Below are 115,343 nucleotides of genomic sequence, written 5' to 3'. Positions count from 1 at the left end.
TGCCTTACGTGATGCCCGAAGTGGAGACCGGGGAACCCAACAGGACCTCAAAAGCCAGGGAGAAAGGGGATATTCATGGCAACAGCCAGCTGTGAGGCGGCAAACTCATGGCATCCGTGGCTTCCTCCGCGCCTCGTCGAGCGCCTGCCACACCCGGTCGCGGGTCAGGGGCAGCTCCGTGAACCGGATCCCTGTAGCGTCGCGCAGCGCGTTGGCGAAGGCCGGGGCGACCGGGTTGAACGAGCTCTCGCTCATCGACTTCGCGCCCAGCGGGCCGATCGCGTCCGAGGTCTCCATGAAGTGCACCTCGGTGCGCGGAACATCGGCGTACTGCGGCAGCCGGTAGCGGCGGAACGCGACCGTGGTCACCTCGCCGCGCTCGTCGAGCGCCACGTTCTCGAAAAGCGTCGCGCCGAGCGCCTGGGCCACCCCGCCCTCGACCTGCCCCCGGCACTGCATCGGGTTCATCACCTTGCCCGCGTCCGCGGCGTGGACGCTGCGCAGGATACGGATCTCGCCGGTGTCCGGGTCCACGGCCAGCCGGAACCACTGGGCGTTGAAGGCCACCGACCGCGGCGAACCGCCCCAGTGCCCCTCGGCGAGAAGCTCCCGCCCCGCCGTGCGGGCGGCCTGGAACAGCTCCTTGAGGCTGATGTCCTGCCCGGCGCACACCACCGCGTCCGCCGTCAGGCGGCAGTCGGCCACGGCCACCCCCAGCTGCCGGGCCGCGAGGTCCAGGAGCTGCCCGGCGAGCGCTTCGGCGGCCCTCAGCACCGCCTTGCCCGCCACCACCGTCCCGGCCGAGGCGAACGCGCCCGTGTCGTGGCGCACCACGTCGGTGTCCGACTGCCGGATCGCGATCCGGTCCACCGTCGTGGACAGCGCCCCGGCGGTGATCTGCCGGTGGACGGTCGTGGTCCCGTTGCCGAACTCGGCGGTCCCGACGGCGATGTCGTACGTACCGTCGTGGAGCAGTTTCACCGTGGCGTCCGCGAAGTGGCCGCCGGGCGGTCCGGTGGCGATCATCGACATACCGGTGCCGTGCCCCACGAGCCACCCCTCCGGCACATCATCGCCGGACCCGTGGCCCTCCCGGGACCCGTTCCCCTCCCGGGACCCGTTCCCGCCCCGCGACCCCTCCGCGCCCTCGGACCTGTCCCCGTACCCGTCCGCGCCCCCGGGTCCTTCCCGGTCGCCGGACCTGCCTCCGCCCCCGTACTTCCGGATCGCGTTCCGTACCACCTGGAGGCACTGGTCGAGTCCGTAACTGGCGATCTCCAGGTCCTCCTCCTCGCCTCCCGGGCTGACCATGTGCTCACCGGGGCCGATGATGTTCCGCTCCCGGAAGACCAGGGGATCGACGCCCGTGCGGCGGGCCAGCTCGTCCATCACCGACTCGACGGCGAAGACGACCTGGCCCAGGCCGTAGCCACGGAAGGCGCCCGCCGGGACGGAGTTGGTGTAGACGGAGAAGGCGTCGACCTTCTTGTGCGGGGCGCGGTAGACGGCCATCGACTCGCCGACGCTGTGGAACATCACCGCCGGGCCGTGATTGCCGTACGCCCCCGTGTCCGCGACCACGCACAGTTCCAGCGTGGTCAGGGTGCCGTCCGCCCGCGCCCCCGCCCGTACGCGGACGGAGAACGGGTGGCGGGTGGTCGCCCCGTAGAACTGCTCGGCGCGGGTGTACTCCAGCTTCACCGGCCGCCGCAGCCGCATGACGGCCAGTGCCACGATGTCCTCGACGATCATCTCCTGCTTCCCGCCGAACCCGCCGCCGACCCGGCCCGCAAGTACCCGTACCTGCTTCAACTCCAGGTCGAACAGCGCGCACAGGGCGCGACGAGTGAGGAACGGGGTCTGGGTGCTGGAGCGCACGGTGAGCCGTTCCGTACCGTCCTCGCCCTGCTCGTACCAGGCCACCGCGCCGTGCGTCTCCAGGCTGCCGTGCTGGACGCGCTGGGTGCGGAAGGACTCCTCGTGGACGACGTCGGCCTCGGCGAAGCCGTCGGCGACCGAGCCGATCTCGCCGTGCACCTCGCCGACCACGTTGTTCTCGGGGCGGGCGATGCGCGACGCGGGGCCCTTGTCGTGGATCACCGGGGCGCCCGGAGCCATCGCCTCCTCCGGGTCGGTGACATAAGGCAGTTGCTCGTACGTCACCTCGACGCGGCGGCACCCTTCCTCGGCCGCCGCCTCGCTGTCCGCGACCACGGCGGCGACCCGCTGGCCGATGTAGCGCACGGTGTCGTCCAGCAGCCGGGTGTCGTCGGGGTCCTCGGTGGGGTGCTCGTGGCGGGCGGTGGAGTAGAGCCGCTCGGGGGCGTCGTGATGGGTGAGGACCAGGTGCACGCCGGGGACGCGCAGGGCGGCGGCGGTGTCGATGGCGACGATCCGGGCGTGCGGGTGCGGGGAGCGCAGGAGCTTCATGTGGAGGAGGCCGGGGACGTCGATGTCGAAGGTGTAGCGGGCGGTGCCGGTCACCACCTGGGGTCCGGCGGGCGCCCCCAGGTTCCGGCCGACGGCCTGGCCCGCGCCCGGCTCCTCGGTGTGCCGCACTCCGCGCACGGCGTCCTCGATGGCCCGGTAGCCGGTGCAACGGCAGATGTTGCCCTTGAAGGCCCGGGGGAGGTCGTCGAGCTGTTCGGCGTCCAGCGCAGCCGTCGTCATCAGGTACCCGGCGGTGCAGAACCCGCACTGGAAGCCCTGCGCGTCGAGGAATTTCTTCTGTACGGGGTGGAGTTCGCCGTCCGCGTCCGCCAGTCCCTCCACCGTGGTGACGGCCCGGCCCTCGGCCCGTACGGCGGGGTAGAGGCAGCTGTGCACCGGTTCGCCGTCGACGTGCACCGTGCAGGCACCGCAGTCACCGGCGTCGCAGCCCTTCTTGACGCCGAACCAGCCGCGTTCGCGGAGGTAGGTGCGCAGGCACTGACCGGCGCGCGGTTCGTCCTCGAAGGGCTTGTCGTTGATCCGGATCGAGTACGTCATCGGGGCCCTCCCGGGGGCGGTGCGTCGGCGGTCGCGGCGGTCAGCTCGCGGCGGATCTCCTCGGCGAAGCGGAGCGCCATGTGCCGCCGCCACGCGGGCAGTCCGTGGATGTCGTCGAACCAGTCGTCCGGGCCGACCGCCGCGTCGATCGCGGTACGCAGCGCCTCCCGGGCGGGCGGCAGCGGGAACCAGAAGCGGAACGGCCGTACGGTCGCCGCGCTCACCGTCACGCTCAGCGAACCGTCCACCGGGTCCAGCACCCCGACGACCAGCGCTCCCGACCGCCCCAGCCCGTACAGCGAGGCCTGGCGGAACGCCGTACGGGCGGCCACCGCGCGGGCGGGCAGGGTGATGGAGCGCAGCAGTTCGCCTTCACCCAGGTCCTTGCGCCCGGCTCCGACGACGAAGTCGGCCACCGGAGTGCGGCGCAGCGAACCGTCCTGGGCGCGCAGCAGGCACATCCCGTCCAGCGCGCTGGTCAGCGAGATCATCGGCCCGGCGGGCAGGGCGTTGCAGAGGTTCCCGCCGACGGTCGCCATGTTCCAGATCTTGAACGAGGCGAGGAAGGCCCGGCAGCACTGCTCGACCAGGGGAGCCGCTGGGGCGGACCACACCCTCCCGAAGCGCGACAGCTGCGCGATCGTGCAGGTCGCGGCGATCTCCAGCGAGCCGTCGGGCAGCTCCCGCACCGGCTCCCAGCCCATCCGGCTCAGGTCGACCAGGCGGCGCAGACGCGGCTGCGGTTCGGAGAAGAGATAGGTGCCCCCGCCGAGCCAGGCGTCGCCCGGCCGCCAGGGAACGGGGCGGCGGGCGTCCCGTACGTCGAGCACCGTGTTGAGGTCCATGCCCGCCAGTGAAGCCCCGCGCCGGGGGGCCGCACGACTGGTTCGCCGTACGGAAATACCTCAGGCCACCGCCGCGTGTTCGGAGGATCAACCAAGAGGTGTTCACCTCTTTCTGCCTGGCATTTACGATGCAATGACTCGCATCGACCTCGTGAATGTGAGGTTCCGGGTGGGCGCCCGGCAGCCCGGCAAGGAGACCCCCATGCACGTCGACGACCTCCTCCGGCTGGAGACCCTGGACCTCACCCTGCTCTGGGGCGAGGGCCCGCAGCTCGACCGGGAGATCAGCGGGGTCACCGTGACCGACCTGGAGGACCCGGGGCGCTTCCTGCGGCCGGGCGAGGTCGTGCTCAGCGGACTGGTGTGGTGGAGTCCGGCGGACGACGGGGCGAAGGCGGACCGTTTCGTCGCCGCCCTGCACGAGGCCGGCGCGGCCGCGCTGCTGGCGGGCGAGGAGACGCACGGGAGGGTGCCGGAGGCGCTGGTCGACGCGTGCCGCCGCCATGGCATCGCGATCCTGTCGGTGCCGGTGCACATGTCCTTCCGGGCCATCACCGACACCGTCTACCTCCGGCAGTGGGGCGACCTCAGCCGACGTCCCGCCGACCACTACGCGCTGCCGGAGAACGTGCGGGCCGAGCTGAGCGGCCTGCTCGCCGACGGCGCGGACCCGGGCACGCTGCTCACCCGCGCGGTCGCCCACCTGGGGGGCCCGCCCGCCTACGTGCTCAGCGCCACGGGCCGCACGATCGCCAGCACCCCGGCGGCCCCGCGGCTGCCGGAGGCGCGGGCAGTGCGGGCACTGCGCCCGGCGGCCGCGTCACCGGCGACGACCCTGAGCGTCGACCCGGACGCCTCGGCGTTCGGCCAGTGGTACCTGCACCTGCCCGAGGCGGTCGAGGCCCCGCCGCGCATGCTGCACGAGACGGCGGAGGTGCTGGCCCAGCACCGCCAGGCGACCGCCCGCCGCGCCACGGCCGCCCACCGCCTCGCCACGGACCTCCTCACCTTCGCGGAGACCCCCGCCCCCGGCCCCGCCGCGCTACGGGCGGCGCTCCACGCGTGCGGCCTGCCGGATCAGGGCCCGTACACCGTGGTCACCCTCACGGTCGCCACGCAGGACGCGCCCGGGTCCGGGGCCCCGGACGCGCTGACCGAGGCCCTGAGCCACCTGGCGGGCGCCCGGTTCGCGGTGGGCGGCGCCACGGAGCGCGGCGAGGCGACGGCGGTGATCGCACCCCGCCCGGGCACGGACCCGGCCGCCACGCTCCGCCCCCTGTGGCCGACACTCCAGGCCCGCGCGGAGACGGCGCCCCTGCACGGCGGCATCAGCGCCCCGGCCGCGACCCCGCAGGACCTGAAGGGCGCGCTGGTGCAGGCGCGGTACGCGATGGCGGTGGCGGTGGGACGTACGGGGGACGCCGGGGCCGGGACGGAGGGCGCGGCGGCCCGCGGGGAGGGGGCCGAGGCCCGGGAGACGCGCGGGGACGGGCTCCCGGCACCGGAGACGCGGGGATCCGGGGCCGAGGGCCGGGACCGGCGCGGGGACGGGTGCACGGCAACGGAGACGCGGGGGGCTGGGACCGAGGGCCGGGGCGCACGCGGGGACGGGCTGACGGCACGGGCGGCGGGCGCGGGGAGGGCCGCGAGTGCCGGGGGGTCCGGGAGCGCCGGAGGTTCCGGGGGGTCCGGGAGTGCCGGGAAGGACGGGAGTGCCGGGAAGGACGCGAAGGCCGGGGGGATCATCGCGATCGACGAGCTCACGACTCTCGACGCCCTTCTCGCGGGCATCCCCGCCGACGTGCGTACGGCTTTCGGCATCCACGCGCTCGGCCCGCTCGCCGACGCGACGAACCCTTCGCACCGGATGCTCCTGGAGACCCTGGACGTCTTCCTCGCCCACAACGGCTCCTGGGCCCGGACGGCCGCCGCGCTGCACCTGCACGTCAACACCGTGCACTACCGCATCCAGCGCGTGGAGTCGCTCACCGGCCGCGACCTGGCCCGCCTGGACCACAAGCTGGACCTGAAGGCGGCGCTGCTCTGCCGCTGAGGCGAGCGGCCGACGGCCGGGGCCGGGCGAGGCTCAGGGAGCACCTGGCTGGTCGCTCAGGCAGCACGAGGCAGGTGGATCAGGGAAGCACGGGGCAGGTGAATTAGGCAGCACCGGCCGACCGCCGGGGAACGCCCGGCTGGTCGCTCGGGAAGCACGGGGCTGCCGGATCGATGAGCACCCGACCGAGTCGCTCAGGGGGTACACGCGGCCGGTGGATCAGGGTGCACCGGCCGACCGCTCGGGAACCCCCGACCGCTCAGGAGTTCCCGGCCGGTCGGGAACGCCCGGCCGGTCGATGTGGACGTTGGTGGACTTCACCCGGGCCGTTGCGGTCACCCCGACCTCGATCCTCAACTCCTCGACGGCCTCGCGGCTCACCAGGGAGACCAGCCGGTGCGGTCCGGACTGGATCTCGACCTGGGCGACGACGTCGTCGACGGTGACGGCGGTGACGATCCCGGCGAACGAGTTCCGCACGGACGTCCGGGGCTCCCCGGGCACGGGATGCAGCCCGGCGGCCCGGTCCTTGGCGAACGCGGCGAGCCCTGCGCCGTCGATCACCCGGCTGCCGGCCCCGTCCCGCTCCATGGCGAGCTGCCCCCCGTCGGCCCATCGGCGGACGGTCTCCGAACTGACGCCGAGCAGCTCGGCTGCCCGGCCGATGCTGTACGTCGGCACGGGGGCACTCTAGGGCCTCCCCCCACGCGACCGCCGTGGAGGTGGAGGACCCCCGCGCCGCCCGAAGCGCGCGCGGGCCCGGCGCGTTCGCGATGCTCCCGTCCGGACGGCTCGCCGCACCGCCCGAGGAGCTGGAACGCAGCGGCCACTCCTGCGAAACTCGCCTGCCGCAGGCCACCCCGGCCCGAAGGGCTGTCCCGTCATCCCTGGTGGGCGCGCGACGACAGCTACGGCACCTCGCCGCGTTGTCGGAACGCCCGAATACATCCAGTATGCGGACGTCCCTCCGCCTTGCGATGCACCGCATCTGACGCCGCACGCTGATCCACCAGGGATTACGGGACAGCCCTTAGGCTGACGGGGGCGAGTGATGACGTACGACGACGGGACGCGACCGTGACCGAGCACGACAGCAGCACGCCGGACCCCGCCCCCGCACCGGCCCTGCCGCCGGTGGCCGACCGGGCCGCGTTCGAGGCGGAACTGAGCCGCCTGCGCCTCCGCGAGAAGGCGCACACCCGGGAGGGCGACGCGATCGCCGCGGCCCGCCGCCGACTGCCCATGGTCGAGGTGGCCGCCGACCTCGAACTGACCGGCCCGGACGGCCCGGTCACCCTGCTCGACGCGTTCGAGGGCCGTCGGCAGCTCATCGCGTACTACTTCATGTGGCACGCCGGTCACGAGGCGGCGGATCAGTGCGAGGGCTGCACGTGGGTCACCAACCAGGTTCAGGAGCTGTCCTTCCTGCACTCCCGCGACATCACCTACGCGGTCTTCTGCCAGGGCCCGTACGAGGAGAGCCGCCGCTACCGGGACTTCATGGGCTGGGACATGCCGTGGTATTCGGCGCTCCCGTCGAACAACGAGCTCCTGACCGGCCGCCAGGTCGGCAGCATGCACGTGGTCTGCTACCTGCGCGAGGGCGACCGCGTCTACGAGACGTACTGGACGACGCTGCGCGGGGTGGAGGTGATGGACTACAACTACGCGCTCATGGACCTCACCGCGTACGGCCGCCAGGAACTCTGGGAGGACTCGCCCTCCGGCTGGCCCCAGACCAAGGACGCACCCCCCGAGCACCCCATGCGCAGCAACGGCCGCCCCATCCCCCAGTGGTCCCGCATCGAAGCCGGACGCTCCGACGACCTCCACCCCCGCCCCTGACACCCGACCGGGCGCCACGGAGCCTCGGCACCTCCGAGTGTCGGGCCGGAAGTAGCGCCTGCCTCTGCTCCTGCCTCCCGCCTGGTTGATAGCGGCGGCAGCTCGTTACGAGCTGAGGACAGAGCGGCAGCGCGTCCTGATGCGGGCAGGACGGTCGTCCAGGGGGCGCCGCCCAACGAACCTGAGGATGCCTCCCCACCAAGACCGGAGTAGCCATAAGCTGGCAGTTCGGCGATCTGTTGGGGGCGGTGTGGCGGGCCGGGATCTGCGAGCGCTGTTCAGTACGAACGACCGCACGCTGGACACCACGGAGGCGTTCACGAACCGGCAGGGGCAGTGGGATTTCGCGGTGGCCGCCCTCGCCGAGCATCTCCAGCTTGTCAGCGGACCTGGGTTCGATCCTGAGGACGTGGAGGCAGCCCGAAACAACGTGGTGGTCTTCCACGGGGTCGGTGGCATCGGGAAGTCCGCATTGTCGCGAAAGTTCGAGGCGTCACTCGCTGACCCGGAGCATCGCCCCGCGCAGTGGCGGGCGCCAGCGTGGCGTGGAGCGCGGATACTGCCTGTCAGGATCGATCTCGCGCGATCCGCCAGTCCCGATGTCGAGAAGGTCGTGCTCTCCGTCCGTCTCGCCCTCGCCGCTCTCGGTAGGCCGCTGCCCGCCTTCGATCTGGCGTTGCGCCGCTACTGGGAGCATCAGCACCCGGGTGAGCTGTTGGAGGACTACCTCGACCGCGGCGGGCTGGCCGCGCGGTTCGGGAAGGCGCTGCCGCAGCAGATGCAGTCCGCGCTCGCCGACGTCGCCCAGGCGCTGATGCTGCCCGGCACGGTGGGTTCTGCGATCGGGCAGGTGACCGGTGCGCTCGTGGGGGCGCTTCGCGAGCGTCGACAGACAGTCCGTGCCCTCGCCGGCTGCGCACGCCTGGCCGATCTGCTGGAGAGCGAACCGGACCTGGACGCCCTCTCCTACTACCCGCACCTGCTTGCCTGGGAGCTGGCCCGGACACCTCCGGCGAAGAGGGTCACGCCGGTGATCCTGCTGGACGCCTTCGAGGAGATCGGCGACCGTACCCATCGAGACTTCGAGCGGTTTCTGCAACGCCTGGTGTGGTTGATGCCGAACGCCTTCTTCGTCATCACGGGCCGCTCTCGCTTGCAGTGGGGCGACGAAGCTCTCCAGGGCCAGCTCGACTTCACCGGCCCGACAGCCTGGCCCGGCCTGGCAACCCGCGACACCGCCCCAGCCCGTACGGAGTCTCCTGCCCCAGGCCGGGAACGGCAGATGCTGGTCGGTGACTTCTCCTTCGAGGACTCCGACGACTACCTCGCCCGCCGTCTCTCCGTCGACGGCCGTCCTCTCATCGACGAAGGCATCCGCAGGGTGATCGGACAGCGTTCGCACGGTCTGCCGCTGTACCTGGACCTCTCCGTGATGAGGTTTCTGGATCTCCGCCGAAGCGGGAACACCCCGCGGCCGGCCGATTTCGACCACGACTTCCCCGCGCTGATCGCTCGCACCCTTTCCGACCTCACCGCCCCCGAACGCAACGTGCTGCGCTCCGTCAGTCTCTTCTCCTCCTTCGACATCACCCTGGCGACCCGGGCTGCGGGTCTGCCTCGACAAGCACCGGCACTACGGCTCGTCGAGCGTCCCTTCGTCCGGGAGACTCCCTTCGAGCTGTGGCCCTTTCACCTTCACAGCCTCATCCGGGCGACGATCCGGGGCGCCGACGATCAGACCGACGACCGGTGGTCTCCCGCCGACTGGCACCAGGCAGCCGGCCGGGCCTTCGCTGCCCTCGGGGAGCAGTGGAGGCAAGGCTCGGACCAGGATCGGTTGCTCCTCATGGGCTGCTTGCGTCAGGGACTGGCCATCGCCCGTGACTTCGCCCTTGGCCTCGACTGGCTCACCGATGCTGCGTGGACCTACGTCGGCGACTCCGTGTGGGAGCCGCTTGACCTGGTCGCCGGGGCCGAGGAGGAGGGCGCCGCGGTCACGGCCGCCGACGCCCTGGTGGAGTTGCTCAGCGCGCTCGCCCGTCGGCAGCACGAGAACCGGGCCCGGACGGCGGAGCGCCTGCTGGCCGTCACCGACACCGGGCTCCTTCCCGCGGAGTTGTCCGACATGGCCGTCTACTACCGGGCCAAGGCGCAGCGCGACCTCGGGCAGACCGAAGAGTCCCGGCAGGGAATGCGACTGGTCGCCGACGGCGGCGGGCGCCTGGCGCCCAACGCCCGCCGGGGGCTCGCCCATCTCTCCCGACTCGCCGGAGACTTCACGGCAGCTCTTGAGGCCGCTGAACGCCTGGGCTGGGAGGGGCGCCACCATCGCGTCGTCGGCGATGTGCAATGGGTTCAGGGCGACATGCCCTTGGCCGCCCACGCCTTCGAGGCGGCTCGCGCGGAGGGCGAAGAACACGGCAAGAGCGGGGAGGCAGCGATGGCACAGGCCATGCGTGCCTTCACCCTCGCGTTCACGTCGGACCCCAGCGCCGACGCCGAGATCGACCTCGGTGAACACCTCCTGGCCCAGGTCGATCTGCGCGCCGCCACCCTGGACGTACGGATCGCAGCGCTTCTGCGTGACGCGGGCACCGACGCCGGAGTTGAGGAACGGGCACAGGCGCTGGCCGCGGAGATCAGCACATCGGGACTGCTCTTCATCCAGGCCAAGCTGGAGTTGGCCCGCGCCTTCCACCATGCCATCCGCGACGATCAGGCGGGCCTCGCCTCCAGCGTCAGCCGACTCCGCGAGCTGACGCGTGAGGGCTACTACGCCTACTACGTCGACATCGCCCATTTCATGGCCGACCTGCTGCTCGACACCCCTTCCCGTGCACGGTGGCTCGCCGAGCAGCGGACGGTACGCCAACGATGGCGCGCCCTGGTCCTCGACCGACGCGCGCTCCTCGCATCAGGGCCGACCGCAGGAGCGCGGTAACCCGTCGGGTCGGTGCAACGCGACGAGTTAGTTCCACGAAATGGACCCTGTGACCGATGCACGGTGCCCAGGTGCATCGAAGCCGACCACGCTGCTGCTTTGATGACTCCATCTCGGCACGCTGAGCCGATGCGAGGCCGGGCGTACGCAGGCGCCTCGTGCTCGGCTTGGCCAAGCACGGGAGGCAGCGCACGCCGCGAGCCTGTCGATGTATCCCACGTCGCCCGTGCACGTGCTCAACAGCCTCTTACGTGTACGCGGGTGACACGGGCCGAGGCGAATTCTGGGCATCTGGCTCTTCGCGAAGAGCCCCGGAGGAGGACCTGCGAGTCCTACCGTTCGCGCTTCGGCGGGATCCGACGCCTGATTGCGTCTTCAGCGCACCTGTACCGACTGCGGGTTCGTCCGACGGTAAGGGGCGCGGAAGCGCCCAGCCGGTTCATGTAGGCCCGGAGGACCAGGGCGGTGGGCTACGTGGGTACCGCTCTGCTCACCTGCTGCACTGGCCGGTAAGGCTCAGGCCACGGCCGGACTCGCCCCATGGCGTTCGTAGAGCCGTTTGACCTGCGTAATCCAGAACTCGAACTTCTCGTCTGCGGATGCACTCATAGGCAAAAGGCGCAGGTCTTTGGCCAGCTGGTAGAAACCGGACCCGGCGTCGTTGGCACCCAGGTAGTTCACCAGTGCCGAGAGCATGAGAGGAGGGTCGGAAGGGGCGACCTGCTGATCCCGTTCAACGATCAATCCGAGCAGATGCCCCAGGGCCGCGCGCTCATCAGCCCGCTCGAAATCGAAGGCGCGGCAGCCGGTTCGCCTGGCCAGGGTGATGCTGAGCTCCGTGTAGGAGGTGAGCCTGCCAAGTTTTGCGCGCTCGACGAGGAATCCCCGTCCTGCGTCTACGAGGACGTCCCACTCGCTGCCTGCGCGGCCGTATCCAGGCATCCTGCCCCCTCCGAGCCAAGCCGATCCATACGCGGAAACGTACAGCGACGGCCCGGGTGCCACAATCGCTCGTTCGGTGGCGAATGAGCGCGAAGTCAGGGCATCGCTCTGTTCCCGTCTGGCCCTTTCGGTAAGGCGAGTTGGTGTACAGCCTCGGAGGACGTATGAGCAGCACTCAGACACACGCTGAAATCCTCAGCGAGGCCATCCACGCCCGCTGTGGGACCTGGGATGCTGAACGCGCCTTGGTTGCCTTGTTCGGAGCGGGGTACCGTCCAGATGATGTGGCGACCGGGAAGAAGCGGGCACCAGCGGCCTACTGGGTACCGCAGAGGGCCAGGTTGCCCCTGCCTGCGTCGTAGAGCGCTGCAGTCCCCTCCAGAGTCAGTCCGCGCGGTGAGCGGGATCTGCCTTGGCAGCCAACCGACAACCATGACGAGACCAGTCACTCGGTCCCTCGCTCGCCTGGCGTCTTCGGTCGAGCGCTCCAGGCGCAGGGATGTGAGGCCTTGGGCATAGCGACTCCGCTCCGCGGTTTCCCTCCCCGTATCCCTCTAGAAGCCGGCGGGGAGCTGTCTCCCGCACTTGGCTCCTAAGACGCTCCCAGGAACGAGTTAGGGGCCTGATCCGCTTAGCGGATCAGGCCCCTAACCTGGTACTTCACTGTCGGGGTGGCGGGATTTGAACCCACGACCTCTTCGTCCCGAACGAAGCGCGCTGCCAAGCTGCGCTACACCCCGATGCCCACCGGACTCCCGGCGACATCGATTACTTTAGCCCACCGGCGGCCGGAGGCGAAATCCGGTTTCTCCGGGCCTGGAGCCATCCCAGCACGTTCGGCCGGAGGCGGTCGGCGGCGGTGAGGAGGGTGCCCAGGGCGGTGAAGAGGAGGCCGAGGGCCATGGCCTGGGTGAGGACACCGGTGTAGCCGTACGTGTCGACGTCCAGGAAGGGGTACGGGTAGCGGTCGGGGGAGCTGGGGGAGAGTAGGGCGCCGCGGAGCAGGGTGAAGCCCAGGTAGGCCAGGGGAGGCAGCAGCCACAGGGGGATGTGGGCCAGGCGGAAGGTTCTGGGCGCGGTCAGCAGGAGCCAGTGCGCGGCCACGGCGGCCGGGGTCACCGTGTGGAGCAGGAGGCCCGTGGTGGGGGCGCCGCCGGGTGGGCCCGGTCCGTAGTTCGTCAGGACCAGGTGGTGCATCAGCGCGGTCACCGTGACGAGCAGGAGCACTCCGCCCGCCGGCACCGGGGGCAGCGGGCGGCCGTCGCGCCAGGAGCGTGCGGCGGACCAGCCGAAGGCCCCCGCCACCAGCAGGTTCGCCAGGACCGTGAAGTGGGTCAGGGCCGCCCCGAGGCCTCCGCTCACCACTGCGGTCAGCGGGCCCGCAGCCGCTGTCGCGCCCACCAGTGCGGTCAGGACCGCGATCCAGCGGCGGGCCGAGGCGCCCGTGGCCGCCGGGAGCACCTCCGCCGCCCGGGGGCGGGGTAGCAGGGTGCTCCTGGGGGCGATCATGGTTCGTACCGTATGCGGGTGGGAAGGCCCTCGCGATTTGTCGTCCCCCGTCCTGGGGATCGCCGATCCTGGGACGTACCCTCCCGACCCCACGTACCCCGCCGACCCCGAGATGGGTGCTCCGTCTGCCCGGGGCCCAAGCTCTGCCGGGGCGCACATCCTCGGTGCCCCGCCCCCCGCCCCCCGGCCTCGGTGCCCCGCCCCCCGCCCCCCAGCGCCGTACTCGGTACGTGCTCCCGATGTGACCGGTGCGGCCAGGCCGCCCCGCCCGTCCGGGTGCGGCCGGAGTCCGCCCCGTCAGCCCCCGTCCGGCTGTCCGTCCGCCGTATCAGGGGCGCGGTGTCAGGTCCGCGGTGTCAGCGTCAGCAGTGTGGCCTCGGGTGGGCAGGCGAAGCGGACGGGGGTGTAGCGGTTGGTGCCGCAGCCCGCCGAGACGTGGAGGTAGGCGCGGTTGTCGCCGACCATGTGGCTGGACAGGCCCTTTACCCGGTCGGTGTCCAGGTCGCAGTTGGTGACCAGGGCCCCGTAGAAGGGGATGCACAGCTGGCCGCCGTGCGTGTGGCCCGCGAGGATCAAGGGGTAGCCGTCGGCGGTGAAGGCGTCCAGGGAGCGCAGGTACGGAGCGTGGACCACGGCGACGGAGAGGTCCGCGCCGGTCTCCGGGCCGCCCTGGACCTCGGCGTACCGGTCCCGCTTGATGTGCGGGTCGTCCAGGCCGGTGAACGCCAGCTCCAGCCCGTCGAGCTTGAGGCGGCCCCGGGTGTTCGACAGGTTCAGCCAGCCCGCCTCGTCGAAGGCGTCGCGCATCGGCTCCCACGGGTTGTGGACGGCGCCGACCACGGGCTCGTTGCCGTTGAGGCCGTGCTTGCCCTGGACCTTCTCCAGGAGGTAGCGGCCCGGGTTGCGCAGTCGGGGGCCGTAGTAGTCGTTGGAGCCGAAGACGTAGACCCCGGGGAACTCCATCAGCGGGCCGAGCGCGTCCAGCACCTCCGGCACCGCGTCCGGGTCGGAGAGGTTGTCGCCCGTGTTGACCACGAAGTCCGGCCGCAGCCCCGCCAGCGACTGGAGCCAGGCCCGCTTCTTGCGCTGGCCGCTCACCATGTGGATGTCGGAGACCTGGAGTACGCGCAACGGGCGCGCCCCGTGCGGCAGTACGGGAACGGTCACCCGGCGCAGCCGGAACGAGCGGGCCTCGAACCCGGCGGCGTAGGCGAGACCGGCGGCGCCGACCGCCGCACCGACGGCCGTGACTTTCAGGGGTACTCCGTAGCGTGCGCGCATGCGCCCATCGTCGCAGAAGCGGCACGGTGAGCGGAAAACCGGTGGGCGGCCCGCACTCCGCACCTGTCACAATCACGGCATGACCACGCTCAAGTCCAAGCTCAAGGAAGACCTCCACACGGCCATGAAGGCGCGTGACGAGCTGACCTCGTCCACCCTCCGGCTCACCCTCACCGCCATCACGAAGGAAGAGGTCAGCGGCACGTCGGCGCGCGAGCTCTCCGACGACGAGGTGCAGAAGGTGATCGCCAAGGAGGCGAAGAAGCGCCGGGAGGCGGCCGAGGCCTTCGCCCAGGGCGGCCGGACCGAGCAGGCCGAGCGGGAGCGGGCGGAGGGCGAGATCCTCGACGGCTACCTGCCCAAGCAGCTCTCCGACGACGAGCTGAACGCGATCGTGGCGTCCGCCGTCGAGGAGGCCAGGGCCGCCGGTGCCGAGGGCCCGCGTGCGATGGGCGCCGTCATGAAGATCGTCAACCCGAAGGTCGCCGGGCTCGCGGAGGGCGGCCGGGTGGCCGCCGCGGTGAAGAAGCTCCTCGCCGGCTGAGGCCCGCGCGGGCTGACTTCCCTCGGTGGCTGAGCCCCTCATGCGTGGGCTGAGCCCCTCATGCGTGGGCTGAGCCCCTCATGCGTGGGCTGAGCCCCTCGGGCGTGAGCTGAGCCCCTCGGGCGTGAGCTGAGCCTCTTCGCGGACGGAGATCTCCGCAGGGATTTCCGCAGGCCGATCCCCTCGCCTCGCGGCACCCGTCGGCTCGCGCCCGTACGGCTCGCGCACGTACGGGAGGCACTCACGTACGTACGCGGGGGGCACTTGCGTACGTACGAGGGCACTCGCGTACGTACGCGGGGCAGGGGACCCCAGGCATCCGCTCCCGCGCGCGCCTCCCTGACGAAGCGCCCATACGAAGCGCCATACGAAGCCCCCGCGCGCCAGGCTCCCCGGTCCTCAGTCCCCAGCTGCCTCCGCGCGTCCCCCCGGCCCCGGGGATGCCGTGTTCCGTACGGGCAGAGAAAAGGGGGGCGCCCCGGTCGTCAGACCGGGGCGCCCCCCTTTCGCTCACTCACGTATGTACGCCAGCTCAGGGCTCAGGGGCCTTCCGTGCCGCCGCCCTGTCCGCGCTGGTCGCCGCCCGGTCCGCCGATCACGCCCGGCGGGAGCTCGATGCCGGGGAACCGGTTGCCGCCGCCGGGCTTGCCGTCCTGACGGTCCTCGCCACCGCGGTCCCGGCCGCGGTTTCGACCGCCGTCCCCCTCGCCCTCGCCGTCCCCTTCGCCCCCGCCGTCGTCCTTCGACCGCGGGACGGAGACGGGACTGAAGCCGGGAGTCTCGGACGCGTCCAGCGCGCCGGTCATCGCGATGCGCCAGATCGGGCCGGGGAGGCAGCCGCCGCAGACCTTGTCGTAGTACTGGCCGCCGATGGTGACGTCGAACATCGAGGACTTCTCGCCGATGTCGTCGCCCACCCACACTGCGGTGGAGAGGTTCGGCGTGTACCCGACGAACCAGGCGTCCTTGCGGTCGTTGGTCGTACCGGTCTTGCCCGCGTTGTCGCGGTCGCTCAGTCCGGCCTGCGTACCGGTGCCGTCCTCGACGACGCCCTTGAGCATCTGGTTGATGGAGTCCGCGGTCTTCTCGCTCATCGCCCGCGAGCACTGCGTCTGGGGGACGTCGAGCTTCTTGCCGTTCGGGTCGGTGATCGACTCGATGGCGACCGGGGTGCAGTAGGTGCCGCGGTTGGCGAAGGTGGCGTACGCGGAGGCCATGGAGAGCGGGGTGCTGTCGACGCTTCCGAGCGTGGCCGCGGGCCGCTCCTCGATCTCCTTGCCGTCACCGCGCTCGTAACCGACCTTCTTGGCCATGGTGACCGTCTCGCAGAGACCGGCCTTCTGCTCCAGGAGCGCGAAGTAGGTGTTGATGGACTTGCCGAGCGCGCTCGTCATGTCCCAGGTGCCCTTCTCGGACTCCAGCTCGTTCTGGAGCTGCCAGGGCACGTTGCCCGCGGGCGAACCGTCGCACCGGCGGAAGGAGCTCTCCGGCACGGTGAGCTTCCAGCCCGAGGAGAACGTCTGGGCCGGGCTGATGCCCTTCTCCAGCGCCGCGGCCGCGGTGAACGGCTTGAACGTGGAGCCGACCTGGAAGCCGTAGGTGCTGCCGCCCATCTTGTTGCTGACGGCGAGGTTGAGAACGGTCTCGTTCTTCTTCTGGTCCAGGCCGTACGGGCGGGACTGGCCCATGGAGAGGATCTTGCCGTCGCCCGGCTGGACCTGGACCACGGACGCCGCGAACTTGTCGTCCTTGTTGACCTTCGCGGTGGCGGCCTCGTTGGCGGCCTGCTGGGCCCGCGGGTCCAGCGTGGTCCGGATGGTCAGACCGCCGAGGTTCCAGAGCTTCGCGCGCTCCTCGTCGGTCTTGCCGAAGGCGGGGTCGGTGAGGATCGTCTTGCGGACGTAGTCGCAGAAGAAGCCCGAGCCGCTGACTGCGGTGATGCAGCCGTTGTTCGGCTTGGAGGGCTTCAGCTTGATCGGGGTCTCCATGGCCTTCTCGGCCTCGGCCTTCGACACGCTGCGGACCGCGGCCATGCGCGTCAGCACGATGTTGCGGCGCTTGGTCGCTTCCTCGGTGTCGTTGACCGGGTCGTAACGGCTCGGCGACTGGACGATGCCGGCGAGCAGCGCGGCCTCCTCCAGCTTGAGGTCCTTCGCGGCCTTGGAGAAGTAGCGCTGCGAGGCGGCCTCGATGCCGTACGCCTGCTGCCCGAAGAAGGTGATGTTGAGGTAGTTCTCCAGGATCTTCTTCTTGCCGAGCTCCTCCTCGACCTGGATCGCGTACTTCAGCTCACGGACCTTGCGGCCGAGCGTCTGCTGCGTGGCCTCGGCGACCTTCTCCGGGTCGTCACCTGCCTCCTCGACGAAGACGTTCTTCACGTACTGCTGGGTGAGGGTCGACGCGCCCTGCGCGGCCCCGCCCGCCTGTACGTTGCGGTTCATCGCCCGCAGGATGCCCTTGAGGTCGACCGCCCCGTGCTCGTAGAAGCGGGAGTCCTCGATCGCGATGATCGCGTCCTGCATGTACGGCGAGATGTCCTTGAGCGGGACGACCGTACGGTCACGGGAGTAGACGGTCGCGAGCGCGCCGCCGTCACGGTCCAGGATCGTGGTCCGCTGGCTCAGCGGCGGGGTCTTGAGGTTGGAGGGGATCTCGTCGAACCCTTCGACCGTCCCCTTGGCAGCGAGCCCCAGCGCTCCCGCCGCGGGCAGCGCGATGCCCGCCAGCACAGCCCCGGAGAGCGCGGCGACACCGATGAACTTGGCGGCCTGCTGGGTCGTGGAGAGACCCCCGCCCGAGCGCGTCTTTGGCATGGGTGCAGCCTACGTTCTCATTTGCCGGACAGGCGTATAGGCCTTGGCCTAAGCTGCTCTCAACTGTCACAGCAGTCCGGTTACGTATCAAGCCCCCTGCAGTCCCATGCGCATCTTCTGGTCATTCTTCACCCGGTCGATGCGTGACCGCATCACTCTACGTGCACCCGTCGTGGCGCTCCCGAAATCGCCCCGATTGTCGCTGAAAGTCCGTTGCGACTTGAGTGGACCGTCCCTTTTTGATGGGGATCGTCGCGTATGTCTTTGCGTCACTCCCCTGGGTGATCTGCCGCATACGCATAGTCCGTTCGGACCATTCAAGATTGGGCCCGAAGGGGGTGTTGTGCTGTCCCCGCCTTCCGTAACGTCCTCAACTGGCAGCGGTGAATATGCCGCTACCGCCGTGGGGGAGCCTCGATTCGGGAGAGGACGGCGCCGGCATGGGCTGGGTAACCGACTGGAGTGCGCAGGCAGCCTGCCGCACTACCGATCCGGATGAACTATTCGTACAAGGGGCAGCGCAGAACAGGGCCAAGGCGGTGTGCACCGGATGCCCGGTGCGGACCGAGTGCCTGGCCGACGCGCTGGACAATCGCGTCGAGTTCGGCGTGTGGGGTGGGATGACGGAACGGGAGCGCCGCGCACTGCTGCGTCGTCGGCCGACCGTCACGTCCTGGCGCCGACTGCTGGAGACCGCGCGCAGCGAGTACGAGCGGTCCACCGGCATGCTGCCCGGGGTCGTCGGGCTGGAGGACGAGGAGCTGCACGAGACGTACGCCGCTGTGGGGTAGCCGCTGTACGGCGGTGATGTGACTGCGCGCAGACTCTAGCTGCCCTAGCTGCTGCTCGAGCTGTGGGCCTGGCCCTGAAAGCCGCGCCCGGTTCTGGAAGCTGCCCACTGCGATGAAAGAAGCCGTGCACTGTGCCGGAAGCTATGCGTGGCGGCGATGCCGTGCGCCGCGCTCCGGACCTCACGGCCTCCCCGGCTCACGGCCTTCTTGGCTCAGGCCGCTCCGGGCCCCGCGCCGTCCCGCGCGGGCCCTACGCCGCTCCCGCCGGAGCCGGGGCGAAATCGGTACCGGTATCGGAACCGGCCGCCAGACGCTCGCCGATGGCTCGGAGGCCGTCCAGGTCGTGCACATCGCCGGGCAGCGCCGCCACGGCGGTCACCGGCACCTCGGGGTGCCGGGCCGTGAAGCGGTCGCGGGTACGGCGTTCACGCGCGACGACCTGCATACGCTCGGCGTGCAGGCGCAGCAGACCGGCCGTCAGTTCCTCGACGGCGAGGACGGTATCGGCGGAAGGCGTCGCGTCCTGGTGCTCGGACACGGACTCCTGGTGCTCGGTTACGGACTCCGGGTGCTGGGTTACGGGCTCGGGATGCCCGGGTGCGGGCTCCGGGTGTTGGGTTACCGGATCGGCTTCGCCTTCGGCCTCAGGTCGCGCTCTGTCCTCGGCTTCGCCTTCCGCGTCGGGTTCGTCGTGCGGCTCGGGTTCGTCACGTACCTCAGGTTCGTCACGTACCTCAGGTCCGGCTGCGATCCCGGCCTCGGGGGAGAGGGCCGACTCGGTCGTGCCGGAGGTGGCGCCCGTCGGGTCGGGGGCTCCCTGGTCACCAAGGCCAGCTTTCCCGGCCCTCTGATCCACAATGCGGGCGTCATCAAGATTTTCTGCGGCGGCCAGAGCCTGCTCGGCCGAGAGCCGTGAAGCCTCGCTGCCGTGCACACGGTTGAGTACGAGACCGGCCAGCGGCATGTCCTCGGCGGCCAGCCGCTCCACGAAATAGGCGGCCTCGCGTAGCGCGTCCTGTTCCGGCGTGGCGACCACGAGAAAGGCCGTGCCGGGCGCCTGGAGCAGCTTGTACGTGGCGTCCGCGCGGCTGCGGAAGCCGCCGAACATGGTGTCCATCGCCGCGACGAACGTCTGGACGTCCCGCAGGAACTGGCCGCCGAGCAGTTTGCCCAGGGTCCCGCTCATCATCGACATACCGACATTCAGGAACTTCATCCCGGCCCGGCCGCCCACCTTCGCGGGCGCCATCAACAGCCGGATGAACTTCCCGTCGAGGAAGGAACCGAGCCGCTTCGGCGCGTCCAGGAAGTCCAGCGCCGAGCGCGAGGGCGGGGTGTCGACGATGATCAGGTCCCACTCGTCGCGCGCCCGCAGCTGCCCCAGCTTCTCCATCGCCATGTACTCCTGCGTACCGGCGAACCCGGCCGACAGGGACTGGTAGAAGGGGTTCTCCAGGATGGCCTTGGCCCGCTCGGCGTCGGCGTGCGCCTCGACGGTCTCGTCGAAGGTCCGCTTCATGTCCAGCATCATGGCGTGCAGTTCGCCGTCGCCGGTGATGCCGTCGACCCGCCGGGGGACGTTGTCCAGCTGGTCGATGCCCATGGACTGGGCGAGGCGGCGGGCCGGGTCGATGGTGAGGACGACGGCCTTCCGGCCGCGCTCGGCGGCCCGTACGCCGAGGGCCGCGGCGGTCGTGGTCTTGCCGACCCCGCCGGAGCCGCAGCAGACGACGATCCGGATGCCCGGGTCGTCCAGCAGCGCGTCCGTGTCCAGCCCGGCGTCCGCCTGGAGCGGGGCCTCCACGTCGTTGCCTCCCGCCTCTCCGGCGGTGCCAGCGTCTCCCGTAGTGCCCGCGCCACCCGCAGTGCCCGCGCCTCTCGCAGTGCGGGCGGTGCCGGGTTCGGCGTCGCTGCCAGTGCCGGTGGCGGTGCCCGCGCTCATGCGTTGCCCTCTTCCCCTGCGCCCTGTTTGCGGAGTTCCGTGGCCAGGTCGTGCAGCCCGGCGAGGTCCACCCCGTCGCCGATCAGCGGCAGCTCCGCGGTCGGCAGGCCGAGCCCGGCCAGCACCGCGCGCTGCTCCCGCTCCAGACCGACCCGCTCGGCGTGCTCCGCCGCCTGCTCGACCAGGGGGCGTACGAGGGCGGCGGAACCGGTCACTCCGGCCCGGGTCAGCGTCTTGGCGATCTCTTTGCGGCGACCGCCCGCCGCGGTGCGCAGGGCATCCTCGTCCAGCAGGTGCGGGCGGACCATGTTCACGATCACGCGACCCACGGGCAGTTCGGCGGCGCGCAGCTCGGCGATGCCGTCCGCGGTCTCCTGGACCGGCATCTCCTCCAGGAGCGAGACCAGGTGCACCGCCGTCTGCGGGGACTTCAGCACCCGCATCACCGCCTGGGCCTGGTTGTGTATCGGACCGATCTTCGCCAGCCCGGCGACCTCGTCGTTGACGTTCAGGAAGCGGGTGATCCGGCCGGTCGGAGGGGCGTCCATGATCACGTAGTCGTAGACGAACCGGCCCTGCTTGTCCTTCCGGCGTACGGCTTCGCAGGCCTTGCCGGTCAGCAGGACGTCCCGGACGCCGGGCGCGATGGTGGTGGCGAAGTCGATCGCGCCGAGCTTCTTCAGCGCCCGGCCCGCGCTGCCCAGCTTGTAGAACATCTGGAGGTAGTCCAGAAGCGCGCGTTCGGCGTCGATCGCCAGCGCGTACACCTCGCCGCCGCCCGGCGACGCGGCGATCTTGCGCTCCTCGTAGGGGAGCGCTTCGGAACCGAAGAGCTGGGCGATGCCCTGCCTGCCCTCGACCTCGACGAGGAGGGTGCGCCTGCCCTCGGTCGCGAGGGCGAGCGCGAGGGCGGCGGCCACCGTGGTCTTACCGGTACCGCCCTTGCCGCTGACGACCTGGAACCTGCTCACGTATTCGAGCCTAACCAGTAGAGCCCCGGGCTACGCACGGGACCGTACGTGCCAGGCATTACAGTCGGGCCCATGACCAAGTGGGAATACGCGACCGTGCCCCTTCTCGTGCACGCGACCAAGCAGATTCTGGACACCTGGGGCGAGGACGGCTGGGAGCTGGTCCAGGTCGTTCCCGGCCCGAACAACCCCGAGCAGCTCGTGGCCTACCTGAAGCGGGAGAAGGCGTAGTGGCGGGCACCGTCGAGGCGCGGCTCGCCGAGCTCGGCCTGACCCTGCCCGCCGTCGTGCCGCCGCTGGCCTCGTACCAGCCGGCCGTGAGGTCCGGGGTGTACGTGTACACCTCCGGCCAGCTGCCGATGGTGGACGGCAAGCTCGCCGTCACCGGCAAGGTCGGCGCCGAGGTCACGCCGGACGAGGCGAAGGAGCTCGCGAAGACCTGCGCGCTCAACGCGCTCGCCGCCGTGAAGTCGGCCGCCGGCGACCTGGACCGGATCAAACGCGTCGTGAAGGTCGTGGGCTTCGTCGCCTCGGCCTCCGACTTCACCGGGCAGCCCACTGTGATCAACGGTGCCAGCGAGTTGCTGGGCGAGGTCCTCGGCGACAAGGGCGTGCACGCGCGCAGCGCCGTGGGCGTGGCCGTGCTGCCGCTGGACGCGCCGGTCGAGGTCGAGGTCCAGGTCGAACTCGTCGACGACTGACGCTGACGACAGGCCGCCTGTCGCCTACGAACGCCGATGTCCCAGCTGGGATCTGCGTGCGTACGAACCTTCCGACGTTCTCCGCGATCCCGTCCGGCCCCCGTGGCCGGGCGGGATCGTGTGCGTACGGGGCCGCGCGGGCGGCGGGAGGCGGCGTACGGGGGAGGCGCGTACGTACTACGTGCGAAGAGGCGCGTACGTACTGCGTACGGCGAGGCGCGCACGTACTCCCTACGGGGAGGCGCGTGCGTATGGGGTGTCGCGGGCGGCACGGCTGGTACGGGGTGTCGCGGCCGTAAGGGGTGTGCCGAGGAGCGTCCGGGCGGGGCGGACCGCTGTGGTGATCACGGCGGCTCTCGAACATCGACGCGGTTCCGGATAGCCTCCGGCCATGTCCCAAGGTCAGTGGTACCCCCCGGAATGGCCCGACCGGATCCGGGCCCTCGCCGCCGGTGAACTGGCGGCCGTGGCACCCCGGCGGGCCGCCACCGTGATGCTGCTCCGCGATCCGGCAGCGGCGGGGCCAGCAGGGGCGACGGAGGCAGCGGGGCCACCTGGAGTGGCGGGATCACCCGGAGTGGCGGGATCACCCGGAGTGGCCGGAGTGGCCGGAGTGGCCGGAGTGGCGGGAGCGGCAGGCGTGGAGAGCACGGCGGACGGTCCTGTCGTGCACATGTTGCGGCGGCGGACCTCGATGGCCTTCGCCGGGGGCGCGTACGCCTATCCGGGTGGCGGAGTCGATCCGCGGGACGACGATCGGCTGATCGGGTGGGCCGGACCCGCGCTGGAGGTCTGGGCCGCGCGGCTCGGCGTCGCGACGGTCACCGAGGCGCAGGCCATCGTCTGCGCGGCGGTGCGGGAGACCTTCGAGGAGTCGGGGGTGCTGCTCGCCGGGCCGACCGCCGGGAGCGTGGTCAGTGATACGACCGGGGCGGACTGGGAGGCCGACCGCGAGGCTCTGGTGGCCCGGGACCTGTCCTTCGCGGAGTTCCTCGATCGGCGCGGCCTGGTGCTCCGCTCGGACCTGCTGGGCGCCTGGGCGCGCTGGATCACCCCGGAGTTCGAGCCGAAGCGCTACGACACCTGGTTCTTCGTCGCCGCCCTCCCCGCGGGGCAGCGCACCCGCGCCGTCTCCACCGAGGCGGACCGTACGGTGTGGATCGCCCCCGCCGAGGCGGCCCGCCGCTACGACCTGGGCGAACTGCTGATGATGCCCCCCACCGTCTCGACGCTGCGGACCCTGGCGCCGTACGGGACGGCGGCCGAGGCGCTCGCGGCGGCGGACGCCCAGGACATGACACCCGTACTGGCGCAGGCCCGTCTGGAGGGGGACGAACTGGTGCTGAGCTGGCCGGGGCACGACGAGTTCACCAAGCACGTGCCCACGGCGGACGAGAGGGGTGGCCCGGCATGACCGACGCAGCCGCCCTTCCGGGACAGCCGCGCGCAGCTGTGACCTCCGGGCCCGCGACCGCCCGCGCGGTCAACGTCCTCGCGCCGAATCCGTCCGCCATGACGCTCGACGGGACGAACACCTGGATCCTCGCCGAGCCCGGCTCCGATCTCGCGGTCGTCATCGATCCCGGGCCGCTCGACGACGTACACCTGCGGGCCGTGATCGAGGCGGCCGAGCGGTCCGGACGGCGCGTGGGCCTCACGCTGCTCACCCACGGGCACCCCGACCACGCGGAGGGCGCGGGCCGGTTCGCCGAGCTGACGGGCACGAAGGTACGGGCTCTGGACCCGGCGCTGCGGCTGGGCGACGAGGGCCTGGCGGCGGGCGACGTGGTCACCACGGGCGGCCTGGAGCTGCGCGTGGTGCCGACGCCGGGGCACACTGCGGACTCGCTCTCGTTCCATCTGCCCGCCGACCGTGCGGTGCTGACCGGCGACACGGTTCTCGGCCGCGGTACGACGGTGGTCGCGCACCCGGACGGGCGGCTCGGCGACTATCTGGACTCGCTCAGGCGGCTGCGGTCGCTGACGGTCGACGACGGCGTCCACACGGTGCTGCCGGGCCACGGGCCGGTGCTGGAGGACGCGCAGGGGGCCGTGGAGTTCTACCTGGCCCACCGCGCCCACCGGCTCGCCCAGGTCGAGACGGCGGTGGAGGCCGGGTACCGGACGCCGTCGGACGTGGTGGCCCAGGTGTACGCCGACGTGGACCGCTCCCTCTGGCCCGCCGCCGAACTGTCGGTACGGGCACAGCTGGAATACCTCACGGGCCACGGGCTCATCTGAGCCGCCCTCGCGAAAATCGTGATCCCTACAGGGCCGCCCGTGATCCCTACAGGGCCACGCGTGAACGTAAACGAACGTCCAGGGCCGCCCGCGAACGTACAGCGCCGCGCGTGAGAACGCCCAGGGCCACGAGCGAGCGCAGCGAGAGGGCGAGAGGGCCGGGCGTGGAGCCCGGTCGGCACGCGCGTACGGAGGGCCTGTGCCGACCGGAGCACGTCCGGTCGGCACAGGCCCTGCGCGCTTCAGCTCACATCAGGGGAGCAGCGGGTCAGCGAGGGAGCGGTTCAACGCGGTCAGCGCGAACGCTTCGCCAGCCGCTCCACGTCCAGCAGGATGACCGCGCGGGCCTCCAGGCGGAGCCAGCCGCGGCCCGCGAAGTCCGCGAGGGCCTTGTTGACCGTCTCGCGGGAGGCGCCGACCAGCTGGGCCAGCTCCTCCTGGGTCAGGTCGTGCACGACGTGGATGCCTTCCTCGGACTGGACGCCGAAGCGGCGCGACAGGTCCAGGAGGGCGCGGGCGACGCGGCCCGGCACATCGGAGAAGACCAGGTCGGACATCTGGTCGTTGGTCTTGCGCAGGCGCCGGGCGACCGCGCGCAGCAGCGCGGTGGCCACCTCGGGCCGGGCGTTCAGCCAGGGCTGGAGGTCGCCGTGACCGAGGCCGAGGAGCTTGACCTCGGTCAGCGCGGAGGCGGTCGCCGTACGCGGGCCCGGGTCGAAGAGCGAGAGCTCACCGATCAGCTCGCCGGGGCCGAGCACGGCCAGCATGTTCTCGCGCCCGTCGGGCGAGGTGCGGTGGAGCTTCACCTTGCCCTCGGTGACCACATACAGGCGGTCGCCCTGGTCGCCCTCGTGGAAGAGCGCGTCTCCGCGCGCGAGGGTCACCTCACTCATCGAGGCGCGGAGCTCCGCGGCCTGCTCGTCATCGAGCGCCGCGAAAAGCGGGGCGCGCCGCAGAACGTCGTCCACGAGTTCTCTCCTTGTCGGCCTGTTCAGGGAACCGTGGTCCCCATCATGCCGGACGGTAAAACAGTGCGATCAATCACAAACCAGTTTGACGCACGGGCGGCCCGGACCCTACGGCAGGGGGCCGATCGGGGGTGGATACGCGGTGTCAGGGGTGCTTGTCAGTGGCTGGCTCTAGGCTGGCCGGGTGTCCGGAACGCAGGGGAGAGGGCAGGCCAAGGGGGCTGAAGAGGTGCTGAGGGACCGCGATTCCGCTGTGGGCGAACAACCCCGGTCGCGCCGGGAGAATGCCGCGAACGGCTCTCCGGGGAAGCCGGACGAAGCAGCCCGGAAACCGGAGCCAGCAGCCAGAAAGCCGGCCAGGAGGTCCACAGTGTCATCGTCGTCAGAGTCCGTTACGCAGACGAACAGCGCGTCCGCGTCCGCGCCCGCCGAGGCCACCGGCAGCGCGCCGAAGGCCTCGAAGCCGGCCCCGTCAGCCAGGAGAGCCCCGTCGGGCAGGGTGGCGAAGACTGCCTCGCCGGCCAAGGCAAGCAAGACGGCGAAGAAGGCGACACCGGCCAAGGCAAGCAAGGCGACCAAGACGGCCGGGGCGGCCAACGGGACCAGGACGACCAGGACGACCAAGGCTTCCGGACCGTCGAAAGGGCCTACGGCATCCAAGCCGCCGAAGGCGGAGTCGCATCTCACGATGGTCCGCCGGGCGCGCCGGATCAACCGCGAGCTCGCCGAGGTCTACCCGTACGCCCATCCCGAGCTGGATTTCCGGAACCCCTTCGAACTCCTCGTGGCCACGGTCCTCTCCGCCCAGACCACCGACCTGAGGGTCAACCAGACGACCCCCGCGTTGTTCGCCGCCTACCCCACCCCGGAGGACATGGCGGCGGCGGTCCCGGAGGAGATGGAGGAGATCATCCGGCCGACCGGGTTCTTCCGGGCCAAGACCAAGTCCCTGCTCGGCCTCGCCGCCGCTCTCCGGGACGAGTTCGGGGGCGAGGTCCCGGGGCGTCTGGAGGATCTGGTCAAGCTGCCCGGCGTCGGCCGCAAGACCGCCAATGTCGTCCTGGGCAACGCTTACGGTGTCCCCGGGATCACCGTCGACACGCACTTCGGCCGTCTCGTGCGGCGCTGGAAGTGGACGGACGAGGAGGACCCGGTGAAGGTCGAGGCCGTGGTCGCCGAGATCTTCCCGAAGAGCGAGTGGACGATGCTGTCGCACCGTGTGGTGTTCCACGGCCGCCGTATCTGCCACTCCCGCAAACCCGCCTGCGGTGCCTGCCCCATCGCCCCGCTCTGCCCGTCGTACGGTGAGGGCGAGACCGACCCGGAGAAAGCGCGGAAGCTCCTGAAATACGAGATGGGCGGCTATCCGGGCCAGCGGCTCAGCCCGCCCGCCGACTACCCGGGCAAGCCCGCGCCCGCCCTGGGGGCCGGGTGAGGGCCTAACAGCCCGCCGTATCGCACATGACAGCACCTCACACGACAGCAGCGCACTCCTCAGCAGCGCACACGACAGCAGAGCACCCCGCAGCACCGCACCGCCTGTCATCCCTCAGGACGCAGCGGCCCGGAACGGTCGGAACGAAATGGGCGACGACAAGCGTTGTGAAACGACGGGGGTGCCCATGACGCACACGCACACACAGACCCACGCGGACGCGCCGCAGGCGCACGTGCCGCCCACGCCGGACACGCCGCCCTCGCGCCCGGAAGCCCATCCGGGCGCACCGAGTGCACCTGGCACACCGGGCGCACAAGGCGCGGCGCAGCCCGGTCGCGCCTCCGACGAATCCGTCGCTGTGACCACCGACGAATCCGTCGCCGTGACCACCGACGGTCTGCCCGGCTGGCTGGACCCGGTCGCCCGCGCCGCGCGCAGCGTGCAGCCGCGACAGTTGAGCCGCTTCCTGCCGCCCGAGAGCGGGGCGGGCCGCCAGTCCGCCGTCCTGATCCTGTTCGGCGACGGGGAGCGCGGGCCCGAGCTGCTGCTCATGGAGCGTGCGGGGACCCTGCGGTCGCACGCCGGACAACCCTCCTTCCCCGGCGGCGCGCTCGATCCCGAGGACGGCGACCAGGCCACCACCGGACCGCTGCGGGCGGCGCTGCGCGAGGCCGAGGAGGAGACCGGGCTCGACCCCCGGGGCGTGCAGCTCTTCGGTGTGCTGCCCCGGCTGTACATCCCGGTCAGCAGCTTCGTCGTGACGCCCGTGCTCGGCTGGTGGCGTGCGCCCAGCCCGGTCGGGGTGGTGGACCCGGCCGAGACGGCCCGGGTCTTCACGGTGCCCGTGGCGGATCTCACGGACCCGGCGAACCGGGCCACGGCCGTACACCCCAGTGGGCACCACGGTCCGGCATTCCTGGTCGAATCGGCCCTCGTCTGGGGCTTCACGGCCGGCGTGATCGACCGGATCCTGCACTACGCGGGTTGGGAACGCCCCTGGGACCGGTCCAGACAGGTGCCGCTCGACTGGCGCGCATGACACGCTGGCTGTCCTGCGGCGGCTCCTCGGCCGCGCTGCCGGGCCCCGGCCCGGACCCCGTCACCCCCGACGGGCCAGGTGACGAAACTGCGAGGCTATAGACGGTGAACGTGCTCGACATCCTGCTGCTGCTCGCCGCCGTGTGGTTCGCGGTCATCGGCTATCGCCAGGGTTTCGTCGTCGGCATCCTGTCGGTGATCGGGTTCCTCGGCGGCGGCCTCGTCGCCGTCTACCTCCTGCCGATCATCTGGGACCGGGTGACCGAGGGGTCCGACGTCTCGACGACGACCGCCATCGTCGCGGTCGTCATCGTGATCGTCTGTGCCTCCGTCGGCCAGGCCTTCACCACCCACCTGGGCAACCGGCTCCGCCGCTACATCACCTGGTCGCCCGTGCGCGCCCTGGACGCGACCGGCGGCGCCCTGGTCAACGTGGTGGCCATGCTGCTGGTGGCCTGGATGATCGGACTGCTGCTGGCCAACACGGCGTTGCCGACGGTCAGCAAGGAGGTCCGCAAGTCCTCGGTGCTCCTCGGGGTCGACCGGGTGATGCCCCAACAGGCGCCCAACTGGTTCAAGGACTTCTCCTCCGTCCTGGCCCAGAACGGCTTCCCGCAGGTCTTCAGCCCCTTCGCCAACGAGCCGATCACGGAGGTCAAGCCGCCGGATCCGGCGCTGGTGGGCAGCCCGGTCGCCGCGCGTGCCAAGAAGTCCATCGTCAAGATCGTCGGTACGGCACCCGGCTGCGGCAAGGTCCTCGAAGGAACCGGCTTCGTCTTCTCCGAGCGCCGGGTCATGACCAACGCCCATGTCGTCGGCGGTGTCGACGAGCCCACCGTCCAGATCGGCGGCGAAGGGCGGCTGTACGACGCGAAGGTCGTCCTCTACGACTGGCAGCGCGACATCGCCGTCCTGGACGTCCCCGACCTGCGCGCCACCCCCCTCCAGTTCACCGGCGGCGACGCGAAGACCGGCGACAGCGCGATCGTCGCGGGCTTCCCGGAGAACGGCGCCTACGACGTGCGCTCCGCCCGCGTCCGCGCCCGTATCGACGCCGACGGACCGGACATCTACCACCGGGGCACCGTCCGCCGCGACGTCTACTCTCTCTTCGCGACGGTGCGTCAGGGCAACTCGGGAGGCCCGCTGCTCACCCCGGACGGCAAGGTGTACGGGGTGGTCTTCGCGAAGTCGCTCGATGACGACCGGACCGGCTACGCGCTGACGGTCGACGAGATCCGCGAGGACATCGAGATCGGTCGTACGGCCAACCAGCAGGTCGACAGCCAGGGCTGCGCCCTCTAGCTCTAGCTCTAGCTCCGGAGTCGGAGCAGGAGACGCCTCACGCCGGTGCGCGGCCCGTATCGTCAGTTCGCGGCCAGAACCACTGGCAGGCGATCCGGGGCAGCAGTACACGACCCGGATCGCCCATACACGGCCCGAGTCACCAGTAAGCGGCCCCGATCGCCGGTACCAGTTACTACGCGTCCCTGATGGCCGGTACGCGGCTCGCGTACGCGACCGGTGACGGGCAGCAGTCGTCGGTGAGGAGGTCAGCTGCGGGGGTGGCGCAGCCGCGCCGAGACCCAGCGGGCCCGGCGTCGGAGGATGCGCGGAATCCCGAGTCGGCGATGGCGAAGGTTGTGCAGTTCGTGCACCCGGCCGCTGGGGCCGCCCCCCTCATGAGTGCCCACACCGGGTGTCGCGGCGGAGCGGCGGTTGCGTGCTTCGTCAGTGAAGTCGTGCGTCCAGCCCATACCCCGACGTCTGCCCGTGGTCCAAGGTCGGTAATCGTCGGCGAGTCAGCCAATTGGCCTATGCGGCAGGCAATTGGCTGTTCGTCGGACACCTGTGCCCGGGCCGGGCCGAGACCTACCGGTCGGGCTCAGGGTCCCTGAGCCAGTTGATGAGTTCGGTGGAGAAGCCGATCGGGTCCTCCTCGTGCGGGAAGTGCCCGACACCGTCGAAAAGCCGCCACCGGTAGGGCGCCTCGACGTACTCGCCGGACCCCGCCGAACTCCGGGTGCGGACGGCCGGATCGAGCGACCCGTGCAGGTGCAGCGTGGGCACCCGGACCGGGCGCTTCATCCGCCGGTTGAACTGGACCCCGTCCGGTCGCGCCATCGACCGCACCAGCCAGCGGTACGGCTCGATCGAGCAGTGGGCGGTGGAGGGGATGCGCATCGCCCTCCGGTAGACGTCCAGGGCCGCCTCGTCGGGGAACTCCGGGGTCCGGGGGCCCGCCCACTCCTGGATCAGGCGGCCCACCAGGGCGGCGTCATCGGCCACCAGTTTGCGCTCGGGGATCCACGGCCGCTGGAAGCCCCAGATGTACGAGCCCGCGCGGGACTGCGCGAAGTCCGACAGCATCGAGGAGCGCCAGCGGCGCGGGTGGGGCATGGAGGAGACGGCGAGCCGACGGACCAGCTTGGGCCGCATCACGGCGGCCGTCCAGGCGAGGTAGCCGCCGAGATCGTGCCCGACGAGTGCGGCGTCGGGTTCGCCGAGGGAGCGGATCACCCCGGTGACGTCGAGCGCCAGGTTGGCGGGGTCGTAACCGCGGGGCGTCCGGTCGCTGCCGCCCACGCCGCGCAGGTCCATCGCCACGGCCCGGAACCCCGCGTCGGCGAGCGCGGTGATCTGATGGCGCCAGGTCCACCAGAACTGCGGGAAACCGTGGAGCAGCAGCACCAGCGGGCCCTCGCCCGCCTCGGCGATGTGGAAGCGCGCCCCGTTGGCCGCCACGTCGCGGTGGGTCCAGGGGCCGTCGAGGCGTACCGGCCCCCCGGCGGCAGCCGGAACCACTTCGGCGGCCCGGTTCGCCGAAGCGGAACGGCCGTCGGGGGCCGCCCCGCTCTCCGCCGGAATCCCCATAGGGCTCGCCGCCGGACCCCCCGCAGGGCTCCCCGCCGTACTCCCCGCAGGGCTCGCCGTCGGGCTTTCCGTCGAACCGAATGCGCTGGAATCGGGAACCGTCATGTGGACGAGCGTGCCACAGCGGAAGCCTTGTCCTGACCGGAGCCGGTCTCGACGGCCTTCTTCGCCAGGGTGCTGCCGGACGAGCGCTCGATGATCGCCGCGGCCTCGACGGACGGACGCGGGTGCGGCTTGGCGTTCTGCAGCACGGCGGCGGTCTGCTTGGCCGAGGCGATGGACTTCTCCGGCGGCTTGATCTTCTTGAACTTACGCAGTCCGATGAACGCGACCAGCCCGGCCAGCAGAATGAAGGCGCCGCCCACGATCAGGAACGACCACGCCAGACCAAGCCCCAGGTTGTGGATCCCGTAGGCGGCCGCGAAGCTCAGCATCGGCATCGTGAACAGCAGCAGCACGCCCGCGGCGATGAACGCCGCGCTGCCGATCGCCCCGCGCTTGACGTCCTGCCGTACCTCGGCCTTGGCCAGGGCGATCTCGTCGTGCACCAGCGCGGACATCTCGGCCGTCGCCGAGGCGACCAGCTGCCCGATGCTGCGGTCCGCACTGCCCACGTAGCTGCCGGGGTCGCTCATCCCTGACTCCCTCTCCGTCTTCGACACATCCGATGACAGATCATGCCGGACTGTTCGGCTTGTCGCGCGCTGCCCCCGCCCGCTCTTCGGCGAGACGGCGGTGCTCGGCCGCCTTGCGCTCATGAATCGCGGCCATTCGCAGGTGATAATCCGGATCATCCTGCTCGTAGATGTCGGGTACCCCGGATTCGTCCTCGTCCAGCTCCTCCGCATCATAAAGAGCCCGGTACTTACGGACCCTCAGCCGGAGCAGGACGCAGGCGACCAGGGCGGCGGTCAGTGAACTGACGAGCACGGACGCCTTGATCTCGTTGGTCATCTCCGCGTCGCCCGCGAAGGCGAGTTCGCCGATGAGCAGTGAGACGGTGAAACCGATCCCGGCCAGTGAGGCGAGTGCCAGGACGTCCGCCCAGGCCAGGTCCTTGTTGAGCTCTGCCTTGGTGAAGCGGGCGGCGAGATACGTGCCGCCGAAGATGCCGAGGGTCTTGCCGAGGACGAGTCCGAGGACGACACCGAGTGTCTCGGGACGGGTGAAGACCCCGGCGAGGGCCTCGCCGTTCATCGACACCCCGGCGGCGAACAGGGCGAACAGCGGTACCGCGATCCCCGCGGACACCGGGCGGACCAGGTGCTCGATGTGCTCGCCGGGCGAGTGGGCCTCTCCGTCACGGCGGGAGCAGCGCAGCATCAGGCCCATGGCGACACCGGCGATGGTCGCGTGTACGCCGCTGTTGTACATCAGGCCCCAGATGGTCAGGGCGAGAGGAACGTAGATGTACCAGCCCCGTACCTCGAAGCGGAGCAGGAAATGGAACGTCGCCAGGCCGAGGACGGCCCCGCCGAGCGCGAGGAAGTTCAGGTCCGAGGTGAAGAACACCGCGATGATCAGGATCGCGAACAGGTCGTCGACGACGGCCAGGGTGAGCAGGAAGGCGCGCAGCGCCGAAGGCAGTGAGGCCCCGATCACCGCGAGGACGGCGAGCGCGAAGGCGATGTCGGTGGCCGTCGGAACCGCCCAGCCGTCCGTGGAGCCGCCGCCGACGACCACGGTGAGGGTGTAGACGAGGGCGGGCACCGCCATGCCGCACAGCGCCGCGACCACCGGAAGGGCGGCCGCTTTCGGATCGCGGAGCTCGCCCGCGACCAGCTCACGCTTCAGCTCGACACCGGCGACGAAGAAGAAGACGGCGAGCAGACCGTCCGCCGCCCAGTGGGCGACCGAGAGGTCCAGGCCCAGAAAACCCGGGCCGAAGTGGTAGTCGCTGACCGATTCGTACGAACCACTGAAGGTGTTCGCCCAGACGAGCGCGGCAACCGCGGCGACCAGCAGGAGCACCCCACCGACCGTCTCGGTACGGAGCGCGTCCGCCACGTAGTTCCGCTCCGGCAGCGGAAGCCGGCCGAGAATGGTACGGCGTGGCGGGGTGGGGACGGGGTGGGGTGGGGTCACGGGGGAATCCTCCAGGAGCATTCGGTGGAAGACATGGCTTTCAGGCATGGCTCATGGCCGTGCCGACCAGACTTCCCGGCGCCCCTGTGAAGATCTGTATGACGTTATGACTGGAAGGGCCCACTCTACCTGCGGCTTAGCCAGGACTACCCGGTGATCCGCGCCGCGTACGCCCAGGGGCACCCGGCAACACGCCGGGTGCCCCTGATGGCGGCCATGGCGGTCCATGGCCGCCATGGCGGGTACGGCCCTGACCGGGAGGCCCGTCCGGAGGTCCCGTTCGGGAGGCCCGCTGGGGAGGTCCGGCCGGACGGTCCCGTTCGGGAGTTCCGGCCGGACGGGACCCGCGAGCAGAGCCCCGGAACTCAAGTCCGCAGGAGCCCGAGCTCGGCGCTCCGGGCACCTGGGTCCTCGCCCTTCCGCGCTCCGGCGTGCCGTGCCTGGGTATCCCCTGGCCGGATGTCCCGTGCCGGGGTGTCCCGTGCCCGTGTGTCCCGGACTCCACGCTCCGTGGCCGAGTGTCCCGGGCCCCACGCTCCGTGGCCGGGTGGGTCCCGGTCCCTCCCCGGGGGGTGTCCGGCGAGCTTCCATGCTCCGTGTCCAGGTGCCCCGTACCCCGGGCGCCCCGCGAGCCCCCGGTGTCTCAGTCCTCCGACGAAGAGGACGGCAGCTGGGTGGTGATCAGGTCCATGACCGAGGAGTCGGTGAGCGTGGTGACATCGCCCAGCTCCCGGTTCTCGGCGACGTCACGCAGCAGGCGCCGCATGATCTTGCCGGACCGGGTCTTCGGCAGCTCGGCGACCGGCAGCACCCGCTTGGGCTTGGCGATCGGGCCCAGCGTCGCGCCCACGTGGTTGCGCAGCTCCGCGACCAGTTCGTCGGAAGCGGTCGCCGTACCGCGCAGGATCACGAACGCGACGATGGCCTGACCGGTCGTCTCGTCGGCCGCGCCGACCACGGCGGCCTCGGCGACCGACGGGTGCGAGACGAGGGCCGACTCGACCTCGGTGGTCGAGATGTTGTGGCCCGACACGAGCATGACGTCGTCGACCCGGCCGAGCAGCCAGACGTCACCGTCCTCGTCCTTCTTGGCGCCGTCGCCCGCGAAGTACTTGCCCGGGAAACGCGACCAGTAGGTGTCGATGAACCGCTGGTCGTCACCCCAGATGGTGCGGAGCATCGACGGCCACGGCTCGGTGAGGACGAGATAGCCGCCCCCGCCGTTCGGCACCTCGTTGGCCTCGTCGTCCACTACGGTGGCGGCGATCCCCGGCAGGGCACGCTGGGCGCTTCCCGGCTTGGTCTCGGTCACGCCGGGCAGCGGCGAGATCATCATCGCGCCGGTCTCCGTCTGCCACCAGGTGTCCACAATGGGGCACTTGTCGGCGCCGATGTTCTTCCGGTACCACATCCACGCCTCGGGGTTGATCGGCTCACCGACCGACCCCAGGACCCGCAGGCTGCTCAGGTCGAACTTCGCGGGGATGTCGTCGCCCCACTTCATGAACGTACGGATCGCGGTCGGCGCCGTGTAGAGGATCGTGACGCCGTACTTCTGCACGATCTCCCAGAAGCGGCCCTGGTGCGGGGTGTCGGGCGTCCCCTCGTACATGACCTGGGTCGCGCCGTTGGCCAGCGGCCCGTAGACGATGTACGAGTGACCGGTCACCCAGCCGACGTCGGCAGTGCACCAGTAGACGTCGGACTCCGGCTTGAGGTCGAAGACCGCGTGGTGGGTGTACGCCGCCTGCGTGAGGTAGCCGCCCGAGGTGTGCAGGATGCCCTTCGGCTTCCCGGTGGTGCCCGAGGTGTAGAGGATGAAGAGGGGCTGCTCCGCCTCGAAGGCCTCGGGGGTGTGCTCGGCGGACTGCCGGGCGGTGATCTCGTGCCACCAGACGTCACGGCCCTCGGTCCAGGCGGTGTCCTGACCGGTGCGACGGACCACCAGGACGTGTTCGACGCCCTCGATACGGGACACGGCGTCGTCGACCGCGGGCTTCAGCGCGGAGGGCTTGCCGCGACGGTAGCCACCGTCGGCCGTGATGACGACCTTGGCGTCCGCGTCCTGGATACGGGCGGCGATGGCGTCGGCGGAGAAGCCGCCGAAGACCACCGAGTGGGTGGCGCCGATGCGGGCGCAGGCCAGCATCGCGACGGCGGCCTCGGGGATCATCGGGAGGTAGACGGCGACCCGGTCGCCCTTGCCGACGCCCAGCTCGGTCAGCGCGTTGGCGGCGCGCGAGACCTCGTCCTTCAGCTCGGCGTAGGTGATGGCGCGCCCGTCGCCCGGCTCGCCCTCGAAGTGGATGGCGACCCGGTCGCCGTTGCCCGCCTCGACGTGGCGGTCCACGCAGTTGTACGCGACGTTGAGCTTGCCGTCCGCGAACCACTTGGCGAAGGGCGGGTTGCTCCAGTCGAGGGTCTCGGTCGGCTCGGTGGCCCACGTCAGGCGGCGGGCCTGCTCGGCCCAGAAGCCCAGCCGGTCCGCCTCGGCCTGCTCGTACGCCGCTGCGGTGACATTGGCGTTGGCGGCCAGCTCGGCAGGCGGAGCGAACTTCCGCTCTTCCCGAAGCAGGTTGGCCAGGCTCTCGTTGCTCACGACTTCTCCCAGTCCCAGGGTGTCCGTTGTGTCCGAGGCATAGCTCATCAGGCGCGAGGCCGGGTGACAAGTGTCTGCCAGGAATTGGTTTAGACCTGTGTTCTCGTGTATGGAACCATGCGCGCGCTCCGCTGGTCAGGGCGGCTTCGCGACGCGTTTTCGCGCCGCGTGGCGCAAAGTCGCGCCGTCCGCTGCCGTGTTGTTGTCGGTGTGGTTGCCGTCGCCGTGCGGCGTGGCCGTGCGGCCCGGTCCGGCGGCTTGGCCGCGCGGAGTGGAGCGGGTCATCAGGTCTCACGGATCCGGGGGCTGTCCGGTTCAGACGCTGGTGTGCTCCCGCTTGCCCGAGATGGACGGGCTTCTGGCTTCCTCGCTGCGACGTGGTGGGCGGCGGTGTGCGACGAAGACTTTTCGCGTTTCGATGAGATGAACACTAACGGAGAGTGACGATCGCTGTGTCGTATTCCGGGCATTTAGGTCAAGATCTCACCCTTGCTGGTGAATAAGCAGCTTTTCATTCGGCCTGTCGCCCTTGCCGTCCGGGGCTGCGTGCGAGTTTGGCCGCGCCTCGTCGGCACTTCAACGCAAACGACCTGCAAGGAAGAGGGTGGGCGGATGATGGCCGCCACGAAGAGGATCGCCTTGGGCGTCACGACCACGGCCCTGGTCGCCGTACTCGCGGGCTGTTCGGGGGCGGGGCCGGGAGGGTCCGCCGAAGGGGGCGCCGGTGCGGAGAAGGGCGCCCACGGCGCCAAGGAGAACGCCCCGGCGGCTCCCCCGAGGGGTGCGGTGAAGCTCATCGGGGATGGATCCACCGCTTTCACGGGGGTTCAGCCGAAGGTGAAGGCCGCCAAGCGCCTGGCGCCTGGTCAGAAGCCTCCGCAGTTCGTGGTGTTCTCCTGGGACGGCGCCGGCGAGGACAGCCAGAAACTCTTCTCCCACTTCCGCGGTGTGGGCAAGAAGTACAACGCCACCATGACGTACTTCCTCAGCGGCGTGTACCTGCTGCCCGAGAGCAAGCGGGACCTCTACAACCCGCCTCAGCACGCGCCGGGCCGCTCCGACATCGGCTTCAACGACACCGAGGGCATCCGTGACACCCTCTCCGAGGTCCGCGCCGCCTGGAAGGACGGCAACGAGATCGGCACCCACTTCAACGGACACTTCTGTGGCAAGGACGGCGGTGTCGGCACTTGGTCCGTCGAGGAGTGGAAGAGCGAGATCGAGCAGGCGAAAGCTTTCGTCAAGAGCTGGAAGAGCAACGCTCCGGAGCTGAAGGGCGAGGCTCCCCTCCCCTTCGACTACGACAAGGAGCTGATCGGCGCCCGGACCCCCTGCCTCGAAGGGCAGAAGAACATGGTCGCCGCCGCCCGCACCATGGGCTTCCGCTACGACTCCAGCGGTGTGGGCAACCAGGTGTGGCCCAAGAAGAAGGACGGGGTCTGGGACATTCCGCTCCAGCTCGTCCCGATGCCCGGCCGCGCCTTCGAGACGCTGTCGATGGACTACAACTTCCTGGTCAACCAGTCCGGTACGACCACACAGGGCGACCCTTCCCAGCACGAGTTCTGGGGCAACCAGATGCGGGACGGGCTCCTCCAGGCCTTTGACCGCTCGTACAACGGAAACCGGGCGCCGTTGATCATCGGCAACCACTTCGAGTCCTGGAACGGCGGCACCTACATGCGCGCCATCGAGGAGACCATCGCGAAGGTGTGCACCAAGGAGGACGTGCGTTGCGTGTCCTTCCGGCAGCTGACCGACTGGCTGGACGCGCAGGACCCGGACGCGCTGGCGAAGCTGACGAAGCTCGGTGTCGGCCAGGCGCCCAAGACCGGCTGGCCGACCTACCTGGGAGCCCAGGCCGCTGCCGCACCGTCCGCGGGCAAGCAGGACAGCAAGGACTAGCAGCCGAGGCGGGTCCCGAGTGTCACCCGACCCCGCGGCAGCGTCGGGAGCGGCCCCCCCGGCCACCCGCCCGAGCGGTCGTGGTGACGGGGAGGGCGGCTCCGGGGCTGCGGTGAATGCGGGCGGGGCGGTCAGGGTCCGCGGCGAACGCGGGCGGGTGGTGACGGGTCGCGTCAGGCGGATGCGGAGACGCCCGCCCCGGCGTGCCGCTCGTCGAGCACGAAGGCGGGGTCGACCTGGGCAGCCAGGTCGACCCCGGTCTTCTCGTTGCCCCAGCTCTCGGCGTTCTTCAGGTGGAAGTGCACCATCTGCCGGGTGTAGCGCTCCCAGTCGCGGAGTTCGTAGGAATCCTCGGCTGCGTCCTGAAGGGCTTGCAGGGCCATCCTGTTGTCGGCCTCCAGCAGCTCGAACCGGGAGGGTCGCCCCTTCTCCATCGCCCGTACCCAGTCGGAGTGCCCGACCCCGATCAGCAGGTCGTCACCGACCTCCGAGCGCAGGAAGTCCAGGTCGTCAGGGCCCTGCACCTTGTTGCCGACGACCTTCAGCGTGACGCCGAAGTCCCGGGCGTACTCCTTGTACTGGCGGTACACCGAAACCCCCTTACGGGTCGGCTCGGCGACCAGGAACGTCATGTCGAAGCGGGTGAACATCCCCGACGCGAACGAGTCCGAGCCCGCCGTCATGTCGACCACGACGTACTCGTCCGGGCCGTCCACCAGGTGATTGAGGCAGAGCTCCACCGCCCCGACCTTGGAGTGGTAGCAGGAGACTCCGAGATCCGACTCCGTGAAGGGGCCGGTCGCCATCAACCGAATGTCCCCGTCGTCGAGCCGCACCGTGCGCGCACAGGCATCGAAGATCGGGTTCTCCTCGCGAACCCGCAGCAACTGTGAGCCCTCACCAGGCGGAGTCGTCTTGATCATCTTCTCGGCGGATGCGATGCGCGGATTGGTGCCGCGCAGATAGTCCTTGATCAGAGGGAGATGCGCACCCATGGCGGGCAGTGCGGCTGCCTCCGCCTCGTCCAGGCCGAGCGCGGCCCCAAGGTGCTGGTTGATGTCGGCGTCCACGGCGATGACGTGGGCTTCGTTGGCGGCGAGGTGGCGGATGAAGAGCGAGGACAGCGTGGTCTTTCCGCTGCCGCCCTTCCCGACGAAAGCGATCTTCATGTTCACCTAGGGTAGCTGCTCGATTGCTCTGCGCTGTCGGTTTGGGTGAAGAAGGCCACGGGAGGGTGGGCCGAGTGGGGTGGGCGCGTAGCCTCCTTACTTATGAGTACGACTGCCTCAGACCCGCTCGCCGCGCTCGGCGCTCTGCCCGGGGTGTCCGACGCCGTGAACTCCGTGCGTCAGGCCGTCGACCGCGTCTACGGTCACCGCGTCATGCGACGCCGCAGCAACGAGGTCACGGCCGAAGCCGCACTGCGCGGTTCCCGCGGGTCGGCGGCGCTGGCCGGCGCCGACTGGAATCTGGAAGAGGTGCGTCGGCGGACCGACTTCCGCGGTGACGGAGACGCGCGCACAGTCGGCGCGGCATTGCGGCTCACGGCCGAGGCGGGGCAACTCCTCTCCATCTGGCGGCAGTCGCCGCTCCGGGTACTGGCCCGGCTCCACCTGGTGGCCGCCGGTGGAGCGGCTCCCGACGATGCGGTGGGCCGCCCCAGGCTGGCGGGTGAATCCGTCGACGAGCCGTTGATCGAAGCGCCCCTCCCCAGCGCCGATGAGGTCGCCGGACGGCTCGACGGCCTCTCGCAGCTGATCATCGCGGGAAGTGCCGCTCCCGCTCTGGTCACCGCCGCTGTGGTCCACGGTGAACTGCTTGCGCTGCGCCCCTTCGCCTCCCGCAACGGCTTGGTCGCCAGGACCGCCGAACGCATCGTCCTGATCGGCAGCGGACTGGACCCGAAGTCGATCTGCCCGTCCGAGGTGGGTCACGCGGAGCAGGGCCGGGCGGACTACGTCGCGGCGTTCGAGGGTTACACGGCCGGGACTCCCGAGGGAATGGCCGCCTGGATCGCGCACTGCGGGCGCGCGGTGGAGCTGGGCGTACGCGAATCGACGGCGGTGTGCGAGGCCCTGCAGCGCGGCGCCGCATAGCGGTGCGCCGGTTCTGACCTCCCGGAGGTCAGGACCGGAGGGCTCGCTTGTGCCCCGATGTTCATGGCGCGGGGGCAAGGGCCCATCCTGGAGGTGACGTGCCCGCGCCCTGCGGACGGAGCGAGGCGCGGTGTGGGTGAGGCACGGTAAGGCGGGAGAGGGCGCCCGTAGGCAAAGGGTGCGGCGGTACCGAAGTGCGGTACCGCCGCTGGCACGTCTGCCCAGTTACCAAGCGTCCTCGTTATGTGCCCATCAGGTCGGGTACTTCGCCCGTCACCTGGTGCGGCTGGCCCGTATTCGACGGGTCGACGTCGCGTGGGTGCTCGGCTTCCGTGCTCGGTCCGTGGGGCCGTCTGGCGCTACAGGTCATCCTCACGGATGTCTTTGGTCTCGCGGGCCGTTGAATCCTTTGTACTCCAGAGCCAGGGGAAGGGAAACCCCTGGCCCTACTTCTTTACTTTTGTGTTCAATCAGGGGCGAATCGGGCGGTGTATTCGCGAAGGAAGAAGCCCACTCTGTCGGTGTACGCCTGCTCCGATCCCTGGCGGGCGTATGAGCGCTCCGTCTCTCGAAGCGGTGAACGCTCTTTCCGGGGGTGACCTCGCGATACGGGCTCACTCTCCGGCCGTCCTCCGGGGAGCTCACCCGGCTCACCCCGCCAGCGCGGCTGTGGTGGTGCGTCGGCGGTTGGCGTACCAGACCACCCCCGCCGTCACCGCGGCAGCACCTACCGCGGCCGCCGCCACCAGCGCGGGGCGCGGCGGCAAGGTGAACGCAGGAAGACGCTGCTTGAGCCGGACCGGGCGGTTGAAGACGAGAATCGGCCACTCGCGAAGGGTCGCTTCGCGGCGCAACGCGCGGTCGGGGTTGACCGCGTGGGGGTGGCCGACCGACTCCAGCATCGGCACATCCGTCACGGAGTCGCTGTAGGCGTAGCAGCGGGAGAGGTCGTATCCCTCGGAAGCGGCGAGCGCCTTCACGGCTTCGGCCTTGGTCGGCCCGTAGGCGTAGTACTCGACTTCACCGGTGAAGCAGCCGTCGTCGCCGACGACCATGCGCGTGGCGACGACACGATCGGCGCCGAGCAGCTCTCCGATCGGTTCGACGACTTCCGCTCCCGAGGTCGACACGATGACCACGTCGCGGCCCGCGGTGTGGTGTTCCTCGATGAGGGTGGCGGCCTCGTCGTAGATGATCGGGTCGATCAGATCGTGCAGGGTCTCGGCGACGATCTCCTTGACCTGCTGGACGTTCCATCCTTTGCAGAGGGCGGAGAGGTACTCACGCATCCGCTCCATCTGGTCGTGATCGGCGCCCCCGGCAAGGAAGACGAACTGTGCGTACGCGGTGCGCAGTACAGCGCGGCGGTTGATCAGTCCGCCTTGGTAGAAGGACTTGCTGAAGGTCAGCGTCGAAGACTTCGCAATGACCGTCTTGTCCAGGTCAAAGAAGGCTGCTGTGCGCGGCGAGAAGTGGTTTTCCACAACGCTGAGCATAGGGGCCCACCATTCGGCGTAAACTCCGGCGCGTGGGTTTGCCTGAGAAGGGCCTCGGGTACACCATGGAAGTCACGGATCGTTCGCGACCGTGCTAACCCGGTCCGGCTCCTCCCCCCCCCGAGTCGGCCGTGGGGACGACCCCCGCTCTCCCCCCCGGCGGGGGTCGTCGCATGTCCGGACGCGTTTTCTCGGGTGGGTTCCACTTCAGCCTCTCTTCCGGCCGCCACGGGCCTGTTCGTGCGAGCCGTCGATGCGCGTCTCGTCTCGTCACAGTGTGTAGCGGATGGGCTGCGCTCCGGAAGTCGCTGGTATGGGTGACGGAGATATTCACAGGGTCGAGGTTGTCCACAGTTTTCCAGCAAGATCCACATGTTTTTCCGTCGTGCCGCACGGTGATTCCACCCGCGAAGTCCGCGGGTGCCGGAATCGCGCATCTCGGAAACACTCCGAGATCACCGCGAACCGCGCTGAAGGGGCAGTGAGAAGGGGGCGGAGATCGTGGCTGGATCCCGGGTGGAAGAAGGGGCGGCGGTCACCGTAGGGCGGCGTGGCGGTCCGCTGATCGTCACGGAAGACGTGGAGTTGCTCGATGACCTGCTGCGGCTGTGCGCGGCGGCAGGGGCGGAGCCGGAGGTCCACCACGGGCCGCCCACGCGGCGGGGCGGCTGGGAGCGGGCTCCGATGGTTCTGGTGGGAGACGACGCTGCCGCGAGGTGCCGGAACGTCAGCCGCAGGCGCGGAGTGATGCTGGTCGGGCGGGACCAAGACGACCCGGACGTCTGGCGGCGTGCGGTGGAGATCGGGGCCGAATACGTGCTGCGGCTGCCGGATTCCGAGGGGTGGCTCGTCGATCAGATCGCCAACGCGGCCGAGGGAGTCGGGAAGCCGGCGCTCACGGTCGGGGTGATGGGCGGACGGGGAGGTTCCGGCGCCTCCACATTGGCCTGCGCGCTCGCGGTGAGCGCCGCCAGATCCGGGCGGCGCACGATGCTGATCGACGCCGACCCTCTGGGCGGAGGAATCGACGTCCTGCTCGGCGGTGAGCGCGCCGAAGGTCTGCGCTGGCCGGATTTCGCCCATTCGAAAGGACGTCTCGGCGGGGGAGCCCTGGAAGATTCACTGCCCGCCCTCCACGGACTGCGCGTGCTGAGCTGGGGGCGCGAGGGTGAGGTGGTGATCCCGCCGCAGGCGATGCGCGCTGTGCTGGCCGCCGCGCGTCGGCTCGGCGGGGTGGTGGTCGTGGACCTGCCGCGCAGGGTCGACGAGGGTGTGGCGGAAGCCCTCGCCCAGCTCGACCTCGGCCTTCTGGTCGTCCCGGGTGAACTGCGTGCTGTCGCAGCGGCCAAACGCGTCGCGTCCATGGCGGGCATGGTGCTGGACGACCTCCGTGTGGTGGCCCGCGGACCGTATGCGGCAGGCCTGGACGAGCAGTGGGTGGCCCAGGCCATCGGACTCCCGCTCGTCGGCGAACTGCCCGCGGAGGCCGGCTTGCTGGCATCCCAGGACATCGGAACTCCGCCCGGGGGCAACGCGAGGGGCCCACTCGCCCGCTTCTCCGCGTACTTCTGGGAACAGGCCGGGGCCGCGGGTGAAGCCGGTGCCTCGGCGGGTCCGGGCGGGGGAGGCGCACCATGACGGACGCGTTGCTCGACGCCGTGCGACAGCGGCTGGCACGTAGCGGTGCCGCCGCCACCCCGGCCGGGGTGGCGGCCGCTCTGAGGGCCCAGGGGCGGCTGCTTGGCGACGCCGAGGTGCTGGGGGCCGCAGCTGAGCTGCGGGGCGAACTCGTCGGCACCGGAGTGCTGGAGCCGCTGCTCGCGGACCCGGCGGTCACCGATGTGCTGGTTTCCGCACCCGACCGGGTGTGGGTGGACCGGGGCGGCGGACTCCAGCTGACAGGCGTCACCTTCCCGGACGCGGCGGCAGTGCGGAGACTGGCCCAGCGCCTCGCTGCGGTCGCGGGCAGACGGCTGGACGACGCGCGTCCGTGGGTGGACGCACGGCTGCCGGACGGCACCCGGATGCACGCGGTGCTGCCTCCGGTGTCGGTCGGCTCGACCTGCCTCTCCCTGCGAGTGGTGAGGCCGCGGGCCTTCTCACTGGCGGAGTTGGTGCGGGCGGGCACGGTCCCGCCGGGCGGTGACCGGATCCTGCGGCGCTTGGTCGAAGCCAGACTCTCCTACCTGATCAGCGGGGGCACGGGGGCGGGAAAGACCACGCTTCTGGCCAGTCTGCTGGGCGCGGTCGGGGCGGACGAGCGGATCGTGCTCGCCGAGGACTCCGCCGAACTACGGCCGGACCACCCGCATGTGGTCCGCCTGGAATCCCGCCCCGCCAACCAGGAAGGCGCGGGTTAGCTCAAGGGTTGGTAGATGTCTCTCTGTCTCAGCGGTACATCGCAGCTGGTTGTTAGGTTCAAGTTCCTTTTGATGTCTCAGGGGGGGCTTTGTGGAGTACTTCTTCGTGTCGCATACCAAGGTGCGCCGGTATGCGGGTGCCGTGGACGGTGTGGATCTGGACTGGATCGAGTACGTGACCCGCAAGGGTGCTCTGAAGGAGGGCGCGCCGTTCTTCCTGGGGGCGGACATGCGTCCGCTGGAGCCGCTTACCTCGTTCTTCTTTGAGCTGGCCAAGCGTCTGGATGCAGGGTCGCTCCAGGACTACACGTACGACCTCATGGATCTGGCTGACTTCCTTGGGCAGTTGGATCCGCCGACTGATCTGTTGTCGGCTACGGAGGATGACCTCGTTGCCTACCGGGACGAGCTCATGGAGTACCAGGACGAGCCGGTGTCGGCGGCCACGTGGATGCGGCGGCGGGCTGCGATCAACAACTTCTACGACTGGGCTGTCGAGGACGCCAAGCTGCTGGAAGGGCGCCCGTATCTCCGACGCAAGAACGGCAAGGACGTTCTGTCCGTGTCCGTCGTCAACGACCTCGATGTTCGCCATCTGACCTATTCGCAGTGGCGGTTCCTGAAGCAGGTGGGGCTTCGTGGCCTGTTGCCGGACGAGCGGGCGGACCGGTCGTTCCGTGGGGCGGCGCCGTTGCGCAACAGCGCGGCGGCGGAGCTGGCGGTGACGACCGGGATGCGCCTGCGGGAGTTCAGCACCCTGCTCGATATCGAGGTCGGGAGGCCGCGCCGGGACGGCTCGGCTGCGCTGGTGGACCTGGGGGAGATGGCCAAATACAAGCTGCCTCGCACGGTGGAGATCCAGCACGCCACCTTGCGGGAGATCGATTTCTACCGGCGCACAGAGCGGGCGAAGATCGTGCATGCGGCCGCCCGCACGCTGCACCGTCACCGGTCGGAGCTCTTCGTCGTCGACGACATCAATTCCCGTCAGGGCAAGCTCAGCGGAGTCCTGCACGGCCGCCGGCGGACCTTCACGATCAAGGACATGGACGTGGCCACGCGCCGGATCGCGGTCATCGAGGGCGATCGGGGTCTGGAACCGATGGCGCTGTTCGTCGGCCGTGGCGGGCGCATGCTCTCCGCGCAGCGCTGGCATCAGATCTTCGAGGACGCCCACGTGCGGGCCCTGCGGATCAGCAAGGAGCACAAGCTCGAGACGGTGGTGCCGCGGGCATTCAAGATCCACGACCTGCGTCACACGTTCGCGATCTTCATGCTCCAGTTGCTGACCGAGCTGGTGGCGGAGCAGGAGGCGGAGCTGCGGCGGCTGGGCGGGCACACCGCCTACCTGGCCGATCACATCAGCAGGTCGCCGCAGCTGACGGTTCAGCGTTTGCTCGGCCATCGCCAGGCGACGTCGACCATGCGTTACCTGCGCTACATCCGCAAGACGAACCTGCTGGTCGCCCGGGCGATCGCGGACTGGAATGCCCAGGACACCACCTACGCCGACTACGCGGCCCGGCTGACGCAGGGGAGGGCCGCCTGATGCCTCGCCGGGGAGAACGCAGGAGCCGGCAGCGTCCGGCCGCTGCCGTCGCGCCTCCGGCGCCGCCTGGACGGATCGGGGTCCGGGAACTCGTCTACGTCTACCGGCACCAGCGGATGACCCACCGGATCGATCCGGCGGAGTACCAGTGCTCGCTGCTGGCGGGCCAGCTGGCTGATGCCTGGCTGGACTATCACCGCAAGGCGGGTCTGGCCTTCAGCGGCAACTACGTCGCCGCGATCCGCAGCTTCCTGACGTTCGCCAGCACGCATCTGGCGGCCACCGGCCTCGATCCGGATGCAGCCCGGCTGGATGGCGGGCTCATCGACTTGGCCGAGGTCATCTACCAGTGGGAGGAAGATCTTGTTAACCGCTACAAGCCGACTTCGAAGCAGCCGAACGTGTTGGCCGGTGCACTGCTGACTCTGGTGGAGCACAGGGCGGTCCGGGACGCGAAGGTGCCCGAGCGCCTGCGGCGGAGGGCGGAAGGGCCGCCGACGTTCCGGGGTGGCTCGAGCGAGCCGTTGGACGAGTTCGCCAATCACGAGCGTCTGCTTCTGCGGGATGGCGCCATGGCTGATGTCCGGGCCCTGGAGAAGCGGCTCGCCGTGGGCCGGGCTCTGCTGGCTGAAGGCCAGGACCCGCGCGATGGAGGCTGGCGGTCGCTGCCCAATCTGGTCTGGGCGGCCCGGCACGGCGTGCTCGACATGCCCGCCCTGCTGACGCATTTCCCGGCGCACTTCAAGTGGTGGCCGAAGCCGGTAAGGGACATCGTGGCCGACCCCCTCTACATGGCCCGCTTCGGCGGGAAGTACGGCGTGATGACCACCGTCAGCGGCCTGCTGTTCCCCAACGAACTCGACCTGCAGCCGTTCCGGGTCCTGCTCCTGCTGGCCATGGGCGATGCCACCTCCGAGGAAGTGCACGATCTTTGTCTGGACGACCTTGAGTTCAGCGATGAAGGGGTCCGGGTGCTGCAGAGCAAACTGCGGGCCCAGCGGGTCCGTCCGCATCTGCACGGCAACGACGGGCCGCGGGAGAGCGAGCGGCCTCTGGACGAGGACGAGGCACCTGGAGAGTCCGTCTACCCCGGCACCGGCAACTGGGACGTCCCCGGACTCCTGCGCCGCCTGATCGCGGTGAACACCCTGACCCGGGAGGTATTCGAGACCGATCCGTGGCTGTTCACCGCCGTCGAGTCCACCGACTACCGGCGTCGCATGGCCGCGGGGCGGGCGATCTTCAAGCGCCCAGGGCGCCGGTTCACCGACTGGATCGCCACCCATCCGGATATGGAAGGCGACCCGGCAAAGATCTCCGAGCCGCACGACGTGCGGCGGCTGCGGAAGACGTCGAAGACCACGCGCGTCGCCGCTCTGGGCGGCAGCCTGAGCGACCTGGCAGGGGATGACCACCACATCGAAGTGTTCCGGGGCCACTACGCGCACGGCACGACCGCGCACGTCCTGGCAGGCCGGGCGGTTAACCGGGCCCAGCGCGGAGTTTTCAACAAGATCAAGCCTGGCAAGCCCGTGCTTGTCACCGAGGGGGCAGAGGCCATGCTCGCGGAGCCGGAGACGGCCGCTGAGCTGGGTATCTCGCCTGAGCAGGGGAAAGCCTTGCAGCACGGAGAGCTCGACATGGGTGTCGTCAACTGCCGTGATCCCCACGACTCCCCGCACACACCCAAGGGCAAGCTCTGCCACGTCGCGCCGGCGATGTGCATGATCTGCCCGAACGCGATCGTGTTCACCTCGCAGCTGCCCCGGCTGCTGATGCTCGACGACCACATCACCCACATGCGCAAGGTGCTGGCCCCACCGGTCTGGCAGGCCACCTGGGCCGTTCAGGCAGCCGCACTGAAAGAAGTGTTCGCCGAGTGCGCGGAACAGCTTCCAGAGGCCCGCCGGCAGATCGAGGAGGGCAAGTTCCGCCTCGACCTGCCGCTCGGAATGCGAACGGAGTACGACCGATGACAACTGCCGCCGCCTTCCAGGCTCTGCCGTCGCAGATCATCCCCGACGACACACCCGTCCTCGGCGGCCGCCGCAACCTCATCCCCGGAGCGGAGGTCCCGCTCTTCGGGCAGAGCGGGTACTGGCCCGGCGACTGCCTTCGACGGCCGGCGAACCGGGTGAAGAGCGCCTGGCGGGCGTCGTTTCCCACGGACCCGCTCTGGAATCTGCGAACCCGCGAGATCGCCTTCGGGATGCTCAACTCCAGCCACAAGATCCTCCGGGATGCCGGTCTGTTCTTCCGGGCGGAGAACTGGGGCCTGTCCTCGGTCAGGCAGATGTGCGACAAGATGCGGCTCATCGCCACATGGGCGGTCGAGCAGCAGATGCCCCCGGACCTGGCCGCGTGGGCGGCGGAGGACTGGCAGGACTACCTTGACCATCACGCGCTGACGTCCGGAACGTCGACCCTGGCCAATGATGTCCTCACCATTCGCCGCCTGCTGGACTTCGCCCCGCTGCTGACCGGAGGCGGCCTGAGTGAGGACCCGTGGCCGGGGAAATCGGCTGCGGAGGTGGCCGAGCGGACATACGCCGGTGAGCTGTCCACCCCCTCGATTCCGCCGGCCATCTGGTGGCCGCTCCTGCGGGCCGCCTGGTTCTACATCGATGACATGGCCCCGCAGATCATTGAACGCCGCGATCAGCAGGCCGCCGCCGTGGCGGCCTCTGCCGGGACACGGCGCCAGACCCATCGGGCTCGGGACATCGACGTGAAGCTCGCCGCCTGGGTGCAGGACCCTGCTTCCCTGGTGCCCGTCCACGCCAGGGACTTCCGCGGATACCCGGCGGGCACGGTGATGTGGTCAACGCTGAGCCTGTGGCTGACGGGCGGCGTCAGCCAGGGAGTGTTCAAAGCCGGCCGGGACTCGGACCGGCACCAGATGAGGCGGAGGATGGTGCAGCAGCTGGTTGATGCAGGCCGGGTCCGGCCCGTCGCGGCCAAGGAAGGCCGGGTCGCTCTGGGCGTCGTTGACCAGCCCGTCCGCAGCCGCAACCGCCGGCCCGATGACCTTGATGCTCTGGTCAAGAAGTGGCTGGCCGACCCGGCCAACCGCATACCGGTCCGCCGGGAGTCCAGCGTCCACGGGCCGGCCGGAGAGCCGGTCTGGCTGACCCTGGAAAGCCGCGTATTCGGCACGGTGACCCGGGCGAACGTCTTCACCAGTGGCACAGCCCGCACCCGGCAGCGACAGCAGTGGGTGCGTGAGGCGATCACCGAGGACCGCACCGACTACATCGAGGACGGCGACCTTGAGCATGCCCTGCGAATGGTCAGAGCCGCCTGCTACGTCTTCATCGCCGCCCTCACGATGATGCGCGACAGTGAACTGCAGGAGATCGAACGGAACTCCATCGTCGAGCACTACGGATCCCCCGCGATCGCCTCGAGGAAGGTCAAGCACGACGAATCCCGGCCCCGCCTCAAGTGGTGGATCACCGAACCGGTCGCACAGGCCGTGGCAGTCGCCGAGCGCCTGTCCTGGCACGACAGCCACATCTTTGCCACCCTGGCCCCGCCCAGCGGGTTCCTGCCGGAGGGAACACGAGGCCGCGCGGGCTTCGATGCCTTCCGCGACATCGACTTCTTCATCGAGAACATCAACAAGACGCTGGACCGGACCAGACTGGAGCCCATCCCCGAAGGGCTGGTGCGGCCGCACATGTTCCGTAAGACCATGGCGATCATCACCGCCCAGCAGCCCGACGGGGAGATCGCGCTCGGAATCCAGCTCAAGCACGCCGCCCGCCGGGCCCTGTCCAACCGGGTCACTGCCGGCTACGGAAGGATGGATGCGAACTGGAGTAAGGAGTTCGACAACCAGCTCGAACTGGCCGCCGCCCGCAAGCTCGTCGAACTTCTCAAGGCCCGTCGGCAGGGTGATCCGGTCGCTGTCGGCCCCGGCGCCGCCAGGCTCCACGCCGGCCTGGACAAGGTTATCAAGGCCATGGACAGCGACCCGCACCTCCAAGCACAGATCGCGGACGAACGGATGCAGGTGAGCTTGCTGCGGGACGAGTTCGCCCAGCTCCACTTCGGCACGATCAACCACTGTCTGTGGCAGGCATCGACTGCCGAGTGCCAAAACCAGCTCCCGCCCGAGCAGCGGGGCAAGCAGCCGTTGCTCGGCGCGTGCCAGCCCGGCAAATGCCGCAACTCAGTGTTGACCTTGAAGAACGCCCCCTACTGGATCGCCGAAGAGGGCGACCTGCAAGACACCCTGCGACGCGAACGGCTCTCCCCACCGCGGCGCGAATCCATAGAGATCCGTCTCACCGAGGTGCAGTCGGTCACCGCACAATTCGCCAACCTGGAAGGTGCCCACTGATGCCGGTATCCGCCGCGACCGCAACGAAACTCCGTGAAGCCATGGCCCGGCTGTTGGCCGGTGAGCCCCTGCACACCAACGGCGCCCTGACCAAGGAGAACCTCGCCCGCGAGGCCCAGGTCAGCCACGCGACCGTCCACCGGGCCGAGGACATCCTGGCCGAGTGGGACGCGAAGGTCGCTCGCCCGATTCTGCGAAGCCCGGGCGAAGTCGAACGGGATGAGACGATCGCGAAGCTCCGCCGACAGCTTCGTGATTCGAAGGCCAACGTGACCGAACTTCAGGGCAAGTTCGATGCTCTCGCAGCGGTGACCGCGAACCTCTACCACGAGAACGTCGCGCTGAAGAGGAAGCTCGGCGGCAGTCGACGTCTCGCCTCCCTTGCGGTTCCTGCCGTGGAGCCCGGTCCCGTTAGAACGGATGGCTGAGCAGACAGATCCCCATTGGTAGTGCACTGCTGAGCTGTACTCGACCGGATGTGTTCGTTGGCCCCCCTCGAGGAGGGGGGACCAGACGGCATGTTCAGGCCGTTTTCGAGTTCGGTGCGGGTGCGGTGGATGAGCTCGCGGACGGCCGGCTCGCGGTGCCAGGAGGTGAGATCGGTATTGAAACGGCTCCGGAGGACGCGCCTGTTGAGGTCGTGGGCCTGAATGTGGGTGGTCATGGCGATCCGCCGCACGCGTACGTGCTGCACGCCGGCACCCGGCGGGACGGCGACGCGGTCGTGAGCGCCGGCGGGCGGGTCCTCTCCGTCACCGCCACCGGTTCGGACCTGGCCCAGGCCCGCGCGTTCCACGTCCACACAGGCTTGAGCAGTCGCTACGGTGGGATACGCCAACGCAGGCGGGGAATTAGGCACAAGGGGGTACGGTGCACATGCGTGCCGTGGGGGAGCCAACGAGGCCCAGCGAAACCCATCAGGGGATCGAGTGGCTCACCAACTTTGCCCCCACGGACACGGAGACGGCTGCGCAGTTGCTCGACAGCCTGCATATCGTGTCGGAGACGACGTTCAGGCAGGGGCTGCTGGAACATCTGAGGGCAGTCCTAGAAGGCGCAGCCAACACGGAGAAGCCGGCAGCACTGTATGGCGTTCGTTCCTGCAAGCCGACGGACACGATGTTCATAGACAACGTGTCACCACTGGTATCTGGCGGCGATGGCGGCGGTAGCGAGTTGATCGTCCAGAACATCATCCGTGATGTGCAGCGGAGCCTGGATACCTCCGTCGTGACGCGCAACGCTGTAACCATTGACCTTCTTCGGAAGCGTCGTGTTCGGAGCCTAGTGTTCGTTTCCGACTACGCCGGCTCCGGCGAGGAGTCCTTGAGGTACGCGCGGGCCTGGCTGCGGAACGCGACGATCCGCAGCTGGCGCTCCCTGGGGTTGGTCCGGTTGCACCTGGTCCTCTTCGCCGCAGCAACCACCGGACTGCGGCGCATCCGTGCCAGCGGTCTGTATGACGGGGTGTCGGTGCTGCACCGTGGGATGGACCTTGCCTCGGCTCAGTGGCATAAGGACCAGCTCCGGAGGGTCAGGAAGCTGTGCGAAGACTATGCGCGGCGGCCCGAAGAGGGGGCAGGTTGGTCGCGCAGCGAGGGGCTGCTCGTGTTCGAGCACACCGTCCCGAACAATCTGCCATCCATCCTGCGGCAGTCCAAGGGTCCTCGGAGTCAGCGTCCCGACGGGAAGTGGGCGCCGTTCTTCGAGAACCGCACCGCACCGCCGGGGCTCATGCGTGACCTCGTCGGATACCGGCCAGAGCGCAACGCAGAACCCGGGGCGCGTGGCCTGGGGCGAGTCCAACTGACGGGCTCGGGCACGCTACACGTGCGTTACCGCGGCGGCATCAGAGACCTTGTTGAGGTCCTTGGGCACATCGCGAAGGGCCATAGGCACCCCGAACAGCTGGCGACCGATGTTTCGGTCTCCGTTCCGGTGGCCAGAAACCTCGCCCTCCAAGTCCAGAAGCTGGGTTTGGTGGACTCTCAAACGCGCCTTACCGACGCAGGATGGAGGGAGTTGCGTGCCGCCAAAGCGAAGCCTCGGGTCGTCGTAAGCCGCTTGCGAGGCAGTCAGGAGCCTTACTACCCTGGCACCTTGCGGGAGAGTCGGTGATGGCCTAGCGCAATCGACGAGGTCATCGTCGAGTCAACGGTCTGCATTTGCAGGTCAGGCTGCGGTCGTGAGCCGCACGCTGTGGACAAGCTGTCGAACGCCTGGATGGTGCGAGGCGCACGTGCTCCTACGGGGGTCTGGCGCGCGACTCGCACCAGCCCGCCGGGGCGGGATACACCGAAGGTAGGCCACCCCATCGACTCTCCCGCGCTCTACAGAAGCCTCGGCCGTAGGAACGGCGTCACTTCCTCAGTCATCGACGAGGCTTTGGAGCAGATGCGACGAGTCCGACGTCAAGGACTCACGCCTGTACTGACGCTGGGGCATCTTGCCCACCAGACTGGAGCGCCTTACCTCTACCTGCGAAGGGTCGTCCAGCGGCGACAGGACCCATACACCGAGTTCTCCCGCCCCAAACGTGAGCCCGGAAAATCTCGCACAATCGCGGCTCCGGCACCCGTATTGATGGACGTGCAACGCTGGCTCCTGACCAACGTGGTCAGCCCGATCCCACCACACGGGGCGAGCTACGCCTACCAGCAGGGACGCTCTGCCGTGCAGTGCGCGCAGCTTCACCTTGGTGCCTCATGGTTGCTGAAGTTCGATCTGCATGACTTCTTCCACTCCGTCAACGAGCGTGCAGTTCAATCGATCTTGCGGTCGGTCGGGTACAACAGTCTCATCTCGTTCGAAATCGCACGCGTCTGCACTCGCGTTCCGGGCGGAATCACCTGGCCCCACTTCAGGAGCGCGTACCAGGCCATCCCCGGCTACAGTGCGCCGGTCCTGGGCTACCTCCCACAGGGAGGCCCCGCGAGTGGCGCCCTTGCCAATCTGGCCGCTCGCCCACTGGACGAGGCTCTCTCATCCGTCGCCGACCGGTATCGCATGACGTATACGCGCTATGCGGACGATATGACCTTCTCAACTCTGAGGAGCCTCGACCGCTCTACGCTCACACGCTGCGTCTCCGAGATCTCGGCAACGGTGTCCGCCGCCCGGTTCCGGCTGCACAGGAAGAAGACCCGCATGGTGCCGCCGGGCGCCCGCAAGATCGTCTTGGGTCTCCTGGTGGACGGCGAGAGACTCCGGCTGCCGCGGCACACGAGAAGGGGACTCGAAGATCACATCCGTGGTGTCGCCAAGTTCGGGCTTGGGGCCCACAAGGAGCACGCTGGCTACAGCTCCGTGCAAGGGTTCGTCCACCACATTGACGGGCTGCTTGCGTACGGGCATGGCGTAGACCCCGTATGGACGAAGCCGCTGGCTGCCCAGTGGGAGCAGCTGATGAATGCTGCGGGACTTACGGCCCAGGAACGCCGCCTCTGGTAGGCAGAGGTTGGCCTCCCTTATCGTGCAGGCCGGCAGTGCCCCTCGTCGTAAGTGGGGTTGCGATGATCGTTCGACAAAGCGAACTGCGATCTCTCGACCCCTGGCGGGATTCGCTCATGGTCCGGCGCCACAGGACACAGGCAGAGGTGGTCACGCCTGCGGTCCACTCGGTCGCGCAAATTAGAACAAATGTGCAATAAGTCATGGGTGTGAGTCTTGCGAGCGTACGGGCTGTCCGGCACGCTGAAAGGACGACTTCTCTCCAGACTGTTGATCTGCCGACCCCGCACCGAGGAGGAGCCGGCTATGGAGGCGCTCTCAGCTCAGGGTGCTCTGTTGGTGTCTTGCATTTCCCGACTGCCCGGGGGGCGCGTGCCGCGGCACGCGTGGGCGGCCGAGGTGCTTGTGGAGCAACTTTGGGAAGGCGTGGTCCGCGAGGATGCAGGCAACTGGCGCGAGCTACTCGCTCCCATGATTCGGCGAGGAAGCGTCGATGCAGGTCGTGTGCGAGCCGAGATGTGGGAGCTCGCCCGGCTTGGTGCCTTGGTGCCGGTGGGCGTGGGCAGCGATGCAGAGTATGAGGCGGCGGAGCTTGCAGGCGCCAACGGCCTGTCACCGCAGGAGGGACAGGCCGTCGACTTCGCCGTCCGTCAGCTGACGGCCAGGCTGTTGGCGCTCTCGAACACCGCACGGGCGTCACGGTGATCCAAGCTTGGCACCGTCACGTCTTGGCCGATTCTCCGCCAGGACGTTGTCTTGCGGCGCTGCGTGCTCAGACTGATCCCGCCTGCCCTGGAGGGAGCCGCCGTAATTCGCATGCGGCTTTTTGGGTTGCGAAGGAACGGCGCCTCCCATGTCTGCCCGTCGACCTGCTGCCAGTCAGCGATGCGGATCTTCGCGATCTGGTCACTCATCTCCCGGGCGGTTTGAAAGCGGCGCGCTGGATCGGGGTCCGTGGCCTTCTGGACCAGCTTTCGAAGTGACTTGCAGACCCAGGCAGGCAAAGCTGAGTCGTCCGGGCGCAGGGGAGGCCGACCGGCAAGGAGGGCATCTACGACGTCTGTGGTCGTGTACGCGTCGTAGTCGAACCTTCCCCTGAGTAGTTCAAGAAGGACCACGCCGAGCGAGTACAGATCGGAGGAGCGGGTGAGCCCGTCCCCGATCAGCAGCTCAGGTGGGGCGTACAGGTGTGGGGCGTTCACGCACGGTGCCTTGCCCATGGAATCCATCGCACCGGCAAGGCCCAGGTCGCCGATCTTCACCGTGGAGGCATCGCCGGTGAGGAACAGGTTCGGACTCTTTACGTCACGATGCAGGATTCCGTACCGTTCGTGCATCTCGGCCAGGCCCTGCAAGGCAGCTCGTATGATCCGCAGGGATTGGGCCGCTGTGAAGCGCTCGCCTCTCAGCAGCGCGTCGGTGATGCTGCCCAACTCGTAGTAGGGCATGAACACCTCCACTACCTGCATGGGGGGCCTGTAGCTAGGGATCGTGGCGACAGAGCGGACGGTTACCACGTTTGGGTGGTTGATCATCTCCATCACGCGGGGCTCCACCAGGTCCGAGCCCTGGACTTCGGAGAGGTCGATGCGTTTGCCGACCAGCCAGGTCTCTAGCACGGGGTCCAGCCACACCCGAACCTCGCGCAGGCCATTGGGCATGCTGTGGAGGCACTCGTAATCCAGGACGAGGGGCCTTTCGCGCTGCTCGTTCAAGAACCCTGTCCCTCACCGTTCACGCTGTGAAGCTCAGTGGCGTATGCCATGGCCGCGGCAAACGCTGATCCACGCCCAGCGTTCCAGTAGGTGGGAATCCGTTCGAACCCGACGGTCCTGTGGTCGAAGGAGGCCAGCTTGGGTGCGGGAGTGCTGACGAGCTTGCCGATCCGCTCTGTGGTCCATTCCTCGACCGGGATGCCCTGCTCGACACAGGTGAGCATGAGCGCCGAGATCATAGAGACGCGCTCGAAGGCGTCGCGGTAGACCCACTGGTTGTTCTTGCGGGTAGCTACTACGGTCACGGCATCGGGCTGTAGTACCCGTATGTCTTGGGCGATCCGCTGGTGCGTGTCAGCCAGCCGCTGAGCTCCAGTCAACCCAGCTGCTGGAAGCAGCCGTTCAGGAGCATCAGCGATGTGCGAGATGCTCTGAGTCTCATCAGGAACAGCGAGCGCGCCGTAGTAGATAGCACCTGATGAGACAGCCACACCCAGGAGCTTCATGTGTCACGTCTTTCCGGGAAGGCTCACTCAGCCGGTGCCGATGTCCATGTGCTGAGTTGCGAGCGGGTCGTTGCTTGCTCTGCGGTGGCCAGCCGCGCCGGCTATCCCTTGACCAAGCGCAGACCGGGCCGTACGGGTGCCGACTGCTCGCCGCCTCCATCGACGCCAATGGGTACCAGGCCGAAGACGTATTCGTTGAGTTCCTCAGGGTAAATGTTCAACGCGGATGCGACATCTGCCGGAGACATATCCAGGGGCTGGCGTAGCGCCTCGAACACCTTCGCGAGTAGCTGGCTGCTCTCCCTGATCACGGAGGAGTCGGGCTCGTCGCGGCGGTAACCACGATGCGCAAGCTCCTTGACGGTCTGTGTGTAGCGCCACTCCGAGAGCAACCCAAGCTTCCGCAGACGGTAGGCCAGGGCCATAGCTGAGACGCCCCACTTGCGTTTGGCGCTCAGTATCCGATCGAGAGAGGCGTTATGAAGTCTCTGCGCGAGGATGCCGGCACGTGGCATGAGGAAGGCAGACGCGAAGTCGTTGGCTTCACCCTCAGAATCCCGCCCGTGCGGGATGCGGTGCTCGCAGTGCAGCACGAGGTGGCCGAGCTCGTGGGCAGCGTCGAATCGTCCTCGTTCGCCGGTCTTGCGGGTGTTCAGGAAGACGTACGGGGTGCCTGCGTTAATGGTCGAGAAAGCGTCGATGTCTAGGCAGTCTGACGGGAGGGAGAACACGCGTACGCCGTTGGCCTCGAGAAGGTGAACCGTGTTCGGCAGTGGCGCCTCTCCGAGACCCCAGGCGGCCCGTACCTGCTCGGCGGCGGCCTCTGGGTCAAGATGAGGGTAGGTGGGCAGGTTCGGCTTTGGCAGCTTGAACAGCCCCGCTAGCCAGCTGTTGAGCGCGATAGCTACAGCCCCTGAACTCAGGGCGCTATCACGCTCTGCCGCTGTCATCTTGGACGGCGCGCGGAAGCTGACCGCGTCAAGCTGCAACTGTGCCGTCGGCGATGCCTCGAAGAATGCGACGGGGTAGTGAAGAGCGGCTGCGAGGGAGGAAAGCGTTTCCGAGGACGGCGTCTTGCGGTGGTTCTCGAAGGCAGTGATGCTCTGTGCCGAGTAACCCGACCTGCGGGCCAACTCGGCCAACGTCATCCGGCGCCTCTTACGGGCAAGCACCAACCGTTCAGGGGTGAACACTTTCCTCAACTCCCACGTCCGCACTTCTCACTCTTCGGTCAACCTCCCAGCAGCTCCACGACAACCTCCGGGCCGCTGTCGTCGCCCGGATCGTCCAGAAGCGCGATGTCCGCTCCGGGGTCGCCGAGGTCGGGCAGAACCAGCGGGATGCGCTCCTGCCACTCATCGACGAACTTCCCGTTCATCTTGATCGGCAGCGACAGCTCGGCGGAGATCACTCCTTCGTCCCACTTGTAGAGCAGGCACCAGGTCGGGATCTGGTCGAGCTCGCGACCGTAGAGGACATCGTCGTGCGAGAGGAACGCGAACTGACCGTTCCTCTCGACCAGGCGAGCCATGGCCGGACCCTTCGGGTTCTTCGACTTCACGCGGGCGTTCAGGTCACCAACGCCTCCCTGGGCGCTGATCGCAGTGACCGCGTGACTCGTGCTGGGGTGGATCATCCGGAGGATGCTGTCCCGCGACGTGTGCTTCCACCCGTCCGGATCGAGTGCCTCGGCGAGGTACCGGTTGGTGCGGCTCCAGAACATGAAGCCCCGCATGGCCGGCGCGTCGAAGTCGGTGCAGCTGCGGATGTCGGCAGCCGCGAGGTCGAGCGCGTTGTGGAACAGGTCAGTCGAGAAATCCAGCTGCGCGAGTCGCTGCACGCACCGCTCGGGATCCAGGTTCTGCACATCCCCTCCAGGCAACCTTGGTTTCAAAAACCATACCTCATTCGAGGTGTAGTTTTTGAAACCGCGATCATCATCGCATGTCAGTTCGAATCTGTCATCTGTGGCTTCACGCTCCTCTTGGGTCAAGCCTGAGTAAAGCCTGTGAGACACCATGAGCGTCGCGGTGTTAGGGGCGGTCGGGAACCTTGGCGGGTTCGGCTGAGACAGGAAGACCTCTGAGACAGGTGAACTGTTCCTAACAGCCGCCAGGTGACGCTTCGGGACTTGGTGCGGCAGGCGTTGCGCATGCGCCCCGACCGGCTGGTGGTCGGGGAAGTCCGCGGAATCGAGGTACTGGAATTGCTGGCTGCCTTGAACACCGGCCACGAAGGAGGATGCGGCATGTTGACCGAACTAACTCAGGTGTTTTCGCAGGTCAGTTGGGGTATCTGCTAGCTTCTCGTCATGCCCGGTGAACTACGTCCCGGAAGGGACCTGAAGAACTTCGTCCTGCCCGAAATAGGCCAGTTACTGGAGACGGGAGATCCCTGGGAGCCCTACCAGTTGCTGGATCCGTTCGGGAGGCCGGTCGAGCCAGTTGCGCTGTACTTCAAGGATTTGATGGCGGGAAACAGTTCGCCGCTGACGCCGCGCTCGTACGGAATGGATCTGCTGCGCTGGTGGCGGTTTCTATGGGTGCTCGGGATCGAGTGGGATCGAGTGGTCCGGGAAGACGCCCGGGACTTCATGCTGTGGATGAAGCTAACGGACAAGCCAGTACGCGTTCACTGGCGCCACCGCGGCAAGGAGCCCGCCGGGATCCCGACACCGTCCCGAACGGGCAAGCCGGCGCCGGGGACGCCGAACCCAGTGACAGGGAAGCCCAGCGTCGGCACGAAGTACGCGCCGAGGACCCGGGCGCACTGCGAGACAGTGCTGCGGTCGTTCTACGACTTCCACCTTGATAGCAACACCGGATCGTTGCTGGTCAACCCGTTTCCGCTGGTACGCAAGAGCAAGTCTGCACGGGCCAAGGAACAGGGCGGTGGCGAAAAGAAGCGCCAGAACCGGCGGACAGGCCTATACCGGCCGACAATCCCGAAGCGGATCCCGCGACGCATTCCGGATGAGAAGTTCACCGAGGTCTTCGCTGGCCTTCGCTCGCACCGCGACCGTGCCTTGCTGGCCTTCTGGGTCGCCACCGGTGCCCGTGCCGAGGAACTGCTCACCTCCAAGCAGGGCCGTGCGATCGTGAGTCAGCAGACCATCGGTGTGATCCGCAAGGGCACTCGCGAGTATCAGGAACTGCCGGCCACGCCCGATGCATTCGTCTGGCTTCGGCTCTACCAGGAAGATACCTGGAAGAAGGGCGTCCCTCGTGGCCGTGCACAGCCTCTCTGGTGGACTCTGCGCCGCCCCTGGCGGCCGTTGGAGTATGACGCGGCCCGCATGATGTTCAACCGCGCCAACGCGCTTCTGGGCGCCAACTGGACCCTTCACGACCTGCGGCACACGGCGACATTCTTGATGCTCGACGACCCGAACATGCCGCCCGTCTACGTTCAGCACATCCTCGGCCACAAATGCCTGTCGACGCTGGACATCTACAACCGCCCCACCAAGGACGATGTCATCGCCGCCGGGCTTGCTCACCATGCTCGACAAGAACAGCGGCGCAAGGAGCCGCCCGCGCCTGTCGTCGAGCCGAGTTACAACCCCGACTCCTTGTCCATTCTGTTCGGCCGGGATCTGTCATGACTACCACCACAGCACTGATCGCCCCCAGCTCCGGCCCGTCGACCACGAGCATGGCGGGTGCCGAAGCAGTCGCGCTGATGGACCGGTTTCCGCCGCGGACTCGGTCCAGTGAATGGCCGGCGACGGCCGCCTCACGCGAGGAGGCCCTAGACCGGTTGCAGCGGCCGCCGCTGCGAGCTCCTCAGCCGCGGACTCAAGACGCTCGGATGGTCGGGGCCCGCTTGTTACTGGGGTGGCTGGAGACCTTCCCAGGTGAGACCTGGCAGCAGCGCTGGGAGGCGAGCCCAGCTCAGTCTCAGCGTGTGTCGGACGCTGGCTGGCAGGATGCCTTGGCGGACTGGGCTAACTCCGTGGGGCGCCTGCCGCGGCGCGAGACGCCCAGAGCCGGGCTGCTGGCCCTGATCTGCGCGGACGTGATCCGTCCCGACCCGCAGTTCATCATCGGAGTGCCATCAAGATTTCTCCGGCCCGCGATGGAGGCATCCCGCGACCCCGAAGGCTTCGCCCGCCTGAGGGCATCGCTGCCCGCCGGCGTCCTGTCGACCAACGAGGGGTCGTCGGCCCTCAAAGCGATCGCCGAAATCATGGCCTCGTACGGCGGCACCGTCCAGGACATCGCCGTCGGCGACCTGTTGCTGTGGTTGAAGGAGAACCCAAGCAAGAGCAGCAAGAGGATCCTCCTGGCCTACGCCTGGCTTCGTGACCTGGGCACCTTCCCTGCGGACGCGCCGACGACGTTGTTTCGCATCGCGCACCGCACCGGTCAGCTCACCCCGGCGGAACTCGTGGACCGCTACCACCTGCAGTGCCAGTCGGTCCGCGATGCCATCGTGGCCTACTTGCTGGAGCGGGCACCGGGCCTTGACTACGGCTCTCTACAGGCGATGTCGACGTCGCTGGCCTTGCGATTCTGGGCCGACCTCGAACGCCATCACCCCGGCATCGACTCCCTACGGCTTCCGACCGAGGTGAGCACCGCCTGGAAGACTCGCCTCGCCACGAAGGTCGTGCGCAAGCGCCAGGCCGACGGCTCGATCACGGAGACCGCTGAGCCACGCAAGAGCGCGATCGCTGTCAAAACACAGGTGCGAGGCTTCTACCTGGACCTGGCGCAGTGGGCCCTTGACGAACCCGATCGATGGGCCGTCTGGGTCGCTCCTTGCCCGATCAGTGACGCGGAGTGTTCGACCAAGAAGGCCGACCGGCAGCTGAAGTCCCGCATGGACCAGCGCACCCGCGAACGGCTCCCCGCTCTGCCCACGCTCGTGAGAACGGCCGACCGCCTCCTCAAAGAGGCCAAGGCCCGCCGCGACGCACTCAACGAAGCCGCCCTCGGCTCGACCTTCACCGTCCTGGGCGAGACGTTCACGGTCCCACGCGGAAGCAGACGCGCAGACGGCCGCCCGACCCGGGCCTGGGACAGCCAGGGCCAAAGGCGCCAGCTCGACGCCGAGGAACGGCAGGCGTTCTGGGCCTGGGCGGCCATCGAGATCCTGCGCCACACCGGCATCCGGATCGAAGAGCTCCAGGAACTGGGACATCACAGCATCATCAGCTACACCCTCCCCACGACCAGACAGGTCGTCCCACTCCTGCAGATCGCACCGTCGAAGACGGACCAGGAACGGCTCCTCCTGGTCACGCCGGAGCTGGCCGACGTGCTGAGCACAGTTGTCTCCCGGGTCCGTGGCGCCGACGGGCAGGTGCCAGTGATCCCGAGCTACGACGAGCAGGAACGGGCCTGGAACCCACCGATGCCCCTGCTCTTCCAGGAAGACACCACCGGTGACAACCATCCGCTGTCCGCGCACTTCATCCGCGACGCGATCCACAAGACCCTGGCAGCGACCGGGCTCCGCGACGCCGCCGGCAAACCGCTGACGTTCCAGCCCCACGACTTCCGCCGGATCTTCATCACGGACTCCATCCTCAATGGTCTGCCGCCCCACATCGCGCAGGTCATCGCAGGTCACGACCACATCGGGACCACGATGGGCTACGCCGCGATCTACCCCGCGGACGCCATCGAGGCCCACCGGGCGTTCATCGCCCGCCGCCGGGCCCTGCGGCCGGTCGAGGAATACCGCACGATCACGCCGGAGGAATGGGACGAGTTCCTTGGGCACTTCGAGCGCCGAAAGCTCGCCCTGGGCGAGTGTGGTCGGGCCTATGGCACTGATTGCGCTCATGAGCACGCTTGTATCCGCTGCCCCGTCCTGATCGTGGCCGCGACGGAACGGCCGCGGCTGGTCGAGATCCGCGACAACCTTCGCGCACGGATCCTGGAAGCCGAACGCGAGGGCTGGCTCGGCGAGATTGAGGGACTACAGAGCAGCCTCGCTCACGCTGAGGAGAAGATCGCCCAACTCGATGCACAGATCGCCCGGAAGCAGGAAGTCGTTGACCTGGGCATTCCTGCCTTTCGGGCGATCGTCGCACGCGCAACAGCCGTCACCCCAGCAGATGAATGCCCATGAAGTCGTCAGGAGTGCGAGTCAGCGCGTCACTCGTCGTCCAACTCACTGGCAGGCGGAATCTGAGACTGTTGACCAGCCACTTCGATGAGTCGGTAGCGACGCTGGCTCCGCCTTCCTGCGGCGGAACGCAGGACAAAGCTCTCCAATGCCACCTCTACTTCTTCGTCAAGATTCGCCTTGACGACGTTGACCAGGGATTCGTCAACGAAGCCATGAATCTCGGTTCCGGCAGGAGTCTCAAAGTAGAAAATCTGCCTGCGAGTGCGGAGGCCGTCCAGCCGTCCTCGCATGCGGACCACCTCGCGCTCCTCCCGGATGACGTCCAGCCGCTCACGGAGAACAGCCGCCTGATCAGCAGAGATGCCGGATGCAACCCGCTCTCCTGTCGCGCGTCGAACAGTCAGGCTGATGTCCAGGTTCGGATTCGGGAGCTTACTAACCAGGTCGGCTACGGCTCGTCGAACCACGGGCGATGCGCTGAAGAGCGAATCCATCGAGTCGTCGTCTTCGGGCCCTTCAGGGAGTGCCCGGACAAGCTCTACTGCGCCGATCTCGGCCCACGAAACTCCGGGCCATGGCAACTCACCCTTGTCTTCGTCACCATCATCGGCCTGCACGTGCGGGCGCAAATCAACAATGACCGAGCCGGCCGCAGAGGCGGCGACATCAAGACGTGCGACTTCGAGGTCCAGAGGCTGCAGTTTGACCACGTCCGCCAGACGGGCCCGTCGAGCCTTCGCGAGGCGCGCGACAGCACGCTGCACGCGCTGGAGGAAATCGCCAACATCGTTGGCAGAGATCAATCCTCCGGTGGTCTGGTCGGCAAGCCGAAAGTTCAGCCCGGGGCCAGCCGCAGCCTCCTGAAGGCCAAGCCCGCTGAACTTCTGGGCAGAGGCCTGGAGGCCCGCTCTCGTCAATCTGGAGAGTGGATCGCTGCCCTCGGTCGTCCGAAGAGCTCGGACGTATTTGTCGCGAAGATCGTTGTTCACCAGCTCACCTCCAGATATCCCTTGGTAACTCCTGGCACGGGCTCCCCGTCAGGCCCCTTTACCTTCGACCACATCCCATCCCAATACTCCTCCTGCTCGACGACCCCTGCAGCCACCGCAAAGCTGTCGATCAGACCACCCATAGGCTGCACGCGTTCAGCCCAACCGCGAGGTTGTTGGGTCTCCACCCCAAGAAGAGTGAACAGCGGGAGGAGACGTTCATGATCCTTATTGGTCAGCGGGAGCGTTGGATCGATGAGAACAGCCAGGTCCACGTCGTTCGGGGGAAGAGCCTTATAGGTGCAGAATCCACCGTTCACCCAAAAGGTGCCACGTTCAAGGATGTCCCCGATCATGTCGGCATAAAGCTGAAAAGCTCGGAAAATGCGCCGTCGGTGATCGGTATGTGGAGCACGCTCGACGAAGACTTCCTCGATCTCGGCCATCGAGGCGGCGTGACGGCCAGGTGGCAGTAGGCCACCACTACTGAGCGCCGGTATCACGTTCCCCCCTCGCATCGGCACAGGCCGACAGTCCCGCAACCCTGGTCGCTCACCCTAGCTGGGAAGCCGAGCGGTGTTAACGGGAACGTCAGTCTCACGGGGGACACCAGTGTCGAGCCGGGCTCTGAAGACCCACTCGGCGGTGCGAACGAGAGCTCCCTATGAACCTTGCACGGTAGTTCGGAGAAGGCACGGTCCATGCGAACGCGGCCGAGCACGTACCTGCCCGACTGGAGGCGCTGGGGACGGCTGCGGGGCTGGACCGGGTCGCCCTGCACAGCCAGTTGGCTGCCGCGCTCTCGGTCGTCGTCCACCTGGTGCGCGACCGCTCGGGGCAGCGGCGCATCGCCGAGGTGCACGTTCTGGACCGGGACAGGGCGGGATTGGTCGTCACGGTTCCGGCACTGGGCTGGGGCGTCGACGGATTCGTACGGGGACCGGGATGGGAGCGGCTGCGGTCGCTGATCGGAGGTGTGCCGTGACCGGGGCGATGTCGCTCCAGGCGGCCCACATGGCGGCCCTCTGCGCCGGGTCCGCGGTGTGGCTGGCCATGATGCGGGACCCGGGGGGCCGGCGGGCGAGGGTGCTGTTCGCGGATCCTCGCCCCGAGCCGCATCGGCCGTGGGACCGCCTGCCGGGAGCGTCCAAAGCCTGGAACGGGTGGAAGAGGTCGGTGCGGACGCGCCGGGAGTGGTGGTGCGTTCCGGTCGCGGTGCTGCTCGCCGTGGTGGGCGGCTCGGTACTGCCCCTGGCGGCCGGAGCCGTCGCGGTTCCGTTGGTACGCCGGTGGCTGCGAAGGCGGGACGAACGGAGGAAGCGGGAGCGGAGGGCGGACGCCGTGGCGGCACTGTGCGGGGCCGTCGTCGGGGAGCTGCGGGCAGGCCAGGAACCAGGACAGGCGCTGCTGGTCGCGTTGCGCGACTGCGTGGTGGAAGGGAGCGAACCCTTCACGGAAGGAGGTGCGCGGGCGACGGCCCGCCCCGGTGCATGGCTGGGGGACGCGGAGGCCGCCGTGCTGGCGGCGGCGCGGTTCGGGGGCGATGTGCCGACGGCGCTGCGGCAGGCGGCTGAGGGAAGCGGGCTCGAAGGACTGGCCGGTATGGCCGTCTGCTGGCGGGTGGCCGCCGACGGCGGGGCCGGTCTGGCGACCGGACTGGACCGCTTGGAGACGGCGCTACGCGAAGACCGTCGTCAACGGGAGGCGTTACGGGCTCAGTTGTCGGGAGCCTGGTCGACGGTGGTGGTCCTGGCGCTGCTCCCGGTCGCGGGTCTGGGGCTGGGCACGGCGCTCGGGGCTGAGCCGCTGCGTGTGCTGCTGCATACGCCGGGCGGCCTGGTCTGTCTGGCGGTGGGCGGAGTTCTGGAGGCGGCCGGACTGTTCTGGGCCTGCCGGATCGTACGGGGAGGGGAGGCGACATGAGCGGGGCGGGCGGAGAAGTTCTCCACAGCCTGGGGATGGCGGTGGCTGCGGCGGTCACGGCAGCGCAGTCGGTGCTGGTGTGGGGTGCGGTGCGCAGAGCGCGAGCTGTTCGAGGGCGCGGTGCGTTGCTCGTGGGCGCGGCGCCTGTCCCACGAGCTGGGTGGTGGAGCCGGGGGGCCGCACGGCTGGCTATCAGGGGGAGCGGCAGGGGAGGGCTCGCTGCGGGCTCCGGGGCGACTGGGGGCACTGGGGGTGTGGGTGTCGGGCGCTGGGCCCTTCCTGCCGGAGTCTGGCTGACGGGATGGATCCTGGTGGGGGGCGTGCTGGGGTGCGTGGTCGGGCTGGCGGCGGCGTACGGCGTGTGGCGGCGGCAGCGGACCTCGTCCGGGCGGCGCTCGGACCGAACGCGCAAGGAGCAGGCCGCCCTCGCCGAGCAGCTCCCCCTCGCCGCAGATCTGCTGGCGGCCTGTATCGCGGTCGGGGCGGGCCCCCGGGAGGCGGCGGAGGCAGTCGGCGAATCCATCGGCGGGCCGGTCGGGGATCGGCTCACCCGTATCGCGGCCGAGATCCGCCTCGGTGGTGAACCGGCCCAAGCGTGGAGTCACCTCGGGGAGATACCAGGCGCCGGGCCACTGGCTCGCTGCCTTCACAGGGCCGCATCGACAGGCGCACCTGTGGCGGAGCCGGTCGCCAGACTCGCCGGGGCGATGCGTGCGGAGCGAGCCGACGCGGCTGTCGCCCGCGCACAACGGGCCGGTGTGCTGATCACCGCACCAGTCGGGCTCTGCTTCCTTCCGGCCTTCCTGGCGGTCGGGGTGGCGCCGGTGATCATCGGCCTGGCCGGAGGGCTGCTCGGGCCGGGATAGCCCGATCTGGCGCGATCGTGCGGCGACGTGCCCAGGTTCGGTGGGCTCTACCGCTCCAGCTCTACCGCTCCGCGCCTCTGGTGCGCTGCGGTTCCGCCGGCGGTGTGCCGCTGGCGCAGTGGGTCGGTGCGTAGTCCGGGGTGTGGCGAGGCTGCCACCGACGCGGATTCCGCTGGCCATCTCAGCTGTCACTCATGGGCGTTCCGTCCGGGCGCCCATCCGAAATATCGATGCCCATCGGGGGATGAAATGGAAACGAAGTACTGGGACCGGGCCGTTACCGCACTGTGCCGGGTGTGGCCGTCGACGCGGCTGTCGGACCGGCCGATGAAGTGGACCGCACGGTGGTCGGGGAGGCTCGACCGCTCGGATCGCGGAATGACGACGTCCGGTGTCGCGGCACATCATGTGTCCCACGCTTGCCGTGTCCCTCTGGCGTGTTCCAACTCACCCATCAATTTACGCCACGCACACTTCAACGTGTCGCTTTTCGGAGTCAGGCCCAACTCGCAGAAGTGATGCACGTCATACCCTGGTTGAGAGATGGAAGCGCCCAGACAGCTGCTCCTCAGCAACCTGACGGAGCAACTGCGGTGATAGGCGCGTAGCGGTGAACCTACTGCCCTGGGGCATCGTCGACGAGGCCGTAAGGTGCCGGGCCTCCAGCGCCGCCGTAGCGCGCGACGACGTCCCCTTCGACGGAAGGTGGCGGCACGTTGTCCACCAAGATGACTTGGGCGCCCGCTCCAAGGCCGCTGAGCCAGAGGTTCAAGTGACGGTAGATCCGTCGGACAATTGCCTCCCCAATAAATCCCTCATCGTCGCCTTGCTCTGCTGCCCCTGAGTCAATCTGAATCTCTGGGGCGAGATTCTTTTGCGGGCTATCCACCATCAGGAAACCGGGATGGCGTCGACCCTCCTCGTAAGCCAGCTCGAAAATAGCTAGCTCCCAGGCAAGAGAGATCAAAGTCGTTGCCCCCGAAGAGCCGACTTGATCATAACGAATACCGCGAACGTGGGGCAGGAGATTCTTGTCCAAGTAGGCATCTGAGAGCTTCGGGTAACCAAAGCTTTTGAGGATTTCAGAGAACCGCGTCGAGAGGTTCAGGAGAACCGTGGAACGGCCACGCTGGTTGGCTTCGGAGTCTGCCAGGCGTCGACGCAGTTCGCTGAGCCTTGCGGCGAGCTCCTGCACCGAACGATCTTTTTCTCCAACGGATTCAAGCATTCGCCGATGCTGGAAGAGCTGGTTCCTGACCTTCTCAGCTTCAGATACAGCAGCTGCAGCGGAGTCACGCTCAGCGAGGAGCGGTGTGATCGCGTCGCGAGTCAATTGATCCAGACGCTGCTGGAGTGTCGCGCTCTCAGCATCCATCTGAGCGACGGCCTTTCGGGCCTCGATTGCCTCAGCCTCGACTGACGCGATGTAGCTGTTGAGTTCTTTAAGGCGTCGCTTTGTGCTATTCAGCTCCTTCGTTACATCCACGCTGGGCTCAGGTGCTGGATCGTTGCCGTTATTAGCCGTCGTTTCCTGCGCTTCGCCCTCGACGGCCGGCGTTGAGGGCGGCCCATCCTGCAACGCAGAATGCTCCAAGTGAGGAATCTCTGATCGACAGAGAGAGCAGTGCCCGTCTACTACGGCGGCGCTTGGGATCTGGGAAGCGCATGCAGGGCATACAGAAACGCTCAGAGGATCGAATAGCCGCTTTGCTTCCTTGAGCATGGTCAGCTTCTTTAGATCATCCGAGTACTGGGCACGGAGTGGGGCAAGCCTCCTCAGTAGAGTCTCGCGTTCACGCGCCCAATTCTCACTCTCGCGTGCATCCTGAACCTTGTCCAGGTATTGACGTCTGGCATCCTCTGCAAAGGCCGTGCGCTCGCGCGCGATATCGTTAATTCGGTCAAGAGCCAGGGTTGCCTGCAGATAGGCATGGTTCGCGTCGGACTGTAGGGCCTCCAGTTCGACAGGATTATCGGGAACGCCTTGCTCGCGAATGAATCTCCATACCGCGTTCAGGCCACTCCGCTCGGACGAGAGTTCGGTCTGAAGCTCAGAGATCTGACCAGAGAGAATCGCCCCGTGCTCATCGAAGACATCAAACAGGAGATCAACGACCTGCTTCAGTTTGAGAGCCTTCATGGGCTGATGCTCGTATGCGAGGTTTTTGTTGTCCAGTCGCGTGTTACTCAGAAACCACAGTGGAGCAAGGTCTCGAAAGCTAAGCGAGTGAGTGGCAGAGTCAGGTTTGGTCGGCGCAACCTTGAGTCGAATTCCGTCGAGTCCGCAAAGTTGTAGGAGAAATTTCGACAGGCTGTCTTCGTGCGACGAATCAGCGGAGACCAGACGCGGTGCGACAGAGTCGAACGAATCAAGATCTCCGGTGAAGATGAGGACGTCGCGAGTTGATCCCTCAACACCGCGTTGAATTACGTATCGTTGGCGCGAGTACCCGAGTCTAGCCGAATCCGGCCCCGTGCTTTCGTTTGCCGGTACATTCTCGCTATGGACCGGGATGTCAACTTCAATAGAAAGCTGGGCGGCCTTCACGCTTTCTACGATCTCTGGATGCTGTGGGTGCGCTGAGTTGCCTAGGCAGAAGTCAATAAACTCCAGGACCGTAGTCTTGCCAGTGCTGATCTCCCCGGCGATTACGCTAAGCGGGCGATGCTGGCCTGATTGGTCAGAAAAGTCGACGGTGTAGTTTTTACGGTACCCAACGAGGCGAAGGCCGAGAATTCGGAGCGATGGCCCGTGAGACGTAGGCGGCATTACTATCCTCGCTAGAGATCGTAGAGGTCCATCATGGCTGGATCAGCTTTAAGCCAATCCCGACACTTCTCTTGCAATTTAGTGTCAGGAACCTTCTCGATCCGCCTCGACACTACCTTTGCGCTTTCTCTGTAGGCGTCCGCGTATACACTCGTTAGCTGCTCAGAGATTTCCCTGCCAGTGTCCGTGATGGTGTATACGCGATGACCGTTTGCGGCTCCTGGTTTGGCGAGGCCATAAGCTACCAGCATGGCCAAATCGTTCTGGAGCCGGCTTCGTCTGGTGATGAAGAGATGGCCAGGCGAGGCGTATGTGAGGGGTTTCACGGAAAACCCTGCCAGCACCAATTGGCGGAAATCCGCTTCCGCTTCCCCGATCACTAGAAACGGGTTGGCCGAAAAGAAGTCGAGTGCTCCAATTCGATCGATGCTGGAGGTCATCCGACTCGAGCTCGTGATCTCCAGAAGTATGATGAGCTGAGCCAGCCTGAACTCCGTCTCATCTTCCGGCCGGAAGTATGATCCATGCGGCGTTTTCTCCCGCTGGGAAGAAGCGTGTTCTGCTGACATCTCAGACACCTCCGTCTTCCAGTGGCGAGCTCGCTGGGTCCTCAGTTGGTTCTGCTACCGAAGTGGGCGGTGTGGGGGGAGAGGCCATAACTACCTGCGGGTCGTTTGTCGATCTTGAATGGGCGGCGGCCACGGCCTTGTAGTCACGTACCCAGCCGGCTCGGCCATCATTCACGCGCTGGTGCATTATGCCGAACGCATGCACCATCCCGCATCTGATTTCTGTCGGAATGTTCGGGTGATAGCTGCGGATCGCGTCCATCACTCCTACATAAAGGCCGATGAGCCTGCGGTCATCAGTCGCCTGAAGCGCCGAATTGAATCGCTGTGCCCAGATGGATGCAAGGGTCGTACGAACATCCGAAAGGGTCTGGAGCTCTTCCGGAACACCTTTATCGGTAACCTCGTGACTCAGGATTTCGGCGTTAAAGAACTCTTCCTTTGCCTCATCGCACTCGATCATGCCAGCTTCATGCATTTGGTGAACGAAGAGGGTTCCGTCGTACTTGCCGTAATCATCGAGTGGCACAGTCGGGCGAGTGGTGAGAGGCGGAATAGTCGCCGTTGCAGTGAAATAGTATTCGCGAATTTCACGCGCATCCTCCGACTGCAGAAGACGACGAAGCCTCATGGCGTTCCAAAGTACAATAGTTACGCCATCGTCCTTTTCCTTTTTCTTCTTCCAGCCGAGCCACCATTTTTCGGTTGGTCCATCGAGGTCAACCGGGATGCAGAGCGTCCAGCTCGTAAGTGTGTACCCCTCGCGCTTTGCGCACTTCAGGGCCTGATCGTATGCGTCCCGGACTTGGGCCTTCTGAGCATCGCCGAAGCCGTCAATGAAGTATTTAGACTGCCAAACGCTGGCCTCCCCCTCGAGGAGGGTGCCAATGTAGGCGTCGATTCCCCAGTCTCCAGGGTTAGCCTCCAGTGTAGAGCTGCCTGGAAACTTGACATCGACAACGTCCTGGATCATTTTTTCGAAAAGGTCGCGGCCCCCAGCGGTACTTCCTGTGCGGATTTTAAAGAACTCAAAATTGATGAGCCCTGTTCCCAAGATAGGAACACTTGTCATGCATTCCGCCCATCTCCCGCTGCTGCGCAGAGCAGTGACTTTCGCGGTGTACCGCCCGGATTTTTCATGCTCACCCAGGATTATGGTTGCAGTTGGCCATGTCGGCTGGTGTCGCAGAGCGATAGCTCACCCATGCCAATGTGCGGTCGGATCAGTCGATTCCGGGCGCTAGTAGCTCCGGGAAGCTCCGACTTCTCGAGACTCCGTACCTGGATCGACTGGGTTCCGACCCTGAATTAGTCGGTGCGAGGCGGGCCCCTGAAATGGTCGAGCTCGCGGACAGTTGAGACATCTCTCAGTCATCCTCGCCGAATCCGTACTGGATGTTCTCCTGGTTGCAGGACGGGCAGATGATGTAGGCGTGTGCGTTACTACCGTGTTCATAGGGGAGGTAGCTCGTTCCACCCGCAAGCGCCGATTGACACCACTGACAGGTGCGACCGCCGCCGCTCTTGCCACGGTTCGGCGGGTCAACAAGCACGCCGCCTTCATCGAAGTAGACCCGGTACCCGTAGCAACTGTCGTTGTGGCATTCGTACCGGCCGGCAAGCTCTTCCGAGTCGGCCCACAAGTCCTTCCCGCAGTCGGGGCATGGCCGTGTCCCGCTGTCAATCGACTTGTCGGAGATGCCCATGTTGCCCCCTGGCGGCTCTCGTGTGGCGGTTGTCGGCCGCGCGTAGCATCTTGCCAGTAGATACCCCGATGGGCTGGGTGTCTGGCCACATGGTCGACATCGCCCTTCCTACGTGATCGGCTTGCCTGGGTGAACGGTTCCGGTCCGCATGGATGCCCGGGCAGCGGTCGTCTTCACTGCACGGCCCTTAGGGGGCAGTCTGACTGCCAGTGGCCCGCATGCGACGGACGTTGTCTACTGCAGCAACCTGTTCCCGGAGGCGTTCGATTTCCCCGTGCTGGGCTGTGAGTCGGGAGACGGCAAGCGTCTTGAACGCGGTGAGCTCGGCCAGTGCCGCGTCCCGTGTCGCGACTCGTTCCTTGAGTTCGGCGACCTGGGCCTTGAGCCGTTCGATCTGCGACGCCCGGGGGTCAGGGGCCTCGCCCGCGTCGCGCTGAAGCTTCAGACGACGCTCGAACTCCTCGCCGAGGTGCTGGTAAGGGCCGGGGCGGGTGGTGCCGTCACGGTTCCTCTTCGGATAGAAGCCGGTCCGGGTCACCCCCGCTTCGGCGGCCAGGGTCTTCAGGTCGCACCTGCCGCCAGGCGGGAGTTCCCCCCGCAACAGCCGGTCAATCGCGGCGCGGATCGCCTCCTCGTTGCGGGTCCGGTCCGCGTCACTGATCCGTGGCATGTCACTGGCCTCTACTCGTTGTACCGGCCGCCGTCATGATCTCGTCCAACACCCGCTGGGCTCGCTCCACCTCGGGCTCGAGCCGCTTCTTTTCGCCCTTGGGGAAGCGCGGGTTGGCAAGGAAGACCTTGCCGGTGCCGACCTGACTCTGCCAAACAGGCAGGTGACAGGGGTGGTGGGTGGCCTGCGGGCAGCGGGCGGAGTCGCACATCCCGCCCAGCGGCTTCGTCGCGTCCGGGGTGCCCGCCAGCTTCAGGCACAGGGCTTTGTGCGGGTCGCGGAACCAGCAGTAGTTCGCGGTCTGCAGATGCAGGTGCTTGGACTGCTGCCGCAGCAGGTTCTCCAGCCGCCGCTCGGCCTCCATCACCGCCGCGGTGCCCGGCTCGTGGTCTTTGAGCGAGGCGTCGATGTGCTCGAATGCTCTGATCAGCTCGCGGGCCCCGGGGCCCGCCGGCATGCGGCCCGCGCGGTAGTCCTCGAAGGCCTCCTTCGTGAGCTTCAGGTGGTTCTTGTCCTGCTCCCGCTCCACCTCGGCTAGCAGGTTGCCTTGGGAGCCGCCGGGCCGCATCGCATAGCCCTCGGTGGTGACCACGGAGACGTGCTTGAGGTGGATCTTCGCGGCCAGGAGGCCGCCGGGGCGGTGGGCCAGCGACAGAGCGAGCGTTCGCCGCAGCATCCGTCCGTTCACTGGCCCGGCCGGGATCGGCGCCAGGCCGAGCCGCTGGCCGGCGGGGGTGTTGACCCAATCCCGCAGCCTCTTGTGCAGGAAGTCCATGGGTGAGCGGGCAAAGGCCCGCTCGCCCACCCGGGCCTGGTTGAGGCGGGCGGCGAGCTTTACCGCCCGCCAGGCTGGTTCCAGCACCACCCATTCTTCGGCGACGCCGCCGAACTCCTGCCCCTTGATCAGCTTGCTGCCTAGCTTGAAGCGTCGGGTGCCGCCGGAGACGCTGACCGGCGGCTGGGGGGAGTCGGCGGTCATCTCGTCCAGTTCCCCAGCTCGCATGCCGCTCAGGGCCGCGACCAGGACCCGGCAGGCTGCCAGCAGGACGATCTGCAAGCTCCGCAGCTCGTCCCCGGTCAGAGGCAGAGTCCACGGTGCCAGCTGCTGCGGATCGTCGGCGCGGGGCACCCGGGAGGCGTCCCGGCCGAACATGCCCGCCACCCCCACCTCGGCCACCACCGGCTCTAGGAACGGGCGGAGATCCTCAACCAGGTGGTCCGCGACCCTCGCGTATCTGGAGCCGGTCGCCTGGCCGAAGAACTCGCCAATATCGACGTTCAGCAGCGGATCGTCAGGCCGCCAGCCTCGTTTGACGCGTCGCGTGACCTGCCGGGCGTCGATCTCCAGCAGCGGCACCCGCTCGCGGACATGCCGGGTGGCGGCGGCAGCGACGCCTGCCTGGTGCTTCGCCGTGACGGCTCTCGGGTTCTGGCCGCCCTTGTTCGCTCGAAACTCCAGCATGCGCTCGAACTCCTCGGCTACCAACGGCCCGAGCGTCTCCACCAGATACAAAGCCGCGGCCACCGTGGGCTGAAACACCTTTTCCGCCACCGGCGGGGTGGAGGAGATGGCATAGGTTTCCCAGCCCGCGACCTCGCTGACCGTGTGCCCCTCCCACGGCGTGAAGTCAGGCCGGTAGGCGTCCACCGTGAACAGCTCGCGATAGGTGGCTAGGTCCACAACCGGCCGCAGGATCGTCAGCATGGTGCCCGGTGTGATCGGCCCGCTGCCCTGCTGGCGCTTGCGGGTGCGGTGCGAGCGGAACTCCCGGTACACCTCGCAGTGCTCCTGCATCACCTCACTCAGCGACGACATGCCCTGCTCGGCCACGAAGTTCATCCACCGCACCAGCTGCACGCAAAAGTTGAATGCTGACTCCGGCTTGTACGGCTCACGCCGGGCCTCCGGCAGAGCAAGGACATGCTCATGGTCCGGTACGACCAGCGCGAACACGTACTCCTTGGCGGTCAGCCGCAGGGCCGGGTTGGTGATACCGGTGAAGTCCAGGCGCTTGACGTTGCTCCGCACCCCCTTGGGGAACTTCACTGCCGACAGGTCCCAGAAGTCCTCCTCGAACGCGGGACGCGGACCGTCCGGCCACATGTCCCATCCGGCCGTGAGGCACACGTCCAGCCCCGCGAACGGGGACTTCAGGGCCCACTCCCGGGGGATGGGACCGGCAGGGCTCTCGACGACCAGGGCGGTATCGCGGGTCACTGGGTTCCTTCCTCGGGCCGAAGCGGCAGCTCGGAGTCGATGTCGTCCACCTCGCCAGCCGCCTTCTCGAGTAGGCGGGCGTCGAAGCGGGGCAGGATGTCGTGGTCGAGACGGTCGGCGTAGGGGCCGAACACCGCGAGGAACTGCTGCACGGTGAGCTGCCGCGACTGACGGGCGAAATAGGCCTTCAAACGCAGCAGGTTGGGCACATGCCGAGGCGTGAACACCGCCAGCGGGCACAGCAGGCACACCCACGGCCGGGCCGGACACGGCTTGCCCTTGGGACCGTGGAGTCCGGCGAGCTGGTTGGCGCACGCCGCAGTGAACACGTCCATCTCGCCGCCCAGCAGCTCGGCCATGGCCTTGGCATCCAGGCTTAGGCGGGCCGCCTGCTCGGGCTGCTCGGTGACGAACGTGGCGGCCTCCTCGTCGCTCAACACGATGGGCGGGCGACTGCGCCGCAGGATGTCGGCCTGGGCATCCTCGATGATGGCCTCCACCGACTCGGCCTGAGCCGGCGTCGTGGTAGAGACGTAGTGGCTGCCCTCCACCGCGGCCGTGTGATTCGGGTCGATCTTCGTACGGCCGGTCCAGCCCCGACGCGCCAGCACGTTGTGGTACGTCGTACGGATCCGTGCCGAGTGCAGCAGCAGCGGCTCTCCCGCATCCGTACGCAGATCAAGCTCCCTCGCCAGCTGACGCCGGGCCTTGTTCCCGCTCTTGGGGGCGATCCGGGTGGACAGCGCCGACAGCTTCGACTTCGCGCCGTCCGTGCTGCGGTACTCGGTGTCCATGAAGACGAACAAGTCGCCGGCTATCGACTCCGGAGCCAGTCGCCGCACAGGCTCCGACAGCTCCAGCCAGCGCTCCAGCAGCCGCACGGCCCGAGCAGGAAGGTTCACCGATTCCGGGCCGCGGCGTCCCTTGACGTAGTCCATCAGCACCGTGCGGCCACCGGTCCACGTGAAGTCCTCCAGCCCCAGATCCCGGATCCCGTCCGGAACAACGCCGCTGTAGACGCCGAACAGAAGCCGCATGGCGGTCGCCACCTGCACCGGCGGGTACATCGCACCGCGCACGTCCCGGTACTGACCGCCGACGCCGTCGCGGAAGTAGTCCACGCTCAGCCCCATCACCCTGGTGACGTCCGCGACCTTCAGCGGGCCGTGCTCGCGCAGCAGCCACGCGAAGTTCTGCCGGTTCCGGCCGAGGTCAGATCTGTCAGGACCCAGCGCGGCCAGCTCCAGGACCTCGCGCTGACGGGCCATGACCTGCTGCAGATAGTCCCGCAGCCCGGCCTCGATCTGCCCCCACTCACCCTCGGGGTACGGCTTCAGAGGCTTGCCTCGAGGGCGGCCTTTGACGGCCTTCCCCTCAAGGTAGGCCCGAATGCCAGCGTTCACGCGGTCCCCGCAGCCTGCCAGCAGGCGCCGAGTGTGGAAGACGCGCCTGCCTCCGACGGACATCCAGTACGACAGGACGTGGCTCGCGCGCAGATCCGCCAGGCTTCCGTTGAAGCCCAGTGCGGCCAGCTCCGCGACCATCCGCCGGATCGTCGACGTGTAGGTCACCGCGCTCTGACGTGCGGTGATGCGGCCCAGCGGGTGCACCATCTGGACCAGGCCATGGGCGAGGTCCTCCGCCAGCTTCTCGTTGGCTGTGGAACTCAAGTCGCCCGTCCAGGCTGGGTCGTTGGGGAACGTGAACTCGATGCGCAGAGGGTCGTGTTCGACACGGGTCACCATGTGGCATCCTCCTCGTCGTCGAACTCGGCGTCCGCCTCGGCGGCGAACTGGCCACTGTGCTTGCCCGCCTCGTCGTAAAGCTCGCGGTAGATCCGCTGCACGTCCAGGCGCTGGATGTAGATTTCCGTGGTGGTCACGCTGGAGTGCCCGAGCAAATCCCGCAGCACCATCAGAGGGTCCGCCTTCGTCAGATATAGCGACAGCGCAGCGTCCTCACCGGCGTCCGCCACCAGTGCAGCCGCCCGCTGGTAGTGGCCCTTGACTAGCCTCTCCAGCGTCGCCATCGCAAACGTGTGGCGCAGGACATGGGGGCCGACCGTCGGGAACCGCGGCTCGAAGTCCCGCCGGATGCGCTCCGAGGTCCGGCGGAAGACGGTCGCCCAGTCGGTGAACGGGGTTCCGTCCGACTGCACTGCGATGATCGCGGGCGTGCCCTCCGGCGTCACCAGCCGCAGCCGCTCGTTCAGAGTCAACTTGCGCCAGGAGACCCGACGGCCGTTGACCTTCCCGCCCTCCCAGTCCGGCTCAGTGATCGTCAACGGCTCGCCCAGGCGCGGGTCAGGCCGGTAACGGCGGCCCTCCGTCAGCATCACGCGGTCCAGCTCGATGTACTGGTGCACATCGGCCAGAACGTCGCAACTCGCCCACGTCTCCCGGGGCTTCTTGCCCTTCGTGATCTGCGCGGCCAGAGGGAAGCGGACCGGAACCGCGCTGCTACGGGCAGGCAGAGCAGGCAGCTCGTAAGTCAGCAGGTGCGTGAACTCCTGCGCCCTCAGACCGCTGGACGCCACGAGCGACCCCATGGCGGCGTTGCGCCCCAGGTGGCGGCCGCGGAACGAGTCCGGCTCCCCGTTCGGGCGCAGGCCGGCCAGCGCCCGCACGAACACCTCGAGGAAGTCGCTCTCCAGATACTTCACCGTGACATGCGGCTTGGCCCGCCGCACCGTAGCCGTGTTCCGCCGCGCCAGCTGCACACCGGCCTCGGTGTACCGCCGGACTATCTGGTACGTGAACGGCACAGCCGGGCACAGTCCCTCATCATCGGCCCACGCGTAGAAGCGCGCCACGGTGTTGATGTTCTGGTCCCACGTGCCCTCGTCCCAGCGAGCCTCCAGCGGCCCCGCGAACCGGTACTCCGAGAACGCGCTCAGAGCGTCCCGCAAGGGCTGCCGCTCTCCGAGCGGATCAACGCCCATTCTGGCCAGAAACTCCAGCCAACAGCGCAGAGCCTGCGCGTAGTTCTTCCAAGTCCTCTGAGATCGAGCTCCGTTGAGAGGAAGTTCGCGCAGCCAGCGGTTGGCCGCCACCGTGGGCCGGGGTGCGCCGCCGTCCTCGAAGGCCAAATCCTCGTCGATCAGGACCGGCATGCCTTCGGGGATCAGCGGCTGACGCCCAAGCCCCCAGTCCTCCCAACCCGTTCGGCTGTAGAAGATCAGATGCATGCTGCGACGGTACGAACGAGACTCATTGGAGTGCAAGAGACTTCTATTTCCCCTCTGGTCTCCGATCCCCGCAAAGAGACACGGGAACTAAGCAAGGACTACGTCCGAATACGCGGTGGGAACGATCGCGGCGTGTGCCTTCGCAGCAGTGCTCTACAAAGTGGTCAACAGCGGGCCGGTGTTGTCGGCGATGCAGTCCCTGGTCGAGGACGCGCTCGATGCGAAGTTCTGAAGGCGGGGACGAGCGCGGGCGGGCTGCCGGTGGCCGGTCGTCCGCCCGGGACCGGCGCGGTGTCCGGGTACGGCGGAAGGGGAGGCGGCGGCTCCTGGAACGGGTGCGGGACAGGCCACCGGTTTGCGGCCTGACCTGCTTCGGATGCCGGGACCGTGGGGCGGTGACGGCGGAGGCGGCCGTGGTGATCCCGGTGCTGGCGGCTTTCGCCATGGCACTGCTCTGGGCGCTGGTGGCGGCCTCGGACCAGATCCGGTGTGTTGACGCGGCCCGTGCGGGGGCGCGGGCCGCGGCGCGCTCGGAACCGGAGGCGGCGGTGCTGGCTGCCGCGCGGGACGCCGCACCCGGTGGTGCCCGGGTCCAGGTGGGGCGCGAGGGGGACCTCTTGCGCGTCCGGGTGGAGGCGCCGACCCCGGGGCCGGGTGCGCTGACCCTGACGTTGAGAGCTGAGGCGGCGGCCTTGGCCGAGGACACCGTAGGGGGTGCTGGTCCGTGAAGACGGTAGCTCCCGATGGGCGGGAGAAGGCGCGGGGAGGGGATCGAGGGGTGGCGACGGTCTGGGTGGCTGTCAGCACAGCGACCCTGTGCACGGTGTTCGCACTCGTGCTGGCGCTGGGGCAAGCCGTGGCAGCACGTCACCGGGCGGGTGGGGCAGCTGACTTGGCGGCTCTTGCGGCTGCGGATCGAGCGTTGGACGGGGCGGAAGCCGCGTGTGGTGCGGCCCGCAGGGTGGCGATGGCGCAGAACGCCGTGCTCGTCCGCTGCGCGGTGCACGGCGAGATCACTGATGTGGTCGCCCGGTCGAGCTTCGGACCCTACGAACCCGCCGTGCGGGCTCGTGCAGGGCCCCCGGCCGCTACCCACGGGGCGATGGGGTCGGCGGGGGAGACCTGACCCGTGGGGCTTCCCTGTGACGTCGCTCCTGCGCAGCCGTGGGTAGCGCAGCGGCGGCCGGCACGGCGATGACAGTCAGGGCTGCGGTCGCCAGAGGGGGAGTTGCTGAGAGCTTCTGCTGCGGCGGTATTTCCGTTCGCCGCGTTGATGCAGTGCTCGGCCTCCCCGCCGACGGCGGAAGACACCCCGGGGCTGGGCCGTTGACGGCCTTCGCACATGCCGACCCTGGTGGCGATGCCGGAGCTCAGCGGAGAACGCGTCAACGGTTCAGGGCGGTTGAGCCTCAGAAGACAGCGAAAGGGCCTGAGGGTCGTGGGAGTCGGCATCGACGTATCGGCCGAGGCGGTGCGGATCGGCGCGATCGGTGAGGCGGAGCTGAAGAGGCTGGTCACACCGCTTCTGATCTCCCGATCCGCCGCATCTGTTCCGGTCAGGTGTCAGGCTCCCCGGCTGGTCCGGTCGGTCACGTCGTCGGCTGGTCCTCCACGGCCGGTTCCGGGGGTGCCGCCCTGAGGAGTTCGGTGAGGAGGCGCACGGCTCCTCGCTTGTGCAGGGGGTCGTTGCCGTTGCCGCATTTGGGGGACTGGATGCAGGAGGGGCAACCCGCCTCGCACTCGCAGGAGGCGATGGCCTCGCGGGTCGCCGTCAGCCACGTTCGGGCGGTGTGGAAGGCCCGTTCGGCGAACCCGGCGCCGCCCGGGTGGCCGTCGTACACGAAGACCGTCGGCAGCAGGGTGTCCGGGTGCAGCGGTATCGAGACGCCGCCGATGTCCCATCGGTCGCAGGTGGCGAAGAGAGGGAGGAGGCCGATGGAGGCGTGTTCGGCGGCGTGGAGGGCGCCGCCGAGGATCTCCGGGTTGATCCGGGCGGCGTCGAGCTGGTCCTCGGTGACGGTCCACCAGACGGCACGGGTCCGCAGCGTGCGGGGTGGCAGGTCGAGCTTGGTCTCGCCGAGGACTTCCCCGGTGATCAGTTTGCGGCGGAGGAAGGAGACGACCTGGTTGGTCACCTCGACGGAGCCGTAGCAGAGCCGCCCCTGGCCCCAGGGGATTTCGGTGTCGGTCTCCAGGACGGTGATGGCGGTGGTGTCGCGGGCGACCGTCGAGTACGGGGGTTCGGCCTGCTCGACCAGGGCGACGGAGTCCTCCAGGTCCAGTTTCCGGACCAGGTGGGTGCGGCCTTGGTGGAGGTGGACGGCGCCCTCGTGGACGGAGGTGTGGGCCGCGGCCGCGTCGACCGTGCCCAGCAGGCGGCCGGTGCCCTCCTCGACGATCTGGACCGGGCGGCCGCCCCCGCCCCGGATGTCCGCGAGGTCGGCGGCCCGTTCGCGGCGGGTCCAGTGCCAGCCCGACGGCCGCTCGCGGAGTAGCCTCGCCGCTTCCAGCTGGGGCAGGAGTTCCGGCACGGCGGGACCGAAGAGGGCTATGTCGGCCTTGGTCAGCGGAAGTTCGGCCGCTGCCGCGCACAGATGGGGAGCCAGGACATAGGGGTTGTCAGGGTCCAGCACCGTCGACTCCACCGGTTGCTGGAACAGCGCCTCGGGGTGGTGCACCAGGTACGTGTCCAGCGGGTCGTCCCGGGCTACGAGCACGGCGAGGGCGCCCTGGCCCGACCGGCCGGCGCGGCCGGCCTGCTGCCAGAGGGAGGCCCGGGTGCCGGGGTAGCCGGAGATGACGACCGCGTCGAGGCCGGAGACATCGATGCCGAGTTCGAGAGCGGTGGTGGCCGCCAGGCCGAGCAGGTCGCCGGAGTGCAGGGCCCGCTCCAGGGCGCGGCGTTCCTCCGGGAGGTAGCCGCCGCGGTAGGCGGCGATCCGCGGGGGCAGGGAGCGGTCCACGTCGGCGAGGCGCTCCTTGGCGATCACCGAGATCAGTTCCGCGCCGCGCCGGGAGCGTACGAAGGCGACCGAGCGGACGCCTTGGACCGTCAGGTCGGTGAGCAGGTCCGCGGTCTCGGCCGTGGCGGTACGGCGTACGGGGGCGCCCTTCTCGCCGTGGAGGTCGGTCAGCGGCGGCTCCCAGAGGGCGAAGACCAGTTCACCGCGCGGGGACGCGTCGTCGGAGACCTCGCGGACCGGTAGACCCGTGAGACGTCCGGCGGCGACCGCGGGGTCGGCCGCGGTGGCGGAGGCGAGCAGGAAGACCGGATCGGACCCGTAGCGGGCACACAGACGGCGCAGACGGCGCAGGACCTGGGCGACATGAGAGCCGAAGACGCCCCGGTAGGTGTGGCACTCGTCGATGACGACGTATCGCAGGGCGCGCAGGAACGACGACCAGCGGGGGTGGGAGGGGAGCATGCCGCGGTGCAGCATGTCGGGGTTGGTCAGGACGTAGTTCGCGTACTGCCGCACCCACTCGCGCTCCTCGACCGGGGTGTCCCCGTCGTAGACCGCGGGCCGGACAGCGTTCCCGAGGGGCGCCGCCAGGGCCTTCACCGAGCGCCGCTGATCGGCGGCCAGGGCCTTGGTGGGGGCCAGGTACAGGGCGGTGGCCCCGCGGCCGTTCGGAGCCTCGGAGCCGTCCAGGAGGGTGCTGAGGACGGGGGCGAGGTACGCCAGGGACTTCCCGGAGGCCGTGCCGGTGGCGATGACGACGGACTCGCCGTCCAGCGCGTGCTCGGCGGCGGCCGCCTGGTGGGCCCACGGATGGTCGATTCCGGCTCCCACGATCGCCGAGATCACTTCTGGCCGGATGCGATCCGGCCAGATGGCATGGGTTCCCGATCGTGGGGGCAGGTGCTCCGTATGAGTGATGCGCGCGGCCCGGCCCGCCCCTGTGGCGAGCCGGTCGAGGATCATGGCGGGAGAGGGGCGCATGTCCCCACTCTCGGGTGGTCGTCCGGGACGGTGATTCTTGGCCATCGGCACCGAGTGTGTCACTGGCGTGACGGACAATGGTCCCAAGCGTCGTGCATGGCTGCTGCTAAGTGATTGAATGCCATCGCGGCTGGCGATCCGTCCCCTGGCCTCCGTCGGGGAGACTGAGGGGCGACCGCTCGATAGCAAGGTGCTGGAGGATCCGTGGACCTGTCCCTGTCGACTCGCAATGTGTCCGGCCCTGGTGGCGACCGTACGGTCGTCGAGGTCGGTGGCGAGATTGATGTGTATACCGCGCCCAAGCTGCGCGAGCAGTTGGTTGAGTTGGTGAATGACGGCAGTTACCACCTGGTGGTCGACATGGAAGGCGTCGACTTCCTCGACTCCACCGGCCTCGGCGTGCTCGTGGGCGGCTTGAAGCGTGTCCGGGCCCATGAGGGCTCGTTGCGCCTGGTCTGTAACCAGGAGCGCATTCTCAAGATCTTCCGGATCACGGGTCTGACCAAGGTGTTCCCGATTCACACCACGGTGGACGAGGCTGTCGCCGCGACCGACTGAGGTCGGAGCGGACCGGACCGGCCTGCGGGCCGGCCCCCGGACAGTGACGAGGCCGACAGCGGCAGCAGGCGGGCCGTGGCGGGCAGGTGGTCGACCCTTGGTCGGCCGCCCGCTTCGTCGGCTTCCGGAAGAGGTGAGCAGGGGTGCCGGGCCAAGGCCCGGGGTCCCTGGTGCGTACGCTCGAACGTTTCGAGGGGGATGGCATGGCCACCGTTGAACTCCGCTTCAGCGCCCAGCCTGAACATGTCAGGACGGCCCGCTTGGTGGCGGCCGCCGTGGCGCGCCGGGCCGGCGTTGACGAGGCGGTGCTCGACGAGGTGAGGCTCGCCGTCGGCGAGGCGTGCAGTCGTGCCGTCGGGCTGCACCGCAGTCACGGCATCATCGACCCGGTCAGCGTCGCGTTGACCGAGGAGGAGAAGGCGTTCTCCATCGAGGTCGGTGACAGCGTTCCCGGCCCCGGTGGCAACGGCGCGGGATCCGGAGCGCGTAGCGTCATCGGAGGGGCCGGAGGGCTCGACGAGCCAGATCCCGAGCCCGACAGTGAGGCCGAGGACGAGATGGGGCTCGCGGTCATCAGCGGTCTCGTCGACGATGTCGAGGTCCGCTCCGGTGCCAACGGCGGAGTGATCCGCATGAGCTGGCCGACGGCCGACGCCGTTATTCGGCCCTGAACCCCGAAGGCTGTCCCGCAGTCCTGCGCGGAAGCTCGTCAAGCCTCGTCCGTCACCCGCTTGCGCCCTTGCACCCGCTTGTGCCCTTGTACCCGTTTGTACATTTGTCCCGGAGAGGCTCGCCATCCGAGTCCCGCTCGTGAAGCCTGCCCGCGAGTGGGGGGTGACGAGCGAATGAGCGCTGCCGACGGAGTCCTGTTCGCGAGTCCTGCCCGAAGTTTGCCCAGGAGGCCTGCGCTCGCGCCTTCGATCCGGCCGCTGAGGCCGAGGCGTATGGCTGGGCTGTCTGCCTGAGTCCTGCGGTCGATCTCCCCGCCTGAATACCCGCCGTACGGGCTGAGTACCCGCGTACGGGCGGAGCCCGCGCTTGAGACCTGCGCCCTGCGCCCTCGGATCGTGTGGCCGAGCCCTGCGTGCGGCCCCTCCGCCGGGCTCGTCCCCTCCCTCTGAGCCCTTCTGCCGGTGTCTTCCCCCGCGGGCCGCCAGCCCGCGGCTGCCCGGCGCCATGCCCGCTCCGCACCTCCGTACCTCAATACCTTCACGGGTGATGTTTCATTGATCGTGACCCCGCTGAGCAGGTCCTTTACATACGCGATCTCGCACCGAAAGTCTGCCGAAGCCCCTGGGTAATCCTTCTGGCGCATTACTGCATTCGGGCAGAATCCCACCATTGATCTTTTGGCGTTGGGGGGAGCGCGATCATTTATCTTCCCGCCCACTGTTTTGATCAGGTTCCGCTCCCTACAATCCGTCAACGTCTTGAGCGCTGAGCGTCAAGGAGGACGTATGGCGGAGTTCCTCACCACCCCAATGGCAGCACTGACGCAAGAATCCGTATTTTCCGACCGACCCGCCTCCCTCGCGGCGGCGGTACTCACTGGCGACAACCGGCTGATCGTCATCGTGGTGGCGATCGTCGCCATCGCCGCGCTGGTCGTCGCCCAGCTGCTCGTACGCCAGGTACTGGCAGCCGGTGAGGGCACCGAACGGATGAAGGAGATCGCGGCGGCGGTCCAGGAGGGCGCGAACGCCTACCTGGCCCGGCAGCTGCGCACGGTCGGCGTCTTTTCCGTCGTCGTGTTCTTCCTGCTGTTCTTGTTGCCGGCCGACAACTGGTCGCAGCGTGCGGGGCGTTCCCTGTTCTTCCTGGTGGGCGCGCTTTTCTCGGCGGCGACCGGATACATCGGCATGCGACTCGCCGTGCGGAGCAATGTGCGCGTGGCCGCCGCCGCAAGGGAAGCGACCCCGGCGCAGGGCGAACCGGAAAAGGATCTCACCGCTGTCTCGCACAAAGCGATGAAGATCGCTTTCCGTACCGGTGGTGTGGTCGGAATGATCACGGTGGGGCTCGGGCTGCTCGGGGCCTCCTGCGTGGTGCTCGTATACGCCGCCGACGCGCCCAAGGTGCTGGAGGGATTCGGCCTCGGCGCGGCGCTGATCGCCATGTTCATGAGGGTCGGGGGCGGGATCTTCACGAAGGCCGCCGACGTGGGCGCCGACCTCGTCGGCAAGGTGGAACAGGGCATCCCCGAGGACGACCCGCGCAACGCCGCCACCATCGCGGACAACGTGGGCGACAACGTCGGTGACTGCGCGGGCATGGCCGCCGACCTCTTCGAGTCGTACGCCGTGACGCTCGTGGCCGCGCTCATCCTCGGGACCGCCGCCTTCGGCGACTTCGGTCTGGCCTTCCCCCTGATGGTCCCGGCGATCGGTGTCGTCACCGCCATGATCGGGATCTTCGCGGTCGCCCCGCGCCGCGCCGACCGCAGCGGGATGACCGCGATCAACCGCGGCTTCTTCATCTCCGCGGTGATCTCGCTCGCGCTGGTGGCCGTCGCGGCCTTCGTCTACCTGCCGTCCTCGTACGCCGAACTGGACGGGGTCACGGACGAGGCGATCACCGGGCACGGGGGCGACCCGAGGATCTTCGCGCTGGTCGCGGTCGCCATCGGCATCGTCCTGGCCGCGCTGATCCAGCAGCTCACCGGCTACTTCACCGAGACCAACCGCCGTCCCGTGCAGGACATCGGGAAGTCCTCGCTGACCGGCCCGGCCACCGTGGTGCTCGCGGGCATCTCCATCGGCCTGGAGTCCGCCGTCTACACCGCGCTGCTGATCGGCCTGGGTGTCTACGGGGCGTTCCTGCTGGGCGGTACGTCCATCATGCTGGCGCTCTTCGCGGTGGCGCTCGCCGGGACAGGGCTCCTCACCACCGTCGGCGTCATCGTCGCCATGGACACCTTCGGCCCGGTCTCCGACAACGCCCAGGGCATCGCCGAGATGTCCGGGGACGTCACCGGGGCCGGGGCGCAGGTGCTCACCGACCTGGACGCGGTGGGCAACACCACCAAGGCCATCACCAAGGGCATCGCCATCGCCACCGCGGTCCTGGCGGCGGCCGCGCTCTTCGGCTCGTACCGCGACGCCATCGCCACCGCCGTCGCGGACGTCGGGGCGGGGGCGGGGGAACTGGGGCTCAGCCTGGACATCTCGCAGCCCAACAACCTCGTCGGGCTGGTTCTGGGCGCCGCGGTCGTCTTCCTGTTCTCCGGGCTCGCGATCAACGCCGTCTCCCGGTCCGCCGGAGCCGTGGTCTACGAGGTCCGGCGGCAGTTCCGGGAGCGCCCCGGGATCATGGACTACTCGGAGAAGCCGGAGTACGGGCGCGTCGTCGACATCTGCACCCGGGACGCCCTGCGTGAGCTGGCCACGCCGGGGCTGCTCGCGGTGCTGGCCCCGATCGCGGTCGGGTTCAGCCTCGGCGTCGGCGCGCTCGGCTCGTATCTCGCGGGCGCGATCGGCACCGGGACCCTGATGGCGGTGTTCCTCGCCAACTCCGGAGGCGCCTGGGACAACGCGAAGAAGCTCGTCGAGGACGGCCACCACGGCGGCAAGGGCAGCGAGGCCCATGCCGCGACGGTCATCGGCGACACGGTCGGCGACCCGTTCAAGGACACGGCGGGCCCGGCGATCAACCCGCTCCTCAAGGTGATGAACCTGGTCGCCCTGCTCATCGCACCGGCCGTCGTGCAGTTCAGCTACGGCGCGGACACGAACCCCTGGGTGCGGGCGCTGGTGGCCGTCGTCGCCATCGTGATCATCGTCGGGGCCGTCTACGTCTCCAAGCGGCGCGGCATCGCCGTGGGCGACGACGAGCCGGGCGGCGGCGGCAGGCCCTCGCTTCCGGCCTCGGCCCCGGATCCCGCGGCGACACCGTGAGCCGTACGGGCGACAGAGCTGGCCGCACCCGCAGGTGATGTGCGGTCAGGGCCGGGGCAGGCGACGTGGCCTGACGCGTCGCCCGCACCGGCTCGTCCCGTCGCGCCCCGCCACGCCCCGGGGCGTATGCGGTACGCGCTGTTCTCGTTCGGTACCGGGCCCGTCGGCACGCGGCGCGGCGCGGTCGGGCCGGGATGTGTGTGGGACAGGTGGGGTCGGCCGGAGCGGAGGGGGTGGCTGACCGGGAGGCGGCCGCGCGAGGAGGTGACCGTTCGTGCGCGCGCATCGTCGGCCGAGTGGCGTCTCCCTCATTCTCCTTGGTGCAAATGGCTTCAAAAGCATGCACACCGGATGCCCGGCACCCGGCTGTCGTCTCCTCGCCGTGTAAGTTCCGGGGCCGAGAGCCTTGGAAGGGACCAATCCGGTGAACAAGAAGCTTGCAGCCGCACTGTCCGGCGGTGCGGTACTCGTACTGACGCTGTCGGGTTGCAGCGACGACAGCGACAACAAGGTGAACGACTGGGCCAAGAAGGTCTGCGACCAGGTCCAGCCCCAGCTGCAGAAGATCGCCAACGCGAACGCGTCCATCCAGCAGCAGACCGCGGACAACAGCAAGCCCGCCGATGTCCAGAAGACCGACTCGGCCGCCTTCCAGCAGATCTCGCAGGCGTACAAGTCGCTGGGTTCGGCCGTGGACTCCGCGGGCGCGCCGCCGGTCGACGACGGCGAGGCCACGCAGAAGGAGGCCGTGAAGGAGCTCAACGACTCCTCCAAGGCCTACGCGGGCCTCAAGACCAAGGTCGACGCCCTCGACACCAAGGACCAGGCGAAGTTCGCCGACGGTCTGAAGGGCGTCGCCGACGAGCTGAACAAGATCAGCTCCGGCGGGGACCAGGCGCTGAAGAAGCTCCAGTCCGGTGAGGTCGGCGCCGCGATGTCGAAGCAGAAGGGTTGCCAGAAGCCCTCGGCCTCGACCGGAGCCTCGGGTTCCGGAGCCCCCGACGCGGGTGCGGGCGCGGACGCGTCCCCGGAGGCCTCGACGCCCTCGGACAAGGAGTCGAAGAAGCCGTCCGACAAGGAGTCCTCCGACAAGGAGTCCTCCGAGTAGGAGTCGCCGAGCAAGGCGTCTCCTCACCTCGCAGAACGACGTCAGCAACGGCGGCGACGCGGCGTCAGCAAGGGCGTCGACAGCGGCTTCGGCAGCGGCCCGGACACTCGATGGGAGTGCCGGGCCGCTGCCGTTGTCAGTGGGACCGGACACAATGGGTGACGTGAGTAAGACCACCCTTCCCGTAGCCGACCATGCCGCCGTCCTCCGCGAAGCCCTGCTCGCCGCGGACTTCACCGCCGACGGGCTCCTCGACCGGCTCGGCGCGCCCGCCTATGCCGCGCTCGCCCGCAGCGAGACGGTCCCCGCCCTGCGGGCCACCCGGGGCGGCACGCCGCTCGACACGCTGGTGCGGCTGTTCCTGCTCCAGCGCTCCATCCCCGGGGAGCAGGCCCGTGTTGCCCTCCCCCTGGAGGAGTGCGTCGCGGACGGCTGGGTGACCCGTGAGGGCGGTGCGCTCGGTGAGGTCCGCGCGAGCGTCGACGTACGGCCGTACGGAGGGCCGGACGGCGAGGACTGGTTCATCGTGTCCGACCTCGGGTGCGCGGTCGGCGGGGCGGGCGGCATCGGTTCGCGCGAGGAGGGCGTCGTCCTCGGCGTCGGCGGTGCCTCCACCACCCTCGCCGGGATCACCGTACGTACGCCGGTCGCCGCCGCCCTCGACCTCGGTACGGGCTCCGGCATCCAGGCGCTGCACGCCGCCCAGCACGCGACCCGGGTCACCGCGACGGACCTCAACCCCCGCGCCCTGCAGTTCACCCGGCTCACCCTCGCCCTGTCCGGCGCTGCCCCCGCCGACCTGCGCGAGGGCTCCCTCTTCGAGCCGGTCGGCTCCGACACCTTCGACCTGATCGTCTCCAACCCGCCCTTCGTCATCTCACCCGGCGCCCGCCTCACCTACCGGGACGGCGGCATGGGCGGTGACGACCTCTGCCGCACCCTGGTGCAGCAGGCGGGCGCCCATCTGAACGAAGGGGGCTACGCACAGTTCCTGGCCAACTGGCAGCACGTGGAGGGCGAGGAGTGGCAGGACCGGCTGCGCTCCTGGGTGCCGTCCGGCTGCGACGCCTGGATCGTCCAGCGAGAGTCCCAGGACGTCACGCAGTACGCCGAGCTGTGGCTGCGCGACAGCGGCGACCACCGCAGCGATCCCGCCGAGTACGCCGAGCGCTACGAGGCGTGGCTCGACGAGTTCGAGGCGCGCGGCACCAAGGCCGTCGGCTTCGGCTGGATCACCCTGCGCAAGTCCGCCGCGGCCGCCGCCGGGAATCCCTCTGTCGTCGTCGAGGAGTGGCCGCACGCGGTGCGGCAGCCGCTCGGGCAGGCCGTCCAGGAGCACTTCGCCCGGCAGGACTATCTCCGCGACCAGGACGACGCGGCGCTGCTCGCCGGACACTTCAGCCTGGCCGAGGAGGTCGTCCAGGAGCAGGTCGGGCTGCCCGGCGCCGAGGACCCCGAGCATGTGGTGCTGCGCCAGCACCACGGCATGATGCGGGCGACCAAGGTGGACGCGGTGGCCGCCGGGTTCGCGGGCGTGTGCGACGGCTCGCTGCCCGCCGGCCGGATCCTGGACGCCATCGCCCAGCTCATGTCCGAGGACCCGGTGCTCCTGCGCGACCGCACCCCGCAGGCGATCCGGCTGCTGGTCGAGGAGGGCTTCTTGGAGCCGGTGACCGGGCCCGGCGCGGGGACGGCGGCGGGCAGCGGAATCGGTGGCGGGGCGGATGGCGGGGCCGGAGGGGGCGTATGAGGGTGGCGTGATCCGGACCGGGCCGTGTCGGGGGTGTCGGGGGCCGGAAGACGCCCCGCTCGCCGCTCGTGGCCGCTGTGGGAGGCGCGCTGCGGCGTACAGCCCGCGCTGCCGCGCCAGTGGGCGATACCTCGCGTTGCCGCGCTGGCCGCGTGTACCTCACGGTGTCGTGCCAGCGGTGTCTGCCTGGCGTTGCCGCGTCGCGCTCTCGTGGCCGTACGAGCACCGGGTGGGCCATCCACCGGTCACCCGGTGAACCGGAAACCGGGTGATAGGGGGTGCTGAGCGCACCCGCCCGCTGTTGTTCCTGACCCCGCTGTGGCTCCTGGTCCCGCTGTGGTTCCTGAACCCGCCGTGGTTCCTGACCCCATCGGGGTTTCCGATCCCGTCGTGGTCCCTGAAACCGTCGTGGTTCCCGACCCCGCTATGGCTCCTGACACCTTCGTTCCGTGCTGGACCGTGCTTCGGCCCTCTGCCGTTCTCCGCGGGCGTCAGCTCCAGGTGGCCGACGACCACTTTCTCTTACCAGGGCGACGCGGTAGTCGCCGTCCCCGTCCTCTGTGTCTACGGCGGCACGACGGCGATCTCCTCCGAACGCCGGTACGGAACCTCGGGAGCCGTACCGCTCAGCCTCCGGTACCGGCTTCGACCGTGGATCGGCCGCGCGCTTCCCTTGGTTCGCAACGGGGCTCCTCATCAGCGTCTTCGCCCTCTCCATCGCCTCGCTCCGGCTGGTTCCTGCTCAGGACCGCTCCGGTCTGTTTGGGCTGCGGCTTCCGGTCGAGGCGTTGCCAAGATCGGGTACGACGCTCGCGGCGGCGGTTGGCGGGCGCGCCTCGTCCGGGCTCTTCCCGGACGCGTTCGGGCTGCGCTTCGGAGGCGTTCTCCCGGTCTCCGAGGTGGCCGGATCCGTACTGTTCCGGCCCCCTCCCGACTGTGCTCGCACGCCGACGGGCCACGGCCGCCGGTCGGCCGTCCGGGCGAGGGCAGCGGCGTGCCGCGCGGCGGGGGAGTGCTGTTCACCCGGGGTTCGTGTGGGCGATGCCACGGGGTGGCAGCCTCCCCGGTGCTGGTCACGACGGCCCAGGGCGCGGACGGTGGCCGCTCACGACGGCCCAGGGGGCACGGACGGTGCCGGTCACGACGGCCCAGGGGCACGGATGAGGGGTACGACATGGAGAGCGTCTCAGCAGTCTTCGCCGGAACGGCCCTCACGCTGTTCGGTGCCGCTCTCCTCGTCTGGACAGGGGCGCGTGTTCTGCACCGCGCGCCGGTGGCGCACGGTGTGAGCCCTGTCGCCTCCATGGCACTCACGACGCTCTTCGGCGTAGTTTTCCTCGCCCTCGGCGTGTGGTGCTTCACGCTCGTCTGATCCCCGCTCCCCGGATCGGTCTCACCCGGAACGGCGGGCTGCCCGGCGGCTGTCCGGCGCTCTTCGGACGCCCACCCGGCAGGCACCGCGACCACCTCCGGAAATCCGTGTTCCAGGGCTTCACGCGGCGCGTACCCGACGGTCCGGGCGGCAGGAATGGCGGAAGTCGGGTTACCGTTCGAGTGGCCGTTGCGGGCTTTCGCCGTTTGACACGGGGGCGGGTTGTACCGTCACACTCCGCAGCGACAGCACCGCGGGAAGCGTTCCGACGCCGCCCGGATGCCCACCGAGTGTCGACCGGAGAGAAGAGCGAAGTTGTCCCCGACCAGCGAGACCGCACAGGGCGGCCGCCGACTCGTCATCGTCGAGTCGCCTGCCAAGGCGAAGACGATCAAGGGCTACCTCGGCCCCGGATACGTCGTCGAGGCGAGCGTCGGGCACATCCGCGACCTCCCGAACGGCGCGGCCGAGGTCCCGGACGAGTACACCGGCGAGGTCCGCCGCCTCGGCGTGGATGTCGAGCACGACTTCCAGCCCATCTACGTCGTCAACGCGGACAAGAAGGCCCAGGTCAGGAAGCTGAAGCAGCTGCTGGCCGAGTCCGACGAACTCTTCCTCGCCACCGATGAGGACCGCGAGGGCGAAGCCATCGCGTGGCACCTCCAGGAAGTCCTGCGCCCCAAGGTCCCGGTCCACCGGATGGTGTTCCACGAGATCACCAAGGACGCGATCCGCGCTGCCGTCGCCAACCCGCGCGAGCTCAACCAGCGCATGGTCGACGCCCAGGAGACCCGCCGCATCCTCGACCGCCTCTACGGCTACGAGGTCTCGCCGGTCCTGTGGAAGAAGGTCATGCCGAAGCTCTCGGCGGGCCGCGTCCAGTCCGTCGCCACCCGCCTCGTCGTCGAGCGGGAGCGCGAGCGCATCGCTTTCCGCTCCGCCGAGTACTGGGACCTCACCGGAAAGTTCGCCACCGGCCGCACCGGTGACGCCTCCGACCCCTCGACGCTCACCGCCCGCCTCAGCGCGGTCGACGGCCGCCGGATCGCCCAGGGCCGCGACTTCGGCCCCGACGGGCAGCTGAAGGCGGGCTCCGGCCAGACCCTGCACCTGGACGAGGAGAACGCCCGCGCGCTCGCCGCGGCGCTCGCCGACTCCTCCTTCGCGGTCCGGTCCGTCGAGTCGAAGCCGTACCGCCGCTCCCCGTACGCCCCCTTCCGGACCACCACCCTCCAGCAGGAGGCGAGCCGCAAGCTGGGCTTCGGGGCCAAGGCGACCATGCAGGTGGCGCAGAAGCTGTACGAGAACGGCTTCATCACCTATATGCGTACGGACTCCACGACGCTCTCGGACACCGCGGTCGCCGCGGCCCGCGCGCAGGTCACGCAGCTGTACGGCTCGGGCTACCTCCCCGACAAGCCGCGTACGTACGCCGGGAAGGTCAAGAACGCGCAGGAGGCGCACGAGGCGATCCGCCCCTCCGGTGACCGCTTCCGCACCCCCGCCGAGACCGGGCTCACCGGCGACCAGTTCCGTCTCTACGAGCTGATCTGGAAGCGGACCGTCGCCTCCCAGATGAAGGACGCCACCGGCAACTCGGTCACCGTCAAGATCGGCGGCCGGGCGAGTGACGGCCGGGACGCCGAGTTCTCGGCGTCCGGCAAGACGATCACCTTCCACGGCTTCATGAAGGCGTACGTCGAGGGCGCCGACGACCCGAACGCCGAGTTGGACGACCGCGAGCGCCGGCTGCCGCAGGTCGCCGAGGGCGACGCGCTGACCGCCGACGAGATCACGGTCGACGGCCACGCCACCAAGCCCCCGGCCCGCTACACCGAGGCCTCGCTGGTCAAGGAGCTGGAAGAGCGCGAGATCGGCCGCCCCTCGACGTACGCCTCGATCATCGGGACGATCCTCGATCGCGGTTACGTCTTCAAGAAGGGCACCGCGCTCGTCCCCTCGTTCCTGTCCTTCGCCGTGGTCAACCTGCTGGAGAAGCACTTCGGCCGGCTCGTTGACTACGACTTCACCGCCCGCATGGAGGACGACCTCGACCGCATCGCCCGCGGCGAGGCCCAGTCCGTGCCGTGGCTGAAGCGCTTCTACTTCGGAACGACCGGTTCCGGCGACGACCCGGCCGGTGCGGGCGCCGCGTCCGACGCGGGCAACGGCGACGGCGACCACCTCGGCGGCCTGAAGGAACTGGTCACCGACCTCGGCGCGATCGACGCCCGGGAGATCTCCTCCTTCCCGGTCGGCAACGACATCAAGCTCCGCGTCGGCCGCTACGGCCCGTACATCGAGCGGGGCGAGAAGGACGCCGAGGGCCACCAGCGCGCCGACGTGCCCGAGGACCTGGCGCCCGACGAGCTGACGGTCGAGCTGGCGGAGGAGCTGCTGGCCAAGCCCAGCGGTGACTTCGAGCTGGGTGCGGACCCGGAGAGCGGCAACCAGATCGTCGCCAAGGACGGCCGCTACGGCCCGTACGTCACCGAGGTGCTGCCCGAGGGGACCCCGAAGACCGGCAAGAACGCGGTGAAGCCGCGGACCGCTTCGCTCTTCAAGTCCATGTCCCTGGACACGGTGACGCTGGCGGACGCCCTCAAGCTGATGTCGCTGCCGCGCGTCGTCGGCACCGACCCCGAGGGCGTGGAGATCACCGCGCAGAACGGCCGTTACGGCCCGTACCTCAAGAAGGGCACCGACTCCCGGTCGCTGACCTCCGAGGACCAGCTCTTCGACATCACTCTCGACGAGGCCCTCGCGATCTACGCCCAGCCCAAGCAGCGCGGCCGGGCCGCGGCCAAGCCGCCGCTGAAGGAGCTGGGCACCGACCCGGTCAGCGAGCGGCCGGTGGTGGTCAAGGACGGCCGCTTCGGCCCGTACGTCACCGACGGCGAGACCAACGCGACCCTGCGGACCGGCGACAGCGTCGAGGAGATCACGCCGGAGCGCGGCTACGAACTGCTCGCCGAGAAGCGCGCCAAGGGACCGGCCAAGAAGAAGACGGCCAAGAAGGCCCCGGCGAAGAAGACGACGGCCAAGAAGGCCACGGCGTCGGCCACGACGTCGGCGGCGAAGAAGACCGCCGCGAAGAAGACCGCGGCCAAGAAGACGACGGCCACCAAGAGCGCCGCCGCGAAGAAGACCACGGCGAAGAAGACGACCGCCAAGAAGGCCACGGCGGCCAGTAGCTCCGCCTCCGCCTCGGCCTCTGCTTCCACGGCCATGGACGACTGACGGCGTACGACTGACGACAGACGGCGGGGGACGAACGACGGGGACGGACGGTTGAGGGCTGACGGCTGACGGCTGAGGACGGATGACCGACGGCTGGCTGGCTGCTAACGGCTGGCGGGTTGAGAGTCGGTCCGGCTAGCGCCACACGATAGGTACCGTCCCCGCCGCCCGTTCCCCGGCGCCTGTATTAGGTGCCGGGGAACGGCGCGTCCGGAGGCGTTCGTCCGGGGCGTCCGGGGCTCGGCGGCCTCCCCATGCCCTGGCCAGAAGTGATCTACGACCATATGTTCGGACGGGCCGACAGTCACCGTACGGCGCCCGATAGGCTGGGCGGATGACGCGAGCCGAGCAGCCAACGGTCGTGAGTCCCGTCTCCGACACTCTTGCCGCAGACTCACGCGAGCGCGCCGTACGAGCCCTGTTGCGTGTTCCCCCGCTGAAGCGGTTGTGGAGCGCCCAGCTCGTCGGCGGTATCGGCGATGCACTCGCCCTCCTCGTGCTGGTGCTGCTGTCGCTGCAAGCGGCGGTCCTCGAGGGCTCATTCGGCGCCGGATACCGCGGGGCGGCCTTCGCCGTCGCCGCCGTGTTCGGCGTACGGATTCTTTCCACCCTGCTCTTCGGAGCCGTACTCCTGGGGCCCCTGACCTCGCTCACCGCGCCCGGTGGCAAGATCGACCGGCGCTGGCTGATGATCGGGGTCGACGGGCTGCGCCTGGTGCTCCTGGTCATCGCCCCGCTGTGGATCGACTGGACGCCCGACCAGGCGCTCATGATGGTCCTCATCACCGTCTTCGTGACCGGCGCGGCCGAGCGACTGTGGGCGGTGGCCAAGGAGAGCGCGGCCCCGGCGCTGCTGCCCGCCCCGCCGCCCGAAGGCGCGGCCGTACGCCCGTTGCCCGACCACCTCGACGCCCTGCGCCGTCTGTCCCTCCGTACGAACTTCCTCGCCGTGCCCGCCGCCGCGGTGGTCCTGCTGGCCGCCACACTGATCGGCAACCTCCTCGGCTCGGGCCTGGAGTGGTTCTCCTTCCACCAGGCGGCCCTCGGTTCGTACGTCGCGGCCGGGCTCTTCTCCGCTTCCATCTCCACCCTGTACTTCCTCCAGTTCCCGGCCGACGCCCGGACGCCCCGGCCGCGTTCCCCGCTGGAGGGGCTGCGCCGCCCCGCCTCCGGCAGCGGCCTGGACAAGGGCCGCACCGGGGCCGTCCCGCTGCTGGTGGCCGCCTGCGCCGCCGTGGCCGGAGCCGTCGCGGCGGCCGGTGCCGCGTCCGTCCTGCATGCGTACGACCTCGGCGGCGGGCCCGTCACGTTCGCGCTGCTGATCCTCGGACTGACCGGCGGCACGGCCCTCGGCATCCGTACCGCCCGTCACGTCCTGCCGACCCTGTCGCGCCGCCGCCTGCTGGCGCTGGCCATCGCCGTCACCGGCCTCGCACTCCTCGCGCTCGGCCTGGTGCCGGACACCGCGACCGGGATCGCCATCGCGCTGCTCGCCGCTTATGCCGCCGGGGTCGCCGCGAACACCGGGCACACCCTGATCGACCAGGAGACCGAGGCGTTCCGGCAGGCCCGGAGCACCGAGCACCTCCAGGCCGTGGTCCGGGTCCTCGTCGCGCTCGGCGCGGTCGCGGGCCCGCTGCTGGCCGCCGCGATCGGGCGGCACCGACTGGTCGCGGGCAGCTTCGTCTTCGCCCACAGCGGGGCCGCCTTCACCCTGATGCTGCTCGGCGCGCTGCTGCTGCCCGTCGCCGCCTTCGTCCTCGCCAGGACGGACGACCGGTCGGGCGTGCCGCTGCGCCGGGACCTGCGCGAGGCGCTCCGCGGCGACGAACCGTCCGTCGCACCCGCCGCCACCGGCTTCTTCCTCGCCCTGGAGGGCGGCGACGGCGCGGGCAAGTCCACCCAGGTCGAAGCGCTCGCCGAATGGATCCGCGCCAAGGGCCACGAGGTCGTCGTCACCCGCGAACCCGGGGCCACCCCGATCGGCAAGCGGCTGCGCTCCATCCTGCTGGACGTGTCCTCCGCCGGTCTCTCCAACCGCGCCGAGGCCCTGCTGTACGCCGCCGACCGCGCCGAGCACGTCGACTCCGTCGTCCGCCCCGCCCTGGAGCGCGGCGCGATCGTCATCTCCGACCGCTACATCGACTCCTCCGTCGCCTACCAGGGCGCCGGCCGGGACCTGGCCCCCACCGAGATCGCCCGGATCTCGCGGTGGGCGACCAGCGGCCTCGTACCGCATCTGACGGTGCTGCTCGACGTGGACCCGGGGACCGCGCGTGAGCGGTTCACGGAGGCGCCGGACCGGCTGGAGTCGGAGCCCGCCGAGTTCCACGAGCGCGTGCGGTCCGGGTTCCTGACCCTCGCCGCGGCCGACCCGACCCGCTACCTGGTGGTGGACGCCGCGCAGGAGCCGGAGTCGGTCACCACGGTCGTGCGACACCGGCTCGACCAGCTCCTCCCGCTCTCCGAGGCCGAGATCGAGGCCATCGAGGAGGCGCGTCGCAAGGCCGAGGAGGAGGCGCGGCGCAAGGCGGAGGAAGAGGCCGCCCGCAAGGCCGAGGAGGAGCGCCTGGAGAAGGAGCGCCAGGAACAGCTCGCCCGGCTGCGCGCCGAGGAGGAGGAACGCAAGCAGCGCGAGCTGGAGGAGGCGCGGCAGCGCGAGGCCGAACGCCAGGCGGAGGAGGCGCGGCAGCGCGCCGAGGAGGCCCGGCGCCGCGCCGAGGAGGACCGGCTCCGGCTGGAGGCCGAGGAGCGGGTCCGCGCGGCCGAGCAGGAACGGCTCCGCCAGAAGGCCGAGGAGGAGGCGCGGCAGCGCGCGGAGGCCGAGGCCCAGCGGCTGGCGAAGCAGCGCAGGGCGGAGGAGGCCCTGCTGCGCGCCGAGGAGGCCCGCCGCCGCGCCGAGGAGGAGGCGGCCGCGCGCACGGAGGCGGCACGCGCCGAGGCCGAACGGGCGGAAGCGGAGAGGGCTCGGGCCGAGCGGGACGCCGCCGCTCGGGCGGAGGCTGCTTCGCGTTCGGCGGAGTCGGATGCTCGGGCGGAGGCGGCTTCGCGTGCGGAGGGTGGTCCGGGGTCGTCGGATTCGGGTCCGGGGTCGGATACGGGATCGCGGCCAGGGTCGGCTTCGGGTACGGGGCCGGGATCGGGTACGGGTTCGGATCCGCGTTCAAGGGAACGGGGGGCGAGCGTCCCGGAGAACGAGATCACGGTGCCCACGCCGATCGTGAACCCCAACGACATCACGCAGCAGGTCCCGACTGCGGACCGGCCGCGCCCGGAGTCCGGCGCGCAGTCCGATCGCCGTTCCCCGGCCGGGGATGACGAGACGGCGATGCTGCCGCGCATCACGGACACGGACCGGCGTCCGGACACGGACCGGCGTCCGGACACTGACCGGCGTCCGGACACTGACCGGCGTCCGGACACAGACCGGCGTCCGGACACTGACCGGCGTCCCGCCGCGGGGGCGCGGGATGCGGACGAGACGGCTGTACTGCCGCCGGTACGGGGCGGTCAGCCCTCCGACCGGGTGCCCCAGGGCTTCTTCCGGGACGAGAACCCGGCGCCCTCGCCCGCGGAGAGCGAGAACGAGCGCACCCGGGAGCTGCCACAGATCGAGGACCCGAACGCCGCTCCGGCGTCCGACCGGCAGCAGAAGGGCCGCCGCAAGCGCCCTCGTCCGGACTGGGCCGAGGAGACTCCGCTGGACGACCTGCCGACGCTGGCGGACGAACTGCTCGGCGGCCACGACGACGAGGGGGACGGGCGCCGCGGCCGCGGCCGCCGCTGACCCGGGCTCGATCCGGTGGTCCTGCTCGCCCTCTGGCCCGTCCGCCCCTCGGGGTGGGCGGGCCGGACTGTCAGTGGGGTCGTTCACAATGGAATCCGACGGTGAGCGGCGTTCGGAGAACACGGCGGTACGACACCCCGCTCACCGCCCTCGCCCCCACCGCCACGGACCGGGCAACCGCCGTCACCTCGACCACCACTGCAACCGCCACCGCAACCATCAGCGCTGCTGCTGCTGCTGCTGCCGCCGCCGCCGCGACTGTGACCGCGACCGGCACAGGCCTCGCAGCACCCGCAGGCTTTCGCACGACACCACCGGAAGGGCGGTGACCCATGGCCGTATGGGACGACCTGGTCGGACAGGACCGAGTGCAGGAGCAGCTCGCCGCTGCCGCCCGGGACGCCGACGCGCTGGTCACGGCGGTCTCCGAAGGAAAGCCGGGGGTGTTCGAGGCACAGGGCTCGAAGATGACGCACGCCTGGCTGTTCACCGGACCACCCGGCTCCGGCCGGTCCACCGCCGCCAGGGCCTTCGCCGCGGCTCTCCAGTGCACGAGCCCCGACCGGGCACTGGGCGGAGCCCCCGGCTGCGGCTTCTGCGACGGCTGCCACACCAGCCTGATCGGCACGCACGCCGACGTCGAGGTCATCCGTACGGACCTGCTCTCCATCGGTGTGAAGGAGACCCGCGACCTGGTGCGGCGCGCCCAGCTCTCCCCGGCCGTCGGCCGCTGGCAGGTCATCGTCATGGAGGACGCCGACCGCCTCACCGAGGGCGCGGGCAACGTCCTGCTGAAGGCCGTGGAGGAGCCCGCACCCCGCACGGTCTGGCTGCTGTGCGCGCCCTCGCTCGAAGACGTTCTGCCCACCATCCGTTCCCGCTGCCGTCACCTGAGCCTGAGCACCCCGCCGGTGGAGGCCGTGGCGGACATCCTGATCCGCCGCGACGGCGTCGACCCCGAGCGGGCGCACGCCGCGGCCCGCGCCACCCAGGGGCACATCGGCCGGGCCCGCCGTCTGGCCACGGACGAGCGGGCGCGGGCGCGGCGGGCCGCGGTGCTCAAGGTTCCGCTGCGGATCGCCGACGTGGGCGGCGGCCTCAAGGCGGCCCAGGAGCTGATCGACACGGCGACCGACGACGCCAAGCAGATGGCGGAGGAGGTCGACGCCAAGGAGACCGAGGACCTGAAGGCGGCACTCGGCGCGGTGGCCGGGGGACGGATGCCGCGCGGTACGGCGGGAGCGATGAAGGAGCTGGAGGACAAGCAGAAGCGCCGCAAGACGCGTACGCAGCGCGACAGCCTGGATCTGGCGCTGACCGAGCTCACCGGGTTCTACCGGGATGTGCTGGCGATCCAGTTCGGTTCGAAGCTGGCGATCGCCAACGCGGACGTGTGGGACTCCCTGGAGCGGGTCGCGGAGTCCTCGACGCCCGCGCAGACGCTGCGAAGGATCGAGGCGGTGACGGCCTGCCGGGAGGCCATGGACCGCAATGTGGCGCCGCTGCTCGCGGTGGAGGCGATGACGATGTCGCTGAGAGCGGGCTGACGGGCAGGGCAGCCTCAACGAACAAGGCAGGCTGAACGAACAAGGCAGGACGGGGCAGGCTGAGCGGGCCGAGCAGTCGGTCGGGCTGAGCGGGCCGAACGGTTCGAGCGCCGGGACGAGGATGCGCTACGAGGCCTGTTCACCCGAATGAGCAGCGAATCGGACGAGTCGTCACCTGCCGGATACGCTCCCAGAATGGAAACCAGGCGCCTGCTCCGCACTTTCGCCATCGGGATCGGCACGGCCGGTCTTCTCCTCTCCGGCTGTAGTGGCGGAGGCTCGTCGCCGAGCGCCTCGGCCACCGGCTCCGCGGCCCCGGACGGGCTGACGTCGTACTACGCGCAGAAGCTCAGCTGGCGCGACTGCGGGGTGGAGGGCTTCGAGTGCACGACGATGAAGGCGCCCAGGAACTACGACAAGCCGGACGACGGCGACATCGACCTCGCGGTCTCCCGTAAGAAGGCCACCGGACCCGGCAAGCGGATCGGCTCGCTCCTGGTGAACCCGGGCGGTCCCGGCGGCTCCGCGATCGGCTATCTCCAGGGGTATGCGGCGCTCGGCTACCCGGAGCCGGTGCGCGCCCGCTACGACATGGTGGCGATCGACCCGCGAGGGGTGGCCCGCAGCGAACCGGTCGAATGCCTCACGGGCAAGGAGATGGACGCCTACACCCAGGTCGACCAGACACCGGACGACGAGGCGGAGGTCGACAAGCTTTCGCAGGCCTTCGAGAAGTTCGCGGCGGGTTGCGAGAAGCGGAGCGGCGAGATCCTGCCGTACGTCTCCACCGACGACACGGCCCGCGACATGGACGTCCTGCGGGCCCTGCTCGGCGACGAGAAGCTGCACTACGTCGGCGCCTCATACGGTACGTTCCTGGGCGCCGCGTACGCCGACCTCTTCCCGGACCGGGCCGGTCGCCTCGTCCTGGACGGGGGGATGGACCCGTCCCTCAAGGCGATCGACATGAACCGCGACCAGACGGCGGGCTTCGAGGGCGCCTTCCAGTCCTTCGCCGCCGACTGCGTCAAGCAGCAGGACTGCCCGCTGGGCACCACGACCACCGCCGACGCGGCGGCGGCCCTCAAGAAGCTCTTCCAGGACCTGGACGCCGAGCCGATCCCCACGGGCGACGACCGCAAGCTCGGCGAGTCCCTGGCCACCACCGGCGTGATCGCAGCGATGTACGACGAGGCGGCCTGGCCGCAGCTCCGGGAGGCACTGGACGGCGCGCAGCGCAGCGACGGCTCCGGCCTCCTCTCCCTGGCCGACAGCTACTACGAGCGCGAGCCGAACGGGAAGTACGCGAACCTGATGTTCGCCAACGCGGCCGTGAACTGCCTCGACCTCCCGCCCGCCTTCGACGGCCCCGACGCCGTGGAGAAGGCCCTCCCCGACTTCGAGAAGGCCTCCCCGGTCTTCGGCCGCGGCTTCGCCTGGGCCTCCCTGAACTGCGCCTACTGGCCCACCAAGGCCACCGGCACCGCTCACCGCACCGAGGCGAAGGGCGCCGACCCGATCGTCGTCGTCGGCACGACCCGCGACCCGGCCACCCCCTACAAGTGGTCCGAGTCCCTCGCCGCCCAGCTCTCCTCCGGCACCCTGCTCACGTACGACGGCGACGGCCACACCGCCTACGGCCGGGGCAGCGACTGCATCGACACCGCGATCAACACGTACCTGCTGGAGGGCACCCCGCCCACCGACGGCAAGAAGTGCACCTGACCACCCACCCCACGCCTCTGACCAGCACAAACACCGCCGAGACCACCTGGTACGGAGCACCCCCGGAAACTGTGTAGACTTGGCCCCGCCGCTGATCGCACCCTAGTGCGCCGGGGCACGCCGCCTTAGCTCAGTTGGCCAGAGCAACGCACTCGTAATGCGTAGGTCTCGGGTTCGAATCCCGAAGGCGGCTCAGAAGAACCCCAGGTCACATAGCCCGTGACCTGGGGTTTTCTGTTGCTCGGGGCATGGCGGGTCACACGGCCTGGTTGCCGTGACGTTGCCTGCGTGAGCGGTGCGTGAGCGGAGCCGCTCGGGTACCTACTTCGTGGGCTTGCGGCGTGTGGCCTTCTTGGCTGCCTTGGCCTGGGCTTTCGCCTTGTACCTCTTCGGCTTGCCGCCGCCCTTGTTGCCCTTGCCGGCGTCGGCCGCCTTGGCCGCAGCCTTCCTGGCCTTCTCCTTCTTCGCGGCCTTGCGCGCGGCCTTCTCGGCCTCGGCCTTTCGCTGGAGGGGGACGAGCTTCGCGGTGGCCTCGGCGGCGCTCTTGCCGACGTGGGGGAGGACGCTCTGGTAGATGTCCCGCGTGATGCGGGTGTCGCTGTGCCCGAGGGTGTCCGACACGATCTTGATGTCGATGTCGGCGGCGAGCATGAGGGTGGCCGCGCCGTGGCGCAGATCGTGCAGGCGGATCGGCGGGAGACCGGAGGCGGCGACGAGGCGCTCGAAGAGGTCGGTCACCTTGCCGGGGTGGAGCCAGGAGCCGTCTTCCTGGGTGAAGACGTGGCCGGTCTCGACCCAGGCTGTGCCCCACTCTTCGCGGGCCGTTTCCTGCCGTTCGCGGTGGTGCTTCAGGACCTCGACGGTGTCGTCGTCGAGGGCGACCACGCGGGAGCCGCTGTCGGTCTTGGGGTCGGACGCTTCCACCTCCCGGCCGTCCTGGACGAGTTGAGAGGAGACGGTGAGGAAGTGGGTGTCGAGGTTCGTCTCCGACCACGGCTGGCCGCACGCCTCGCCTCGGTGCAGGCCGCGGAACGCGATCAGGTGCCACATCGCGTACAGCCGGTCCTCGGCGACGAAGTCGAGGAAGGTACCGGTCTGTTCCGGCGTCCAGACCATCACGGGCGACGGCTTCTCGCCCGTCTGCTCCCACTTGGCGACCCGCTCGTCCGTCCACGCGAGCGCCTTCGGCTTGCGCACGGGTCGATCTCGACATGGGCGGCCGGGTTGAGCGTAATGATCTGCTGCCCGATCGCGTCGTTCAGGGCGGCCTAGAGGGTGGCTTTGACGTGCCGAGCACTTCGGCTGGGAGCAGACCAGCCGCAACCCCGCACCCAACCGCCGCGCCGTGGCGGCACGGCGGAAGACGACCACCTGGACACCGGCAACGGGCGTCGGCACATCGCTCACGCAGTCGCCCAATCCCGTGTCCGAACCAGGACAGCATCGCCGACTCGGGCGGTGACAGGCTGGGGCCGACAGCGGTGTGCCGCGCGGTCCGGCACGCCGCTCAAGGTGATAGACCGCGACTACGAGAGGCGGTGCGAAAGGGACCATTACGGCGTATCCCACGCTGCTACCGTCGCCCTATGACGCTCTCGACTTCCACCGGTCAGGCTGTCGATCTGCGAGTGCAGCCGGTCGACACGATTCTTGATCAGGTCGAGCGATCACTCCAGACACGTCTCGACCGGGACACAGTGGTCCGCAAGCGTCGTTCCGTGGGTGCACGAACTGATCGTGACACCTGGGTCCGGATCGAGCGGCGCCTCGTGGACAAGATTGGCGATCAGGGGTGGAACGGCACTGAGCGCGCCGCTCGCCTGAAGGGCGTCGCCCAGCCCGAATGGCAGGCGTGCGTCGTGTGGCGGGACGCAGATGAGCCCGTCATGTGGCGGGCTGACGAGACGGAGCTCCTGCCCGGAGACCCCATCGGTACCGCCGTGCTGAGCGAAGACCCCAAACTCCCGGACGAATGGTGGCGTGCGTTCAGCTCCTCGCTGGACGCCCTCGCCGCACAGCGGACGAGCCGCGTGGCCTCACCGGACACCGAGACGATCACCCAGGCCCTCGTCACCGGGACCATCCGCGCCACGTTTCCCAACTCCTTCGACACCACCGTTGAGCAGTGGGTGCCGGCCCATGCGGACCTGAACTGGGCCAACATGAGCGCGCCGACGTTCTCTCTCTTCGACTGGGAGGACTGGGGTAACGCGCCGCGTGGGTTGGATTCCGCATCGCTGTGGGCTAGTTCGCTCGCCGTCCCGGCTTTGGCAGACCGCGTGCTGCGGGAGCGGCGCGCAGACTTCGCGAGCCGGGAAGGCAAGCTGATGACGCTTTTCGTGTGCTCGAAGATCCTTGGCCCGGACGCTCACCCGCAGGACCCCCGGCTGGAGCCTGCGCGGCACATGGCGGAACAGATCGTCCAAGACCTTCAGACGGACTGAGTGCGCGGGCGGTTACGGAGCAGCGTGCGGTACTCGGTGACTGCCTGCTCGTCGGGGGTGGCGGCCAGGGCGCCGACGAGTTCTCCGAGGTGCGCGGGTTCGTCCGTCCCGACGGCTACGGCGCTGACGTTCGGCAGCCGGTAGGCCATCCGGAAGGCCGCTTGTGCACGGGAGTACCCGCTGCCGTCGCGGAGGAAGACGCGGGCGTCTGCCCGAGCCCACACCGGTGCCTTGGTGCTGCCGCCGAAAGGACTCATCCCCCACATCGCGCCCGTGCCCAGGCCCCACGCTTCCATCAGGGCCTCGGCGGCATCGAGTGTTCCGGCGCCCACCAGCAGGCCGGCCCGCACCATGAGCGTGGAGGGGGTCGGCGCGGATGCGTCGACCAGAGGTGGCAGCGGCGTAGGGTTCCAGGTCGCGATGCCCCACGCGCCACACAGCCCGCGTGATGTCGCACTGGCGAGGGCTGTGCACGCCTCGGCCAGGGCCTCGCGCGACGGGTCAGTGCCCGGCGTGAGCGAGTGTTCCGGGTTGTGCAGGAACACCAGGTCCGGCTCCCGCTCGAGGTCACGGGCCGCTTCCTCCACCGCGCTGTGCAGTCGTTCGGGTGCGAGGGAGTGTTCGGCCCCGCTGATGCCCGGGAAGTAGCCCACCTTGGTGGAGAGGTGGAACTTCGGCAGCAGGTCGCCGGCGACCCGTACCAGAACCTCGTGCGAACGGAAGCGGAGGTAGTTGGTGCTGGTGTCTAGCGCGGTTACGCCGAGGTCCAACGCGCCGATCAAGAGACGACGTTCATGACGAGACCGGTGTAGCCCGAGGACAACTCGGGGGTCAGTGTCGCGCACAGTTCCTCCTTCACCAGGATCTCCGCCACTTCCGCCACGTTGGCCCCGACGAGGGCCGCCGCGCGCTCCAGGGAGACGGGTTGGCCGCTGAGCAGCATGCGCAGCGCGGGCACGGCCTTGGCCGCGAGGGTGAGCCGCTTGCCCGAAGCCACGACAGTGACGGTCTCCCCGCTCTCGTGGATCTGGGGTGGGAAGTGGGTGGTGCACACCACGGTGTCGAGCGGGGCCAGGATGTCGAGGTACGGGACGTGTCGGGGGAGCGTCGTCGCCTGCTCGTACGCGGCCAGGTAGTCGGCCGGGGAGCGCTCGCCGATCAGTCGGGTGGCGGCTTCGACCAGGGCTTGGCCGCCGACCGGGTCTCGGCGGTCCAGGTCGTGCCGGAAGATCTCCTGCTCGCGGCACCAGTCACCCAGCCACGCCAGCCAGCTCGCTCCGGTGCGCTTGGTGATGCCGAACGTCACGTGGAGGCTCTTTCCCGAGCCGCTACCGGTCCGGGTCGCCTGATGCCAGTGGCCCCGCGGGATGTGCATGACGTCGCCGGTACTCATCACGCCGGACCAGAAGATCTCGTCGGTCGGCGTGCTGTTGGGATCGGCGTCCCGGTACATCGGCGCCGGGCGAGAGGTGCCTCGCACCTCCCACTCCTTCTCGCCCGCGAGCTGGACGATCACCACGTCGTGATCGTCCCAGTGCAGAGGGAAGCCCGCCGCATCGTTCGTCGTCAGGTAGGCGTTGACCTGAACCCGCTCGTGTGACCACCACTGCAACGCCCGGCAGGCGACCTCCATCGTCGGGTCGAAGACGTTGGCCTGGTCGAGGATGAGCGTCGCACCTTCGTCCAGCAGCCGGCCCAGACTGCGCATGTTGACCATGGGGATGCTCTGGCCGCGGGGACTGACGCTGTCGGTGTAGTAGACGGCCTCGACTTCTTCATCGGGCTGTCGGCGGGTGAACGCGAACGGGTCAGCCATATGGTGCACAGCAAGCCTGCGGTGGACCTCACGACTGTGGCTCCGGAGCTTGTCCCCGAGGAACTCCGTGATCAGGTCGCCGCCTGGAGCGACCCGGACTCGTTCAGCAACAGGGCGTACATGGTGACCGACCCTGCCGCGATCGACTTCAACTCACCCGAGGTGCAGGCTGCGGAACTCCCAGCTTCCAATGGCATCTGCGCCGCGCGTGGGCTGGCCCGTATGTACGCGGCCTTGATCGGCGAGGTGGACGGCACCCGTCTGCTCACCCCCGAAACCCTCACTCTGGCGACCAAGGAGCAGGCAGCCGGAATGGACCAGGTGCTGGTGGCGCCAAGCCGGTTCAGCTACGGATACCAACTGCCCACCGAGGACAACCCCATGTCAGGGCCGAACGCCTTCGGCCACAACGGCCGAGGCGGCTCGCTGGGCTTCGCCGACCCGGAGATTGGCATAGCCTTTGGCTACGCCATGAATCACATCGTCAGCGGCTCCGAGGATGTGCGTGCGGTGTCGCTCGTTGAAGCGGTTCTTGAGTCACTGACGTGGGAACCCACGCTCGACAGGATCGCTCGTTAATAGTTCTGGAACCGAGCCGGCGGTGCCTGGCCTCATCCTCGACGGCTGGATCGAATGATCAACCACCTTTAGGCGGCATGGCAGACGATCCTGAGTGTCCTGTCTCGCCGAAGGTTGAGCGATCTCATCGAAGTTTGAGCGTGTGCCATCACCTTGCGAGGCCGGACGTCCGAAGGAAGACCCGGGCGGTCCGGAACCGGACGGCGAGCGTCAGTTCAGTGAGCGCGTGCGACGGAGGTGGCGACGCACGGCCGCGAGCCCGGCGGGCCGCCCGTCGAGCCGCAGCGGATACGCCGCCCGGTCGGGACCGATGAAGGCGGCGCGGAGTCGGTCGTCAGGTGAATGCCGTCGTGATGGGGGTTCGCTCCGCTCCGGAGCGAGGCGCACGAGCCGCTTCGGCGGCGTCGGCGCTATCGGTCGAACTGCTCGTTCAGAGCTGGGGCCGGGAGGGGTCGGCGCTGTCGTCCTGGTAGGCATAGCGCCGTCCAGTCCAGACGTCCCCGATGTGGTGGTAGCCGCGTTCTTCCCAGAACCCCGGCCGGTCGAGGGTGAGGTACTCGATGCCCCGCAGCCACTTCGGGCTCTTGTAGCCGTAGAGGTGAGGCACTACCAGCCGCAGGGGAAAGCCGTGTTCGACGGTGAGCGGTTCTCCTCCCCGGTGGGTGGCCAGCAAGGTGGTGGAGGCGGTGAAGTCCGCCAGCCGCAGGTTGGCGCTGTAGCCGTATTCCGCCCAGGCCATGACATGCGTGACCCCTTCGGCGGGCGGGACGAGATCAAGAATCGTCGCGGCGGGGACACCGAACCATTCGTGGTTCAGCGACGTCGTTCCCTGCGCGCAGTGAAGGTCGGCGACGACGGTGACCCGGGGCAGGGCGGTGACGTCGTCCCAGGACCAGCTCCGCGTCGCCGCCCCGCGTGTCGCGCCGAAGACTTTGAAGTCCCACCGCTCGGGGCGGAACCGGGGCACGGGCCCGTAGTGGGAGACCGGCCACCCGGCCACCGGCCGCTGTCCGGGCGGCAGCACACCGTGACCCGGCTGGGACGGGAGTACGGGCGGGCGGTCTTCCGGCACGGGCACCTCCTCGGGAGCGAGCGACGACGCCACTCGCACACGCATTCTCCCCCTACCCCCGGTCATCCGTAGGGACGGGAGCCTTTGCGCCCGGTCGCGCGTGCCGCACCCGGCCGCGCCGTCGACCGCCTCCGCATGACCCCTTTGCCCTCGCGACAGCCCTCGACCTCGGTACCGGCAGCGCATGCCGTCTGGCACTCCGTGCGATCAGCACCAAGCCACCCGTGTGCGACCAGGCCCGGGGTCACTTCTGCAAGACGGAAGCCCCTTCGAAGGTGGCTGAAGAGAGGTGATGAGTGCCTTTCACCTCGCTTTCGCCAATCCGGGGCCGTCGTCGGCACGAATAGGTGGTGAGGAGTTCGCGGGGCAGCCGCGCTCCGGATGAAAGGGCGGCAGCATGCTCACGTTGGCCTTGATCGGGTTGCTGGGAGGGCTGATCACTGCGGTATCTCCGTGCATCCTGCCCGTCCTGCCCGTGGTGTTCCTCGCGGGCGGCACCGGCGGAGAGGGGACGGGCCGCGCCAGGCCCGAGGGAGCAGCGGAGCGACGGCGGGCGGAGGACCGTCCGACGCCGGCCGGGGACGGCGCGTCGGCCGTTTTGACCGCACCCGCCTCGGAGGCGCCCGTACGCACGCCACGCAACCGCCGTCCGTACGCCGTCGTGGCGGGCCTTGTCGTGAGCTTCGCGTTCTTCACCCTGCTCGGCGTGACGGTCATCTCCGCGCTGGGCCTGCCGCAGGACATCCTGCGGTACATCGGGCTCGGCCTCCTTGTCCTCATCGGTCTCGGGCTGATCTTCCCGCCCGTCGAACGGATCCTGGAGAAGCCCTTCGCCCGTATCCCGCAGCGCCAGGTCAACAAGGAAGGCAGCGCCTTCGCCCTCGGTCTCGGACTCGGACTGCTGTACGTGCCCTGCGCCGGTCCCGTGCTCGCCGCGATCACCGTTGCCGGGGCCCGGGGCGAGATCAGCGCCGACATCGTCGTACTAACACTGTCCTTCGCCCTCGGCACCGCCGTGCCACTGCTGGTGTTCGCCCTGGCCGGACGCCGGGTCGCCGAACGGGTCGCAGCCTTCCGCAAGCGGGCCCGCGGGCTGCGCATCATCGCCGGGTCACTGATGATCGTCCTCGCGCTCGGGCTCGCCTTCGACGTCACCGCGGCCATCCAGCGCTCGCTGCCGGACTACACCTCCGGCGTACAGAAGAAGATCGAGGACAGCGACACCGCCCGGCAACAGCTCTCGGGCCTCTACGACGACTCCAACAAGGAACTCTCCCGCTGCCAGGACGGCGCCGACGAACTCCGCTCGTGCGGACAGGCCCCGCCGCTCGAAGGCATCGATTCCTGGTTCAACACCCCGGGCGACAAGCCTGTCGACCTCAAGAGCCTGCGCGGCAAGGTCACCCTGATCGACTTCTGGACCTATTCCTGCATCAACTGCCAGCGCGCCGTCCCCCATCTTCAGGACTGGGAACGCGCCTACAAGGACGCCGGACTGCGCATCATCGGCGTGCACTCCCCGGAGTTCGCCTTCGAGAAGAAACCCTCCAACGTCATCTCCGGGGCGGAGAAGCTCGGTGTGACCTGGCCCGTCGCGCTCGACAACGACCTCACCACCTGGGACAACTACCGCAACCGCTTCTGGCCCGCCAAGTACCTCATCGACGCCCAGGGCACCGTCCGCTACTTCAAGTTCGGCGAGGGCGAGTACGACAAGACCGAGAAGATGATCCGTGAACTGCTCCGGCAGGCCGACCCCACCGTGGCGCTCCCCAAGCCGACCGGCCGCGCCATGGACGACCTGACCGCCGACCGCACACCGGAGACCTACCTCAGCAACCTACGTATCCGCGGCTACGTAGGAACCCCCCTGACGGACGGCAAGCCCGCTGTGTACCGCTTCCCCAAGGAACCGTTGCCGGTGAACAAGCTCTCCCTGGACGGCACCTGGACAGCGGGGTACGAGCACTTCACCGCCGGCCCTGACGCGCGCCTCGCCTTCACCTACCGGGCCAAGAACGCCAACCTCGTCCTCGCCGGCACCGGGAAGGTCACCGTCCTGGTGGACGGGAAGGTGACAAAGACGATCAACGTGTCCGGATCGCCCACCCTGCACCGGCTCACCGACGACGACGAAGCACGCACCGCGCGCCTCGAACTCCGTCTCGACCAGGGCCTCGAGGCATACGCCTTCACCTTCGGATAGAGCAAGGGCCGCGCCGGCGAAAGGCTCGCGAACCAGTCTTCGGTCAGGGGAGGACGGGGCGGCGGGTCCGAAGGTCCCGAAAAGACGGGGCTTCGGACCCGCTCCGATCTGCGAGGGCACATGCCCCGTCGGCCTGGTGGATGCGATAGCCGCACAACGAGCCATTCCGGGACGTAATAGATTCGAACGAGACAGCGGAGCGCCACCGCGTTCCGCCGCCCGATACCACCGAATCTGCGAGGCGCCACCCCATGACCCTGAGCATCCGCAACCAGATCCCCGGCACCGTCACCTCCCTCACCGCCGGTGAGGCGATGGCCGCGGTCAAGGTGCGCCTGACCGGCGGGCAGGACGTCACGGCAGCGATCACCACCGAGTCCGTCGACGATCTCGGTCTGGCCGAAGGCTCCGAGGTCAAAACCCTGGTGAAGTCGACCGAGGTCTCCCTGGCAACCGGCCCGCTCCAGGGCATCTCCATCCGCAACCAGATCGCGGGCACGGTCACCGGCATCTCCACCGGCAAGGCGATGGCCTCAGTCAAGATCGACGTCGAAGGCGGTGCCCTCACCGCGGCGATCACCAAGGACGCCGTCGACGAACTCGGCCTGGCTGTCGGATCCGAGGTCGTCGCACTGATCAAGTCGACCGAGGTCTCCCTCGCCACTGCCTGACCCCTCGCCCTTCGCGGCACGGACGCGAAGGGCGGAGAGGGCACGCGGAGAACGAACGGCTTCGGCCTGATGGCAGGCGCGGGGCGGCGCATAGGTCATACCGTCGGCCCCGCGCCGAGCCGCCCGTCGCTCCCCGCCCGCCCTGTCGGCGCGGATCTCCAGGGACCGGGCGCGCACCCTGACTCCCGGGAACCTCAGACACGAAGCGACAGTTCACCCTGCGGCTTGTACGCGGAGCCGCTCAGCAGCGGCAGATTGAGGTAGCCGCTGCCCTGCTCACGGACGTAGTCCAGGAACTCGCGATCCCTGTTCTCGTTGTAGACCAGGGCACCGGAGCGTAGCTTCGGTTCGATGACCTTCAGGACATCGAGGGAGACAGCGGGCGCCCACCCGTCGATGAGAGCGAAGTCGACCCCCTGAGGGACAGAAGCGAGTTCCTTCCGCGCGTCCCCCTCGTGGAAGGTCACGTACTCGCCCAGGCCGGCCCGGGCGACGTTCTCCCGTGCCTGCTGAACCTTCTCCGGCACAATCTCCGCCGTGTGCACCATCCCCCGCCCGCTGTCCTTCAGGGCCGCCGCGAGGAAGATCGTCGAGAAGCCCAGAGACGTAGCGAACTCGACCACCGTGCGCGCCTGCCCGTACCGGACCAGCAGATAGAGCTGATCGCCCTGCTCGGGACTGAGCGAGAACCCGGTACCCGCGTGATGGTGCGGATCGGGGTGGTGGGAATAGGTCTCCCAGTCGATGTGCCGCTCCCGCTCGTACATCTCGCCCAGGACATCGAGGACACGCTGATCCTTGATGAGTTGGCTGTGAAACGGGGGCCGGGACTTCCGCATCGAGTCCGGACGTCGATCAGCGGGGGGCTGGTTGTCCTCAGGCACAGGAACCTCTCACACTCTCGGGTTAGGTCACCCTAACCCGAGGGAATCAGGCGGTCTTGACTCCGATGTGACGTCAACCACCACGCGCCCCCTTCACCTCAGGCTTGGCTCCAGACCGAAGGTCGGATCGGATCCGGGCATCGGCATCTGCGAGCTCCCTCCACCATGCCTCGCCGGTCCAGCCGCGTCCGCCACTCAGACTTCAGCGAGACGAACCTGCCAGTCACCAAGGTTCAGTGAGAACACTCAACTTTCCGTGCGACGGGACACTGAGCCCCTCCCGGAGGGGGTGAGCAAGCAGTGCGCGACAGAGTCGAACGTGTGTTCATCCCGTTTGCGTCCGAGACGGGAGTCGAGCGCCCGATGCTCACATTCCTCCGCCTCTCCTCCGGTCGTACAGGCGGTTTGACACGGCCATGGGGATTCTTCATCTGGATCGGCGCGGTGAAGGTGACGCGGGAAGCGGGGGGCAGAGCGGAGGGTTGGAGCAGAGCGCGCAGAGTGGAGACAATCGTGTCGGCGATCGGCTTGAGGTGCGGCCCTGCGGTGAGCGAACCGACCCGGAGCACGGTGTGCCGGGCACCGGGCCCGCACGTGACCGGCGAGCCACTCGGCTACCTTGTCGGCGGCGCCCCAGCCGTACGCCTGGGTGGCGGCCATGATCGATCGTTGCCGACGACGGTCAGGAGCCGGAGGGCGGGCGCGGAGCGATGACCGCCTGGGTCTGCGTGGTCTGCACGACGCGGCGCCCGCGGTCGTCCCGCACGTCGGTCTGCACGACGATGAGGGTGCCGCCGACATGGAGCGGCTTCGCCTCGGCGTGGACCGTGCCACTGGCGACGCCACGGAAGAAGTTGGTCTTCGACTCGATGGTGGCGGTGCCCGCGCCTTCCGGCAGGTTGAGGTAACCGCAGACCGCGCCTACCGCGTCGGCGAGCGTCATCAGTGCCCCGCCGTGCAGAATGCCGCCGGCCGTGCAGCGCTCGGCGGACCAGTCGAGCCGGCCCCGCACGGTTTCCGGCCGGACCTCGGACAGTTCCACCCCACTGGCGACGGCGAACGGCATCTGAGCCAGCAGTTCGGCGGCGGCGGGGGAGGGCTCATCGGTGCTAGCGATGTTCTGATCGGACATCAGGAATACCTCTTTCGCGATCGTGCCGGCGCGGTGGGCCGCGCCACTCTACTCCCGGGGCGGGTGGCTGCCGGGGGGAGGCACACGCGCGGGACCCGGCCACTCTCCGTTCTCTGAACGCCCCGCCAGGCCGCGCCCAAGGGCTGTGGGGCGAGATCACCGGTCGTCAGGCCGACTTGGACGACGACGGTGTGGTGGTGGTCGTGCTGGGCGTGCGGCGTCTGTCCTCGGCCGGGGAAGCGGTGCGTTCGGTGCGGCCGGGCGGCGCGGTGACGCCTGTGGTGGCGACGGACGGTCCCACAGAGGTGGGCCGCCTGGCCCGGCTCCGGATCGCCGATCTCGTCGGCTGCCTGCGACGGATGTTCGCGGAGGGGGAACTACCGCTGCCGCGCGTCGTGTTCGACGACATGGGCACGGTGTGCGCGGCCATCGGCCGGGAGCCGGCCGACGACCACACCGAGGTCGCGATCCGGGTACGCGGCGGGCTCATCGTGGCCCGCGCGGACGGACGCGGCGCCGGTCACGCCGTAGCCGACCGCGACGCATCCGGAGGCCGCGCCCACGAAGGCCGTGGGCAGCGTGACAGCGCGGACGCCGGGAGACTCACGGACGAGGCGTAGCCCGGCGCGGCCGATGAGCTGGTGGGTGGTGATGGTCCGGTTCCGGCAGGGAGGCCGGAGACCGCCTCGCCGGCCATGGATCTTCGGGCCGGATCAGCCGGGGCCGAGGAGCGTGACCCGGCCCGTGCCGCCGTTCACCTCGACCGTCGCGCCGTCGCGCAGGACCCTTGTCGCGTCCGGGACCCCCATGACGGCCGGGAGACCCTGTTCGCGTGCCACGATCGCGGCGCGGGAGAGCAGGCCGCCGGTCTCGGTGACGACCGCGGAGATGACGCCGAACAGCGGGGTCCACGCCGGGTCCGTGGTCCTGCATACGAGGACGTCGCCGGGCCGCACGCGGGCGAAGTCGCCGGGGCCGTGCACCACGCGGGCCGGTCCGGTGGCGGAACCGGAGCTTCCGGGCGTGCCGGTGTGGCCGTCGCTCTCCGCGGCGGGTTCCGGTGACGCCGTCGTCGGTCCGGTGGGGAGGGCGCTGGTCACCGGGCGGGCCTGGAGGATCCAGATCCGGGAGCCGGTGACCGCCCATTCGATGTCCTGCGGCCCGCCCAGCAGGTCGGCCGTCCTCCGGCCGAGGTCCGCGAGCCGGGTGACGTCCTCGTCGGTCAGGCAGAAACGTTCCCGGTCCGCGGGCTCCACCTCGCGGAGGACGACCCCGGTCTGGTCCCGGTCGATCCGTGTCGTCTTCGTGCCGAGCGCCCGGCGGGTGACCGCACCGCCGGACACCGTCCAGGAGTCCGGCGTGACCTGACCGCTGACGACGCTCTCGCCGAGCCCCCAGGACGCCTCCAGGCGCATGTCGTCGCCGGTGAACATCACCCCGGCGACGTCGGCGTCCACCAGGCGCTGCACCAGCACCGCCATCCTCGGCCTCGCCGCGTCCGCCTGGCGGCGCCGGTACGCCACGGCGCGCTCGGACCACAGCGAGGCCCAGCACCGGCGTACCGCGTCGGCGACCCGGTCGGCGCCGCTGACGCCCAGAAAGGTGTCGTGCTGTCCTGCGGCGGTGGCGGCGGCGGTGTCCTCGCTGGTCGCCGACGAGCGCACGGCGACGGGTCCGTCCCCGGTGATCCGCGTGAGTGCTCGGGCGATCTCGTCGGCCAACGCCGGTGGGAGCGCCGCCAGATGGTGTGCGGCCCCGGCGTCGGCGAGGTCGAGTCCGCAGGCCGCCTGCTCGTACGCGGCGGTCGGCACCACGAAGCCCGGGGGTACGGGCAGTCCTGCCGCGAGGAGCCGGGCGAGCGTCGCGGCTTTTCCTCCCGACGTACCGCGTTCGGCATCGGCCAGGTCGATCAGCAAGGCTTCTCCCCACAGCTCGGATTCCGCGCACCCTACAGGCCGTGGGCGACCGCGTTGACGTGACGGAGCACGAGCCTGGATGCTCGCTGGCATGACGCACGCTTCCGCACCGGATCTGCTGGTCCTGCACGCCGTACGGGTGACCGGAGTCGCCGGTGACGCGGCGGTTTCCCGGCGTACGGGCATCGACCAGGCGACGGTCTCCGAACTGCTGCCGGACTTCGAAGCCCAAGGGTGGGTGACGCACGTCGCGTTCGGGGCCACCGACGGCTGGACCCTCACCGAGCGCGGCCGTGACGAGGACGGCCGGAAGCTGGCGGGGGAGCTGGAGGAATCCGGTACCCGCACCGCCGTCGAGCGGGCGCACCGGACGTTCGAAGGCCTGAACGGGCGGCTGGTGCGGGCCTGCACCGACTGGCAGTTGCGGCCCACCGGGAGCGACCGGCTGGCGGCCAACGACCACAGCGACCCGGCATGGGACGCCCGGGTGCTGGACGAACTCATCATGATTGACGATGAGTTGGCTGTGCTGGTGCGTGGACTGGCCGACGCGCTCGCCCGGTTCGGGGACTACGGCGAGCGGTTCTCCGCCGCCCTGGTCCGTGCGCGTGCGGGAGAGGGGCAGTGGGTGGCCGGGGTCGGCATCCCCTCGTGCCACGCGGTCTGGATGGAGCTCCACGAGGATCTGCTGTCGACGCTCGGTATTCCCCGGGGTGCGTAACCCCGTAGGTTCGGTCCGTGGCTACTCGACATCTCTATCTCGCGCGACACGGCTCGGCGGACGCTTTCGGCGAGCTCACCGACACGGGGTACGAACAGGCGGACCTGCTCGGCGAGCGACTCGCGCGGTTGCCCGTCGACGTGGTGTGGCACTCGGCGTTGCCCCGCGCCGCCGACAGCGCGCGGCACCTCGCCCGGCATCTGCCGCAGGTGCCCGTGGCCGAGGCCGCCGAGCTGATCGACCACGTGCCCTACGTACCGGGCACGGCGGAAATGCCCCGGGCCTGGGCCGGGTTCTTCGACGGGTTCGATCAGGCCGAGGCCGCCTCGGGCGAGCGGACCGCCGAAGCCCTGGTGGCGCGGTTCACCAAGGCCCCCGAGCGCGGCGAGCCCGACTCCCACGAGGTGCTGGTGACGCACGCGTACCCGATCGCCTGGCTGGTGCGGGAGGCGCTGGAGGCCCCGCCGACCCGGTGGCTCGGCCTGGACAGCGCGAACACCGGGCTCACGGTGATCGAGTACGGGGCCGGCCTGTCGCCCACCCTGGTGATGTTCAACGACATGAGTCATCTGCCGGGCGACCTGCGCTGGACCGGATTCCGGGCGGCCGCCCGGCCGTAGGGGAGCCCGGCGCTAGGGGAGTCGGGGTGGCGGCGGTCCCGCTCGCGCCCGGCGCCTGACACCGGCTCCGTGCCGAACCGGCATCGGCCCGGTGCCGGAGCTCCGGGCCGGCCGGCTCCGTCGTCCCGCGTCAGCGTCCGGCGGGCTCCGGAAGGTGGTCGGCCAGTTCGCCCGGTGCCTCGCCCGTGACCCCGGCCCGGCACCAGAACAGCAGGGCGATGCCGAGGGCGCCCGGATCCGGGGAGCCGACGGCGCGTTCACCGACGTAGGAGGCGCGGCCCCGCCGGGCCCGGAGCGCGGCGGTGGCGTGCGCGCCCGCCAGCGCGGCCTCGGCCACGCCCCTGGGAGTGGCACCGGCTTCCAGGGCGTCGCGGGCGGGGGCGAGGGCGTCCACCAGGGTCCGGTCGCCGGGCTCCGCCTCGCCGACGCGCTGGATCGCGGCCAGCCCCTCACGTATCCCGGTCCGCCAGGCGTTCTGCCCGTCGTCGGGGTGGGCGGCGTGGGCACGGGCGAGTTCCTGGAAGAGCAGGCCCAGCAAAGGGCCGCTGGTGCCTCCCACCTCGTCCAGGAAGACGGCCGCGGCCACGGCGAACGGGGGCTCGTCCGGCCGGGCGGCCAGGGCGGCGGTCACCCGGTCGAGGCCGTCCGTGAGGTTGTCGCCGAAGTCCCCGTCGCCGGAGATCTGGTCGAGGGCGGTCAGGGCGGGGTGGGCGGTGCGGGCCGTCCGCGCGAACGCGCTCAGCACGGCACGGGCTTCGGTGCTCATCGGGGGAACTCCGTCAGGGGGAGGGCCGTCGAGGGAAAGGCCGGGGTGCGGGCGGGGGCGTGCCGCCCGCTCGCGCTAGGACGCGCGTGCGTCGTGGCTCTCGCGATGGGTGAGGACGGCGTCCATGTTGCTCTGGGCCCACTGCCTGAGCCCCTGCGTCAGGTGGTGCAGGGAGAGGCCGAGGCCGGTCAGCTCGTAGGTGACGGTGACGGGGACCGTGGGCGTCACGGTGCGGGTGAGCAAGCCGTCGCGTTCGAGGGCCCGCAGGGTCTGGGTCAGCATCTTCTGGCTGACGCCGACCAGGACCCGGGCCAGTTCGGAGTAGCGCATCGCCCGGGGTGCGGACGGTGCGCCGGGCGGACCGGACGCGTCACCCCCCAGGGCGCACAGGATCAGGACGACCCACTTGTCCGATATCCGGTCGAGGAGCTGACGGCTGGGGCACACCGCCAGAAACGCGTTGTACTCCGCCTGCGCCCGCGCCTTCTTGTCGGCGTCCATAGCCACTGAACTGGCCTCTCTCCACTCAACGGGTTACGCACTTCGAGGTGCCTGCTTCCTATCGGGAAGTCCACCTCCCATGCTGGGGCCCAGGGGCCGGAGACACCACCCCTGGTACGAAGCGAAAGGCACCGCGATGGACACGCCCTCCCCACACCTCCCCGGCGGAACCTGGACGCTGGGCGACCTCGTCGTCACCCGGTTCGGCTACGGCGCGATGCAGCTCGCCGGACCGGGGGTCATGGGCCCGCCCGCCGACCACGACGGCGCGCTGGCCGTGCTGCGCGAGGCGGTCGGCCTCGGGATCACCCATATCGACACCAGCGACGCCTACGGGCCGCGGGTCACCAACCAGCTCATCCGCGAGGCACTGCACCCCTACCCGGAGCGGTTGTCCGTCGCCACCAAGGTGGGTGCGACCCGCGACGCCCAGGGCGGCTGGCCCACGGCCCGGCGCCCGGAGGACCTGCGCGAGCAGGTGCACGGGAACCTCGCGTCCCTCGGCGTCGAGACCCTCGACCTGGTCAACCTGCGCATGGGCGACGCCCAGAGCCCCCGGCCCGGTTCGCTCACCGAGGCGTTCGGGACGCTCGTCGACCTCCAGCGCGAGGGCCTGATCCGCCACCTCGGCCTCAGCAACGTCACCGCGGAGCAGGTCGCCGAGGCCCGGGGCATCGCCCCGGTCGTGTGCGTGCAGAACATGTACAACCTCGCCCACCGCCACGACGACGACCTCGTGGACCACCTCGCCGACGACGGCATCGCCTACGTCCCCTTCTTCCCGCTGGGAGGTTTCACCCCGCTCCAGTCCGAGGCGCTTTCCCGGGTGGCGAACCGGCGGGGGGCGACGCCCATGGCGGTCGCCCTGGCATGGCTGTTGCGGCGCTCGCCGAACATCCTGCTCATCCCCGGTACCTCGTCCACCGCCCACCTCCACGAGAACGTCACCGGCGCCGGCCTCCCCCTCTCCGACGCGGACCTGGCCGAACTGAACAGCATCGGCCGCTGAGTGATCCCGGCGGTCGGCGGTCGGCGGTCGGCTGTCTCCTGTGGGCAGTCGGCGGCGGTCGGGGCGGGACCGCCGGGGTGGAAGGTCGCTTCGTCGAAGCCCGGCTCGGGGTGTTCCGAGCCGGGCTTCGACGGTGGGCGGGCGGTGTCGTGGTCAGCTTCTGCGTACGCCCTCCCTCAGCTCGGTGGCGAGGGTGTGGAGGGTGTGGAGTGCGGTGGGCTGGTCGGGGGCGTCGAGGATGGCCTTGACGAACGCGGAGCCGACGATGACGC

General features: G+C 69.1%; 82 protein-coding genes, 2 tRNA genes and 11 pseudogenes (1 of these 95 running past the window's edge). 51 read left to right on the top strand and 44 right to left on the bottom strand.

The annotated features are described in order from the left end of the window. The 3 genes and pseudogenes from ACIRRU_RS23610 to ACIRRU_RS23600 form a co-directional block, all read right to left on the bottom strand. A pseudogene (locus tag ACIRRU_RS23610) lies at nt 1 on the bottom strand (molybdopterin-dependent oxidoreductase); its annotated part reaches 443 nt to the left of the window's first position; the annotation flags it as partial. Nucleotides 2-105: 104 nt separating this feature from the next. Then, nucleotides 106-2,988, bottom strand: coding sequence for a molybdopterin-dependent oxidoreductase (locus ACIRRU_RS23605; protein WP_403683599.1), 2,883 nt, complete (start codon nt 2,986-2,988; stop codon nt 106-108). After that, complete coding sequence (locus ACIRRU_RS23600; protein WP_403683597.1) at nt 2,985-3,833, bottom strand: FAD binding domain-containing protein; 849 nt, start codon at nt 3,831-3,833, stop codon at nt 2,985-2,987. The genes ACIRRU_RS23605 and ACIRRU_RS23600 overlap by 4 nt, the downstream gene beginning before the upstream one ends. Nucleotides 3,834-4,035: 202 nt before the next feature. Here ACIRRU_RS23600 and ACIRRU_RS23595 point away from each other — a divergent pair, with 202 nt between their 5' ends. Continuing rightward, nucleotides 4,036-5,886: a PucR family transcriptional regulator ligand-binding domain-containing protein gene (locus ACIRRU_RS23595; RefSeq protein ID WP_403683595.1), complete on the top strand. Its 1,851-nt coding sequence runs from the start codon at nt 4,036-4,038 to the stop codon at nt 5,884-5,886. A gap of 219 nt (nt 5,887-6,105) precedes the next feature. On the opposite strand, the gene ACIRRU_RS23590 is transcribed toward ACIRRU_RS23595, so the two are convergent. Further along, on the bottom strand, nt 6,106-6,567 hold the full coding sequence (locus tag ACIRRU_RS23590; RefSeq protein ID WP_403683593.1) for a molybdopterin-binding protein: 462 nt from the start codon (nt 6,565-6,567) through the stop codon (nt 6,106-6,108). A gap of 396 nt (nt 6,568-6,963) precedes the next feature. Between ACIRRU_RS23590 and ACIRRU_RS23585 the strand changes: the two genes are divergently transcribed. Together ACIRRU_RS23585 and ACIRRU_RS23580 are read left to right on the top strand one after the other, a co-directional pair. Then, entirely contained in the window at nt 6,964-7,731 is a 768-nt protein-coding gene (locus ACIRRU_RS23585) for a DUF899 family protein (protein WP_403683591.1), read from the top strand. Between the two features lie 613 nt (nt 7,732-8,344). Beyond that, nucleotides 8,345-10,672, top strand: coding sequence for an ATP/GTP-binding protein (locus ACIRRU_RS23580; protein WP_403683589.1), 2,328 nt, complete (start codon nt 8,345-8,347; stop codon nt 10,670-10,672). Nucleotides 10,673-11,188: 516 nt separating this feature from the next. Here ACIRRU_RS23580 and ACIRRU_RS23575 read toward each other — a convergent pair. The 4 genes from ACIRRU_RS23575 to ACIRRU_RS23560 form a co-directional block, all read right to left on the bottom strand. Then, nucleotides 11,189-11,614 carry a hypothetical protein gene (locus tag ACIRRU_RS23575; protein ID WP_403683587.1) on the bottom strand — a complete coding sequence of 142 codons (426 nt, stop codon included), beginning with the start codon at nt 11,612-11,614 and terminating at the stop codon, nt 11,189-11,191. Nucleotides 11,615-12,280: 666 nt separating this feature from the next. Further along, nucleotides 12,281-12,354, bottom strand: a tRNA-Pro gene (locus ACIRRU_RS23570). Between the two features lie 28 nt (nt 12,355-12,382). Further along, nucleotides 12,383-13,123: a Pr6Pr family membrane protein gene (locus tag ACIRRU_RS23565; protein WP_403683585.1), complete on the bottom strand. Its 741-nt coding sequence runs from the start codon at nt 13,121-13,123 to the stop codon at nt 12,383-12,385. Between the two features lie 342 nt (nt 13,124-13,465). Continuing rightward, nucleotides 13,466-14,404 (bottom strand): metallophosphoesterase, encoded by a 939-nt coding sequence (locus ACIRRU_RS23560; RefSeq protein ID WP_403683584.1) that lies wholly within the window; start codon nt 14,402-14,404, stop codon nt 13,466-13,468. A gap of 79 nt (nt 14,405-14,483) precedes the next feature. Between ACIRRU_RS23560 and ACIRRU_RS23555 the strand changes: the two genes are divergently transcribed. Then, on the top strand, nt 14,484-14,948 hold the full coding sequence (locus ACIRRU_RS23555; protein ID WP_403683583.1) for a GatB/YqeY domain-containing protein: 465 nt from the start codon (nt 14,484-14,486) through the stop codon (nt 14,946-14,948). A gap of 539 nt (nt 14,949-15,487) precedes the next feature. On the opposite strand, the gene ACIRRU_RS23550 is transcribed toward ACIRRU_RS23555, so the two are convergent. Next, nucleotides 15,488-17,761: a transglycosylase domain-containing protein gene (locus tag ACIRRU_RS23550; RefSeq protein WP_403683582.1), complete on the bottom strand. Its 2,274-nt coding sequence runs from the start codon at nt 17,759-17,761 to the stop codon at nt 15,488-15,490. Between the two features lie 440 nt (nt 17,762-18,201). Between ACIRRU_RS23550 and ACIRRU_RS23545 the strand changes: the two genes are divergently transcribed. Next, nucleotides 18,202-18,552 carry a WhiB family transcriptional regulator gene (locus ACIRRU_RS23545; RefSeq protein WP_363201961.1) on the top strand — a complete coding sequence of 117 codons (351 nt, stop codon included), beginning with the start codon at nt 18,202-18,204 and terminating at the stop codon, nt 18,550-18,552. Nucleotides 18,553-18,802: 250 nt separating this feature from the next. Here the strand turns inward: ACIRRU_RS23545 and ACIRRU_RS23540 are convergent, their stop codons facing one another. Both ACIRRU_RS23540 and ACIRRU_RS23535 read right to left on the bottom strand, forming a co-directional pair. Continuing rightward, nucleotides 18,803-20,494 (bottom strand): ArsA-related P-loop ATPase, encoded by a 1,692-nt coding sequence (locus tag ACIRRU_RS23540; protein WP_403683580.1) that lies wholly within the window; start codon nt 20,492-20,494, stop codon nt 18,803-18,805. Next, a complete protein-coding gene (locus ACIRRU_RS23535) occupies nt 20,491-21,465 on the bottom strand; it encodes an ArsA family ATPase (RefSeq protein ID WP_403683579.1) in 975 nt (324 codons plus the stop codon). The genes ACIRRU_RS23540 and ACIRRU_RS23535 overlap by 4 nt, the downstream gene beginning before the upstream one ends. Nucleotides 21,466-21,537: 72 nt before the next feature. Between ACIRRU_RS23535 and ACIRRU_RS23530 the strand changes: the two genes are divergently transcribed. The 4 genes from ACIRRU_RS23530 (at nt 21,538) to ACIRRU_RS23515 (ending at nt 24,407) form a co-directional block, all read left to right on the top strand. Continuing rightward, entirely contained in the window at nt 21,538-21,696 is a 159-nt protein-coding gene (locus tag ACIRRU_RS23530) for a DUF4177 domain-containing protein (protein ID WP_003967454.1), read from the top strand. After that, nucleotides 21,696-22,166, top strand: coding sequence for a RidA family protein (locus ACIRRU_RS23525; RefSeq protein WP_403683577.1), 471 nt, complete (start codon nt 21,696-21,698; stop codon nt 22,164-22,166). The genes ACIRRU_RS23530 and ACIRRU_RS23525 overlap by 1 nt, the downstream gene beginning before the upstream one ends. A 391-nt stretch (nt 22,167-22,557) precedes the next feature. Then, complete coding sequence (locus tag ACIRRU_RS23520) at nt 22,558-23,580, top strand: NUDIX hydrolase (RefSeq protein ID WP_403683575.1); 1,023 nt, start codon at nt 22,558-22,560, stop codon at nt 23,578-23,580. Continuing rightward, a complete protein-coding gene (locus ACIRRU_RS23515) occupies nt 23,577-24,407 on the top strand; it encodes an MBL fold metallo-hydrolase (protein ID WP_403683573.1) in 831 nt (276 codons plus the stop codon). The genes ACIRRU_RS23520 and ACIRRU_RS23515 overlap by 4 nt, the downstream gene beginning before the upstream one ends. 293 nt (nt 24,408-24,700) lie before the next feature. On the opposite strand, the gene ACIRRU_RS23510 is transcribed toward ACIRRU_RS23515, so the two are convergent. Continuing rightward, complete coding sequence (locus tag ACIRRU_RS23510; RefSeq protein WP_003967450.1) at nt 24,701-25,375, bottom strand: Crp/Fnr family transcriptional regulator; 675 nt, start codon at nt 25,373-25,375, stop codon at nt 24,701-24,703. A gap of 499 nt (nt 25,376-25,874) precedes the next feature. On the opposite strand from ACIRRU_RS23510, the gene nth reads away from it, so the two are divergent. From nth to ACIRRU_RS23495, 3 genes are all read left to right on the top strand, one after another. Next, nucleotides 25,875-26,810 carry an endonuclease III gene (gene nth / locus ACIRRU_RS23505; RefSeq protein ID WP_403683572.1) on the top strand — a complete coding sequence of 312 codons (936 nt, stop codon included), beginning with the start codon at nt 25,875-25,877 and terminating at the stop codon, nt 26,808-26,810. Between the two features lie 148 nt (nt 26,811-26,958). Then, on the top strand, nt 26,959-27,852 hold the full coding sequence (locus ACIRRU_RS23500) for an NUDIX domain-containing protein (protein ID WP_403683570.1): 894 nt from the start codon (nt 26,959-26,961) through the stop codon (nt 27,850-27,852). A 104-nt stretch (nt 27,853-27,956) separates the two neighbouring features. Further along, nucleotides 27,957-29,156 carry a MarP family serine protease gene (locus tag ACIRRU_RS23495; RefSeq protein ID WP_403683568.1) on the top strand — a complete coding sequence of 400 codons (1,200 nt, stop codon included), beginning with the start codon at nt 27,957-27,959 and terminating at the stop codon, nt 29,154-29,156. A gap of 248 nt (nt 29,157-29,404) precedes the next feature. Here the strand turns inward: ACIRRU_RS23495 and ACIRRU_RS23490 are convergent, their stop codons facing one another. From ACIRRU_RS23490 to acs, 5 genes are all read right to left on the bottom strand, one after another. Further along, nucleotides 29,405-29,608 (bottom strand): hypothetical protein, encoded by a 204-nt coding sequence (locus ACIRRU_RS23490; protein ID WP_403683566.1) that lies wholly within the window; start codon nt 29,606-29,608, stop codon nt 29,405-29,407. A 115-nt stretch (nt 29,609-29,723) separates the two neighbouring features. Next, nucleotides 29,724-30,830 (bottom strand): alpha/beta fold hydrolase, encoded by a 1,107-nt coding sequence (locus tag ACIRRU_RS23485; protein WP_403683564.1) that lies wholly within the window; start codon nt 30,828-30,830, stop codon nt 29,724-29,726. Continuing rightward, on the bottom strand, nt 30,827-31,360 hold the full coding sequence (locus ACIRRU_RS23480) for a phage holin family protein (protein WP_403683562.1): 534 nt from the start codon (nt 31,358-31,360) through the stop codon (nt 30,827-30,829). Before ACIRRU_RS23480 ends, ACIRRU_RS23485 begins: the two co-directional genes overlap by 4 nt. A gap of 40 nt (nt 31,361-31,400) precedes the next feature. Further along, nucleotides 31,401-32,831 carry a Na+/H+ antiporter NhaA gene (gene nhaA / locus ACIRRU_RS23475; protein ID WP_403683560.1) on the bottom strand — a complete coding sequence of 477 codons (1,431 nt, stop codon included), beginning with the start codon at nt 32,829-32,831 and terminating at the stop codon, nt 31,401-31,403. 622 nt (nt 32,832-33,453) lie between these two features. After that, entirely contained in the window at nt 33,454-35,457 is a 2,004-nt protein-coding gene (acs, locus tag ACIRRU_RS23470) for an acetate--CoA ligase (protein ID WP_403683558.1), read from the bottom strand. 564 nt (nt 35,458-36,021) lie between these two features. On the opposite strand from acs, the gene ACIRRU_RS23465 reads away from it, so the two are divergent. Further along, nucleotides 36,022-37,314: a hypothetical protein gene (locus tag ACIRRU_RS23465; protein WP_403683556.1), complete on the top strand. Its 1,293-nt coding sequence runs from the start codon at nt 36,022-36,024 to the stop codon at nt 37,312-37,314. 173 nt (nt 37,315-37,487) lie between these two features. Here the strand turns inward: ACIRRU_RS23465 and ACIRRU_RS23460 are convergent, their stop codons facing one another. Further along, nucleotides 37,488-38,483 carry an ATP-binding protein gene (locus ACIRRU_RS23460; protein WP_403683555.1) on the bottom strand — a complete coding sequence of 332 codons (996 nt, stop codon included), beginning with the start codon at nt 38,481-38,483 and terminating at the stop codon, nt 37,488-37,490. A 102-nt stretch (nt 38,484-38,585) separates the two neighbouring features. Here ACIRRU_RS23460 and ACIRRU_RS23455 point away from each other — a divergent pair, with 102 nt between their 5' ends. After that, nucleotides 38,586-39,410 carry an oxidoreductase gene (locus ACIRRU_RS23455; protein ID WP_403683553.1) on the top strand — a complete coding sequence of 275 codons (825 nt, stop codon included), beginning with the start codon at nt 38,586-38,588 and terminating at the stop codon, nt 39,408-39,410. 650 nt (nt 39,411-40,060) lie between these two features. Here the strand turns inward: ACIRRU_RS23455 and ACIRRU_RS23450 are convergent. Continuing rightward, nucleotides 40,061-40,906: an HAD-IB family hydrolase gene (locus ACIRRU_RS23450; RefSeq protein WP_363201978.1), complete on the bottom strand. Its 846-nt coding sequence runs from the start codon at nt 40,904-40,906 to the stop codon at nt 40,061-40,063. A 501-nt stretch (nt 40,907-41,407) separates the two neighbouring features. Here ACIRRU_RS23450 and ssd point away from each other — a divergent pair. From ssd to ACIRRU_RS23405, 9 genes and pseudogenes are all read left to right on the top strand, one after another. Further along, nucleotides 41,408-42,544 (top strand): septum site-determining protein Ssd, encoded by a 1,137-nt coding sequence (gene ssd, locus ACIRRU_RS23445; RefSeq protein WP_403683551.1) that lies wholly within the window; start codon nt 41,408-41,410, stop codon nt 42,542-42,544. After that, nucleotides 42,541-43,263, top strand: a pseudogene (locus ACIRRU_RS23440) (CpaF family protein); the annotation flags it as partial. The gene ssd and the pseudogene ACIRRU_RS23440, both read left to right, overlap by 4 nt. Nucleotides 43,264-43,357: 94 nt before the next feature. Further along, entirely contained in the window at nt 43,358-44,815 is a 1,458-nt protein-coding gene (locus ACIRRU_RS23435; RefSeq protein WP_403683549.1) for a site-specific integrase, read from the top strand. 116 nt (nt 44,816-44,931) lie between these two features. After that, complete coding sequence (locus ACIRRU_RS23430; RefSeq protein ID WP_403683547.1) at nt 44,932-46,791, top strand: hypothetical protein; 1,860 nt, start codon at nt 44,932-44,934, stop codon at nt 46,789-46,791. After that, the gene (locus tag ACIRRU_RS23425) at nt 46,788-49,160 is read left to right on the top strand and encodes a hypothetical protein (RefSeq protein WP_403683545.1); all 2,373 of its coding nucleotides are present in this window, start codon (nt 46,788-46,790) and stop codon (nt 49,158-49,160) included. Before ACIRRU_RS23430 ends, ACIRRU_RS23425 begins: the two co-directional genes overlap by 4 nt. After that, the gene (locus ACIRRU_RS23420; RefSeq protein WP_403683543.1) at nt 49,160-49,588 is read left to right on the top strand and encodes a hypothetical protein; all 429 of its coding nucleotides are present in this window, start codon (nt 49,160-49,162) and stop codon (nt 49,586-49,588) included. Before ACIRRU_RS23425 ends, ACIRRU_RS23420 begins: the two co-directional genes overlap by 1 nt. Nucleotides 49,589-49,827: 239 nt before the next feature. Further along, nucleotides 49,828-49,947 (top strand): annotated as a pseudogene (locus tag ACIRRU_RS23415) (phosphoribosylglycinamide synthetase C domain-containing protein); the annotation flags it as partial. 83 nt (nt 49,948-50,030) lie between these two features. Further along, complete coding sequence (locus ACIRRU_RS23410; RefSeq protein WP_403683703.1) at nt 50,031-51,278, top strand: hypothetical protein; 1,248 nt, start codon at nt 50,031-50,033, stop codon at nt 51,276-51,278. Between the two features lie 105 nt (nt 51,279-51,383). Next, nucleotides 51,384-52,610: a reverse transcriptase family protein gene (locus ACIRRU_RS23405; protein ID WP_403683692.1), complete on the top strand. Its 1,227-nt coding sequence runs from the start codon at nt 51,384-51,386 to the stop codon at nt 52,608-52,610. A gap of 650 nt (nt 52,611-53,260) precedes the next feature. On the opposite strand, the gene ACIRRU_RS23400 is transcribed toward ACIRRU_RS23405, so the two are convergent. The 4 genes from ACIRRU_RS23400 to ACIRRU_RS23385 all read right to left on the bottom strand — a co-directional run bounded on the left by ACIRRU_RS23400 (nt 53,261) and on the right by ACIRRU_RS23385 (nt 56,698). Continuing rightward, nucleotides 53,261-54,325 carry a serine/threonine-protein kinase gene (locus tag ACIRRU_RS23400; RefSeq protein WP_403683542.1) on the bottom strand — a complete coding sequence of 355 codons (1,065 nt, stop codon included), beginning with the start codon at nt 54,323-54,325 and terminating at the stop codon, nt 53,261-53,263. Beyond that, nucleotides 54,322-54,831 (bottom strand): hypothetical protein, encoded by a 510-nt coding sequence (locus tag ACIRRU_RS23395; protein ID WP_403683541.1) that lies wholly within the window; start codon nt 54,829-54,831, stop codon nt 54,322-54,324. Before ACIRRU_RS23395 ends, ACIRRU_RS23400 begins: the two co-directional genes overlap by 4 nt. Before the next feature lie 101 nt (nt 54,832-54,932). After that, nucleotides 54,933-56,003: a helix-turn-helix domain-containing protein gene (locus ACIRRU_RS23390; RefSeq protein WP_403683690.1), complete on the bottom strand. Its 1,071-nt coding sequence runs from the start codon at nt 56,001-56,003 to the stop codon at nt 54,933-54,935. 59 nt (nt 56,004-56,062) lie between these two features. Then, nucleotides 56,063-56,698, bottom strand: coding sequence for a hypothetical protein (locus ACIRRU_RS23385; protein WP_403683540.1), 636 nt, complete (start codon nt 56,696-56,698; stop codon nt 56,063-56,065). Between the two features lie 246 nt (nt 56,699-56,944). Between ACIRRU_RS23385 and ACIRRU_RS23380 the strand changes: the two are divergent. The 3 genes and pseudogenes from ACIRRU_RS23380 to ACIRRU_RS23370 form a co-directional block, all read left to right on the top strand. Next, nucleotides 56,945-57,079 (top strand): annotated as a pseudogene (locus ACIRRU_RS23380) (ATPase, T2SS/T4P/T4SS family); the annotation flags it as partial. 63 nt (nt 57,080-57,142) lie between these two features. Continuing rightward, entirely contained in the window at nt 57,143-58,435 is a 1,293-nt protein-coding gene (locus ACIRRU_RS23375; protein WP_403683539.1) for a tyrosine-type recombinase/integrase, read from the top strand. Nucleotides 58,436-58,737: 302 nt separating this feature from the next. Then, nucleotides 58,738-60,912, top strand: coding sequence for a tyrosine-type recombinase/integrase (locus ACIRRU_RS23370; protein WP_403683537.1), 2,175 nt, complete (start codon nt 58,738-58,740; stop codon nt 60,910-60,912). Nucleotides 60,913-60,938: 26 nt separating this feature from the next. Here ACIRRU_RS23370 and ACIRRU_RS23365 read toward each other — a convergent pair whose 3' ends face one another. Both ACIRRU_RS23365 and ACIRRU_RS23360 read right to left on the bottom strand, forming a co-directional pair. Continuing rightward, nucleotides 60,939-61,901, bottom strand: coding sequence for a hypothetical protein (locus tag ACIRRU_RS23365; protein ID WP_403683535.1), 963 nt, complete (start codon nt 61,899-61,901; stop codon nt 60,939-60,941). Then, on the bottom strand, nt 61,898-62,419 hold the full coding sequence (locus ACIRRU_RS23360; protein ID WP_403683688.1) for a DUF6932 family protein: 522 nt from the start codon (nt 62,417-62,419) through the stop codon (nt 61,898-61,900). Before ACIRRU_RS23360 ends, ACIRRU_RS23365 begins: the two co-directional genes overlap by 4 nt. Nucleotides 62,420-62,586: 167 nt before the next feature. Between ACIRRU_RS23360 and ACIRRU_RS23355 the strand changes: the two are divergent. From ACIRRU_RS23355 to ACIRRU_RS23345, 3 genes and pseudogenes are all read left to right on the top strand, one after another. Next, nucleotides 62,587-62,886, top strand: a pseudogene (locus tag ACIRRU_RS23355) (pilus assembly protein CpaF); the annotation flags it as partial. Between the two features lie 8 nt (nt 62,887-62,894). After that, nucleotides 62,895-63,824, top strand: a complete 930-nt coding sequence (locus ACIRRU_RS23350) for a type II secretion system F family protein (RefSeq protein WP_403683686.1) — start codon at nt 62,895-62,897, stop codon at nt 63,822-63,824. Further along, nucleotides 63,821-64,690, top strand: coding sequence for a type II secretion system F family protein (locus ACIRRU_RS23345; protein WP_403683533.1), 870 nt, complete (start codon nt 63,821-63,823; stop codon nt 64,688-64,690). Before ACIRRU_RS23350 ends, ACIRRU_RS23345 begins: the two co-directional genes overlap by 4 nt. 616 nt (nt 64,691-65,306) lie before the next feature. Here the strand turns inward: ACIRRU_RS23345 and ACIRRU_RS23340 are convergent. From ACIRRU_RS23340 to ACIRRU_RS23305, 8 genes are all read right to left on the bottom strand, one after another. After that, nucleotides 65,307-67,238 carry a hypothetical protein gene (locus tag ACIRRU_RS23340; RefSeq protein ID WP_403683531.1) on the bottom strand — a complete coding sequence of 644 codons (1,932 nt, stop codon included), beginning with the start codon at nt 67,236-67,238 and terminating at the stop codon, nt 65,307-65,309. Nucleotides 67,239-67,471: 233 nt separating this feature from the next. Continuing rightward, nucleotides 67,472-68,029, bottom strand: coding sequence for an ABC-three component system middle component 2 (locus ACIRRU_RS23335; protein ID WP_403683530.1), 558 nt, complete (start codon nt 68,027-68,029; stop codon nt 67,472-67,474). A 1-nt stretch (nt 68,030) separates the two neighbouring features. Continuing rightward, entirely contained in the window at nt 68,031-69,101 is a 1,071-nt protein-coding gene (locus tag ACIRRU_RS23330; RefSeq protein WP_403683529.1) for a serine/threonine protein kinase, read from the bottom strand. 295 nt (nt 69,102-69,396) lie between these two features. Next, nucleotides 69,397-69,735 carry a hypothetical protein gene (locus tag ACIRRU_RS23325; RefSeq protein WP_403683527.1) on the bottom strand — a complete coding sequence of 113 codons (339 nt, stop codon included), beginning with the start codon at nt 69,733-69,735 and terminating at the stop codon, nt 69,397-69,399. A 187-nt stretch (nt 69,736-69,922) separates the two neighbouring features. After that, entirely contained in the window at nt 69,923-70,405 is a 483-nt protein-coding gene (locus ACIRRU_RS23320) for a hypothetical protein (protein ID WP_403683526.1), read from the bottom strand. A gap of 1 nt (nt 70,406) precedes the next feature. Beyond that, the gene (locus tag ACIRRU_RS23315) at nt 70,407-72,623 is read right to left on the bottom strand and encodes a hypothetical protein (RefSeq protein WP_403683524.1); all 2,217 of its coding nucleotides are present in this window, start codon (nt 72,621-72,623) and stop codon (nt 70,407-70,409) included. Next, complete coding sequence (locus ACIRRU_RS23310) at nt 72,620-74,368, bottom strand: hypothetical protein (RefSeq protein WP_403683522.1); 1,749 nt, start codon at nt 74,366-74,368, stop codon at nt 72,620-72,622. The genes ACIRRU_RS23315 and ACIRRU_RS23310 overlap by 4 nt, the downstream gene beginning before the upstream one ends. Next, entirely contained in the window at nt 74,362-75,810 is a 1,449-nt protein-coding gene (locus ACIRRU_RS23305; RefSeq protein WP_403683521.1) for a site-specific integrase, read from the bottom strand. Before ACIRRU_RS23305 ends, ACIRRU_RS23310 begins: the two co-directional genes overlap by 7 nt. Nucleotides 75,811-75,907: 97 nt before the next feature. Between ACIRRU_RS23305 and ACIRRU_RS23300 the strand changes: the two are divergent. The 3 genes and pseudogenes from ACIRRU_RS23300 to ACIRRU_RS23290 all read left to right on the top strand — a co-directional run. Further along, a pseudogene (locus ACIRRU_RS23300) lies at nt 75,908-76,042 on the top strand (DUF4244 domain-containing protein); the annotation flags it as partial. Next, entirely contained in the window at nt 76,029-76,538 is a 510-nt protein-coding gene (locus ACIRRU_RS23295; RefSeq protein WP_403683519.1) for a TadE family type IV pilus minor pilin, read from the top strand. The pseudogene ACIRRU_RS23300 and the gene ACIRRU_RS23295, both read left to right, overlap by 14 nt. Further along, complete coding sequence (locus ACIRRU_RS23290; RefSeq protein ID WP_403683517.1) at nt 76,535-76,936, top strand: Rv3654c family TadE-like protein; 402 nt, start codon at nt 76,535-76,537, stop codon at nt 76,934-76,936. The genes ACIRRU_RS23295 and ACIRRU_RS23290 overlap by 4 nt, the downstream gene beginning before the upstream one ends. A gap of 463 nt (nt 76,937-77,399) precedes the next feature. Here ACIRRU_RS23290 and ACIRRU_RS23285 read toward each other — a convergent pair. After that, nucleotides 77,400-79,879 (bottom strand): annotated as a pseudogene (locus ACIRRU_RS23285) (DEAD/DEAH box helicase). A 79-nt stretch (nt 79,880-79,958) separates the two neighbouring features. Between ACIRRU_RS23285 and ACIRRU_RS23280 the strand changes: the two are divergent. The 11 genes from ACIRRU_RS23280 (at nt 79,959) to ACIRRU_RS23230 (ending at nt 98,927) form a co-directional block, all read left to right on the top strand. Beyond that, nucleotides 79,959-80,312, top strand: coding sequence for an STAS domain-containing protein (locus ACIRRU_RS23280; RefSeq protein ID WP_003967428.1), 354 nt, complete (start codon nt 79,959-79,961; stop codon nt 80,310-80,312). 203 nt (nt 80,313-80,515) lie between these two features. After that, nucleotides 80,516-80,983, top strand: a complete 468-nt coding sequence (locus tag ACIRRU_RS23275; protein WP_403683515.1) for an ATP-binding protein — start codon at nt 80,516-80,518, stop codon at nt 80,981-80,983. A 786-nt stretch (nt 80,984-81,769) separates the two neighbouring features. Next, on the top strand, nt 81,770-84,205 hold the full coding sequence (locus ACIRRU_RS23270) for a sodium-translocating pyrophosphatase (protein WP_403683513.1): 2,436 nt from the start codon (nt 81,770-81,772) through the stop codon (nt 84,203-84,205). A gap of 424 nt (nt 84,206-84,629) precedes the next feature. Then, a complete protein-coding gene (locus tag ACIRRU_RS23265) occupies nt 84,630-85,313 on the top strand; it encodes a small secreted protein (RefSeq protein WP_403683511.1) in 684 nt (227 codons plus the stop codon). Between the two features lie 163 nt (nt 85,314-85,476). Next, nucleotides 85,477-87,063: a methyltransferase gene (locus tag ACIRRU_RS23260; RefSeq protein WP_403683509.1), complete on the top strand. Its 1,587-nt coding sequence runs from the start codon at nt 85,477-85,479 to the stop codon at nt 87,061-87,063. A 1,174-nt stretch (nt 87,064-88,237) separates the two neighbouring features. Beyond that, nucleotides 88,238-88,435 (top strand): hypothetical protein, encoded by a 198-nt coding sequence (locus ACIRRU_RS23255; RefSeq protein ID WP_403683507.1) that lies wholly within the window; start codon nt 88,238-88,240, stop codon nt 88,433-88,435. A gap of 315 nt (nt 88,436-88,750) precedes the next feature. Further along, complete coding sequence (gene topA, locus ACIRRU_RS23250; protein WP_403683505.1) at nt 88,751-91,675, top strand: type I DNA topoisomerase; 2,925 nt, start codon at nt 88,751-88,753, stop codon at nt 91,673-91,675. 334 nt (nt 91,676-92,009) lie between these two features. After that, the gene (tmk, locus tag ACIRRU_RS23245) at nt 92,010-95,462 is read left to right on the top strand and encodes a dTMP kinase (protein WP_403683503.1); all 3,453 of its coding nucleotides are present in this window, start codon (nt 92,010-92,012) and stop codon (nt 95,460-95,462) included. Nucleotides 95,463-95,794: 332 nt separating this feature from the next. Then, nucleotides 95,795-97,009, top strand: a complete 1,215-nt coding sequence (locus ACIRRU_RS23240; RefSeq protein ID WP_403683501.1) for a DNA polymerase III subunit delta' — start codon at nt 95,795-95,797, stop codon at nt 97,007-97,009. 195 nt (nt 97,010-97,204) lie between these two features. Next, complete coding sequence (locus tag ACIRRU_RS23235; RefSeq protein ID WP_403683499.1) at nt 97,205-98,734, top strand: alpha/beta hydrolase; 1,530 nt, start codon at nt 97,205-97,207, stop codon at nt 98,732-98,734. Nucleotides 98,735-98,853: 119 nt separating this feature from the next. Next, a tRNA-Thr gene (locus tag ACIRRU_RS23230) sits at nt 98,854-98,927 on the top strand. 128 nt (nt 98,928-99,055) lie between these two features. Here ACIRRU_RS23230 and ACIRRU_RS23225 read toward each other — a convergent pair. Continuing rightward, nucleotides 99,056-100,026, bottom strand: a pseudogene (locus tag ACIRRU_RS23225) (site-specific integrase); the annotation flags it as partial. A 294-nt stretch (nt 100,027-100,320) separates the two neighbouring features. On the opposite strand from ACIRRU_RS23225, the gene ACIRRU_RS23220 reads away from it, so the two are divergent. Next, nucleotides 100,321-101,178 (top strand): hypothetical protein, encoded by an 858-nt coding sequence (locus ACIRRU_RS23220; protein WP_403683497.1) that lies wholly within the window; start codon nt 100,321-100,323, stop codon nt 101,176-101,178. Here ACIRRU_RS23220 and ACIRRU_RS23215 read toward each other — a convergent pair. Together ACIRRU_RS23215 and ACIRRU_RS23210 are read right to left on the bottom strand one after the other, a co-directional pair. Further along, nucleotides 101,166-101,960 carry an aldo/keto reductase gene (locus ACIRRU_RS23215; protein WP_403683496.1) on the bottom strand — a complete coding sequence of 265 codons (795 nt, stop codon included), beginning with the start codon at nt 101,958-101,960 and terminating at the stop codon, nt 101,166-101,168. The two genes, ACIRRU_RS23220 and ACIRRU_RS23215, sit on opposite strands and share 13 nt — an antisense overlap. Then, nucleotides 101,957-102,958, bottom strand: a pseudogene (locus tag ACIRRU_RS23210) (JmjC domain-containing protein); the annotation flags it as partial. The gene ACIRRU_RS23215 and the pseudogene ACIRRU_RS23210, both read right to left, overlap by 4 nt. Here ACIRRU_RS23210 and ACIRRU_RS23205 point away from each other — a divergent pair. After that, nucleotides 102,941-103,573: pseudogene (locus ACIRRU_RS23205) on the top strand (serine hydrolase domain-containing protein); the annotation flags it as partial. The pseudogenes ACIRRU_RS23210 and ACIRRU_RS23205 sit on opposite strands and share 18 nt — an antisense overlap. Nucleotides 103,574-104,003: 430 nt before the next feature. On the opposite strand, the gene ACIRRU_RS23200 reads toward ACIRRU_RS23205, so the two are convergent. Then, entirely contained in the window at nt 104,004-104,690 is a 687-nt protein-coding gene (locus tag ACIRRU_RS23200) for a molybdopterin-dependent oxidoreductase (protein WP_403683494.1), read from the bottom strand. 352 nt (nt 104,691-105,042) lie between these two features. On the opposite strand from ACIRRU_RS23200, the gene ACIRRU_RS23195 reads away from it, so the two are divergent. Together ACIRRU_RS23195 and ACIRRU_RS23190 are read left to right on the top strand one after the other, a co-directional pair. Then, complete coding sequence (locus tag ACIRRU_RS23195) at nt 105,043-106,851, top strand: cytochrome c biogenesis protein DipZ (protein ID WP_403683492.1); 1,809 nt, start codon at nt 105,043-105,045, stop codon at nt 106,849-106,851. A gap of 251 nt (nt 106,852-107,102) precedes the next feature. Next, nucleotides 107,103-107,522, top strand: coding sequence for a molybdopterin-binding protein (locus ACIRRU_RS23190; protein ID WP_403683491.1), 420 nt, complete (start codon nt 107,103-107,105; stop codon nt 107,520-107,522). A gap of 194 nt (nt 107,523-107,716) precedes the next feature. Here the strand turns inward: ACIRRU_RS23190 and ACIRRU_RS23185 are convergent, their stop codons facing one another. Both ACIRRU_RS23185 and ACIRRU_RS23180 read right to left on the bottom strand, forming a co-directional pair. Beyond that, on the bottom strand, nt 107,717-108,406 hold the full coding sequence (locus ACIRRU_RS23185) for an O-methyltransferase (RefSeq protein ID WP_403683489.1): 690 nt from the start codon (nt 108,404-108,406) through the stop codon (nt 107,717-107,719). 682 nt (nt 108,407-109,088) lie between these two features. Then, on the bottom strand, nt 109,089-109,538 hold the full coding sequence (locus ACIRRU_RS23180; RefSeq protein WP_403683488.1) for a PaaI family thioesterase: 450 nt from the start codon (nt 109,536-109,538) through the stop codon (nt 109,089-109,091). Between the two features lie 176 nt (nt 109,539-109,714). Between ACIRRU_RS23180 and ACIRRU_RS23175 the strand changes: the two genes are divergently transcribed. Beyond that, complete coding sequence (locus ACIRRU_RS23175) at nt 109,715-110,158, top strand: hypothetical protein (protein ID WP_403683486.1); 444 nt, start codon at nt 109,715-109,717, stop codon at nt 110,156-110,158. A 93-nt stretch (nt 110,159-110,251) separates the two neighbouring features. Here the strand turns inward: ACIRRU_RS23175 and ACIRRU_RS23170 are convergent, their stop codons facing one another. Then, complete coding sequence (locus ACIRRU_RS23170) at nt 110,252-111,454, bottom strand: PEP/pyruvate-binding domain-containing protein (RefSeq protein WP_403683484.1); 1,203 nt, start codon at nt 111,452-111,454, stop codon at nt 110,252-110,254. Nucleotides 111,455-111,545: 91 nt separating this feature from the next. Between ACIRRU_RS23170 and ACIRRU_RS23165 the strand changes: the two genes are divergently transcribed. Together ACIRRU_RS23165 and ACIRRU_RS23160 are read left to right on the top strand one after the other, a co-directional pair. Further along, nucleotides 111,546-112,175 carry a transcriptional regulator gene (locus ACIRRU_RS23165; protein WP_403683482.1) on the top strand — a complete coding sequence of 210 codons (630 nt, stop codon included), beginning with the start codon at nt 111,546-111,548 and terminating at the stop codon, nt 112,173-112,175. A gap of 17 nt (nt 112,176-112,192) precedes the next feature. Further along, nucleotides 112,193-112,795 carry a histidine phosphatase family protein gene (locus ACIRRU_RS23160; RefSeq protein ID WP_403683481.1) on the top strand — a complete coding sequence of 201 codons (603 nt, stop codon included), beginning with the start codon at nt 112,193-112,195 and terminating at the stop codon, nt 112,793-112,795. Nucleotides 112,796-112,925: 130 nt separating this feature from the next. On the opposite strand, the gene ACIRRU_RS23155 is transcribed toward ACIRRU_RS23160, so the two are convergent. Together ACIRRU_RS23155 and ACIRRU_RS23150 are read right to left on the bottom strand one after the other, a co-directional pair. Next, nucleotides 112,926-113,561 carry a DAK2 domain-containing protein gene (locus tag ACIRRU_RS23155; protein WP_403683479.1) on the bottom strand — a complete coding sequence of 212 codons (636 nt, stop codon included), beginning with the start codon at nt 113,559-113,561 and terminating at the stop codon, nt 112,926-112,928. Nucleotides 113,562-113,636: 75 nt separating this feature from the next. After that, nucleotides 113,637-114,062 carry a winged helix-turn-helix transcriptional regulator gene (locus ACIRRU_RS23150; RefSeq protein WP_403683684.1) on the bottom strand — a complete coding sequence of 142 codons (426 nt, stop codon included), beginning with the start codon at nt 114,060-114,062 and terminating at the stop codon, nt 113,637-113,639. 136 nt (nt 114,063-114,198) lie between these two features. Here ACIRRU_RS23150 and ACIRRU_RS23145 point away from each other — a divergent pair, with 136 nt between their 5' ends. Further along, nucleotides 114,199-115,071, top strand: coding sequence for an aldo/keto reductase family oxidoreductase (locus ACIRRU_RS23145; protein WP_403683478.1), 873 nt, complete (start codon nt 114,199-114,201; stop codon nt 115,069-115,071). A gap of 153 nt (nt 115,072-115,224) precedes the next feature. Here ACIRRU_RS23145 and ACIRRU_RS23140 read toward each other — a convergent pair. After that, nucleotides 115,225-115,343 (bottom strand): annotated as a pseudogene (locus ACIRRU_RS23140) (tryptophan synthase subunit alpha); the annotation flags it as partial.

The sequence above is a fragment of the Streptomyces sp. NPDC101181 genome (genome assembly GCF_044767975.1).
In the GTDB taxonomy this organism is placed as follows: Bacteria; Actinomycetota; Actinomycetes; order Streptomycetales; family Streptomycetaceae; genus Streptomyces.
This window is presented reverse-complemented; position numbering and strand designations above follow the sequence as displayed.

Bases quoted from the DNA above. Each gene is read 5' to 3' on its own strand.
- ACIRRU_RS23360 (WP_403683688.1), bottom strand. From the start codon at position 62,419: ATGCGAGGGGGGAACGTGATACCGGCGCTCAGTAGTGGTGGCCTACTG.
- ACIRRU_RS23375 (WP_403683539.1), top strand. From the start codon at position 57,143: ATGCCCGGTGAACTACGTCCCGGAAGGGACCTGAAGAACTTCGTCCTG.
- ACIRRU_RS23190 (WP_403683491.1), top strand. From the start codon at position 107,103: ATGACCCTGAGCATCCGCAACCAGATCCCCGGCACCGTCACCTCCCTC.
- ACIRRU_RS23540 (WP_403683580.1), bottom strand. From the start codon at position 20,494: ATGAGCGCGGGCACCGCCACCGGCACTGGCAGCGACGCCGAACCCGGC.
- ACIRRU_RS23295 (WP_403683519.1), top strand. From the start codon at position 76,029: ATGCGAAGTTCTGAAGGCGGGGACGAGCGCGGGCGGGCTGCCGGTGGC.
- ACIRRU_RS23480 (WP_403683562.1), bottom strand. From the start codon at position 31,360: ATGAGCGACCCCGGCAGCTACGTGGGCAGTGCGGACCGCAGCATCGGG.
- ACIRRU_RS23335 (WP_403683530.1), bottom strand. From the start codon at position 68,029: ATGTCAGCAGAACACGCTTCTTCCCAGCGGGAGAAAACGCCGCATGGA.
- ACIRRU_RS23325 (WP_403683527.1), bottom strand. From the start codon at position 69,735: ATGGGCATCTCCGACAAGTCGATTGACAGCGGGACACGGCCATGCCCC.
- ACIRRU_RS23565 (WP_403683585.1), bottom strand. From the start codon at position 13,123: ATGATCGCCCCCAGGAGCACCCTGCTACCCCGCCCCCGGGCGGCGGAG.
- ACIRRU_RS23270 (WP_403683513.1), top strand. From the start codon at position 81,770: ATGGCGGAGTTCCTCACCACCCCAATGGCAGCACTGACGCAAGAATCC.
- ACIRRU_RS23515 (WP_403683573.1), top strand. From the start codon at position 23,577: ATGACCGACGCAGCCGCCCTTCCGGGACAGCCGCGCGCAGCTGTGACC.
- ACIRRU_RS23155 (WP_403683479.1), bottom strand. From the start codon at position 113,561: ATGAGCACCGAAGCCCGTGCCGTGCTGAGCGCGTTCGCGCGGACGGCC.
- ACIRRU_RS23560 (WP_403683584.1), bottom strand. From the start codon at position 14,404: ATGCGCGCACGCTACGGAGTACCCCTGAAAGTCACGGCCGTCGGTGCG.
- ACIRRU_RS23405 (WP_403683692.1), top strand. From the start codon at position 51,384: ATGGTGCGAGGCGCACGTGCTCCTACGGGGGTCTGGCGCGCGACTCGC.
- ACIRRU_RS23545 (WP_363201961.1), top strand. From the start codon at position 18,202: ATGGGCTGGGTAACCGACTGGAGTGCGCAGGCAGCCTGCCGCACTACC.
- ACIRRU_RS23485 (WP_403683564.1), bottom strand. From the start codon at position 30,830: ATGACGGTTCCCGATTCCAGCGCATTCGGTTCGACGGAAAGCCCGACG.
- ACIRRU_RS23220 (WP_403683497.1), top strand. From the start codon at position 100,321: ATGACGCTCTCGACTTCCACCGGTCAGGCTGTCGATCTGCGAGTGCAG.
- ACIRRU_RS23150 (WP_403683684.1), bottom strand. From the start codon at position 114,062: ATGGACGCCGACAAGAAGGCGCGGGCGCAGGCGGAGTACAACGCGTTT.
- ACIRRU_RS23235 (WP_403683499.1), top strand. From the start codon at position 97,205: ATGGAAACCAGGCGCCTGCTCCGCACTTTCGCCATCGGGATCGGCACG.
- ACIRRU_RS23255 (WP_403683507.1), top strand. From the start codon at position 88,238: ATGGAGAGCGTCTCAGCAGTCTTCGCCGGAACGGCCCTCACGCTGTTC.
- ACIRRU_RS23145 (WP_403683478.1), top strand. From the start codon at position 114,199: ATGGACACGCCCTCCCCACACCTCCCCGGCGGAACCTGGACGCTGGGC.
- ACIRRU_RS23345 (WP_403683533.1), top strand. From the start codon at position 63,821: ATGAGCGGGGCGGGCGGAGAAGTTCTCCACAGCCTGGGGATGGCGGTG.
- ACIRRU_RS23195 (WP_403683492.1), top strand. From the start codon at position 105,043: ATGCTCACGTTGGCCTTGATCGGGTTGCTGGGAGGGCTGATCACTGCG.
- acs (WP_403683558.1), bottom strand. From the start codon at position 35,457: ATGAGCTATGCCTCGGACACAACGGACACCCTGGGACTGGGAGAAGTC.
- ACIRRU_RS23395 (WP_403683541.1), bottom strand. From the start codon at position 54,831: ATGAAGCTCCTGGGTGTGGCTGTCTCATCAGGTGCTATCTACTACGGC.
- ACIRRU_RS23595 (WP_403683595.1), top strand. From the start codon at position 4,036: ATGCACGTCGACGACCTCCTCCGGCTGGAGACCCTGGACCTCACCCTG.
- ACIRRU_RS23425 (WP_403683545.1), top strand. From the start codon at position 46,788: ATGACAACTGCCGCCGCCTTCCAGGCTCTGCCGTCGCAGATCATCCCC.
- ACIRRU_RS23430 (WP_403683547.1), top strand. From the start codon at position 44,932: ATGACCCACCGGATCGATCCGGCGGAGTACCAGTGCTCGCTGCTGGCG.
- nhaA (WP_403683560.1), bottom strand. From the start codon at position 32,831: ATGCTCCTGGAGGATTCCCCCGTGACCCCACCCCACCCCGTCCCCACC.
- ACIRRU_RS23455 (WP_403683553.1), top strand. From the start codon at position 38,586: ATGAGTACGACTGCCTCAGACCCGCTCGCCGCGCTCGGCGCTCTGCCC.
- tmk (WP_403683503.1), top strand. From the start codon at position 92,010: ATGACGCGAGCCGAGCAGCCAACGGTCGTGAGTCCCGTCTCCGACACT.
- ACIRRU_RS23550 (WP_403683582.1), bottom strand. From the start codon at position 17,761: ATGCCAAAGACGCGCTCGGGCGGGGGTCTCTCCACGACCCAGCAGGCC.
- ACIRRU_RS23305 (WP_403683521.1), bottom strand. From the start codon at position 75,810: ATGCATCTGATCTTCTACAGCCGAACGGGTTGGGAGGACTGGGGGCTT.
- ACIRRU_RS23350 (WP_403683686.1), top strand. From the start codon at position 62,895: ATGTCGCTCCAGGCGGCCCACATGGCGGCCCTCTGCGCCGGGTCCGCG.
- ACIRRU_RS23310 (WP_403683522.1), bottom strand. From the start codon at position 74,368: ATGGTGACCCGTGTCGAACACGACCCTCTGCGCATCGAGTTCACGTTC.
- ACIRRU_RS23420 (WP_403683543.1), top strand. From the start codon at position 49,160: ATGCCGGTATCCGCCGCGACCGCAACGAAACTCCGTGAAGCCATGGCC.
- ACIRRU_RS23575 (WP_403683587.1), bottom strand. From the start codon at position 11,614: ATGCCTGGATACGGCCGCGCAGGCAGCGAGTGGGACGTCCTCGTAGAC.
- ACIRRU_RS23165 (WP_403683482.1), top strand. From the start codon at position 111,546: ATGACGCACGCTTCCGCACCGGATCTGCTGGTCCTGCACGCCGTACGG.
- ACIRRU_RS23530 (WP_003967454.1), top strand. From the start codon at position 21,538: ATGACCAAGTGGGAATACGCGACCGTGCCCCTTCTCGTGCACGCGACC.
- ACIRRU_RS23520 (WP_403683575.1), top strand. From the start codon at position 22,558: ATGTCCCAAGGTCAGTGGTACCCCCCGGAATGGCCCGACCGGATCCGG.
- ACIRRU_RS23605 (WP_403683599.1), bottom strand. From the start codon at position 2,988: ATGACGTACTCGATCCGGATCAACGACAAGCCCTTCGAGGACGAACCG.
- ACIRRU_RS23500 (WP_403683570.1), top strand. From the start codon at position 26,959: ATGGGCGACGACAAGCGTTGTGAAACGACGGGGGTGCCCATGACGCAC.
- ACIRRU_RS23240 (WP_403683501.1), top strand. From the start codon at position 95,795: ATGGCCGTATGGGACGACCTGGTCGGACAGGACCGAGTGCAGGAGCAG.
- ACIRRU_RS23460 (WP_403683555.1), bottom strand. From the start codon at position 38,483: ATGAAGATCGCTTTCGTCGGGAAGGGCGGCAGCGGAAAGACCACGCTG.
- ACIRRU_RS23275 (WP_403683515.1), top strand. From the start codon at position 80,516: ATGGCCACCGTTGAACTCCGCTTCAGCGCCCAGCCTGAACATGTCAGG.
- ACIRRU_RS23465 (WP_403683556.1), top strand. From the start codon at position 36,022: ATGATGGCCGCCACGAAGAGGATCGCCTTGGGCGTCACGACCACGGCC.
- ACIRRU_RS23320 (WP_403683526.1), bottom strand. From the start codon at position 70,405: ATGCCACGGATCAGTGACGCGGACCGGACCCGCAACGAGGAGGCGATC.
- ACIRRU_RS23200 (WP_403683494.1), bottom strand. From the start codon at position 104,690: ATGCGTGTGCGAGTGGCGTCGTCGCTCGCTCCCGAGGAGGTGCCCGTG.
- ACIRRU_RS23490 (WP_403683566.1), bottom strand. From the start codon at position 29,608: ATGGGCTGGACGCACGACTTCACTGACGAAGCACGCAACCGCCGCTCC.
- ACIRRU_RS23600 (WP_403683597.1), bottom strand. From the start codon at position 3,833: ATGGACCTCAACACGGTGCTCGACGTACGGGACGCCCGCCGCCCCGTT.
- ACIRRU_RS23555 (WP_403683583.1), top strand. From the start codon at position 14,484: ATGACCACGCTCAAGTCCAAGCTCAAGGAAGACCTCCACACGGCCATG.
- ACIRRU_RS23450 (WP_363201978.1), bottom strand. From the start codon at position 40,906: ATGCTCAGCGTTGTGGAAAACCACTTCTCGCCGCGCACAGCAGCCTTC.
- ACIRRU_RS23180 (WP_403683488.1), bottom strand. From the start codon at position 109,538: ATGTCCGATCAGAACATCGCTAGCACCGATGAGCCCTCCCCCGCCGCC.
- ACIRRU_RS23330 (WP_403683529.1), bottom strand. From the start codon at position 69,101: ATGACAAGTGTTCCTATCTTGGGAACAGGGCTCATCAATTTTGAGTTC.